We start from the raw sequence: 113,020 nt of genomic DNA, 5'->3' as shown, positions 1-113,020 counted from the left end.
TTCCCGCCCCGTCGGCCGTCCCGGCGGGGACGGGCACCACGGGGACCGGCGGGGACGCCGGCGGGACGGCGGCCGGGTCGGTCCCGTCGACCTGCACGACGGTGAGGCCGGCGGCTCGGGCCAGGGCCTCGGTGGCCGCCTGCGCCGCTGACGGGGGGAGCTGGACGGCAGACGGCGCGGGCGGGTCGGGGACGGCCGGGACGTCGACGCCGACCGGCGGCACCGGCGCCGGGCGCACCGGCAGCAGCACCGGCGGCACCGGCGGCACCGGCGGCGCGGCGCTGCCCGGTGCGACATGGCCGGGCGGGAGCTCGCCGGCGGGCGGGCCGCCGGCGGGAGTGGCGGCCCGGGCGGCGGGCCCGATCGCGCCGTTGAGCAGCGCCCACAGCCCCGGCGGCAGATCGGTGACCGGGGCGGTCGGCGACGCTTCGGCGGGTTCGCCGCTGACGTCGGTGTCCCCCGCACCGGTCGCCGGGACGGTGGGTCCGTCAGGGGCGATGTCAGGGGCGATGTCAGGGGCGATGTCGGGGGCGGTGTCGTCGGCGGTCTCGTCCGGCCGGCCGGCAGCCGGCCGGTCCGGCGTGCGAGGCCCGGCCAAGGCGTCCTGCAGGGCGTTGCCGAAGGCCGCACCGCGGACCCCGTCGCGCGAGGGACCTGCTCCCCGGGCGGCGCTGCTGGCGCCGGGACCGGGGGGCAGGGCGAGTGACGTGGGGCTGCTCATGACCAGGCCTCCGCTGCTCTGGTGACCTTGCGGACGTAGTCCTGGGTCTCGGGGTAGGGCGGGATGCCGCCGTGGCGCTGCACGGTGCCCGGGCCGGCGTTGTAAGCGGCCAGGGCGAGCTCGGTGGAGCCGAAGCGAGCGGTGAGGTCCTTGAGGTAGCGGGCCGCGCCGTCGATGGCCGAGGCCGGGTCGGTGGCGTCGACACCGAGTCCCGCAGCGGTGGCCGGCATGAACTGCATCAGGCCACGCGCGCCGGCGGGGGAGACCGCGGTGCTGTCGAAGCCCGATTCGGTCTTGGCCACGGCGGCCAGCAGGGCGGGGGAGACCCCGTGCCGGCTGCCGGCCTGGGCGAACAGGTCGGCGTAGGGGATGCCGGCCAGGCCGCGCCCGGGGTTGACGGCGGCGAGCCCGCCCGCTGGGGCGACGTCGTCAGGCATCACCCGGCGGATCACCGACGGGTTGCCGACCGGCTGCACCTTCACGACCTCGCCCTCCTGGGGCGCGGCGATCATCCTGCCGTCGCCGACGTAGATGCCGACGTGGTCGATGCCCGGCCGGGACGACCAGTCGAAGAAGACCAGGTCGCCGGGCTGGGCGTGGTCGAGGTCCGCGACCGCCCGGCCGGCGGTGGCCTGCTGGGAGGAGGTCCGCGGCAGCTCGATGCCCAGGTCGCGGTAGACCCGCTGGGTCAGCCCCGAGCAGTCCAGACCCGACGTCGGGTCGGTGCCGCCCCACAGGTAGGGCACCCCGAGGTACTTCTCAGCAGCGGCGACCACGGCCGAGCCGCTGCCGCTCGCGGCGGAGCTGCCGCCGGGAGCCGCGGACGCGGAGGCGGCGGTCGTGCCGGTCAGGCCGGCGGAGGTCGCCGCGCGGGCCCACTGCGCCTCGGTGGAGACCACCGGGGTGCGCACGAAGCGGGCGTGGATCTCCCCGATCCGGCTCTGCACCGCGATCAGTCCGTCCACGTCCCCTCCTCTCCGTTTGGCCGGTCCCCGCCGTGTCGGCCGGTGACCAGGTCGTCGACCATGCGGGTCTCGGCGGCGTCCGCGGCCGCCTGCAGCCGCTCGACGTGCCGTTCACGCAGCCGCTCCAGGCCCTTGGTGCGCTGGGCGGACGCCGTCCACTGGGCGCGGACCACCTCGGCCTGCTCGGCGTACGAGACGGCCAGTGCGCGCGCAGCCTGTACATCGGCAGCCGCGGTGCGCGACGCGACCATCGCGGCGACGAAAGCCGTGGCGGACACGCCCGAGGGCGGGGTGGAGGCCGCCAGCGCGGCCGCGCCGTCCTCGGCCCGCTGCGCGGCCTCGGCAGCCTCGCGGGCGGCCCGGGCCGCGGCCAGCGAGGCCGCCCGCTCCTCGCTGCGGCGCAGCCGCAGCACCGGGTCGAGCCGGAACGCAGGCTGCTTCACGCGACCGGCACGATCAGGACGCCGTCACGATCTGGTGCAGCCGCGCCCAGGACTCCGCCGGTGACGTGTGGTCGGCGGTGGCCTGGCGGAGGAAGGCATCGATGTCGGGTGCCAGCCGGCGGGCGCGGTCGACCAGCGGGTCGCTGCCGGCCTGGTAGGCGCCGATCTCGATCAGCTCGCGGACGTCGCGCAGCGCCCCCAGCATGCGGCGCGCCTCGCGCGCGTCGGTCATCTGCGGCGCCGGCACCACCGCGGTCGCCACCCGGGAGATCGACTCGAGGACGTCGATGGCGGGGAAGTGGCCGGCGGTGGCGAGCTTCCGGGTGAGCACGACGTGCCCGTCCAGGATGGAGCGGGCGGTGTCGGCGATCGGTTCGTTGTGGTCGTCGCCGTCCACCAGCACGGTGTACAGGCCGGTGATCGACCCGGTGGTGGCGGTGCCGGCCTTCTCCAGCAGCTTCGGCATCATCGCGAAGACGCTCGGCGGGTAGCCGCGGGTCGCCGGTGGCTCGCCGGCGGACAGCCCCACCTCGCGCTGGGCCATCGCGGTGCGCGTGATCGAGTCCATCAGCAGCAGCACGTCCCGGCCCTCGTCCCTGAAGGCCTCGGCGATCCGGGTGGCCACGAACGCGGCCTTCAGCCGCACCAGCGGCGGCTCGTCGGAGGTGGCCACGACCACGACGGTGTTCGCCAGGCCCTCGGGGCCCAGGTCCTCCTCGAGGAACTCCCGCACCTCCCGGCCACGCTCACCGATCAGGCCGATGACCCGGACGTCGGCGTCCGTGCCGCGGGTGATCTGGCTCAGCAGCGTGGACTTGCCGACGCCGGAGCCGGCGAAGATGCCCATCCGCTGACCGCGGCCCACGGGGGCGAAGGTGTCCAGGGCGCGGACACCGGTGGCCAGCGGCCGGTTGACCCGGGCGCGGGTGAGCGCGTTGGGCGTCTCGCTGGTGAGGTCCACGTAGGACGCGACCGTCCCCAGCGGCGGCCCCCCGTCCAGCGGCCGGCCCAGCCCGTCGAGGACGCGGCCGAGCAGCGCGGGGCCGACCGGGACCTGCAGCGGCATGCCGGTGGCGCGCACCGGCGAGCCGGCGTGCACCCCGGACAGGTCGCCGAGGGGCATGCAGGTGAGCCGGCCGCGCTGCAGCGCGACCACCTCGGCCAGCAGCGGCCGGCCCTCCGGGTCGATCTCGACCAGGTCGCCGACGGCGGCGGTGATGCCCTCGACGGTGAGGGTCAGCCCCATGGCGCCGGAGACGACCCCGGTGACCAGCGGACGGGCGGCGGCACGGGCGCGGCTGAGCAGGTCGACCGTCATCCGCGGAGCACCGCCCGGACGCGGGCGAGGGCGGCGGTCAGCTGGGCGTCCACCCGGGTGGCGCCCGCGGTGGCGATGGCGCCGGCCCGCTCGACCTCCGGGTCGCCGACGACCGACACCGACGCGGGCAGCGCGTGCAGCTCGGCGCGCGGCACCTCGGCCAGGTCGTCGGGGTGCAGCCGGACCACCACCGGGACGTCGTCGGGGCACAGCGTCAGAGCCCGGCGCAACGCGTCCAGCCCGGGCGCGGTGGCCAACAGGAGCTCCCGGCCGAGCACGTCGCCGACCAGGGTGAGCACCGCGTCCAGCACGCTCTCCCGCAGCTCCTCGGCGACCGGCGCGGCAGCTGCCTCCAGCTGGGCGGCCGCCGACCCGAGCGCGGCGGTGGCGGTGGCCAGCCGGCGTTCCCAGCGGGCCTGCGCCTCGGCGAGCCGCACCTCGGCGGCCCGCTCGGCCGCGGCCACGACGTCCGCCGCGGCGGTGATGCCCTCGGCGTGGCCGATGGCCCAGCCGTCCCGGCGGGCCAGCTCGCGCAGCTGCTCGAGCTGCTCGGCGTAGACGTCGCCGAGCCGGTTGGCGCTGCGCAGCCGGCGTTCGCCGGCCCGGCGCTCGGGACCGGTGTAGTACTCACCGTCCGCGTGCGCCGCCTCGGGCGCGGCCACCACAGCCGGAGCCGGTGCCGGGGGAGCGGGCGGCGGGGCCGGGCTCGTGACCTGCCGGGCCGTCGCGACGACCGGGCTGCCCGACGGCGCCGGCGCCGGCCGGAACGCCCGCTCCCACGGCGCGGCCGCGGCCGCCGACGCCCCCCGCAGCAGCACCGTGGTGCCCCCTGCTCCGCCCCGCGTCTTCGGGACGGCCCCGTCCAGGGTCCCGCCCCGAGCGTGTGAGGGGTGGGGGGGACGGGGTCCATCGTCAGGCGACGAAGTCATCTTCGCCTCCCCGCGCGATGGTCAGCACGCCCTGCTCCTCGAGCGTCCGGATGGCCGCGACGACCTTGGCCTGCGCCTCCTCGACGGTGCGGGCACGCACCGGCCCGAGCAGCTCCATCTCCTCGAGCAGGTTCTCGCCCGCCCGCTCGGAGAGGTTGCGTACCACCTTGTCCCGGACGTCCTGGCGCACGCCCTTGAGCGCGGTGGCCAGGTCGTTGGCCTCCACGTCGCGGAGCACCAACTGCAGGGACCGGTCGTCGATGGTGACGATGTCCTCGAAGACGAACATCTGCGACCGGATCCGCTCGGCGAGCTCCGGGTCGCTGTTCTCCAGCCACTCCAGGATGGACCGCTCGGTGGGCCGGGCGGACCGGTTGATGATCTCGACCAGCGTCTCGACGCCGCCGACGGTCTCCATGTCCTGGTAGGCCAGCAGCGAGCCCATCCGGCGGCCCAGCTCCTCCTCGACCATCCGCACCATCTCCGGCGCGGTGCGGTCCATCAGCGCGATCCGGTAGGCGACGTCGGCCTGCTGGTCCGGGGTGAAGTTCGACAGCACCTCCGCCGACTGGACGGCCGGGAGGTGCGCCAGCACCAGCGCGATGACCTGCGGGTGCTCGTCCTTGAGGAACGTGACGAGCTGGCGGACGTCACTGTTGCGCAGCGAGGCGAACGGCAGCTCGGTGTAGACGACGTTGAGCCGGGACAGGATGCCCTCGGCCTTCTCCTCGCCCAGGCCGGCGGCCAGCACCTCCCGGGCGAAGTCGACGCCGCCGGTGCCCACGAAGCGCCGCGCCTGCATGAGGGTGTGGAACTCGCTCAGCACGTCGTCCACGTCGGTGGCGTCGACCCCCTGCAGCCGCATCAGCTCGGTGGTCAGCTTCTCGACCTCGGAGGGCCGTAGCTGGGCGAGGACCGCCCCGGCCTCCTCCTTGTTGAGCTGGGCCAGGAAGACCGCGGCCTTGCGCAGGCCGGGCAGTTCCTTGCGTGGGACCACGGCGGTCGCGGGGGCCGGGGGACCGGCGATCCCGACCAGCTGCTCGACACTGGCGATGCTCATCTGCCGCTGCTCCTGTCCGTGCCGGTGGTGCGGTGGGTGTGCTCGTCGGTCATGTCCGTGTGCTCCTCACCCGAGCGGTCACTTCGATTCCGCGAACCAGCCGCGGAGCATGGTGGCGACCTCGTCGGGGCGGTCGCTGACCATCTCGGTGATCTCCCCGCGGACCCGCTCGCGCTGGGCCAGCTCCGCCTGGGCGATGCGGTCGTCGAGCACCGGGTCCCGGACGCTCTCGACCTGGATCCGGTCGACCTCCTCGTCCTCCTCGAGCTCCTCGTAGTCCTCGCCGCGGTTGCGTCGCGAGCGCAGCCACACCACGAGGACGAGCAGGAGGATCCCGGCCGCGATGCCGCCGGTGCGGATCAGCGACCACATCTGTGCGCTCTTCTCGGCCTCGGCGGCCGCGGCGATGTCCGCGGCGGCCTTGTCGGCCGCCGTCTGGTCGAAGGCCATGGAGGCGACGGTGATGGCGTCGCCTCGGGCGACGTCGAGGCCCACGGCGTTGCCCACCAGGTCCTGGATGGTCGCCTGGTCCAGCGCGCCGGCGGTGGAGGCGTTCATCACGACCGAGACGGTGAGCCGGTTGATCGCGCCGGGCGCGCCGGCGACCGTCTCGACGGTCTTCCCGACGGCGTTGTTCGACGTCGTCGACTGCTTGTCGTAGCTGGAGTCGCCCTCGGTGCCGGTCGCCGGGGTCTCCGCACCCAGCACCCCGCCGACGGCACCGCCGGTGCCGGTGTAGCCCTCGGTGGTGTTGGTCTCCGACAGGGCCGGCGTCCCGGGCACGTAGGTGTAGCTCTCGCTCGTGGTGTCCCGCTGGGAGAAGTCCAGGTCGGCGCGGACGCTGACCACGGCGTTCCCGGGGCCGGTGACGCGCTCGAGGATCTGCTGGGCGTTGGCGGCCAGCCGGGCCTCGTACTCCTGCTCCTGCTGGGACTGCGCGTCGCCGGCGGCCCCGCTGGCGCCCTCCCCGGCCGCGGACAGCACCGCGCCGGTGGAGTCGGCGACGGTGACCGACTCGGGGTCCATCTTCTCGATGCTGGAGGACACCAGGTGGGTGACCGCCTGCACCTGCTCGCCGGACAGGCTGGTGCCGGGCGCGAGGTCCAGCAGGACCGAGGCGGTCGGCTTGCCCTCGTCGGTGGCGAAGACCTCGTCCTGCGGCAAGGCGATGTGCACCACGGCCGAGCGGACGCCCTCCAGCGCCTTGAGGGTCGTGGAGAGCTCGCCCTCCAGCGCGCGCTGGTAGGAGACCTGCTGCTGGAACTCGCTGGTGGTGATGCCCTGCTGGTCCAGCAGGGCGTACCCGGTCTCCGAGCCCGCGGGCAGGCCCTTGCCGCTCATCGACAGCCGCAGGTCGTACACCTGCTCCTGGGCCACCATGATCGTCTGGCCGCCGTCGGCGAGGGCGTACTCGACGCCCGCGGCGTTGAGCTCCTCGACGATCGCCGAGGCGTCGGTGCTGGCCAGGTTGCTGAACAGCGGCGACATCGTGGGCGCGGTGACCCAGCGGGTGAAGAAGAAGCCCCCGAGCACCAGCCCGGCGACCAGCAGGCCGATGACGATCTTCTGGCCGGGGCTGATCGTCGACAGCAGCGTCCGGACCCGGTTCAGCGGGCCGGCGAGGGCAGCGGGCATCAGATCGGCATCCTCATGATCTCGGTGAAGGCCGTGACCGCGGAGTTCTTCAGGGTGACCACGGTGTCAGTGGCCAGCCGGGCCTCGGTGCTGGCGATCATGTAGTCGTGGGCGTCCTCGAGGTCGCCGGTGGCGGCCTGGGCGGCCAGCACGTCGGCGTTCGCCTGCACCCCGTTGAGCTGGTCGACGGTGCCGGCGAGGATGTCGGCGAACCCGTTGTCCCCGCCGACCGCCGGCGTCCCGTACGCGGCGGGGGCGCCGGACACGCCCGCCGCGCCGGCCACGTCGCCGATCCCGAAGGAGCTGGGGAAGGGGAGCCCCATGCCGATGGCGCTGATGGGGGAGGTCATGGTCAGCCCTTCCCGAGCTGGAGTGCCGACTGGTAGGCGTTGGTGGCCCGCTCGACGGTGGCGAGGTTGGCCTGGTAGCCGCGCTGGGCCATGAGCAGCTGCGTCATCTGGTCCCCGAGGTCGATGTCGGGGTAGCGCACGTAGCCGTCGGCGTCGGCCAGCTCGTGACCGGGCTCGTAGACCAGCCGGCCCTCGGCGTCCCCGAGCGCCATGCCGGCGACCCGCACGCCGCCCTGTCCCGAGCCGTGGTCGACCGCCTCGGCGACGACCATCCGCTCCTGGAAGGCGTTCTCGCCCGGGGCGTTGACGGTGTTGATGTTGGCGATGTTGTCCGAGACCGCGTCCATCCACTTGCGGTGGCTGTACAGGCCCGAGCCGGCGATCCGCAGGCTGTCGAAGGTGGACATCACGACGTCCGCAGGGCCGAGCGCAGCAGGTTGTACTTGCCGTCCAGGGCGTTGAGCGCCAACTGGTAGCGCAGCCCCGTCTCGGTGGCGATCGTCGTCTCGGTGTCGAGGTTGACGTTGTTGCCGTCCATCCGCGTCGGGTCCAGTGACTGCGCGACGGTGCCGCGGCCCACCACGGGCCGCTCCCCGTTGGCGAGCTCGCTCTTCAGCGCCGACTCGAAGTCGGTCCGCGAGGCCAGGTAGCCCGGCGTCTGGATGTTCGCGATGTTGTCGGCGGTGACCCGCGAGCGCTGCTGCAGCCCGGACAGGGCGGCGTGCAGGGCGGTCATGGTCGCGTCGGTGATCACCGGGCGTCCTGGGGGGAACGGCGGAGCACGTGGTACCTCCGGGTACGGCGGGATGCGCGGGCAGGGGGGCCTGCGCGCGTGGGGTCCGCCGATCCGTGGCGAGAGTGGTGCTGTCCGTGCACTGCTGTTCTCGGCAGTCACGGAAAAGAACATGACCACCTGCACCCGATCCGGGTGCAGGTGGTCATGGGAAGGACTTCGTCCGGCCCTTGCAGGGTCCCGCCGCGAGCCTGCGAGTGGCGGGGGGCAGGGGGTCCTTCTGCTTACAGGCCGCGGTCGATGAAGGAGGCCACCGGGCGGTTGGGGGCGTAGGACATCCGGGCGGCGACGTCGCGCTGTCTCTGCGACTGGGTGATCCGCTCGACCAGCTCCTCGGCGACGGCCAGTTGGTGCTGCAGCAGCCGGGCCGCGCGCTCGCGCAGGTCGTCGGGGAAGGGCCCGAGCCCCGAGGGCGGGACCCAGTCGGTGGCCCGCCGGCCCCAGGTGGCGATCTCCTCGGCCCGGTCGCGGGCCAGGGTCTCCTGGGCACCGAGCACCTCGCCCTCGAGCTCGTCGAGGACCGTGCGCCAGCTGAGGTCCGAGTCCTCCGGCCTCCCCGTGCCGGGGGGGCGGCCGGCGGTCACACCGGGCTCGCCGCGAGCGAGGCGGCGGCCTCGCGCCACGCGTCGCGCAGAGGCTCGACGATCTTGCGGCAGTCGTCGATCCGACGCAGGTCGCCCCTGAGGTTGGCCCGGATCAGCTCCGACAGCAGCCATGCGTACAGCGCGGCGAGGCGCGGACCGCCCTCCCACATGTCGACCCGCAGGCTGGCCTGCAGCTCGAGGACGACCTCCTGCGCGTGCTGGAGCTGCTGTCCGGCCTTCTCCCGGTCGCCGGCCGCCATCGCGGCGTGGCCCCGCTCCAGGTCCAGGGCCAGCCGGTCGTACAGCATGACCAGCAGCTGGTGTGGGGATGCTGTGGCGATCGAGTCGCCGAGATAGCGGGCGCGGAGTGAAGCGGCACTCATCGGTGGTCCTCCCAGGAGTCAGTGCGGCGTGGGGTTCAGGCGTTGTACGAGGAGGGCAGCGACCCGAGCTGGCCACTGAGCCAGCTGGCCTGGTTCTGCAGCTTGCCGAGGGTCGACTCCAGCGCGTTGAACTGGGCGGTCAGCGTCGTCCGGCGCAGTGCGAGCCGCACGTCCCAGCCGTCGATCTGCTTCTGCAGCTCCTTGACCCGGGTGTCCTGGCTGTTGGCCAGGTTGGTGATCATGCCGCCGGCCGAGTCACTGGCTCGCTCGGCCAGCACGGACAGCCGTGCTGCGAGCCCGTCCACGTCGATGGTGTCGTCCGTGGTGTGCTCGACGTTGTCGACCCCGACCCCAGTGCGCCCTCCGGCGATCTGCTGTGCCAGGGCAGGGGTCGCGGTCAGGGTGCTGGTGAACTTCGCGGCGTCGAAGACGATCGTGCCGTCCCTCTTCAGCTGGACCCCGACCGTGGCAGGTGAGCGGCCGCTCACCGCGGAGGAGATCTCACGCAGGAGCTGGCTGCTGAGGCTCGTCAGCGTGGAGTTCCCCTTGAGCGTGGCGTCACTGCCCTCGCGGTTGTCGGTGTGCTTGCTGATCGTGTTCAGCACCGAGTTCGCGGCGTCGATCATGGCCTTGACCTTGCTGGTCACCGCGGCAGTGTCGTTGGCCACGGAGATCGTCGTCCGCGGCTTCGTGCCGTCGGCGACCTCGGACACGGTGACCGACACCCCCGTGAGGAGGTCGGCGAAGGTGTTGGACGCCGACGTGGCCACCACGCCGCCACCCAGGGCCAGCGTGGCGTTCCCGGCGGCCTGGCTGTCGGTGAAGGCCGCGCCGGTGGGGTCGGCCTCGCTGGTGAGCCTGAAGGCAGCGGCCTCGCCGACCGCGGTGCTGGCGACCCGGAGCTTGAAGTGGCCGCCGTCGAGCTGGACGACGGTGGCGCTGAGCCCGTGGCCGCTGGCGTTGATCGCGGCGGCGGCGTCGTGGAGGGTCGCGACCGGCGGCAAGTCGATCTCGCCGATGGGCACCCCGTCCCGGACCACCGTGAGCGGCCAGCCCGGGAGCGGGCTGCCGCTGTCGGCCGCTGCTGCCGTCCGGACGTCGCCGGTGGCAGAGCTCCACGTGCCGCCGCTCATCGAGGTCTGACCGGTGGCGAGGGCCGTGACCGAGAAGGTGAGGCTGGAACCCGGGACGGCGGTCGGCCCTGCGCTGGCGGTCACGGTCGTGCTGCTGCTGCTGGCCTTGCGCGCCGCGGTGATGCCGTCCCCCGTGACGGCCTGCGCAGCGGAGGACAGTGCGGCGAAGGCGGTGTTGATCTCCCGGTAGGCGGCGGCGTCGTCCTTCGTGCCCAGCAGCTGGTTGCGGAGCAGCGTCTGTGGGCGGGCCTCGAGCTGCATCAGCTGGCTGATCATCGTGCTGTAGTCGATCCCGGAGGAGAGGCCGGTGCCCAGGCTCACGCCTGCCATGGTGGTTCCTGTCTCGACGGGGGCGGGGATGGGGATCCACACGCTGTGACGGTGCGGGGACTGCACTCCTGATGTCGGCGTCGGCCGGCCGCTCCTTGACTCGAACAGCGCTCGGTTCGTGCGCTGTCCCTCGGCCGGGGGACCACTCCGGGCGACGTCCGGGGACGCCGATGAGGGGAGAGGCCAGAGCCTCCCCCCTCATCGGGTGGAACGGTCGCGCGGGTGGTGCCCGGTCGATCAGCCCAGCAGTCGGAGGATGCTCTGCGTGGACTGGTTGGCCTGGGCCAGCATGGCGGTGCCGGCCTGGGTCAGGACCTGGTTGCGGGTGAACTTGGTCATCTCCGCCGCCATGTCGGTGTCGCGGATCCGCGACTCAGAGGCGGTGGTGTTCTCGATGGCCGTGTTCAGGTTGTTGACCGTGTGCTCGAACCGGTTCTGGACGGCACCGAGGTCGGCCCGCTGCGCGGACACCGTCTTGATCGCCGCCTCGATGGCCTTGATGGCCTCCGACGCGCCGGTGGCACCCGAGAAGGTCGCCGTGGCGGCCGAGATCTGCGCGGCCGTGGTGCCGGCCCCGCCGATCGCGGCACCACCGGTGGTGGTGTAGCCCTCGACAGCGTCCGCGACCGTGAAGGTCAGGTTGCTGCCGGACGCGGCGAACGGAGACGTGGTCAGGCCGAGAGCAGCCTTGGCCGCGGCGTTCAGGGCGGCGAGCGCTTCCGCCTGGGAGACGGTGCCGTCCTTGGTCCCGGTGCCAGCACCCGACGCGGCGGTGAAGCCGTCGGCCGCGCTGACCGAGTAGTCGACCGAACCGAGGTCGAAGGTCTTGCCGGCGAAGCTGATCTGGCCGGTGAGCTTCTCGAAGGAGGCAGCAGTGCCGCTGCCGGCACTGAAGTCCTGCGAGGCGGCCGCGGTGATGGTCAGCACTGCAGCGGCACCGGAGGACGCGTTCGCCGTGGAGACCTTGCCGGCGGCGGCAGCGGAGCCGGCCGTGTACAGACCGGAGCCGGTGACGTCGACACCGTCGACGCCGAGGCCCTTGGCGCTGGCGGCGCGGCCGATGTTGACCGAGATGGTCTCACCCGCGTTGGCCCCCACCTGGAAGGTGCCGCGGTAGTTGCCGTCCAGCAGCTTGGTGCCGTTGAACGTGGTGGTGTCGGAGATGCGGGTCAGCTCGGACTTGAGCTGGCTCATCTCCTTCTGGATGCTCGCCTTGGCGTCGTCGTTCAGGCTCCCGGTGCTGGAGGCCTGCACCGACAGGTCGCGCATGCGCTGCAGGATGGACGTGGTGGTGCTCAGCGCACCCTCCGCCGTCTGCACGACGCTCGTGCCGTCCTGGGTGTTGCGGACGGCCTGGCTCATGCCGCCGATCTGCGAGCGGAGACCCTCGGAGATCGCCAGCCCCGCCGCGTCGTCGGAGGCCTTGTTGATCCTGAAGCCGGACGACAGGCGCTCCAGGGACTTGCTCATGGCGTCGTTGGTGGTCGACAGGTTGCGGTACGCGTTCAGAGCCGCCATGTTGGTGTTGACGCTCATGCCCATGGTGTTCCTCCGTGGAATCGGGGCTTTCTGATTGACCCGCTGCGTCCGTGCTGCGGGCTGTTGCACTCCTGGTAACGGCGGGCGTCAGGCCCTTGTTGACCCGAACCGGAGAAGTTCTTGCCCGGTGTCCCTCAGGCGGGTCGGGCCGTCGTGCCGCGGCTGGTCGCCGGCCCGGGCAGCTGCCAGCCGTGCCGGGCGCGTGCGCGCGGCGACAGGGCCGGAGCCGGGGTGGTCGCAGGGCGGGGAGCCGGCGCCGGGACGGCCGTGCCCCGGCCGGCGGCCTGCCCGGCGGCCACCCGGTCGACGTAGGCGCGCTGCTGGTTCCGGGCGCGCACCCCACCCCCGGCCGGGACCGACCGGCCCTCCCAGATCTCGCTCATCGCGGCGTGCAGCAGGGTCAGCGCCCGCGCCCGCATCTGCGAGACACGGGACAGCGTCACGCCGAGGTCGTCGGCGATGTCGGTCAGCGACTCGTCCCCGAAGAAGTTCCGCTCCACCACCTCGTCGAGCCGGTCGGGCAGCGCCCGGATCGCCTCGTTCAGCGCCCGCGCCCGCTCACCGCGGAGCAACGCGCGCTCGGGGGAGTCCCCGCCGTCGGGCAGGTCCAGCGAGCCGCCGTCTTGGCCGGTCCCGGCGTCGATGCTCACCAGGACCGCCCGGTGCAGGTCCACCCTGAGCGAGTCCAACGCCGAGCGGCCCACCCCGAGGCTGGCCGCGAGCTCCACGGTCGTCGGTGGCCGGCCCAGGGAGACGGTGAGGGCGTCGGCGGCGGCGTCGGTGCGGCGGGCAGCGGCCCGGACCGATCGGCTGGCCCAGTCACCGGACCGCAGCTCGTCGAGGACGGCGCCCTGCATGCGGGGGAGGGCGTAGGTGGCGAACGTCGCCCCGGCCTCGGGGTCGAAGCGTCGGGCCACCTCCACCAGCGCCACGTGCGCACAGCTGAGCAGGTCGTCCCGGCTGACGTGGCTCGGGAGCGAGATCCGCGAGGCCACCGCGTTGACTGCGAACTGGGCGAGGGGCAGATGGGTGGTCACCAACACATCGACGTCGGGCTGGAGACGCTCGCTCGTCGCGGTGCGCAGAGTGGTCACGCCGTCCTTCTCGGCGGACGAGGGACGCCTCGCTACCGGCATCGGCAACTCCGGTCACCGACTGGAGTGAATCCGTGACGTGACCGCCTGTTGGGCTCAACCCGGCCCCCGTGGTGCCGAAGTGATCCCCGACAGGCACCCGCTGACCGGCGGTGTGCCCCGGCACCACCGACGAGGGAAGGCGGCTCCCATGGACCACCAGCACCTGTCGACCCTGCTCTGGCGGGAGCACGAGCTCCTGGACCTGCTGCTGTTCAAGGCCGAGGAGAAGCAGTACCTCATCCTCACCGGCAAGACCCGCTGGCTGGCCCGCATCGCCCACGAGATCGAGGTCGTCCTCGAGCAACTCCGCACGCTGGAGGTGGAGCGGGCAGCAGCCACCGAGCAGATCGGCATCCGGCTGGGTCTGGCGGGCAACCCGTCGCTCCGTCAACTGGCCGAGGCGGCGCCCGCTCCCTGGAGCGAGCTGTACGTGCGGCACCAGGAGAGCCTGCTGACCCTGGTCACCGAGCTCCGGGCGCTGTCCGACGCCAACAAGGAGCTCATCGAGGGCGGCCTGAACGCGATCGGCGACGCGCTTCTCTCGGTGCGGGTCAACTCCGGCGGCACGTACACCCAGGCCGGCCGGCGCAGCGGCAACGCGTACCGCCCGGTGACCCTGGACGGTGCGATGTGAGCGGATTGAGCAGCCTGAACAGCGCGACGACGGCGCTGCGCGCCCAGCAGCGGGCGATGGACGTGACCGGCCAGAACGTCGCCAACGTCAACACCGACGGCTACTCCCGGCAGCGGGCCGAGCTGCGGTCCATCGGCGCGAACACCGTGCCGGCCATCCACTCGACCAGCGACGGCGTGGGCAGCGGGGTCACCGCCGACCGGGTGACCCGCATCCGGGACGCCTTCCTGGACGGGCGGGCGCAGGTGGAGCACGCCACCAGCGCGCGGCTGACGGTGGAGAGCAGCACGCTGAGGCAGGTCGAGGACGCCTTCCGCGAGCCCGGCACGACCGGCATCCAGAGCATGCTGTCGGGCTTGTGGGCCGGCTTCGAGGTGGTGGCCAACGCCCCGGCCAACCTCGCTGCACGCAGCCAGCTGCTGGAGCGCGCGGAGACCCTCGCCGCCGGGGTGCGGAGCACCAGCGCGACGCTGGAGCAGCAGTGGGACACCACGCGGGAGAGTCTGGCCGCGCTGGTGGAGGACGTGAACGCCAGCGCCGAGTCGATCGCCTCGCTCAACAAGGCCATCCGGTCAGCGACCCAGGCGGGGACGCCGTCGAACGAGCTGGCCGACCGGCGTGACCTGCTGGTGCTGCGGCTGGCCGACGCGATCGGTGCGACGTCCACACCGGGTGAGTACGGACAGGTGGACGTGGTCGTGGGCGGCACGTCCCTGGTGTCCGGCCCGACATCACTGGGCCTCCGGCTGACCGGCAGCGGGACGGCACGCGGCGCGGCGGGCGACCCCCCGCGGATCCTCACCGACCCGGGCAACTCGGTGCTGCGGGTGGACGGGACGGCGGCGGGGCAGCTGAGCGCCCTGTCGGCGACCGTCCCGCAGTACCTGGGTCGGCTCGACGGGTTCGCCACGTCCCTGGCCGGCGTGCTCAACAGCCAGCACGGGCTGGGTACGGACCTCGGCGGTGCTGCCGGTGGACCGTTGTTCGCCAGCACCGACGGCACGCCGCTCACAGCGGCGAACCTCGGTGTGGCCGTCACCGACCCGCGCAAGCTGGCGGCCGCTTCCACCACCGGTGCCTCGCTGGACAACCGCAACGCCGACGCGCTCTCCCAGCTCGGCGAGACCAGCGGTCTGGACGGCTCCTACCGACAGCTGATCACCACCTTGGGGGTCCAGGCGGCGGTCAGCAGCCGGAACGTCGGCATCCAGGCGGTGATCACCAGCCAGGTGGACGGCGACCGTGAGTCGGTCTCCGGAGTGAGCCTCGACGAGGAGATGACGAACATGCTGGCCTACCAGCACGGCTACCAGGCCGCCGCCCGGATGGTCACCACGATCGACGAGATGCTCGACGTGCTGATCAACCGCACCGGTCTCGTGGGGCGCTGACCTGATGCGCGTCACCCAGCGGATGATGGTCACCAGCAGCCTCGCCGGGCTGAACGGCAACCTGGCTGCGGTCAACCGGATGCAGGAGCAGCTGACCTCCGGCAAGGTGCTCACCCGGCCGTCGGACTCCCCGACCGACACGAACACCGCCATGCAGACCCGGTCCCGCCAGGCGGCGGTCGGCCAGCAGGCGGACAACATCGACGACGCCCGCAGCTGGCTGGCCCAGACGGACGCCACGCTGCAGGGCATGCTCCAGGTCACCCACCGGATCCGGAACCTGACGGTCCAGGGCCTCAACGGCGGAGCGACGTCGGCCTCCTCGGCCTCGGCGATCGCGGCCGAGGTGGCCACGCTCAGGGACAGCCTGCTGAGCATGGCGAACGCCACGGTCCACGGCCGCCCCGTCTTCGGTGGGGTGACCGCCGGGTCGACCGCCTACGACGGGACCACCGGCGCCTACACCGGCATGCTGGGTGCCGACGGCACGCCGGTGCCGGTGACCCGTCGGCTCTCCGACGTCGAGGTCCTCCGGATCGACGTGACCGGGCCCGAGGCCTTCGGCGCGGGGACCGGGAACCTGTTCGGCGTGGTGGCGGACATCGCCGACCACGTGACCAGTGACCCGGCCGCCCTGGCCAACGACCTGACCGCGCTGGACGCCTCGCTCGACCGGATGCTGGTGGCCATCGCCGGGGTGGGCGCCGCTGGTTCCCGGGTGGAGACCGCCCGCACGGTGAACATGGACAGCCAGCTGTCGCTCACCTCGCGGCTGTCGGCCGTCGAGGACGTCGACCTGGCGAAGACGACGATGGAGCTGCAGATGCAGCAGGTGACCTACCAGGCGGCGCTGTCGGTGACCGCCAAGACGCTGCAGCAGTCCCTGGTGGACTTCCTGCGCTGACCGGCCGGGTGGCCGCCGCTCCGGGGCGGCGGTCATCCTGCCGATGAGCACTACACGGCCCACCGCCTCCGGCGGGGGGCTGGAGGGCCCGCGGACCGCGGGTCGTGCCACGGAGGCCGTCACACACCCATGGAGGGGTCAGATCATGCTCACACTCACCCGCAGCGTCGGCGAGAGCATCCGGATCGGCGAGGACATCGAGGTCTACGTCGTCGAGGTCCGCGGAGGCACCGTGCGGCTGGGCTTCAAGGCCCCCCGCGAGGTCGCCATCCACCGCGAAGAGGTCTACAAGCAGATCGCCGAGGCCAACGCGCTCGCCGCCGAGGTGGCGGCCGACGTGGCCGGCGCGCTCGCCGCCTTCGCCCCCGACCCGGCCGACGCGCCCGCCACCACGACTCCCGCCGCGGCACCCGTCGCCACCGCCGCGCCGGCCGCGCCCCCTGTGCCCGCACCCGGGCCCGGTCGGCCGGTCCGGGCCGCGCGTCCGCGCCCGACCGCTGACCAGGCAGTTCCCAAGAACTGACAACGTCAAGGCGAATTGGCCTCAACATCTTCGATTCTCGCCTGCACCACTAGTCACAGGACGGCGAGTCTTGCCGTTGTCGCCGCCGTAGGTGCGCAAACCTTCCCCCACAGCGCGACACCAGGGGGTAGCCACCATGGCACGCAACGCAACTTCGCACCGTCCGGCCGATGCCGGCGACCTGTTCGTCCCCACCGGGGCGGGCGAGACGCTGGTCCTCGACGTCCCGGAGCTCCGGGACGTCGAGGCCACCCGTCCCGTCACCGCGGACGGGGGCGCCGACTCGGTCGTCGTCCACGTGCAGCTGCGGCCCCGCCGCCCCGCCGTCCGCAAGTGTCTGGCCGCGCTGGTGGCGCTGGCCGCCGAGCACGAGTCGGTCGGCTTCGCCCTCTCCGGGCTGAGCAAGGACGACCGGGTGGTCCGGGTCACCGTGGGCATCGACCTCGGCCCGCGCACCGAGGTGGCCAAGTTCTCCGCGGCCGCCCAGGCCGCCTACCGCTTCGTCGACGGCCTGTTCACCGGCCTCTACGACTACATGCCGGTCTATGTCGCCGAGCCCAGCGAGGCCGAGCGCGCGGCCGCCGTCGGCGTGCTGACCGCCGTGGCCACGCCCCGCCCCTTCATCCCCACCCCGCGCCGCGGCGAGCCCTCCGGCCCGGTGGCGGTCCCCGCGTCGGCCGGCCGGCGCACCCAGCTCCTCCCGGCCTGAACGAGGGCCCGGCTGCCCGCCACCGCTCGCGAGCTCGCAGCGGGCCCCTGCGGCGGGGCCGGTCCACCGGGCGCTCCGCGCCACCCCAGCTCACGTCACCACGCCCACCTGCACTTCCCCTCAGGAGGACCGGTGTCCGACCACACCACGCCCATGTCCCTGTCCGCCGTCCCGGCCGCCGCCGACGACCGCGCCCGCCGCGAGCCCCTGGTCTTCGGTGGCCTCACCGAGGCCGAGGGTTGGGAGGCGGCCCCCATCACCTCCCGCGACCGGGTGCACTTCCGGGCCGACCGGGAGCTGCCCCTGGCCACCTTCCGGGCCGCGATGCCGGTCGGGGTCACGGTGACCTACGACGAGGGCGACGGCCTGTACCGGGTCGACGGGCCCTGCGGCTCCGCCGAGGCCCTGGCCGGCGCGGTCCGCGGCTGGTGCGCCGAGCACGGGTACACCACGGTCGGGCTCCGGGCGGAGACCGACGTCCGCCGGCGGGCCCCGCGCGACCTGCCGGCGGCCTTCCTCGACGGCCTGTGCCGGCACTACGCCCGGACCAGCCTCAAGCGGTTGCAGCGGAACATGAGCACCATCCGGCTGCACCTGCCCGACAACGACGACATCGACCAGCAGGTCGCTGAGTGGGTGCTCAAGGCGGTCAGCCAGTACGACGAGTCCAAGGGCGTGCCGTTCGGGGCCTTCCTGGCCACCCAGCTGTCCAAGTGGGTGCACGACCTGGGGCGCAACGCCTACGGCCGGACCGCGGCGGACACGGAGAACAAGCAGCAGAAGGCGGTGGCCGCCTTCACCGCCCAGTACCAGCGGCGGCCCAGCGAGAAGGAGCTCGCCGCCTTCATGGGACAGAGCGTGGCCACCCTGCGCCGCAACTCCCAGACCGTGGCCACCCTCAACGGACTGCGCAACCTGCACTCCCTGGACGGCGGTCCGGACTCGGTCGAGTACGTGGTCCCCGACAGCTCCGAGGTGCCCGACGAGATCATGGGCGAGGCCGAGCAGACGCTGCTGTCGCACGCCCTGACCGCCGCCTGCGCCCCCGACCCGACGGCCCGGCGGGACCAGCGGGCCGCTCAGCCGAACGTGCTGGGCTGGGCCACCTGGTACCTGACCACGTGGGGTGGCAAGACCAAGACCCAGCTGTCGGCCGAGCTGGTCACCTCGGTGCGGAACATGAACGTGCACGCCGACCGGGCCGAGCGCGCCCTCAAGGAGCGGCTCACCGAGCTGGCCGGGTGAAGAGGAAGGACCCCGTCCTCCTCACCCCTCGCAGGCTCGGGGTGAGCCTCTGGACGGGGCCGGCGGTGGGCCCCTGGAAGGGGGCCTGACCCTGCGACGGGCCTGAGGGCCTTGTCCCGCCTGATCGACCGACTCGTCCCCGGGCCGGTCCACCGCACTCGCCGGTGGGCCGGCCTTCGGCGTTCCGGCACGGCGGTGGACGAAAAGTCAGCCGCACTACGGGTCCAGCTGCCCGCCCACCTGCCGATATCCCAGTCGTGACAGTCCCGCCGCGTGCTCCCCGCCCCCCGCGGGGGACCCGGCCCGAGACGGCCCGCGCCGTCCGCCGGACGGCCCGCCGGTGACCGCCGCGCCGCTCGAGGACCCCACCCAGGCCGTCCTGGTCCCGCACTGGCTGGACGCGGTGGACCGGGCCGAGGTGCAGCGCGCCGTCCAGGCCGCGCTCGACGCCCCGCAGGTGCACCCGGTGCTCGCCATCCACCTCGGGGACGTGCTGACCGAGCTGCACGTCGCCGCGGCCCGCGAGCTCGTGTGGCCCTCCCCGGTGCTCCGGGTGCGCCGGGCGACCGGCTGGGCCGAGGACGTCGTCCCGGTGCGGCTCTCCGCCGCCGAGCTGGCCGGGGTGCTCTCCCTGCCCGGGCTGGGCAGGGCCGCGCGGGCTGCGCTGACCGCCGGCCGGAGCGCCTGATGGACGCGCCGTTCGGCGCCCCGGCCGGGCTGCTCCAGCGACTGAGCCGCGCGCAGGTGCGCGCCGGCGACCTCGTCGAGGCGGTCGAGGAGGTGCGCGGCGGCCTGCCGGCGGGACTGCGGCTGGTCGTGGTCGGCGGCGAGTCGCTGATCGTCGAGGAGGGCGGTCGCGGCACCCGCGTCCCCCTGGACCTGCTGGCCGGTGAGATGACCCGGGCGCACGTGCCGGCCACCCGCGAGGGGGTGGCGGCGGCGCTGCGGTCCTGGCTGTCCCGCCGTCCGGTGCCCGACGCCGAGGCCGCCGCAGCCGGGATCGCCGTGCTCGACTGGACCGACGTCACCCAGACCACCCTCGGCTGGCGCGTCGTCCTGGTGCGCGACGGGGTGCCCGTGCCCTGGCGCCCGTCCCGCGCGGCCGCGCCCTCGGCCGTCCACCAGGTCCGGTCCGCCGCGCTCGGCAGGTCCTACGGCGTGACCGGTGAGCTGCTCGTGCAGGGGCCGGTCGCGCTGTGGTCCTCGGCCGACGTGCCGGGATTGGACAGTGCGGTGCTGGTCCGGCCCGAGGAGCTGCTCGAGGAGATCGCCGCGGCGGGGCTGCCGCTGCACGACGGGCACCTCGTCGTCACGCCGCGTCGGCCGGTGGCCTGTGCCGACCCGGGGGCCGCGCGTCGGCTGGCGGCCGAGGCCACCGAGGCCAGCCTGACCCTGCCCTGGCGGGACGTCGCCGACCTCGGCTGGGCCTGACCCCGGCGCTGGGGGCCGGCGTCGGTCCGTCCCGGAGCCGGCTTCGCCTAGCCTGCCGGCCATGCCGGAGACCGATCATCCTCAGCAGGTGCACGCGGACACGCGTGCCTTCCGCGGCGCGTCCTTCCACTACGCCGACCTCAGCGGTGCCACCTTCCGCGACTGCGACATGAGCGGGGTGCGCATCGTCAGCTCGATGGTGGACGGCCTGGTGGTCTCCGGGTTCAGCGGCCGGTCAGGCCGGGTGGTCGTCGACGACGTCGACGTCAGCGCCTTCGTCGCCGGCGAGCTCGACCGGCGCCACCCGGAGCGCGTGCGTCTCCGCGAGGCGAGGACCACGGACGACCTCCGTGCGGTGTGGGCCGACCTCGAGCGCCTCTGGGACGGCACGATCGCCCGCGCCGGGCGGCTGACCGAGGCGACGCTGCAGGAGCGGGTGGACGACGAGTGGTCCTTCGTCGAGACGCTGCGCCACCTCGTCCTGGCAGTCGACTCGTGGGTGGGCGGGTGGCTCCGCGGGGAGGAGGCACCCTTCTCACCGCTCGGCCTGCCACCGACCGACCTGGCGGTCGGGGAGTGGCCGACGATCGGACTCGACCCCGGGGCCCGTCCGTCCTACGCCGAGGCGCTGGCCCTGTTCGCCGACCGGCGTGCCCGGGTGCGCCAGGCCCTCCACGAGGTGACCGACGCCGAGCTCGACGACACCCGGACAGCCGCACCGGTGCCGGCCTGGGGCGAGGAGACGCACTCGGTGCGGACGTGCCTGCGGGTGGTGCTCGAGGAGCACTGCGAGCACCGGCGCTTCGCCGAGCGGGACCTCGCCGTCCTCGCCACCCGCTGAACCGGCCGCCGGGTCAGAGCAGCCGGCCGTACTCCCAGTGCCACGGCTCGGGGTTGGACCCCGACGCCTGCGCCCAGTCAGGGTGCAGCCACCCGTACCGCGCCGCGTGCGCCGTCATCCAGGCCGTCTGCGCCGTCCCGAAGGCGTTGATCCCGCCGCACAGGTCGACGGCCAGCCCCCAGCCGTGGTTGGAGGTCCCGGGCACGGCGGTGATCGCCGGCTTGCGGTGGTGCGCGTCGACCTGGGCGTCCAGCGAGCGGTAGGAGTCGGTGATGCACAGCGGGCTGCCGAACGCCGACTCGTAGGCGGCCGACATGGCGGTGTAGGCCGCTGCGGCGTCGCAGCGCAGCCGGTGCGGGCCGACGCCCAGGGCGCAGAGCTGGTCGCGCGGGATCTCGCCGTTGGCCCAGCCGCCCCAGGCCCCGGAGGTCGCGCCCCCGGCCGGCAGCGGCGGGGCGCTGCAGGCCGCCGGGAGCACCCCGGTCACCGGGAGCGGCGCCGGGCCGGCAGGGGTGAGGGTGACCCGGACGGCGGTGCCCAGGTCGGCCACCTCCCGGACGGCGACCTGGTAGAGGTCGGCAGAGGCGGAGAGCACGCTGCTGCCGCCCAGGTACAGGCCGACGTCGTCGAGGCCGCTGACCGGGTCGGAGGTGAACACCAGGTCGCCCACCTGCAGCTGCCCGGCAGGCACCGGCGTGCCGGTGGACCACAGCGCGGCTGGGGTCCCGGGCAGGCCGAGCCCGGCGTGGGTCCAGGCCGCGGAGACCAGCCCCCCGCAGTCGTAGGCGTCCGGGCCGACCCGGCCGGGCACGTAGGGCTTGCCCAGCTGGGCCAGGCCGGCGCTCACCGCGGCGACGGTCTCCGCGGGCAGCACGGTCACGGTGCGGCCGGCGACGTAGGCGGTGGCCACCCCGGGGACCACGGCGCCGGCGGCGTCGCGCAGCGGCGCCAGCCCGTCGGGCAGCGCGGTCGGGTCGGCCAGCTCGGCCGCCGGCGGCGGGAGGACGCCCGCGGCGGCGAGGTCGGTCAGGCCGGCCTGCCAGGTGCTGACGGCGGCCGCGTTGCGGGCGTGCTGCGCGGGCGAGGTCGGGGCCGTGCCCAGACCGGACCAGCCGGCGGTGAGGCTGGGGTCGAGCTCGCCGACGAGCTCCCGGACGTCGGCCAGCACCGCGGCGGCCTCCTCCCGGGCGGCCGCGGCGGCGGCCCGGGCGGTGGTGGCCTGGTCGGTGTACTCCGCCGCGCGCAGCGAGGACAGCGCGGCGCGCCCGACCTCGCGGTCCCGCCGTTCGGTGAGCTGCTCGGCCAGGCCCTGGGCGTGCAGCACGTCCACGGTGCCGCCCGGGTGCTGCAGGGACAGTGCGGCCAGCGGCCAGCGCTCGGTCGTGCTGCGCCGGTAGGCGACCGTGGCGTACTCGCCGACGGCCTGCCGGTCGACCTCGCTCTCGGCGCGGGCCTGCGCCGCGGCGTCCTCGGCCTGCCGGGCGGCGGCGTCGGCGCGGTCGGCGTCGGCCAGCGCCGCGCGGTAGCGGGCGGCCTGCTCGGCCACGGTGCTCGCGGCGGCCTGCGGGCTGGAGGTGGGGTCGGCAGGCAGCACCAGCTGGGCCTCGGTGGGCGGCTGGGCGAAGGCGGCGAGCACCCCCGCCAGCGCCAGGGTGGCGCCGCTGACCACGGCGATCCGCGACCACCAGGACGGTCCGGTACGCGGCGCGCGGGTGGGACGGCGGACCGGCTGCCGACCCGTCGGGCGCGTGGCGCGGGGGCGGGGAGCACCCGTGCGGGGAGTGCTGGTGCGGGGGGTGCCGGTGCGAGGGGTGCCGATGCGGGGCGCGGTCGGGCGGCCGGCGGACCGGACACGGGTCCGCGGCGCGGCTGCCTGCGCGCGTGCTGCGGGCACGTTGGTTCCCCCTGCGGACTCGTCGAGACGACCGGCCGGCTGCCGGGTGGCAGTGGCTCCGGGGATCTGATCGACGGTCCGGCGGGGGGAGTGGAGGAGGTGCACGCCCGGGGGCGGGCGAGTTCACCCCTTCGGGGGAGTGGGAGGCGGGACGAGACGAGGCCCCGCCGTCCGGCCGGACGGCGAGGCCTCGTGAGGTGCTGGAGCGGCCCCTCTGCAGGGTCCCGCCGCGAGCTTGCGAGTGGTGGGGGGCAGAGGGGTCCTTCTCCTGTCAGTGGCGCTGGTCCATCGGGACGAAGGCGCGCTCGGCGGGGCCGGTGTAGACCTGCCGCGGGCGGCCGATCTTGGTGGCCGGGTCGGCGATCATCTCGCGCCACTGGGCGATCCACCCGGGCAGCCGGCCCAGGGCGAAGAGCACGGTGAACATCCGGGTCGGGAAGCCCATCGCCCGGTAGATCAGCCCGGTGTAGAAGTCGACGTTCGGGTAGAGCTTGCGCTCGACGAAGTAGTCGTCGGAGAGGGCGATCTCCTCCAGCTGCCGGGCCAGGTCGAGCAGCTGGTTGTTGCCGCCGAGCTTGTCCAGCACCGTGTCGGCGGTGGCCTTCACGATCGCCGCGCGGGGGTCGTAGTTCTTGTAGACGCGGTGGCCGAAGCCCATCAGCTTGACGCCGGGCTCCTTGTCCTTGACCCGGGCGACGAAGCGGGGGATGTCGCCGCCGTCCTTCTGGATGGCCTCCAGCATCTCCAGCACCGACTGGTTGGCCCCGCCGTGCAGCGGCCCGAACAGCGCGTTGATGCCGGCCGACACGGAGGCGAACATGTTGGCCTGCGAGGAGCCGACCAGCCGCACCGTGGACGTCGAGCAGTTCTGCTCGTGGTCGGCGTGCAGGACGAAGAGCATGTCCAGCGCCTTGACCAGCTCGGGGTCGGCCTCGTACGGCTCCGCGGGGAACCCGAAGGTCATCCGCAGGAAGTTCTCCACCAGGCCGAGGGAGTTGTCCGGGTAGAGGAACGGCTGCCCGACGGACTTCTTGTAGGCGTAGGCCGCGATCGTGGGCAGTTTGGCCAGCAGCCGCCGCGTGGAGATCTCCACCTGTCGCTGGTCGAAGGGGTCCAGCGAGTCCTGGTAGAAGGTGGACAGCGCGCTGACCGCCGACGAGAGCACCGGCATCGGGTGGGCGTCCCGCGGGAAGCCGTTGAAGAACTGCTTGAGGTCCTCGTGCAGCAGGGTGTGCCGGCGGATGCCCCGGTCGAACTCCGCCAGCTGGTCGGCGGTCGGGAGCTCGCCGTAGATCAGCAGGTAGGAGACCTCGAGGAAGCTCGCCTTGCCGGCCAGCTCGTCGATCGGGTACCCGCGGTACCGGAGGATCCCCGCGTCACCGTCGATGTAGGTGATCTCCGACGTGCAGGAGGCCGTGTTCACGAAGCCGATGTCCAGGGCGACCTTGCCGGTGGTGGCCAGGAGCTTGCTGGTGTCGACGCCCTCGGACCCCTCGGTGGAGGGGATGACCCGCAAGGGGAGTTCGCCGCCGGGGTAGCGCAGGGCTACGTCTGGGGTGCTCGCTGTCTCGCTCATCGTGGGGGCACGCTACCCAGTGGGCGGCCACCGGGAACAGGTGCCTCGCCCGGTGCCTCGCCCGGTGCGGCGGCCCGGTGCCGCCCGGTGCGGCCGGGTCAGGCCGGGGCGGGGACGGCCGGTGCGGCGGCCGGCTCGCCGAGCGGGACCCAGCTGGGGGAGCCGACCAGCCGCTCCAGCCAGTCCAGCGCCTCCGTGGACAGCGGGAGCTCGCCGGTCACCCGGGGGACGGCGTCCCGCGGGACCTGGCTCTCCACGCGGATCTCCCCGCAGTCCTCGGGGGTCTGCCCGAGCCCGGCGAGCAGGTCCACCAGGACGGCGGAACTCCGCGAACCGGCCACGTCGTCGTCGGCCACGAACGGCAGGCTGACCGCGAGCCGGGGGTGGGCCGCCGCCAGGTCGAGCAGCCGTGACGTCCGGGCCGGGTCGCCCTCCCATCCCGGCTGGATGCGCACGGTGAGGTGCCGGCCGAGGTCGCGGTGGGCCAGCGCGAACACGTCGGCCCGCAGGTCCTCGTCGTCCAGGTGCTCGACCGGGCCCAGCGCGGACAGCGGGTCCGGGCTCGCGGCGTCCGGGCCGTTGGCGAACGTGAACAGCACCGCTCCGTAGCGCGCGTCCTCCACGGCGTCGCCCAGCTCGGCCACGTCGGCGGCCGAGGCCGTCCGCGCCCGGGCGTAGAGGGCCTCCAGGGCGGCGGTCCACGCGGGCCCGGAGTGGGCCGCGGCGACGGCGGCCTGCACCTCGGCCCCGCGCCGGGCCCGCAGGTCGGGGTCGGCCACGAGGGAGCGCAGCGTCCGGACGTACTGTTCCCGGGTCGTCGCGCGCGGCTGGTCGAGCAGCCCGGGCATGCCCGCCTGGTACACGCCGAGCAGGTCGTCGTCCGGGAGGTCGGTGAGGGCCAGCGTCGGCAGGCCGGTGAGGGCCGCCTCCAGGACCGAGGTGCCCGCGCGGGTCGGGTAGGACTCGAGGTACACGTCCGCGGCGGCGTAGTAGGGCGCGGGGTCGGGCACCGCGCCCAGGGCGCGCAACCGGCCGGGGTACCGGGCGGCGAGCCGCGCCCAGGGCCCGGCGGGGGGCGCGCCCACGAGCAGGACGACGAGCTGGGGGCACCAGGTGAGGGCCCGGTCGAGGACGGAGTCCATCCCCCGGCCGAACAGCGGGGCCAGCTTGTTGGCGGCGGCGACGGTCAGCCCGACGACGGCGTCCTCGGGCAGGCCGAGGCTGCGGCGCACGTCGGCCCGGGGCGCGGGCGAGGGGAGGGCGTCGATGGGCAGCGGGAGCAGTGCCGAGCGCGCGGCGGGGACGCCGCGGAGCTCGGTGGACAGCCGCTGGCCGAACGGGCGGAAGCTGCTGACGACGTCGGCTGCCCCGGCGCCGAGCCAGAACGCGTGGTCGGCGTGGTCCTCCAGGACGACCGGTGGCCGGGTGCCCGGCAGGTTGACCGCGGCGAGGGCCACGGCGTCGTAGGGGTGCACGTGCAGGACCACGAGGTCCGCCCGGTCGATCAGCGCGCGGAGCGCGGTCGCCCGGCCCAGCAGGGTGGCCGAGTCGGGCCGGAGGTCGTGCACCCGTCCTCCCGAGGCGGCGACCGTCGCGGCGAGCTCGTCGGGCACCGGGCCGGCGTGGTTGGTCAGGGCGACGTCGCTGCGGCGGGGGTCCCGGGAGATCCAGCGCCAGGCGAGCCGGGTGTGCCCGCCGACCGAGTAGGCCTCGGACAGGACGTGCAGGACGCGTCCGGACGACCGGCCGCCGTCGACGGTGGCCGGTTCCCCGCCCTGGGCCGTCGTGACGACCAGCCGCTCGAGCGACGGGTCGCAGAGCAGGCCGGTCGGCGCCCGCCAGGCGTAGTTGGCCGCCACGGTCGCCCCGCGGAGCACCCGCTCGACGTCCCCCTCGGCCGCGGCGCGCTCGACCACCTCGAGCAGCCGTCCGTACCGGACGCGGTTCTCGGTGAGCACCCGCAGGACGTGGGCCGGGGGACGGTGCACAGGGGCCTCCAGGACGCCGGAGGGGGGCCGTCCCCCTCTGGGCTCCGGCTCGAGACATCGGCACCCCGGGCCGCCGCTGTGACCGGTGACGGTCAGGGCCGGAAGGAGCGCACGGCCTCGACGACCACGTCCTGGTCCGCCGGCGTGAGCGCGGGCCCCATCGGCAGGCTGAGGACCTCGCGGGCCAGCGCGTCGGCGACCGGCAGGTGCAGCCCGGCCAGCGGGGTGCCGGCGAAGGCGGCCTGGCGGTGCGGCGGGACCGGGTAGTGCACCGCGGTCTCCACCCCTGCAGCGGCCAGGTGCTCGCGCAGCCGGTCCCGGTGCGCCGTGCGGACGACGTACTGGTGCCAGACCGGCGTGGCCCACGGGGCCACCTCGGGGAGGCCCAGCCCCAGGCCGGCCAGGCCCTGGGTGTACCGGCCGGCCACCGCGGCCCGGCGGGCGTTGTGCTCGGCCAGCCGGCGGAGCTTCACCGACAGCAGTGCGGCCTGCACCTCGTCGAGCCTGCTGTTCCAGCCGACCTCGTCGTGCCGGTACTTCTCGGTCGACCCGTAGTTGCGCAGCGAGCGCAACCGGCGGGCCGTCTCCGGGTCCGAGGTGGTCACGGCGCCGCCGTCGCCGAGGGCGCCCAGGTTCTTGCCCGGGTAGAAGCTCCAGGCCGTCGCCGAGGTCAGTCCGCCGACCGGCCGGCCGCGGAGCCGGGCGCCGTGCGCCTGGGCCGCGTCGTCGAGGACCACGAGGCCGTGCGCGGCGGCCAGGCGCAGCACCGGCTCCAGGTCCACCGGGTGGCCGTAGAGGTGCACGGGCAGCACCGCCCGGGTCCGCGGGGTGACCGCTGCGGCCAGCGCGTCGGCGTCCCAGTCGGCGTTGGCCGACCGCACGTCCACGGGGACCGGCACCGCGCCCACGTGCACGACGGCCAGCCAGGTCGCGATGAAGGTGTGCGAGGGCACCAGCACCTCGTCCCCCGGACCGACGCCCAGGGCGCGCAGCCCCAGGGACAGCGCCTCCAGGCCGTTCCCGACCCCCACCGCGCAGCGGGCGCCGACCTCGGCCGCCCAGGACTCCTCGAACGCGGACAGCTCGGGGCCGAGCAGCACCCGGCCGCTGCGGACGACGCGCAGCGCGGCGTCCTCGAGCTCGGGCATCAGCTCCTCGTGCACCTCCCGCAGGTCCAGGACCGGGATGCGCGCGGCGACCGCGCCGCTCACCGGGGCAGTCCCGGCAGTGGGGCCTCGCCCGCCGCCTCGGCCGCCCGGCGGGCGACGAGGAACTCGTCGTAGTCGCGGAAGTAGTCGTCCTCGGAGTAGACCTGGCTGGCCATCACCAGCGAGACGCTGCCGGACGAGAAGTTGCCGAGCTCCCGCCAGGTGTAGGGCGGCAGGTAGAGCCCGTAGTAGGAGCGGTTGAGGTGGAAGCGCGCCGTCTCGGTGCCGTCGTCGACGACGACGTCGAAGCTGCCGGCCACCGCCACGATCAGCTGCTGCAGCCCCCGGTGCGCGTGACCGCCCCGCGACTCGCCGCCCGGGACGTCGTAGAGGTAGTAGACCCGGGCGATGTCGAAGGGCACCTGCGCGCCGCCCTCGAGGAAGGTCAGGTTGCCCCGCGGGTCGGTGATCCGCGGCAGGTCGACGATCCGGCAGCCCGCTCCTCTGCCCTCCGGGCGCGGGTTCCAGTCCGTGGCGCGCCGGCCCGGCACGAGTGAGCGACGGTGGGGAGGGGTCACCCCTCGGTCATCGGCAGGAGCCCCGTCCCACCGGACCCGGGACCCCGGGTGCGGTGGGGCTGGGACGGACGGGGGAGGAGGTGCTCCCGTTCCGCCGCCTCCCCCCGCCGGCCGCGGAGGTCGTGGATGGTGGGGCCGTGCACGAGACGACCACCCTGTCCCGGACGGTGTCCCTGGACCGCGGCAGCCACCCGGCGCTGGCGGACCTGGCCGACGCCCTGCGGACCGGCCACCGGTTCGCCGCGGACATCGTCGACCGATCCGCCCTGCTCTTCGGGGAACGCTGGGCCGACGAGTTCGAGCTGGTCCTCGGCGCGGTGTTCCCCACCCGCGAGGCGGTCGCCGCCGCAGCCCAGGGGTACGCCGCTTTCGCCCTCCGGTCGATGCGCCTGCAGGCGGAGTTCGTGTCCGAGGGCCGGTACCGGCCCAGGACCCACGCCGAGGCGGCCGAGGAGGTCTACCTCGACGAGCAGCACATGATGGGGGAGTACCTCCCCGGCCTGCTGCTCTCGCACTTCCTCTGGCCGCACCACCACCGCCAGCTCCGGTTCTTCGAGACCGCCTTCGTCGACGCCATGCGGGTGGCCGGCGCCACCTCCTTCGTGGAGGTCGGCACCGGGACCGGGCTGTACTCCGGCCTGCTGCTGCGCCGGCTGCCGCAGGTGCGCGGGACCGGCTTCGACATCAGCCCGTCCTCCCAGCGGTTCACCGGGGCGCTGCTCGACGCACTGGGGGTCGGCGACCGGTACGAGGTGCAGCTGCGCGACGTCGCCGAGGAGCCGCCGGGGCGCACGACCGAGTGGCTGGTGTGCGTCGAGGTGCTCGAGCACCTGGAGGACCCGGTCGCCTTCCTCCGCGCCCTGCGCGCGACGGTGGGCCCGGGCGGCAGGGCGTTCGTCACGGCCGCGGTCAACGCCGCGCACGCCGACCACATCCACCTCTACCGGTCCGCCGACGAGGTGCTGGAGCACCTGGTCGCGGCCGGGTTCACGCTGGAGCAGTCGTTCGTCGGCGCCGCCTACGAAGCCCCCGCACCCGGCGTGCCGGTCCCGCAGGCCGCCGCCTTCATCGTCTACTGACCCGATGCCGCACGCCACCACCGTCGACGACTGGGTGCTCCGGGGGGAGTTCGTCACCCTGCGCCCGCTCCGGGTCACCGATGCCGAGCTCACCCTCGGCTGGCGCCGTGCCCAGCGGGCGCGCTTCCTCAACGCCGGCGCCGAGACCGTCGAGCAGCAGGCCGGCTGGATCGCCGCGCGCCCGGCCGACGAGCACAACTTCGTCATCGAGCTCGCCGACGCCCGACCCGTCGGCATGGTGTCCCTGATCGGGGTCGACCCGGTGAACCGGCACGGCGAGCCGGCCCGGTTCCTGATCGGCGACGAGGCCGCGGTGCAGGGGGTCCCGGCCGCGGTCGAGGCCACGAAGCTGCTCTACGGGCTGGCCTTCGACGAGCTGGACCTGGTCCGGCTGTGCGGCATCGTCGCCGCCGAGAACACCCTGATGGTCAAGTGGCAGAAGTTCCTGGGCATGCGGGAAGAGGGTCGCCTGCGCGACCACCTCTTCCTGGACGGGCGGTTCCAGGACGCGGTCTTCCTCGGCCTTCTGGTCGCGGACTACCGGACGACGACCCTGCCCCGCATGAACGCCCTCATCGCCGCTGCCCGCGGCCGGTGAACGACCTCACGAAGGACATCCCCATGTTGGACCGCAGTGCCGTCCAGGACATCGTCCTGCACGCCCTGGAGACCCTCAACGACGAGCGCGACCCGGGCGACGAGCTCGTGGTCGGCCCGCAGACGCGGCTGTTCGGAGCCGACGCCGAACTCGACTCGCTCTCCCTGGTGTCGGTCATCGTCGACGTGGAGGAGGCGGTCTCGACCGCCTCCGGCCGCGCCATCGCGCTGACCGACGACCGGGCCATGAGCCAGGAGGTCTCGCCCTTCACCGACGTCGACGCGCTGACCAGCTACGTGGTCCAGTTGCTCGCCGAGCCGGCATGAGCGCGACCGGCTCGACCTACGAGGGCAAGCTGACCCTGGTCACCGGCAGCCGGCGCGGCGTCGGGCGCATGATCGCCGAGCACGTGCTGGCCCACGGCGGGCGCGTCGCGGGCTTCGCGCGGGGCGAGTCGACGATCGACCACCCGGACTACACGCACGTCCAGGTGGACGTCGCCGACCCGGCGTCGGTGCAGCGCGGCTTCGCCGACCTGAAGAAGGTCGCCGACGCGGTGCACATCGTGGTCAACAACGCCGCGGTGCTCACCTCGCAGTACGCCATGATCATGCCGCCGGCCGCCGCCTCGGCCATGGTGAACACGAACCTGCTCGGCGCCTTCATGGTCTCCCGGGAGGCCGCGAAGATGATGCGCCGGACGAAGTGGGGCCGGATCGTCAACATCGGCTCGATGGCCGTGGGTCTGGAACCGATCGGCGACTCGCTGTACGCCGCCACCAAGGCCGGTCTGTCCACGATGGGCAACGTGATGGCGCGGGAGTTCGCGCCCCTGAACGTCACCTGCAACACCCTCGCGGTCAGCGCCATCGCCACCGACATGCTCGCCCAGCTGCCGCAGGACAAGATCGCCGAGGTCGTCGCCGGCCTCCCGCTCCCGCGCTACGCCGAGCCCGACGACATCTTCAACGTGCTGGACTTCCTCGCCTCCGAGCGCAGCTCGTACGTCACCGCGCAGACGATCTACCTGGGCGGGGTGAACTGAGGTGCGGTCGGGGGACGCGACCGTCGTCGGCAACTGGGGCGGCGGCGCCATCTGGCGCGTCACCAGCGGCGCCTTCCCGTCCAACGCCTACTTCTGCGCGGCCGACGTCCCCGGCGGTGGGGTGCTGGTGGACCCCGGGCTGGACGCGCCGGCGATCGACGCCGCCCTGTCCGCGCACGGGCTGCGGCCGCACCAGGTCCTCTGCACGCACGGCCACTTCGACCACGTCGGTGGCGCGGCGCACTTCCAGCAGCGGTACGGCTGCGAGGTCTTCCTGCACCGGGCCGACGAGCGTGTGATGCGGCGCTCGAACTTCCTGTTGATGGCGCTGAAGATCCCGACCCGGGTCACGGCTGCCGATGTCACCTTCGTGGACGACGGCTTCTGCACCGACATCGCCGGGCAGCCCCTGCGCTTCCTCCCCGCGCCCGGCCACACGCCCGGTTCCTGCGTGCTCGAACTGGGCAGCGCCTGGTTCACCGGCGACACGCTCTACCGCCGGGGCGTGGGCCTGAACCGGCTCCCCGGCGAGGACCAGGACACGCTGCGCAGCACCGTCCTGCGCCTGTGGCCGGAGCTGACCGCCGAGCGCACGCTGTACCCGGGCCACGGCGAGCCGGCCGACGGGGAGACGGTCCGCACGCACAACGACGCCCTGGCCGCGTTCCTCGGACTCGTCGCCCCGTGAGCGCCGCCCCCACCGCGCCGATCACCATCTCCGGCGTCGGTCACCACCTGCCCGACGGCGTCGAGGACAACGAGACGCTGTGCCGCAACCTCGACGTGACCCCGGAGTGGGTCGTGGAGAAGACCGGGATCGAGCAGCGGTACATCGCCGGTCCCGACGACACCGCCTCCTCCTACGCCGTGGCCGCGGCCCAGCGGGCGCTGGCGATGGCCGGCGTCCCGGCGTCCGAGGTCGACCTCATCGTGGCCTGCACCTTCTCCGGGGACTACGTGTTCCCGCCGCTGTCGGCCGTGGTGCAGCGCGAGCTGCAGGCCGGGTCCGCGCAGGTGTTCGACGTCCAGGCCAACTGCACCGGGTTCGTCACCGGCCTGACCGTCGCCTCGGACCGGATGAAGGTGGACCCGACGGTCCGGCACGCGCTGGTCATCGGGGTGGAGCTGAACTCCCGCTACGTCGACCGCAGCGACGTCAACTCCGCCATCTACCTCAGCGACGGCGCGGGCGCCGCGCTGCTGAGCCGCGCCGACGACCCGGCCGCCGGGATCCAGGCATCCGCCTTCCACACCGACAGCTCCAGCTACGAGGCGGTCCGCATGCGCGGGGGCGGATCGAGCTTCCGGGCCCCGGGACGCCCGTACGACGCCGCGGTCGACCAGATGGAGATGAACGGCATCGCGACCTGGAAGCAGGCGATCACCCACCTGCCCCGGGTCGTGCGCGCCGCCTGCGCGAAGAGCGACGTCGACCTGGCCTCGGTCGACCTGCTGCTGTTCCACCAGGCCAACCTGCGCATGATCGAGTACGTCGTCCGCAAGCTCGGCTTCGACCTGTCCCGGACGTTCACCAACGTGGCCCGGGTCGGGAACACCGGCGCGGCCTCGCTGGCGATCGCCCTGAGCGAGGCCGTCGAGCGCGGTCTGCTGCGCAACGGCGACACGGTGGTCCTGGCCGCCGTCGGAGCCGGCTTCAACTTCGGCGCGTCGGTGTGGCGCTGGCAGCTGCCGGCACCCGTGGGGGTCTGATCGTGTTCACCGACTTCGCGGCCATCGGCGTCGGCGACACCCGCTCGCTGGTCCGGACGATCACCGAGGCCGACGTCCGCCGCTTCGTCGACATGACCGGCGACGACAACCCGCTGCACGTGGACCCCGCCTACGCGGAGACGACGGCGTTCAAGGACGTCGTGGTGCACGGCATGCTCGGGGCCTCGTTCCTCTCCACGGTGATCGGCACCCAGCTGCCTGGCACCGGCGCGCTGTGGGTCTCGCAGAACCTGGAGTTCCTGCTCCCGGTCCGGCTCGGCGACGAGCTCACGGTCAGCGCCACCGTCGTCGGCAAGCACGACCGCGACCGTCTGCTGGACCTCGACACCCGCATCGTCAACCAGAACCAGCAGTTGGTGCTCACCGGCCAGGGGCGGGTCAAGGTCCTCGCCACCGCGGCACCGGCCACGGCTCCCGCGGCGGAGGGGAGGGCGGAGGTCGCCATCGTCACCGGCGGGGCCGGCGGCATCGGCCGGGCCGTGTGCCGCCGGCTGGCCGCCGACGGCTTCGGCGTGGTCGTCAACTACCACCAGCGGGCCGACCGCGCCGCGGACCTCGTCGCCGAGATCACCGGAGCGCAGGGGCGCGCGATCGCGGTGCGGGCCGACGTCGCCACCGACGCCGGCGCGCAGGCGCTGCACCGGGCCGCCGTCGGGAAGTTCGGCGCCGTCGGCGTGCTGGTCAACAACGCCTCGCCGCGGATCAACCCGAAGCCGCTGGCCGCGCTGGAGTGGGCCGACGTCCAGGCCCAGCTCGACGTGCAGGTCAAGGGGGCCCTGGCCATGACGCGGGCGGTCGCCCCGGGGATGGGCGAGCGCGGCTGGGGTCGCATCGTCAACGTCACCTCCCAGGTCCTCGATGGGCCCCCGTCGGTGACCTGGACCGGCTACGCCATGGCGAAGGGCGCGCTCGCCGTGTTCTCCCGGTACATGGCGGCCGAGCTCGGACCGCGGGGCATCACGGTCAACTGCGTGGCCCCGGGCATGACCGAGACCGCGCTCATCGGCGACATCTCCGAGAAGGCGCAGCTGATGGCCGCCCGGCAGACCCCGCTCCGGCGACTGGCCCGGCCGGCCGACGTCGCGGCCGCGGTGGCCTACCTGGTGTCCGAGGACGCGGACTTCGTCACCGGCGACACCCTCGCCGTCAACGGCGGATCGGTCATGCGATGAGCGCCGCGGCTGCTCCTGCCGACCCGCGGGCCGTGCTGGCCGCGGACACCAGCACCCTGACCCAGCTGCTGCGGGCCATCGCGGCGCTGGAGCAGGAGCCGCAGGAGCGGACCGTCCGGGTCGGGGTGTCCGCGTCGGCGACCGTCGACCTGCTCGGCACCTACCTGCGCCGGCACGGGCTGCTGGCCGGGACCCGGGTGGAGGTCGTCCCCGGCAACTTCGACGACCCGATCGGCGACATGACCCGGTTCCGCGAGGCCGGCGTCGGCCACGTGGTGCTGCTGCCCCTGTTCGACGCCCTGCTCCCGGCGCTGGAGGCGCGGCTGCCGACCCTCTCGCCCGGCGCCGTCGACGCCCTCGAGGACGGTCTCCGGTCCCGCTACCGGGTCGCGTTCGAGCAGGCACGGGAGCTGGACACCGTGTTCGTCGGCACCTTCCACCGCCTCGGCCGCCCCGCCGACCTCGGCGGCCGGGACGCCGTGGGCACCGTCCTGGAGCGGTTCGACGCCGCGCTCCGCGAGGAGGCGGCCGGGTTCTCCAACACCCGGCTGGTCGACACCGAGGACGTGCTCCGCACGGTGGGCCGCGACGCAGCCGTCGACGACCGCTTCTACTTCCGCGGCCGGGCGCCCTACACCGGTGCCTACCTCGACGAGCTCGCCCGCCGGGTCACCGCCGGCGCGCGCGGCTTCGGTGCGCGCTTCCCCAAGGTCCTGGTGCTCGACTGCGACAACACCCTGTGGGGCGGCGTGGTCGGGGAGGACTCGCCTGCCGGCATCCGCCTCGGTCCGCACGAGCACCCCGGCAACGTCTTCTGGCGGGTCCAGCACCAGATCGCCGCCCTGCGGCACTCCGGCGTGCTGCTGGCCCTGTGCAGCAAGAACAACCCCGAGGACGTCGACGAGGTGCTGCGCGACCACCCCGAGATGGTGCTGCGGGACGAGGACTTCGTCGCCCGACGGGTCGACTGGGCGGACAAGCCGGCCAACCTCCGGGCGATCGCCGACGAGCTCGGCGTGGGCCTGGACAGCCTGGTGTTCCTCGACGACTCGCCGTTCGAGTGCGAGGCCGTGCGCCGGCAGCTGCCGATGGTGACCACCGTGCAGGTGCCGGCGACCCTCTCGGACTACCCGCGCGTGCTCGAGCAGGTCGCCGAGCTGTTCGTGGCCGCCGGCGTGACCGCCGAGAGCCGGGACAAGACCGAGCAGTACCGGCAGCGCGCCCGCGCCCAGGAGCTGCAGGCCCGGTCGGTGGACCACGAGACCTACCTGGCGTCCCTGCAGCTCACCGTGCAGCTGCGCCGCGACGTCCGCGCCGACGCGGCCCGGGTCAGCGAGCTGTCCCAGAAGTCCAACCAGTTCAACCTGACCACGCGGCGCTACGGCGTCGCCGAGGTGGAGCGTCTGGTCGACAGCCCGGCGCACGCCGTCTACTCCCTCGTGGTCGGCGACACCTTCGGCTCGGCCGGGCTGACCGGCGCGGCCGTGGTCCGCCACGACGGGGAGAGGGCGCACGTCGAGGCCTTCTTCCTCAGCTGCCGGGTGCTCGGCCGCGGCGTGGAGACCGCCGTCTGGCCGCGGATCGTGGACGACGCGGTGGCCTCGGGCTGCAGCGAACTGCACGCGGACTTCGTCCCCACCGCCAGGAACGCCCAGGTGTCGGACTTCTACGACCGTCTGGGTCTCCGCGTCGCCGCGGAGTCCGAGGACGGCTCCCGGTCGTACCGCATCGGTACGGCCGACTTCACCCCTGACCCTCCTGCATGGATCGAGATGAGCTCCGTTGGATGAACAGGCCCTCCGCGACGTCGTGGCCACCGTGCTGGACGTGGACCCCGCCAGCATCGGTCCCGACAGCAGCATGGACACCGTGCCCAGCTGGGACTCGCTGCGCCACCTCACCCTCGTGCTCGCGCTCGAGGAGGAGTTCGGGGTGCAGGTCCCGGACGAGGACGCCGGCTCCATCACGTCCTACCCGCTGATCAGGCTGGTGCTGGACGAGCTGCTCTCCGCGAGGGCCTGAGCCCGCCGTGGAGTGGTTGATCGAGCGGTTCGGCAGCGCTCCGGACCGCGTCGCCTTCGTGCACGAGGGCCGGGCGGTGAGCTACGGCGAGGTCGTCGCGACGGTCGACGAGCTCGGCGGCCGGCTGCGCGAGGCGGGGATCGGGGCCGGCGACACGGTCGCGGTGGTGGGTGACTACTCGCCCGAGGTGTTCTGCGTGCTGCTGGCCCTGGCCCGGCACCGGTGCACCGCCATCCCGCTGACCCGGAGCTCGGTCGTCGAGGAGTCGGTCGCGCTGGGCGTCTCGGGCTGCGACTGGTACGTCCGGTTCGACGACGCCGGCGCGCTGGCCGACATCGAGCACCGCGGCCTGCGCAGCGACAACCCGCTGCTGGCCGGGCTCCGCAGCCGGCAGGCACCCGGCCTGGTGCTCTTCTCCTCGGGGACCTCGGGCGCGCCGAAGGGCATGCTGCACGACCTGGACCGGGTGGCGGAGAAGTTCCGTCGGCCGCGCGCCGCGGTGGTCGCCATCCCCTTCCTGATGATGGACCACTTCGGGGGCATCAACACGCTGCTGGCGATCACCGCCAGTCTCGGCACGGTGGTCACGGTCGCCGACCGCTCGGTCAGCTCGATCTGCGCCGCCATCGCCCGCCACCGGGTGCAGCTGCTGCCGGCCACCCCGTCGTTCCTGACGCTGCTGATGGCGTCGAACGCGCACCGGGAGCACGACCTGTCGTCGCTGACCCGGATCACCTACGGCACCGAGGTCATGCCGCAGGCCACGCTGGACCGGGTGCGGCGGGCCTTCCCGGGCGTGGTCCTCCAGCAGACCTACGGCCTGTCCGAGGTCGGGGTGCTGCGCTCGGAGTCACGCGACGACGGATCGCTGTGGATGCGCATCGGCGGGGAGGGCTTCCAGACCCGGGTGGTGGACGGGGTGCTGCACATCAGGTCGGACTACGCGATGGTCGGCTACCTGAACGCGCCGCCGGCCTTCGACGCCGAGGGCTGGTTCGACACCCACGACGAGGTCGAGGTGGACGGCGAGTGGTTCCGCGTCCTCGGCCGGGTGACCGACCTGATCAACGTCGGCGGGCAGAAGGTGTACCCGGCCGAGGTGGAGGAGGTCGTGCTCGGCGCGGAGAACGTGCAGGACGTCGCCGTCTCCGGACAGCCGCACGCCCTGCTGGGCCAGATCGTGGTGGCCACCGTCGTCCTGGACCGGCCCGAGCCGGTGGAGAGCGTGAAGAAGCGGGTCCGCCGGACCTGCTCGGGCCGGCTGGCGGGCTACAAGGTCCCGGTGAAGGTGCTGCTGTCCGACGGCCCCCTGCACAGCTCACGGCAGAAAAAGATCCGCCGCTCCTGACGGCGTCCGCCGGCCGGGGGCGCGCGCCCCCGGCCGCCGGGCCTACGGGTGGGTCATGGAGAGGACGTCGAGAGCGGCGTCGAGCTGCTCCTCGGTGAGCTTCCCCTGCTCCACGTACCCGCGCTCGACCACGACCTGGCGGATCGTCTTCTGCTCCTTGAGCGACTGCTTGGCGACGACGGCCGCCTCCTCGTAGCCGATGTACTTGTTCAGCGGCGTCACGATCGACGGCGAGGACTCGGCCAGCTCCCGGCAGCGCTCGACGTTGGCGGTGATGCCGTCGACGCAGCGGTCGGCGAGCAGCCGGCTGACGTTGGCCAGCAGCCGGATCGACTCGAGCACGTTGCGGGCCATCAGCGGCAGGGTCACGTTGAGCTCGAAGACGCCGGTGGTGCCGGCGTAGGTGACGGCCGCGTCGTTGCCGATGACCTGGGCGCCGACCTGGATGACCGCCTCCGGGATGACCGGGTTGACCTTGCCCGGCATGATCGAGCTGCCCGGCTGGAGGTCGGGCAGGGCGATCTCGCCGAGGCCGGTGCGCGGGCCGGAGCCCATCCACCGCAGGTCGTTCACGATCTTGATCAGCCCGACGGCGATCGTCTTCAGCTGGCCGGAGCCCTCGACCAGGGCGTCCCGCGAGCTCTGCGCCTCGAAGTGGTCGCGGGCCTCGGACAGCGGCAGGTCCAGCTCGGCGGCCAGCTTCTCGATGATGGCTGCGGCGAACCCCGGCGGGGTGTTGATGCCGGTGCCGACCGCGGTCCCGCCCAGTGGCAGCTCGCCGATCCGGGGCAGGGAGGCCTCGAGCCGCTCGACGCCGTACCGGACGGCCGCGGCGTAGCCGCCGAACTCCTGGCCCAGGGTGACCGGCGTGGCGTCCATCAGGTGCGTGCGGCCGCTCTTGACGACCGTGGCGAACTCCTCGGCCTTGCGGACGAGCGAGGCCTCCAGGTACCGCAGCGCCGGGATCAGGTCACGCACGATCGCCCGGGTGGCGGCGACGTGGATGGCCGAGGGGAACACGTCGTTGGACGACTGCGAGGCGTTGACGTGGTCGTTGGGGTGGACGGCGGTGCCCGAGGCCTCGGTGGCCAGCGTCGCGATGACCTCGTTGGTGTTCATGTTGCTCGACGTCCCCGAACCGGTCTGGAAGACGTCGATCGGGAAGTGGTCGTCCCAGTCGCCGCGCGCCACCGTGGCGGCCGCCTCGGCGATGGCCGAGGCCACGTCGCCGTCCAGCACGCCGAGGTCGGCGTTGACCCGCGCTGCCCCGCCCTTGATGGCCGCCAGGGCGCCGATCAGCTCGCGCTCGATCGGTGTGCCGGAGATGGGGAAGTTCTCCACCGCCCGCTGGGTCTGGGCCCGCCACTTGGCCCACGCCGGGACCCGCACCTCCCCCATGGAGTCGTGCTCAATGCGGTACTCCCCGCCGTCGGTCTCGGTGGCCACGCTGCGCTCCCGTGTGCTGGTGTCGTTGGTGGAGGTGCTCCGGGAGCGACCCTAGACACCCGGGGGACCGGGGGGCCGGCGACCTCGCCCGCTCCGTCCCGGTCCCGGCCGCCCGCGTCGGCGCGGACCGCGCCGCCCGGACGCCGCTAGGGTCGAGGGCCATGAGCCAGGACCGTGCCGAGGACGCCGGCGAGGGACCGGTTGCCGGCTCCCTCCCCGCCCCGCCGTCGCGCCCGCCGGTCATCCGCGCCTCGGACGCCGACCGCGAGGCGGCCGTCGGGCGCCTGCAGTCCGCGGTGGGGGAGGGACGCATCGACCTCGACGAGTTCGGCCAGCGGGTGGACGCCGCCTACGCGGCCGTGACCACCGCCGAACTCGACCGGCTGCTGGCCGACCTGCCCTCCGACCCGGTCGAGATCGTCGGCGAGATGGTGCTCGAGTCCGAACCGGTGACCACCGTCTTCGGCGACGTGAAGCTCACCGTCACCACCGGCGTGCCGCGGCGGGCCAGCACGGTGTTCGGCGACGTCCGGATCGACCTGCGCGGCCTGCGCACCGCCGAGGACACCGTGTACCTGCAGCTGAGCTCGTTCTTCGGCGACGTCGAGGTGATCGTCAGCGAGGGGGTGGCCGCGCACCTGGGCGGCTGGACCTGCTTCGGCAGCCGGAAGACCCAGCTCGCCGCGGTGCCCCGGCTGCCGGGCACGCCGCGGGTCGTCGTCCGCGGCTGGACGTTCTTCGGCGACCTCAGGCTGCGCAGCCTGGCACCGGGGGAGTCGGCCAGCCGGTGGCGTGCGGTGATGGACCGGCTGGCCCAACGCCGGCAGCTCCCCCCGCCGCCCGCCTGAGCCGCCGGACTACACGTCCGGTTCGTCGTCCTGACCGAGCGGGACGGTGGAGTACTGGCGGAGCTTCTCCAGCGAGTGCAGGCTCTCGATCGAGCGGATCGTGCCCGACTTGGACCGCATGACCAGCGACTGGGTGGTGCAGCCGCCGGAGGTGTACTGGACGCCGCGCAGCAGCTCGCCGCTGGTGATGCCGGTGGCCACGAAGAAGACGTCCCCGCGCACCAGGTCCCCGATGTCCAGCACCCGGTCCAGGTCGTGGCCGGCCTCCAGGGCCTTCTGCCGCTCCTCGTCGTTGCGCGGCATCAGCCGGCCCTGCAGGGCCCCGCCCATGCACTTGAGCGCGCAGGCGGTGATGATCCCCTCCGGGGTGCCGCCGATGCCCATCAGCAGGTCGACGCCGGTGCCCTCGCGGGCCGCGGCGATGGCGCCGGCGACGTCGCCGTCGGTGATGAACTTGATCCGTGCGCCGGCCTCGCGGACCTGGCGCACCAGGTCCTCGTGCCGGGGGCGGTCCAGGATGCAGACGGTGACCCCGGCGACGGAGCTCCGCTTGGCCTTCGCCACCCGGCGGATGTTCTCCGCGACCGGGGCGGTGATGTCGATGACGTCGGCTGCCGCGGGACCCGTGGCGATCTTGTCCATGTAGAAGACGGCGGACGGGTCGTACATCGCGCCGCGGCCGGCGACCGCCAGGACGGCGATGGCGTTGGGCATGCCCTTGGCCATCAGCGTGGTGCCGTCGACCGGGTCCACGGCGACGTCGCACTCGGGTCCGGTCCCGTCCCCGACCTGCTCGCCGTTGTAGAGCATGGGGGCCTCGTCCTTCTCGCCCTCCCCGATGACGACGACGCCCTTCATGGAGACCGTGCCGATCAGCGCGCGCATCGCGTCGACCGCGGCGCCGTCCCCACCGTTCTTGTCGCCCCGGCCGACCCACAGGCCCGCGGACATCGCGCCGGCCTCGGTGACCCGGACCAGCTCCATCGCCAGGTTCCGGTCCGGCGCCGGCCGGCCACCGGAGGCCCCCGACGGGCGGGCAGCGGTGCCGACCGACAGTGGGCTGTCGGGCAGGGGCAGCGACACGGGTCCTCCTCGGGCGACCACCGGCCGACGCTGGCCGACGGGGTGGGGGATCAGTGCTGCGATCCTAGGGGGCATGACCGAACCCGGCCCGCGCGGTCACCGTCCCGACGAGCAGCCCGCGACGGCGGCCGCTGCCGGCCCGGCGTCCCCCGAGGGCCCGCCGCCGCTGTCCCCGGCCGACATCCGGGCGGCGAAGTTCACCACGGCGAACATGGTCCGCTCCCTCCTGCCGCTGACCGCGCTGATCCTGGTCATCGTGGGGGTCACCGCGCTGCGGCAGAACCCCGAGGACCCGGTGCGCGAGGTGGACACCGGGCCGTCGGTCGCGCTGGCCGCCGAGCGGGCGGGCTACCCGATGCTCGTGCCGCAGGGCCTGCCCGACCAGTGGCGTCCCACCAGCGTGCGCACCGACGCCGTCGACGGCGCCCCCGGCGACCCGGTGACCCTGGAGATCGGCTGGTACACCCCGGAGGAGGAGTACGCCGGCTACGTGATCAGCGACGGCCAGGAGGTCGCCCCGCTGGACGACGTGCTGGAGGACTCGACCGAGGCCGGGACGGCGGACGTCGAGGGCGTGGCCTGGGAGCGGCGCACCACCGAGCGCGGGGAGACCGCGCTGACCCGCACCGAGGGCGACGCCGTCCTGCTGGTCACCGGCTCGGCCCCGGACGAGGAACTGGAGACCCTGGCGGCCGCCGTCCGCCCCTATGAGGCGCCCTGACGCCCGGGCCGCGGCGTGCCTTTTCGGGCCTAAGCCCGCGTGCTCTTCCGGGCTCGAGCCCGCGTTACTTTCGGGCTCAACCTGCGTGCTTTTCGGGCCTAAGCCCGCGTGCTCCTCCGGGGCTCAAGCCCGCGGACTCACTCGCCGGCGTCGGGGGGTGCTGCCGCGGCGAGCCGCTCGCGGGCCCGGTCAAGCCAGTGCTGGCAGAGCTCGGCCAGCTGCTCGCCGCGCTCCCACAGCGACAGCGACTCCTCCAGCGTCAGCCCGCCGGCCTCCAGTCGCCGGACCACGTCGGCGAGTTCCTCGCGGGCCTGTTCGTAGCTCTGCGTCGGTTCCGACTGTGGGGGCCCTGCCGGCTGATCGCTCACGGTGTCCCATCCTCCCCGGTGCCCCTGCGGTCGACGCGCACGGGCAGCCGGCCGCCCGCGACCCGGACCTGCAGCCGCTCCCCGTCGCCCACCTCCGCCGGGTCGCGGACCAGGGCGCCGTCGGCGCGCTGCACCACTGCGTAGCCGCGCTCCAGCGTGGCGGCGGGGGAGAGCGCTGAAACCCGGGCGCGGGCGTGCACGAGGTCGCGGTCGGCCGCCTCGACGCGGTGGGTCACCGTGCGCGTGGCGCGGGCGCGGAGCGCGGACACGTCGTCGGACCGGCCGGCCAGCAACCGGCCGGGCTCGGCCAGCACCGGCCGGCTGCGGACCGACTCCAGCCACCGTTCCTGCTGCTCCAGCCGCCCGGTGACCAGCGCCCGGGCGCGGGCCCGCAGCCCGTCGACCAGCCGGCGCTGCTCGCCGATCTCGGGGACCACCCGGTGCGCGGCGTCGGTCGGGGTCGCGGCCCGGACGTCGGCGACGTGGTCGACCAGGGTGGTGTCGGTCTCGTGGCCGACGGCGGTGACCACGGGGGTGCGGGTGGCGGACACGGCCCGCACCAGGCCCTCGTCGGAGAAGGGGAGCAGGTCCTCGACGGACCCGCCGCCGCGGGCGATGACGATGACCTCGACGGTCGGGTCGGCGTCCAGCCGGCGCAGCCCGTCGATGACGCCGGCGGCGGCGTTCGGCCCCTGGACGGCGCAGTGGTGGACGGCGAACCGGACGGCGGGCCAGCGGCGCCGGGCGGTGACCAGGACGTCGCGCTCGGCGGCGCTGTCCCGGCCGGTGATCACGCCGACGACCGCGGGGGCGAAGGGCAGCGGCCGCTTGCGGACGACGTCGAACAGCCCCTCGGCGGCCAGCAGCCGGCGGATCCGCTCGATCCGGGCGAGCAGCTCACCGAGCCCGACGGCGCGGATCTCGGTCGCCCGCAGCGAGAAGGAGCCGCGGGCGACGTAGTAGTCCGGACGGGCGCGGACGATCACCCGGGCGCCCTCGGCCAGCTCGAGGCCGGGACGTTCGGCGACGTCCCGGTGGCAGGTCACCGGGACGGACAGGTCCGCGGCCGGGTCGCGCAGGGTGAGGAAGACCGTGGCCGCGGCGCCCCGCCGGGACAGCTGGGCGACCTGGCCCTCCACCCAGACCTCACCGAGCCGGCCGATCCACTCGGCGACCTTGCGGGCCACTGTGCGGACCGGCCACGGCGACTCAGGAGAGGACGGGCTCGTCACGACCTCGAGCCTGCCAGGTCCTCCAGGACGGCCCGGCGGCCCTCCCGCAGGGTCCCGCCGCGAGCTCGCGAGCGGTGGGGGGCGGGAGGGTCCGTCAACCGCGGTCGGCGCTGAGCTTCTCCAGCCGGTTCTGCAGCAGCGTGACGTAGGGCGGCCGGGCCTGGTTCGCCCGCTCGTAGTCCAGCAGGTCGGCGACCGTCTCGGCGGGGTAACCGCGCAGGTGGCCGCGCAGCGACGGGATGCTCATGCCGGAGTAGCCCGGCACCGGCTCGGCGGGTGCCCCGTCGCCGCTCGGTGCCGCGTCGCCGGTGCCGTCGGCGGTGGGCGACGCCGCGATCGCGGCAGCCGCGGGCTCCGTCGGCGCCTCGCTGCCGGCGGTGTCGCCGGCCGTGGAACCCTCCGTGGCCGTGGGCTCGGTGGTGGCCTCGTCGGTGGCGGACTCCTCCGCGGCCGTCGGCTCCGTCGGTGCCTCGGTGCTGGCGGTGTCGTCGTCCGCGGAGCCCTCCGTGGCCGTGGTCGCGGCCTCGGCGGTGGCCGGCTCCTGTGCCTCGGTGGGCCCGCTCAGGGCGTCGGTCGAGCTGGCCTCGGCGGTGGAGGTGGCCTCGGCGGTGGGGGTGGCCTCGGCGGTGGAGGTGGCCTCGGCGGTGGGGGTGGCCTCGGCGGTGGGGGCGGCCTCGGCGGTGGGGGTGGCCTCGGCGGCGATCGCCTCGTCGATGGCGACGCCGTCGGCGCGGGACTCCTCCGCCGCTGCGGGCCCCGCGGTGGTGTCGCCCGCGGTGCCGGCGTCTGCGGCGCTGTCCGGGGCGGGGGCCTCGGGGAGCGCGAGGTCGGGGATGTCGGTGTCCGGGTCCGTGGCGTCCGCGGTGCCGACCAGCCCGAGGTCCCGCACGGTGGCGTCGTCCGGGAGGCTGCCTGCGGCGCCGCCGTCCGCGGAGCCTGCGTCCGCGCCGCTGCTCGCGCCGTCGGCCACCTCGGCGTCGGCGACCGTCGCCACCGTGTCCGCGGCCAGGTCGTCGGCCACCTCGTCGGGGACCGACTCCGGCAGCTCGGCGGCCAGTTCGGCGTCGACCTCCTCGGCCAGCTCGTCCACGGCCTTGGTGACCGTGTCGGCCGGCGGGTCCGCGGGCAGCCTCGCGACCTCGACGTCGGTGATCTCGTCGCCGTCGCCGGCGAGGGTCTCGAAGGCCAGCACGTCGGCCAGCGTGGCGTCGTCCCCAGCCGTGTCGTCCCCGGCCGTGTCGGCGGCAGCCGCGTCGCTCCCGATCGGGAGGGTCTCCCCGTCCTCGTCGGGGACCAGGTCCGTCGGTCCGGCGAGCTCGCCGGTGTCCGAGACGTCGGCGATCTCGTCGCTGAGCTCCACCGTCAGGTCGGCCGGGTCGCCCAGCTCCTGGGCCAGCGCCTCCTCGACCAGGGCCTCGCTCAGCTCCTCCTCGGCGGTCAGCGCCTCGGTGGCGACCTCGGGCTCGGCGGCGTAGCCGGGCTCGTCGACCAGGTCGAACGCCGAGGTGCGGTTGGCCGTCGGCACGACGGGCTCCGGGAGGTCCTCGTCGAAGGTGGCCATGCCGGGCTCGGCGCTGCCCCACAGCCCGGTGAAGACCTCGTCACCGCGGGCGACGAGCCCGGAGTACTGCTGCTGCAGCTTGAGGGAGGTCTGCATCGCCAGCCCGAGCAGGCGCACCGGCAGGTGCGTGAGCTCCCCGGGCAGCTTGCGGGCCTCGTCGAGCACGGTGGCGGCCAGTCCGGCGGCGGCGCGGACGGGTTCGGGGATCTCTCGAGCCATGGCACCAGCCTGCCGCACGCCGTCCCGACCGGCAGCGCGACGGCGACGAGGGTGGGCTGTCTCACCCGATCGGGGCACCGGCGCCCGCGCCGGCGGGAGGTGGCGGGCCGGTCGGGGCAGTGGCGTCGGTCTCGTCGGCCGTCCCGGCTCCCCGGCCCACTTACCATGGGCCCATGGCTGAACCGCGCGGACGCGTCCTGCTCGCCGACCCCCGGGGCTACTGCGCCGGCGTCGACCGCGCGGTGATCGCCGTCGAGCGGGCGCTGGAGATCCACGGGGCGCCGGTGTACGTCCGCAAGCAGATCGTCCACAACAAGCACGTCGTCGCGACGCTGGAACGGCGTGGCGCGGTGTTCGTCGAGGAGACCGACGAGGTCCCCGAGGGCGCTGTCGTCGTGTTCAGCGCGCACGGCGTGTCCCCGGCGGTCAAGGCCGAGGCTCAGCAGCGGTCGCTGACCACGATCGACGCCACCTGCCCGCTCGTGACCAAGGTCCACCAGGAGGCCAAGCGCTTCGCCAAGGACGACTTCGACATCCTGCTCATCGGCCACCGCGGGCACGAGGAGGTCGAGGGCACCTCGGGCGAGGCGCCGGAGCACATCCAGCTGGTCGACGGCGCGGAGGACGTGGCGGCCGTGCAGGTCCGCGACCCGGAGCGGGTGGTCTGGCTCTCTCAGACCACGCTGTCGGTCGACGAGACGCTGGCCACCGTCGACGCCCTGAAGGGCCGCTTCCCCGCGCTGCAGGCGCCGCCCAGCGACGACATCTGCTACGCCACCCAGAACCGCCAGCAGGCGGTCAAGCAGATGGCCGGCGAGTGCGACCTGGTCCTGGTGGTGGGCTCGACCAACTCGTCGAACTCCGTCCGCCTGGTCGAGGTGGCGCTGGAGGCCGGCGCCCGCGACTCGCACCTGGTGGACTTCGCCAGCGAGATCGACGAGGCCTGGCTCGAGGGTGTGGGCACGGTCGGGGTGACCAGCGGCGCCTCCGTGCCGGAGGTCCTGGTGTCCGAGGTGCTCGACTGGCTGGCTGCCCGGGGCTACCCCGACGTCGAGACGGTCAAGGCCGCCGAGGAGCGGCTGGTGTTCGCCTTGCCGCACGAGCTGAAGGCGCAGCGTGCGGCGCTGACCGTCGTCGACTAGAGGCAGGACCCACTCCTCCCCACCCCTCGCGAGCTCGGGGCGGTGCCCGGGAGGGGGCCCGACGACGACGGCCCGGCACCTCCGCGGAGGTACCGGGCCGTCGTCGTGGAGCTGAGGTCAGCGGCGGGCGATCAGCCGGCCGAGGAAGAGCACGAAGGACACCGCAACAGCCAGCCCCATCGCCGGGAAGCCGCGGATCAGCAGGGTGGCGATGGTCGGCACGCTGAGCGTGGCCGACGGGGCGAGCGCGATGTTGACCAGCGCCACGCCCAGGAAGACCAGCGGCGGGGCGACGACGACGCTCAGCAGGTCCTGGCGGCGCACCCGCAGGCAGGCGACCACCGAGGAGAGCAGCAGCGCGACCAGGGTGATCATCCCCAGCCCGGTGCCGAGGTAGGAGTCGACCGCCGCGGCGGCGAGGGTCAGGCCGAACATCCCGAGGACGACGGTCGACCCGCGCAGGTGCGGACCGGCGTCGAGGTCCTCGCGGCGGACCGGCGGACGGGCCGACCGCTCGTCGCGTCCCGGGGCGGGTCGACGACTCGAACCCTGCCCGCGCTCGGGAGCCCGGTCCCGGATCCGCTCCTGGCCGCGGTCGTACTCGCGGTCGTGGTCCCGGGCGCGGCCACGGTCATGGCCGCGGTCGTGACGCGGGTCGCGGTCGTAGCCCCAGTCGTCGTCCCGCTCGTTGCGGACCGCGGGGGGCGGGACGCGACGTCCCGCGGGCGGCCGTCCCCGGTCGGTCGGTCGGCCGCGGGCTGCGCTGCTCCCCGCCCGGGGTGACGGGTAGCCACGGCCCTGAGCCGAGCCGGCATCGCTGCGCTCTGCGCGCACGGCGTCCTCCCGCCCAGCATCGACAGCAGTGCTCGGAGCGATGGTGCACCTCCTCGTCCCACGACGGGAGCCGCGACTCACCGCCGGTCGGGCCACGGTATCGGCCCGTCCTGAGTAGACGCTGTACCTCTCGGGAGTGGCGAGGCAGAACTAGCCCGTGTCGTCCGGCGGCGGTGGCGCATTGTGTCCCCGGACGTCCCGCTCGTCCCACCACCCCCGGCAGTGCACCGCCGTCCCGGCCTGCCGGCCTCCTGGCTCACTGTCGGGTCCGGACAGGCCGGCGGGATGCGGGCCGCGACCGGTCCCGGTCGGCTCAGCCGGTGGTGCCGTCGCGGCCGGCTCCGGCGTCCGGCACACCGTGCTGCCCCGCGACCGGACCCGGGTACCGCGACGGCGCGCCGTCCTCCAGCCCCACCGGCTCGTCCGGCACCGAGCGCAGGGTGCGGACGGTGACCTCCGCGGCGACCGGTGCCGGCACCGGGGACTCGGCGACCCCGAGGCTGTCGAACCGGCGGGCCGCGACCAGCACGGAGCTCTCGTAGGAGCCCACCGTGTCGTTGAACCGGCCGACCGCCGAGCCCAGGGCCGCGCCGAGCCGGGTGAGGTGGCCGGACAGCGTGCCCAGCCGGGCGTGCAGCGTCCGGCCCACCTCGAGGACCGTGGTGGCGTCCCGGGCCAGCCGCTCCTGCCGCCAGGAGTACGCCACCGTGCGCAGCAGCGCGAGCAGCGTGCTGGGCGTGGCAATGACGACGTCGCGGGCGAACCCGTGCTCCAGCAGCGTCGGCTCGGCCTCGAGTGCGGTGATCAGGAAGCCGTCGGAGGGGACGAACAGCACCGTGAAGGGCGCGGCCTGCCCGAAGGCCGTCGGGTACTGCCGGGCGGCGAGCGCGTCGACGTGGGTGCGCAGCTGCCGGGCGTGCTCGGCGATGCGCTGGGCGCGGACCCCCTGGTCGGTGGCCTGCACCGCCTCGATGTAGCCGGCGAAGGGGACCTTGGCGTCGACCACGACCTGCCGGCCGTCGGCCAGCGTGACGACCAGGTCGGGACGCACCCGGGCGCCGTCGGCGGTGGTGCCCCCGGGCTGCTCGACGAAGTCGCAGTGCTCGACCAGGCCCGCCACCTCCACGACCCGGCGCAGCTGCACCTCGCCCCAGCGGCCCCGGACGTGCGGCGTGCGCAGCGCGGTCACCAGGGCGGCCGTCTCCTGCCGGAGCAGCGCGGACGTCTGCCCGACGGTGCCCACCTGCTCGCGGAGCTCGCCGTGGGCGGTGGCCCGGTCGCGCTCGATGCCGGCCAGCACCCGGTGCAGGTGGTCCAGCGACTCGTGCACCGGCTCCAGGGCATCGACCTGGGGGCGGCGGCGCGCGGACAGCGACACCAGGCCGAGGGTCACGGCGGTGGCCAGCAGCGCCCCGAGGAGGAGCCCGAGGAGCAGGGAAGCGGCGTCCATGCCCGGCAGGGTGCCGCAGTGGTCGGACAGTTCCGGGAGGACCCGCCCGGAGGCCCGCCGGGAGTCGAGGGGAGCAGGACCGGACCGCCGGCTGCCGATAGCACCGGGGAACCCCGTCCATCCCGACACGCCACCGGGTCGCCCCGGCGCCCTGGTGCCGAGGACGACGCGACCGCGGAGCGGCAGCTCCGGAGAAGGGCCCTGACCATGAACGTCCTGATGCTGAACTCCGGCCACATCGGCCCGGACCACTACCGGGTCACCGAACCGGCACGCGCCGTCCGGGAGGCCGGCCTCGGGGTGGCCATCACCGTCGACCGCGGCCTGACCACCACGATGAAGGAGCCCCCGGGCGGCGGGGAGGCCGTCGTCGTCGACGTGGACGCCAAGGGCGCCGACGTGGTCGTCCTCCAGCTGCCCAAGACCGCGCAGATGCTGCAGTGCATCGAGGTCCTTCAGGGCCAGGGCGTGGCGGTCGTCGTCGAGATGGACGACCTGCTGTCCGCCGTCCCGTTCGGCCACCCCGGCCACCACGCGCTGGTGCGCAAGGGCATGGCCCGGCAGGCGCTGGAGTGCGCCCGCCAGGCCGACCTGGTCACCGCCTCCACCCCGGCGCTGCTCAAGGCGTACGCCCCGCACGGGCGCGGCCGGGTCGTCCCCAACGCCGTCCCGCGGCGCATCGCCGAGCTGCCCCCGGCCTACGACCGCGACCCCGACGTGGTGTCGGTCGGCTGGACCGGCAACGTGCTGGGCCACCCCTACGACCTGCAGGAGATGGGATCGGGCCTGCAGCAGGCCCTCGACCGCACCCGCGGCCGCAGCCGGTTCACCGTGCTGGGGCAGAAGTGGGACCTCCGCGACCGCCTGTGCCTGCCGGAGGAGCCGGCCGAGGTGCCGTGGGTCAACGACGTCGACCAGTACAGCGCGATGCTCGGCGACCTGCTCGACGTCGGCCTGGCGCCGCTGCGGCTGGACGCGTTCAACGAGTGCAAGAGCTGGCTGAAGGCCATCGAGTACGCCGCGCGCGGGGTGTACGCCATCACCTCGCCGAGCCCGGAGTACCTGCGGCTGGGCATCGGCCGCCAGGCACGGGCGCCCAAGGACTGGGCGAAGGCGATCACCACCGCCGTCCAGGACCGGGACCGACGCCGCGAGCAGGCGGTCCGGGACCGGGAGAAGGTCCTCGCCGGTCACCTGACCGAGCACACCGCCGCCGACTGGGTCGCCGCCTGGGACCTGGCCCGGCAGCGGCGGGACCAGGCCCGGCGCAAGGGCGCCTGACCGGCGGTCTCAGGCGGCGACGGGGGCGTGCTCGGCCTCGTGGTCGAGCAGCCACCGCTTGACCGGCGTCCCCCAGCGGAACCCGCCCAGCCCGCCCCCGGTCGCCAGCACGCGGTGGCAGGGGACGAACAGCGCGGCCGCGTTCCGGGCACACGCCCCGGCGGCCGCGCGGACCGCCGCCGGCCGGCCGCAGCGGGCGGCGAAGGCGGTGTAGGTGTCCGGCTCGCCCGGCGGGACGGTGCGCAGCACCTCCCAGGCGTCCTCCAGGAACGGGCCGGACCGCTGCCGCACCGGGACGGCGTCGATGGCGGTCACGTCGCCGGCGCAGAACGCCTCGACGGCGTCCAGCACCGGCAGCCGGTCGGCGCGCTCGACCCAGACCGGGCGCAGCGACCGGTGCACCACCGGCAGCAGGTCGGCGACGTCGTCGGTCCAGCCGCTGGCGAGCACCACGTCGGTGCCCTCGAAGGGCGCGACGACGACGGTGAACGGCCCGGGCGGTGTGGAGATGCAGGCGTGGCGGGCGGGCGGGTGGTTCATGAGGCGCTCCGATCGGCGGGCGGACGGCGGGTGAACAGGTCGGGGACGGCGAGCGCCCACAGGTGCAGCACGGCGTAGGAGCGCCAGGGCCGCCAGCGGGTCGCCGCGTCGACGTCGGAGCTGCCAAGCTGGGCCAGGCTGCGGCGCAGCGCCAGGTCGCCGGGCAGCCAGACGTCGGGGTCGGCCAGGCCCCGCAGCGCCACCAGCGCCGCGGTCCAGGGACCGATGCCGGGCAGGGCCAGCAGGGAACGGGTGGCCTCGTCGCGGTCGACGCCGGGGTCCAGGGCGAGGACGCCGTCGGCCAGCGCGGTGGCCAGGGTCGTCACGGTGCGCCGTCGGGCGCCGGTGAGGCCGACCGCGCCGAGGTCGGCGCCGGCCAGGTCGGCCGGCCGCGGGAAGGCGTGGGTGAGGGTGCCGACCGGCTCGGGCAGCGGCCGGCCGGCGGCGGTGACCACCCGCGCGGTCAGGGTGCGGGCGCCGGCGACCGAGACCTGCTGCCCGAGCACTGCCCGGACGGCCGTCTCCGCGGCGTCCGGGGACGCGGGGACCCGCCGTCCCGGTGCGGAGGCGACCAGCGCGGACAGCGCCGGGTCGGCGCCCAGCACCTCGTCGACGGCGGCCGGGTCGGCGTCCAGGTCCAGCAGCCGGCGGCACCGGGCGACCGCCGTCCCGAGGTCGCGCAGCTCGGTGAGCTGCAGCCGGGCGGTAACCGCGGCACCGGTGCCCGGGGACAGCCGGACGACGGCGGGTCCGTGCGGCAGGTCCAGCACCCGGGAGAACGTCGTCCCGTCCCACTCCTCCAGGCCGGGGGTGGCGTGCGCGCCGAGGAAGAGCAGCACCTCGTCGGGGGCGAACGGGGCGCGGGCGGCCAGCCGCAGGGTCAGCCAGCCGGGGCTGCCGCCGTCCGGACGTGGCGTCGCCGGCCGCAGCCCGGAGGGCGTGGTGGCGAAGACCGCCTGCACGGTCTCGTTGAACTGGCGGATGCTGGCGAAGCCGGCCGCGAAGGCGACGTCGGCCATCGGCAGGGACGTGGTCTCGATCAGCAGCCGGGCGGTCTGCGCGCGCTGCGCGCGGGCCAGCGCCAGCGCCCCGACGCCGAGCTCGGCGACCAGCAGGCGGTGCAGCTGGCGCTCGGAGTAGCCCAGCCGGGCGGCCAGCCCCGGGACGCCGCTGCGCTCCACCTCGCCGTCGGCGATGAGCCGCATGGCCCGGGCCACGACGTCGGCGCGGACGTCCCACTCCGGCGAGCCGGGGACGGCGTCGGGCCGGCAGCGGCGGCAGGCACGGAACCCGGCGGCCTGTGCCCCGGCGGCGGTCGGGAAGAACGACACGTTGCGCGGCAGTGGTGTCCGGGCCGGGCAGGACGGCCGGCAGTAGATGCCGGTGGTGTGCACGCCGGTGACGAACCAGCCGTCGAAGCGCGCGTCGCGGCTGGCGACCGCGCGGTAGCGGCGTTCGACGACGTCCAGGGTGTCGGGCACGGCTCAAGGATGTCAGGGCTGGCAGGGTTGGACTGGCGGCTTTCGGACATCACCGTGGCGGCTGTGGGCCCACCTCGGGATGAGCGGCCACCATCCGCTTCGGCGCCCGGGCGACCCAGGCGTCGGTCACCAGCTCGGTGAGCAGGTCGGCGTCGAGCTCGTCCAGCCGCACCAGGACCGCGGCGTACCCGTCGAAGTGCCTGATCGTGAAGCAGCACCCCGGCTCCTCCGCGAGCAGGGCCTCCTTGGCGTCGAGGTCGGACACCCGCACGGCGAGCACCGGCCCGGACGGCGCGGCGTCGCCCAGCTCGGCCAGCTCCGTGCGCCGCAGCGGCCGCTCCCAGGCGAAGGCGGGCCGTCCGCCCACGGACCACCCGCGGTTGCGGTGCGCCGTGCTGACGGCCGTCCCGGGCAGCGCCAGACAGGCCCGGTCGACGTCCTCCCAGGTCACCATGGCGGGAAACTACGCCGGTGGACGGCCGTCCGGGCCCCGCGCGTGTGAGACGGTGCTCGCGCCCCCGGTGGCGGCCCGGCTGTGGGCGCCGGCGGCGGACGCGCCCACCGCACGGGAGGTGCAGGTGCTGGCGGGGGTGGCCCGCGGGCTGACGAACGCCGAGATCGGCCGCGAGCTGTTCATCGCGGAGGCGGTGCTCCCGGTGCTCTCGGGACCAGATGCACCGGCGGTTGAACCTCACGATATCCGCCACTGACCTGGGCTTTTGCTTGCCGACCGACCCTCTCGGGCGATAGACTTCGAACACACGTTCGAGATGACAGGGAGGTGCCTGGGTGGGTGAGTTGACCTCCGTACTGGACGACCTCGCCGCCGATGACCTCAAGCCGATGTGCGGTCCCGCTCTGCTGGACCGGGCCGCGATGCTGCTGCAGGCACGGAACCAGATCGACGCCGAGCTGACCCGCACCGTGCGGGAGTGCGAGCTGACTCAGGCGTCCGAGCACGACGGGATGAAGACACAGCAGTCCTGGCTGCGCGGCCACGGCCGGCTCTCGCCGGCGGCGGCGGCGCGGATCGTGAACTCGGGCCGGGCGTTGGAGCACCTGCCGGCGGTGGCCGCGGCATTCGCCGCCGGTGAGCTGACCGCCGAGGCGGTGGCGGTGATCGCCCCGATCGCAACCCCGGAGCGGCTGGCCGCCGCGGCGGCGCAGCACGTCAACGTGACCGAGGTCGACGCGGCCCTGACCTTGACCGCGGCCACCCAGACCTACGACACGCTCCGGCAGACCGTCCAGCGGTACTGCCTGGCGCTGGACCCCGACGGACCCGAACCCGACCCCACCGACGGCCGGCGGCTGAGCATCGCCAAGCACTCCGACGGCAGCCTCACCGGCCGCTTCGACCTGGATGCCGTCGGTGGGGAGAAGTTGCAGGCCGCCCTGGAGTCGATCGTGCAGGCCAACCGCCCTGAGGGAGACATGCGCACCCGGGCCCAGCAGCAGGCCGACGCCCTGGTCCAGCTGTGCGACAACCAGCTCGCCGGCGGCAACCTCCCGTTTCTTCGCTCTGTGAAGCCGCAGGTGATCGTCACCATCCCGCTCGAAGACCTCGTCGACCCGTCCACCGGACCTGGGGCGGGGACCACCGGCTTCGGGGCGGTCCTGTCCGCCGCCCGCGTCCGGTGGCTGGCCTGCGACGCCGGCATCACCCGGGTCGTGCTCGATCCCGACGGGGTCCCGCTGGACTTCGGCCGCACCAAACGGCTGGTCACCGCAGGACTCCGTCGGTCGGTGGAGATCCGCGACCGGCACTGCGTGTTCGCCGGCTGCTCGGCCCCCAGCCACTGGTGCGACGTCCACCATCTAGCCGAATGGCTCGCGGACGGCGGCGAGACCAACCTGGAGAACTCCGCCCTGCTGTGCGAACGCCACCACACCAAGGTGCATCACGGCTTCCGCGTGGAGCGACCACCCGACGGCCGATGGCGCACGTACCGACCCGACGGGACTCAGATCCTCATCGGCCCACGCCTGTAGCGGGTCACCGCGCCGCAGGGAGCTGTGTCCACGCCCGTTCCAGGCGGTAGGACCGGTAGCCGCGGTCGGCCTGCCACGGCCCCGACCACCGGACGCCGTCCTCGACGTGCCGGAACCCGAGGCCGTGGAGGATCCGGCCGGACGCGTCGTTGTCGGCGTCGTGGCCGGCGACCAGGTGGTCCAGGGCCAGTCGCGAGAACGCGAAGTCGACCACGGCAGCGGCCGCCTCCCGGCCCAGCCCCCTGCCCCAGTGCGCCGGGTCGAACCAGTAGCCGAGCGACGGGTCGCCATGGTCGATGCCGTCGACGTCCACCACGCCGACGAGCTGGTCCGCATGGACCACCGCGAACCGGTAGGCGGCCCCCGCGAGCCACTCGTCCTCGTGGGTGGCCGCCCAGGCGGACATCGCATCGAGGCTGGGCGGCCAGGAGGCCAGCCGCAGCCACCGGGTGACCGCCCAGTCCGACTGGATCTCGGTCATGCGCGGCGCGTCGGCGGCCGTCGTCGCCCGCAGCACCAGACGGGGAGTGCTCAGGACCAGGTCGCGGGGGACCAGCGCATGCTCGCCGTCGTCCTGGCTCACGCCTGCTCTCGGGCGTCGGCTCGCACGATGCGGCGGTCGGCCGTGAGCTCGCTGGGCGCGTCCCCGGTGTTCACCGTGCTGCTCGGCTCGATGAGCAGGACCTCCGCGCCGTCCGCGGACCACGGCTGGTGCGGGGTGCCCTTCGGGACGACGTGCAGCTGGCCGGGACCGAGGGTGACGTCGCCGTCGTCCATCCGGATGGTCAGCGAGCCGGAGAGGACGAGGAAGAACTCGTCGGTCTCCGGGTGGCTGTGCCGGGTGAACTCGCCGTGCGTGCGCACGACGCGGACGTCGTAGTCGTTGAGCACGGCGACGGTGTGCGGCTGCCAGGGCTGCTGGATCCCGGCGAGGACGGCGGCCAGGTCGATGGGGGTCGGCATGCCGCCATCCTCGCCGGTCCGGGCGGGGCGGCGACGCCCGTAAGCTGGTCTCCCGTGAGTCTCACCATCGGCATCGTCGGTCTGCCCAACGTCGGCAAGTCCACGCTGTTCAACGCGCTGACCAAGAACGACGTGCTGGCCGCGAACTACCCCTTCGCGACGATCGAGCCCAACGTCGGCGTGGTGGGCGTCCCCGACCCGCGGCTGGCGAAGCTGGCGGAGGTGTTCGGCTCGCAGAAGATCATCCCGGCGACGGTGTCGTTCGTGGACATCGCCGGCATCGTGCGCGGCGCCAGCGAGGGGCAGGGGCTGGGGAACAAGTTCCTGGCCAACATCCGCGAGAGCGACGCGATCTGCCAGGTCATCCGGGTGTTCACCGATCCTGATGTCGTCCACGTGGACGGCAAGGTGTCCCCGGCGGACGACATCGAAACGATCAACACCGAGCTCATGCTGGCCGACCTGCAGACCCTGGAGAAGGCCGTCCCGCGGCTGGAGAAGGAGATGCGCAAGGACAAGGAGCGGGCGTCGCTGCACGCGGCCGCCGTCGCCGCGCGCGAGGTGCTCGACTCCGGGCGCACCCTGTTCTCCGCCGGGGTCGACCCCGAGCCACTGCGCGAGCTCGGCCTGATGACCACCAAGCCGTTCCTCTACGTCTTCAACGTCGACGAGGAGGAGCTGGCCAACGAGTCGCTGATCGCCGAGCTGCGGCAGCTCGTCGCGCCGGCCGAGGCCATCCTGCTCGACGCCAAGATCGAGGCCGAGCTCGCCGAGCTGCCCGCCGAGGAGGCCGCCGAGCTGCTGGCCGGCATCGGTCAGGACGAGCCGGGGCTGGACCAGCTGGCCCGGGTCGGGTTCGCCACGCTCGGGCTGCAGACCTACCTGACCGCCGGTCCCAAGGAGTCGCGGGCCTGGACCATCCCGGTCGGTGCCACCGCCCCGCAGGCCGCCGGGGTCATCCACACCGACTTCCAGCGCGGCTTCATCAAGGCAGAGGTCGTCTCGTTCGACCAGCTCATCGAGGCCGGCTCGATGGCCGAGGCCAAGAAGCAGGGCTGGGTGCGGATCGAGGGCAAGGACTACGTCATGCAGGACGGCGACGTCGTGGAGTTCCGCTTCAACGTGTAGTCGGGTGGAAACCTGCAGGTCACTGGCCTGTAGTGGTGCTCCAGTCCACATCCAGTCCACACGATTCCGCGAGCAAGGCCTGCGCGGCGGCCCGGGTGCGGTCCTCGGCGCTCGGCCACAGGTGCGAGTAGGTCGACAACGTGGTGGTCGCTGACGCGTGGCCGAGGGCCCGCTGGACGGTCACGACGTCGCAGCCGGAGGCGATCAGACCCGAGGCATAGAAGTGCCGGAGGTCGTGAAGACGGAGATTCCGCACGCCCGCAGCCGCCGTCGCCGTGCGCCAGCGGTGGCCGACGGTGTTCTGGTGCGGCGGTTCCGATCCGGAGCCGCTGAAGAGCCACCCGCCGTCCGGGCAGTGCATGGCGATGTTCGCCGCCAGCATCTCCACCAGCCCAGGCGCCAGGAACACCACGCGCTCGCTGCCGTACTTCGGCGGTCGGATCTCGACCTGGCCGCGGCCGGCGCGCTGCACCTGGCGTGCCACGGTCAGGGTGCGGCGCAGGAAGTCAATGTCCTCGACCCGAAGGCCGGCGGCCTCGCCGAGCCGAAGCCCGGCGAACGCACAGAGCGCGACGAAGGGGCGAAAGGGTTCGTGTGCGGCCTCGAGGACGGCGCCGATCTGAGCGGCGGTGGGCAGGGTCATCGCCGCAGCAGCTCGACGGCGGCGGGGGAGTGCGACACCGACGCTTGGATCGCTCGGGATGAGCTTGTCGGCGACGGCCCCGCGGAGGACGCCGCGCACGTTGTTGACCCGGGTGTGCACCGTCCCGGGCGCCAACCCGCGGTTCACCATGCCCTTGACCCAGCCCTCCACGTGCGAGCGGCGCAACGACCGCAGCGGCACGTCGGTGAAGGGCACGGATCCCGCAGCCAGCTTCATCGCCAGGACCGTGCCGGGGGCCCAGACCTGGCGCTCGGACCAGTCGGCGTAGAACGCTGCGAAGGTGATCCGGCCGGCGCCGGGGTCGACGTACGTGCCCCGCGCGAGGTGCGCGGTCTGGTCATCCAGCCAGCGTTGCGCGTCCCGCTTGAGCGCAAAGGCCTTCATCACCTGACGACCCGACGGGTCACGGAATTGGGGGCGGTAGCGCAGGCCCTTGCCGTCCAATGCTGTCGGCAGCAAGCGACCGGTGATCGGATCTTTGCGACGCCAGCGGTCCTGGATGCTCGCCATCGTCCTGCCCTCCTCGCTCGGATGTCTCCACGCCGCGGCCCCGCGCGGCCAACGTAGTTCTTAGGCTGACGCCGTACGTCGCTCGCTGTGCCGCAGTCGGTCCAACGCCCAAGGTCGGCATCTCGGCGCCCCGCGCGGCGCTGCTGACTGACTGCCGGCTGAGTCGTGTCCTCCCGGCCCAGCCCGTGGGGTGCCCAGCAGCTGCCCTCCGACGGTTGAGGGCACCCTCCAGTCTTCCTCCTGTATGCCTGCGGTCCCGTTGAGTCGAGACTCCGGAAGGACCGCGGAATCGTCGACAACCTCGCCGGTAGGGCGGGGGTCAGCCGGTTCTCGCCGAGGCCCCCTTGTCCGCTCAGGCAGCTCACTCCGCGCCCCCCGTTCTGGAGTGAACTCGCCTCCTCCGGTTCTTCTCGAGTGCTCGTCGGGCGTGCTCTCCAGGGTTGTGTGAGGTGTCGGCCGGGGATGGGCCGGGATCGACGAAGGGGAGGGCTCCGTGGCGGAGGCACACGTGTGTTCGTTCACACTGGCCGCATGTCGCACGACGATCTGCCGCGGGTCGCCGAACTTCTGCACGAGCGCAACCGAATCGACGATCAGATCGCCGCGATCATGGAACGACCGATGACGTCAGGCCATCTCGGGGAGTGGATCGCTGCCCAGGTGTTCGACATCGAGCTGGAGAAGTCAGCCACGACGACCGCGTTCGACGGCCTGTTCCGCTCCGGCCCGCTGCAGGGGCGAAGGGTCAACGTGAAGTGGTATCTGCAGCGCGAAGGCATCTTGGACATGACGACGTCCGAGGACCTGGACGACTACCTCGTGATGACCGGGCCGGTCAGCGCAGCAGTCAGCTCTCACGGCCGGACGCGCCCCTGGCGTATCGACAGTGTGTACCTGTTCGACGCTCACAGGCTTCAGGCCGACCTGCACGCGCGCGGCAGGAGCATCGGAACGGCATCCAGCATCCGGACGGAGCTATGGAGCCAGGCCGAGATCTATCCGAAGCCGGCGAACAGGCGGATGTCGCTCACCGATCGACAGGTCGAGGCGCTGCAGCTGTTCGCGCCGGCTTAGCGAACGCAGGGGTACAGGCTCTGGGCCCGCCGACGGGCGGGCATCGGCTCCAGGAACGAGTTCACGGCCGTCCAATTTTTGCCGTCGCCGTGCGCCATCAAGAGGTGCTGTGGCGCGTCAACGTGCCTGGCGCTCCTGCTGCTCGCAAATCCAGTGGTCGAGGTTCGCACGCCGGTACACGACCCGCCGTCCGAGACGAAACCCCGCCGGCCCTGTGCCCAGGTGCCGCCAATAGCGCAGGGTGGCGACCGGGGTCAGCAGGTAGGCCGCGGCCTCGGCAAGAGTCATCAGGTCGCTAGTCACGCGAGGCGAGCCGGTCTCGTTCACGCGGGCTCCTCTCCGAGCGTCACGTTGGTCGGTTCGTCATCGGCGAGGCGGCGTCCATGGCGTCCGTCTTCTGCCGACGACCTCCCTTGCCAGCCCAGCGTCCGGAAGTTCCTCCAGCAAGTCTGCAGTCGACGGGTTGACGGTGTAGCTCAGGGGAGAGCGCCGGGACGTGCTTGCTGTCGAGCCCGTGCTCGCCGCTGCTCCTCGACGACCCCGCTTCGGACGTACGGGCGGCGGTTGTACGCGTCGAGAACTGCACCGAGGGCGTCGGCCACGTACAGCAGGTCGCGGTCGTAGACGCGGCCGTCGTCCAACTGGCGGGCGAGGTCGTGCAGTGCCTGGGGCCAGTCCTTGCGGGTCAGTGGCATCTTCGTCGGAACCTCGACCGGCCTTTCGATCACCTGGACCGCGGCGCGTCCGGAGGCAGCAGCCCGCGTCTGTTCCCAGGCTCGGTGCCGGCAGGTGGCTGAGCACCACTTGGGGATCGGTCCGCGGCTTCGAGGGGTGATGGGCCCACTGCACCATCCGCAGGTCGTCGCCGCGGTCCGTCGTCTTCGACCATCAACCCCGGTGCCGGGCGCCGGTGACCGAGCCGCCTTGATCTGCGCCCGCTGGGCCTGCTGGCGCCGTTGCTGCTCCCGCTCTCGCAGTCGAGCCCGGTAGTCGGGGTTTCCGCGCCTTCCCATGCGAGCGACTGTGCAGATGAGGCTCCAGTAACTCGTCACCACGAATTGCAAGACCCGAGATGCAAGAGGTGTGTCGCCTCGTGACCTTGATATCTCCAGTGCGCGGGAAGTCCGCTGGCCAAGACACGGGGTACTGGACGCCCGGTGAGGCAAAGGCTCGGCGAATGTTAGGGACCAGCGCGATCGCTGGCGTCAACGGTGCGCGGCGGTCAACGGCCAGATTGCGGCGTGCCGCCCGCCGCGCGTGGGGCAGTCCACAATGGCTGTGTGCCGCCAGAGCAGTCCAGCGCCGCCGGTGAGGTAGATGCGCGACCAGCCGACGGTGAACGCTCTGCCATCGTCGGATTCAGTGGTCAGTACGGCCTGGCGGCGCGGACGGTGCGCGCGAAGATCACCACACTGGAGTGGATCCGGGTCGCCGACCCTGACGCGGGCGTCGCCGACGACTTCCAATTCCTTGCCGGGGGAACCCGGTACGCCCTGCAGGTCAAGTGGGCGCAGTACCCCGGCGCGTTCGGCTGGGCGGAGCTGGTCAACCCCTCAAGAGATGCAACGCCGCTGATCGAGCGGCTAGCCCAGGCGTGGCAGCGCATCCGCCACAGCTGGTCCGGACCGCTCGAGATCCGGCTGTGGAGCAATGAGCACCCGTCGGCAAGCGCGCCGCGTGCGGGCTCTGTCCTGGCATTCTGTTCAGCGCAGCCGCCGCGGCACTTTGCCGCCTTCCTGGCCAGGTCATGGATACCTATCCGGCAGCGACTGCGCGACGGTAGCGGCAGTTGGTCGCAGGTCGCGAAGCTGCCCGAGGTGACTGACTGGCAGCCGGCGTGGGACGCGTTGCGCGCGGCGACCGCCCTCGATACGAACCTTTTCGCGGCGTTCGTCCGCGACCTGGACCTGAGCTTCGGCCCGGCGGTGGAAGATCAACTGCTGCGTCCTGACGAAGCGCCCCGAGACCGCGACCTGGAGTACCTGGCGGCAACGCTGCAGGCGCTGGTCGCCGACTCGGCCCGGCCGGTGCAGCTCACCCGAGAGGCGCTGTTTGAACGTCTCGGCTGGACCGACCGGCTGCGGTTCCGCAACCCGCACGTCTTTCCGGTACCGGCCGTGTACACCGCGAACAAGGCCGCCCGGCAGCAACTGCAGGCGCGGCTGGACGAGCTGCGCGGCGGCTACGTCGCGCTGGTCGGTCCGGCCGGCGCGGGCAAGTCGACGTTGCTAGCCAGCCTGACATGGCCGCAGCGGCGGGTCGTGCGGTACTACGCCTTCGTCCCAGACGCCGCGGACCCGCTGAGCGGTCGCGGTGAGGCCGAGAGCTTCCTACACGACGTCAGCTTGGCGTTGGAGGGCGTCGGCTTCCGCCGCGGCGGTTACGGCAACGACCTGCGCACCCAGCGCGCGGTGCTGCAGGAGCAGCTCGCCGACGCCGGTGAGCGGTGGCGGGACAGCGCCGACGTAACCGTCATCTTGGTGGACGGGCTCGACCACATCTCGCGGGAGCAGAACCCGTCGCGGTCGCTTTTGGAGGAGCTGCCCGCACCGGCGGGACTGCCGGAGGGTGTCTTCGTCGTGCTAGGCACCCAGACGACCAGCATCCTGCCGCCGCCGATCCGAGATGCCCTGAGCGCCGAGGAACGAACGGTCGAGCTGCCTCCGCTGGCGCCGGACGAAATCCTTCGGCTGGTTGATGACGCCGGGACTGGGGGGTGGCTGCTGCCCGGCCAGCGCGATCGGCTGGTCGCGGCGAGCGAGGGGCACCCGCTTGCGTTGACCTATCTGCTGCAGGATCTCGCGGCGCTTCAGTCCGCGAAACTTGATCCGCAGACGCGGAGTCTCGCCGTGGATGCGCTGCTGAGCGATACCTCGGCCTACGGCCGCGCGGTCGCGGCGCGCTACCGCGGCTACCTGCTCGCCATCGGCCAGGATCGTGAACTGCTCGACGTCGTGGCCGCCGTCGCCCGACTGCGCACACCAGTGGACCTCGAGTGGCTCAAGACGTGGGTGCCCGCACCGGTGCTCGAAGCGTTTGTGCAGCGGACAGCGACGTTCTTCCGCCGCGAGGGCAGCGTCTGGCGCTTCATCCACAACAGCTTTCGCCGGTTCCTCATCGAGGAGACGGCCCGCGTCGCCGGTGTGTTCGACCCCGCCCGCGACCGGGCGTTGCACCTTGCGCTGGCCGACGTCTGCGGACGTTCCGATCAACGGTGGACGCTGTACCGAGACGAGGAGCTGGCGCACCGATACCTGGCTCGTGAGTACACGCGAGTCATGGAGCTGGCCACGCCGGGTGCGCTGCGAGACAAACTGTTCGCGCTACGTCCGCTCGCCGTGGTCCGGGACCAGGCGCGCCTCGCGCTGCGCGCTGCTGCGGCAACGGGAGACGTCGCCGGCTTCGTGCGGATGCTGCTGTTCCACAACGAGCTCTGGCAGCGGGAGATGGTCATCAGCGTCGAGAAGATTGCAGATGCGATGGTCGACCTTGGGCCACCCGACCGCGCGCTGGAGCACGTCGTCGCGGCCGGTCATCTGCGCGTGCCGGTCACCGCGGCGCTGGAGGCCGCCGTCCGCTTCGCGCGCGGTGGGCTGTTCGCGCCTGCGTCCGAGATCTTGCGCGCCGCCGTCAATCTGGCCGACGTCGTGCACGACAACCATCACGGCGCGGACGACTGGGCCGAGGTCACCTTCCGCATGTCCGGTCTCGGCGAGGTTCTAGCGCAGCTCGACGACCAGCTGGCTGTTCCGCCGCCCGACGACGCACTCACGCAGAGCGAACCGACCGCACAGGACGACGAGTCGGTGTGGACGGCGGAGCGGCGTCGGCGCGACCGCAAGGATCGGGTTCGACGAATCAACGGGGCGCGCAGTCTCGTGCTGACGCGATGCTTCGATCTGCTCCTCGAGATCCGAGACGAGGACGGTCTGGCGACCCTCCTGGAGCGGATCGACGCCGAGTCATCGTTGGAGTGGCGGGCCCGCGCCCGGGTGGCATACGCGGTCGCGGCCTGTGAGGACGGCGACGCGAGCGCCGTCGCGCGGTGGAGCCGCGAGGTCATCGCGCTTCACACGGGCGAGCGCGACGACGCCGACGGTGACGAGAACAAATCACCCTCGGGCCGGGCAGTCGGCGTACCGCTACACCTTCGCCTGACGACGGCGGACATGTTGATCGCGGTCGGTCTCGCGGACGCCCCCGAACTGGACTTGCTCGTACCGCCGGAAACCATCGCCGCCTGGCCATCTACACCCTCCGGCCAGCAAGGGCTGACGCCGTTCCAGACGCTCATCGACCTGCGCAAGCTTCGCGTGATTCGGCCGAGCGAAGGGGCGACGGCCACGTCAGTGCCCTCGTTGCCGTCGCACCGACGTGACGCGGGTGTCGAACGATTCCGCAGGGCCCTGACAACGCTCGCTGACCTGGAAGGTCGACAAGTTGCGGCTGACCTGGGCCGAGGCAACGCTCTGAACGTGGCCGCTGAGGCGGACCCGATCATCCGCCTGCTCGAGGTACCCCGCCGGCAAGCCTGGGACTGGACCGGCTGGTATTACGTGCTGGACGCAGCTCCAGGGCTATTCGGGCGGCTCGCCCGTCTGGCGGCCGCCGGCGGCCTAGAGCCAGTCCTCCAACTCCTCGAGCGGTTCGCTGCCGCCTGGACCGACCCTCATCGTGCAAAGTACTGGTCGCCGCAGCGGCAGCTGCACGTCCTTCGGGCAATTCTCGCCGTCGGGACTGCCGAAGTGGACGAGAAGGTTCGTGAGCACCTCGACCGGCTGGACAGCCAGATCAGCGCGCTCGCCACAAGCCCGCACGAGCTCGCCGAGGTTTGGCTCGACCAGGCCAAGGCGTGGACCGCGGTCGGGAGCCAAGAGCGGGCCGAGGAAGCGGTGCGGTCAGCGCTGCGCACGTCCTGGGGGCCGGGCATCCACGACGACGACCGCCAGCTGACGACCTGGCTGGCCTGGCTGCGGGCTGCTGCGGACGCGAATGTGCTCACGCCGGAGCAGATCGTGGTGGCGGCCCGCACCTACGCGGGGCGGCTGGTCGCGGCCAGCGACGCGGACCACGACGCGGCCGAGGCCGCCGCGGAGCTCATTCAAATCGTCTGGCCATTCGACGCGGCGCTGAGCACCACACTGGCCGAGTCGCTGTGCGACGCCGGCATCATCGAGGAGTCGGACGCGGTCGAGGCCGTGCTGCTGGGAGCTGCCCACGACACGCACATCCCCGTCGACCTGACGGCCGTCGTGGCCGCGGAGCTGTTGATTCCGCTCCGCAAGCAGCCGCCCATCGAGCTGAGCCAAGCGCTCGCGCAGCACACCGACCCGACGACGCATCAAGCTCTGGCGACGATCGCCGACGCCGTGGCGGTGTGGGCGGCACCGGAGAACTTCGACTCGAAGTCCGACAGCGGCACCCCAGCCGCAGCGTTCACCTCGGAGCCCAACGATCCAGTCCCGCCACCGACGAGCGCCACGGCATTGCTGACCGCACTGCGGCGTACCGAGCCGCCGAGGCCCGCAGCCGCCGGCGACTGGCGCCGCGCCGTCGGCGCGATCGCCGACAACGACGTCACACTGGCCGTCGCCGCTGCACTGCTCGAACAGGCGACCCGGCTGCGCCTGGACGGGGAAGCTCTCGGCGGCATCGCGGCCATGGCGGCACGAGCCGGGATGGCCGACGCCGCCGCAGCAGCGGTCGCGGACGCCCTCGCCCGATCCCCCGCGTACGGCTGGATCCGCCACTACGACGGTGGGAGCCGCCTCACGCTCCTGCGCGCCGCACTGCGCGATCGCCATCCGGTCCTCGCCCGGCTGGCGGCCAACGACCTCGCCGGGGCGTTGTCGACGGGTGCGTTGTCAGGCCAGATCCTTCCGGGCGATCTGCGCCGGATCCTGGCGATCATCGGTGGCGACGACGCCGTCGCGCACGCCTGGCCCGACATCGTCGAGCATCTCGACGTCTACGCGCCGTCAGCCCGCGAGGTCCCCGGCCCCGACGAGCCGATCGTGTCCGCCGACACACCAGTCGAAGCGCTGCTGCGGTGGACGACGGGCTACTTCGGCCACCCCGTAAGACCCCGAGATTTTGGGGCGCGCCGCGTCCTGCACGCAGCGCTCGATCTCGCGCGGCCGCAGGCGCACACCGTGCTTGCCGAGTCGATCGGCCTTGGTGGGTGGCGCGCCGAAGCTGCGCTCCACGTCCTCGTGACATACCGGCCGCCACAACCGCCCCTGCCGACGGCGCTCGCCGAGGCGATCACCGGCGCGACGGTGTCTGAAGACGCGATCGCCCGTGACTTGGCCCGGCAGCTCTGTGGTCGGCACGGGCTCACCGCCCCGGATCGGCAGTCGCGGCCGCTCGCCAGCACCTACGAGCTTGCGCTGCCCCCACTCCCAGCACGCGCCGCACCCGAGCCAGATGCGCGTGGCGTTCCGATGATCGACATGCACGATCCGCAGCAGCTACTGGCGCCCTTCGACGTGCCCCTTCGCCTCGCCGCCAAGGTCGCGGGCCTACCGGAGGAAGCCGCACTGCACCGCGCCTCCGGGATCGCGGTACGGCTCGACATGCCGTGGTTGCGCGGCGGACACCAGGCGCAGGCGACGCGGCTCGAGTCCCGAGGGCAGCGCCACACCTATCGTCCTTGGGCGTACATGGCCGGCCGCCGCGCGCTCGGCATCGTCCTCGCCGAGCTACAGGACGCTGGCGCCCTCGAGGACGACCTCGCCGCCGACCCTTCCTACGCGCTACAGCTGATCGATGAAGTACTAGTGCACGTCGTGCCGACGTCGCTGGACGACACGACACCCGCGCCGTGGCAGGCGTCCACGGATGCCAGCTACGACGTGCGGGGCTGGTGCAAGCAGACCGAGGACGCCGCACGCGCATACGCAGCTGCCTCGAACGTGGCGTCGACGTACGTGCTGGCGGAGTCCACCGACTGGATACGACTGGACCGGGGTAGACCCGAAGAACGCCGGACCGTTCGGGCCGCCCATGCCGCCGCCCACGCAGGCGGACTCGCGCTGCCGCCGCGGCAGCGGTGGGAGAAGAGTTACGCATCTGCGAATGGGTACCCCGTGCTCTGGGACGTCGCCTGGGCAGACGAGCAACTCGTCGTCGAGGGATGGGAGATGCACAGCGACCCGCCGTGGTTTCGCTGGCTCGCGCTTCATCCCACGGTAGGGAGCCGCCTGGGTTGGACACCGGATGGCACCGAGATGTTCTGCTGGCGCGGCGGCGATGGAGCGTGGCGTGCACGCTCCCTCCGCCGGGCCCGTGGGCAGCTCAGCCATGGGTCGCCTGGCCACGCCTATTGCGCCGAGGGCTGGCAGGTCGTCCTGAGCAACACCGGCGTCGCTGAGCTGCGCCAGGTATTCGGTCCGCTGCAGCGTGACCTCGTCGTCCAGCGGACGCTGCCCGCCCGCCCGCGCGAGAACCGACCGACCGAAGAGACAAGCCAATACCGCGTCCCGCTGACGGAGCCAGGCTGATCCGGCTTCGTGATTTCCCAACCTTCGACGCTGACGAGGTCGGGCATCGTCCCTTCCGGAAGTCCCGGAGTCCTGAAGTGTGGCCGCACGGGCGGCTATGAAAGGTCTGCGCCTCAATCCTCTGCATCCCTCGTCAGGCTTGGGACGCCCAAAGTCCTCGGGGCGTCCCAAGCCTGGCCTTAAACGACCGGCGGCCAGCTTGAGGCTGCAAGGCGCTCAGCGATTGAGCGACTAGGCTCTGCAGCTAGTTTGAGTCCGGCAGCATCGTGGCGGCCTCGGGGGGCGCGGCTTCCTCAGCCCGCGCATTGACGCGGTGTATGAGTTCACGCAGCTTCTCTGTGTCGGAGACCCCAAGCTCCATCTCTTCCTTCAGAGCGGTCAAGACTCGCTGATGAGCACTGGACGACACTAAGGGTTCTGTCCCCAGTCCGGTCGCCGCAAGCACGTGGTCTCGCTCGATCCCAATCTTGATCGGCAACCGAGTGGGCTTGTCGATGTCGTCAGGCTGGAAGAAGGCCTGAAGGGCAATCTCCGGCAACGGGCGTCTCTCCGTTGCCAAGAGCCGGCAGGCGGCAATCGAGTCAAGGATATGCTGGCCTTCAAAGCGGACCGCTCGAAGTTTCGGCCGGGTTCCTTCTTGCTCGCCGGACTCATCATCTTCTGATTCGCCGACTTTAAACCGCGCGACCGTCAGGTTTCGGTTGTAGAAGCCAAGGTCGCCAAGTCGGGAAGACAGGACGTCCAGCATGAACTCCGAGGTTGGATGGACACTCCCCGTGAGAGCGGTCGCACCCGCTTCCGCATTAGGAACATAACCCCGGAGTGGTGTCCTGATCACGATTGCCAGAGCGTGAGCCGCTGCTCGAGCCGCCTGGACGCCTCCTCCATGGACTTGAAGGACGTCCGAACCGCCCAAGGTGACTCGGACGGGCTCGCGGCCGGGGACCGGCGTCAGGGAAGGTTGTCCAGCACTTTCGTCTACGGTCGCCCGGTAAGCGCGGTAGGAGCCAGAAATCTCTAAGCGTGCCTCGCTTGCCTGCTTAACCTCTTCAAATACGAACCATCGAGCAACTCCGACGCGGATATACCGACCGGCAACAACCGTCAACCGAGTCAGTGCGTATTTGATCTCCACGTTGTCGCGGAGCGGAAAGAGGCGAGTAACATGTCCGCGCTCGGCGGTGGGCTCCTCTTCGTAGCGGAGGACGAGGCGTGCTACTTCCTCGGGATTCCATCCGTGCGCTTGCGCCACTCGGGTGGCCACCTGCTCTGCTGCTCCGGAAGTAGGTAGTCCCTCGTCGCGGGCCGCTTCGCGCAGTGCGGGAAGTCTCATCCCGATCAATGCCTTTTTGATGACCTCATGTTCGACCTCGTGGGCGTCAATCTCTCCGTTGCGCCCGCGCGACGCCGGCACGATCTCTTCTGTCAGGGACCGGCGGAGGTCGTTACGAAGTCGTTCTTCAATACGCGGCATGTCAGGCGCGCTGCGGCCCTGCAACTCACGTAGCTCGTTGCCGCGAGTAGCCGCCAGGTCCAACAATTCACTGATTGCGTGGTCGAGCGCTTCCTCGGTCATCCACGCCTGAGGTTCGTCCTGTGTCACGAGGGCCACTCTCCCTTCTCCCTTGCTGCGAAGTAACTTTGAAGCACAGTCCAGGCGGCTGCTGTGCAGATTTGACTCCACTTCTCGTCGGTTCCGATCTCCACTCCTGCCTTTAGGGCGTGCTCCGCTAAAGACCCTTCGTGGTCGATCGTTACCGCGAGGATGGTTGCAAGCTGCTTGTTGGTTACGTCTCCGTCGGAGTTGAGTTTTTCCAGCTGCTCAACAACTATGTCGATCGTCTCGAAGTAGTGCGCCTGTGGGAAATTCCTACTTTCGATCCACTTCTTGACCTTGAATGTCAGAGCCGCCTCTCGGAGCTCTACCGGAATGCGAAAAGCCACTAGCTCTCCGTGCGTAGGCCCATGGCGAGTGCGACTGCCAGGACTGGCTGAATAGCGATCATGAGGAAGATGCAGACCGCCACGATTGCCTCAGGAAGCGGTCGTAAGCTTCCTCCTCCGAAGATCATGAACCACGAAACTGCCGCGCCGACGGCCGCGAGGCAGACGGCTCCTGCGGACAGGCCGGCCAACCAGGCGCCGGGGATCGGCAGGCGTGCGGTCCGGCGTCGCCCCGGAGCGATCAGGGTGGCGGTCAGACTTACAGTCGCCAGGAGGAACGACTCGCTGGCCAGCAGGGTTGACAGCGACTGTGTCGGAGACAACACCTCCGCGGCCTGCTCGGCGATCGCTGACACCTCGTTGCTTGCACCTCCCACGTCGTAGTAGGCCTTGCTGTGGCGCACTCTAGTCAGTGGGGGTGACAACAGGTGGGCGCCGCCGGGACGAGCCTGTAGAGCTGGATCATGGTCGCCGCAGATCGTCGCGGCGTGCCTGCTGCTTGCCACCGATCCAACGCTCCCCGCGCTCGTCGTCGGTTCTGCTGCGGTTGTTGGCGGTCGCCGGGACAGAGTCGACTCGGCGACAGGTTCGGGGTCCCGTCGGCGGTGATGTGCGTCGGCTTGAACGGCTGCGAGGCCAGAGCGCCCAACTCTGGATCCCACACCGCTCACCGGTTGCTGTCGATGAGAGCTCCTGAGCAAGGCTGAGCAACGGCTGGAGTGGTTGCAGTTGTGGTTGCAGATCGCCCAATTCGATCTTGGTTCGTGCTTGTTCGCCGTCGTCCGGCGAAGCGGAGAACCCCCGGCTCACCAGGCCTTTTCGGACTTCAGCGGACTTCGGCGAACGCCGTCAGGTCGGCCTGGCAGTGCCGGGCGTGGTACTTACGGGCGGGTCACGCCGGGTAGCCATGCCCGGCCCGCGCCTGTCTGCTGCGTTGGCCCGGCTCACCGTGGTCCCGGCATCTACCACCGGGCCCTGCTACGCCAGTGAGAGGGCGTGCTCAGTCCGATACCGGCCGCTTAAATGTGTAATAGATGCCCACGGCGCTGCCCACATTGTGCAAGCCGTACATCTCGCGGAAGATGACGGTGTCTTCGGTCCGCTCGGTGACAAGCTCCCATCCATCCGCGCCCAACTCATCGAGCAAATCGATGAATCTGAAAGGCCCTTCGGTGGATATTTCTTGCTTAGGCTGACCGGAACGCATGAGCACAAAAGCAGCCGGGCTGTTGGGGTCATCGTCGCGCGAGTAGCGATACCTAAGGCGCAAGTACTCCCAACGAGTGGCGGTCACCGGAGGTGAAGCAGGAGGTGCTCCTGCATGCGCCGTGCCGCCGCTTCGGCTTGCTGCTGTTGTTGGATGGCGATTATGAGTTCGTCCGAGAGCGGACCCGGCCGCATCTCCCGGGAGGCTGGATTCCAAGTCACATAGGAGACGCTAGCGGTGCCTCATGAGACGTTGAGGGCCAGGCCGCGCTCCATGAAGTGTTGGCTGCAGAGTGTCACCTCATGCTCCTTGCAGTTACCTTAGTGCTGAACTACGGCGCAGACTCGATGAAGGCACGGAGCGCAACTCCTTCGACCTCATAGACCCGACGCCCCGCATCGGGTTGTCGATCCACCGGTCCACCGCGCGGATGTAGCCGAGGTGCGCATCATCGCGATGTTGACGGCGCTCAGCTGAAGCTCCCCAGACCTACTCACTGAAAATCCCCACCCGTGGAGCTCCGCCGAGACGGTGAGGGCTCCTACGAGGATGGCAGTCTCTGACCACCGCACCACCTCGAAGGAGCCCTGCCTCTCATGCTCACACGGGAGACGACATCGACGTGCAAGAACCAGATCTGGTGCGCACTCGTCGCCCTCGCCGCCGACCTGCTCGTCCGGATGCAGACCCTCGCCCTCACCGAGCACGAGGCCGCCGCTGGGAGCCAAAGCGGCTGCGCCTGCGACTACTGACCATCCCGGCCCGCCACGCCCGCACCGGCCGCCGCCGGCTGCTGCACCTGGCCGCCACCGCGCCCTTCACTGCGCTCGCGCTGCAGGCCCTCGACGCCCTAGCCCAACTGACCGGACCCGCCGCGGCGCCAGCGCCGGGCTGACAACCGCGCTCCCCGTCGCTACGACCGCAGTGATCACCGGACCGTGGAACCGGCGCCCACCCGAGCGACCTCGGCCGATCCGTCACACCCACATGCCAGTCTCACGCCCACGCCGGACCAGAACCCCGACGACCATCGAGATGATCATGACCGTGAAAGATTCGGGCTAGCTTCCTCCCTCAGCTTCTCCAGGGTCCCTTGAGGTAGGCCTCCCAATCCTCGATGGATTCCGGATTAGGAGCCGGGGTGCCGTCGGGTCGCGACTCGTGCGTCCGCTCGGACCGCTCCGCCGAAACAACAGCCTCGCCCCCTGACTCGTCAATCGGCGACTCAACCCCGTCGATGGTTGTCGTTGTTGCGGCGAGTGCCAAAGCCGCCTTCCGGCGCCTCCTCCGGGCCCTCGCGGCTGCTATGACCGCCAGGGTCGTCGGGATTGCTAGCAAAGCAGACACAACGGTGCCAAGTCCTTGCATCCAGTCGGTAACGGAACTACCTCCGCTGCTCTGACCCGAGTCTGACGCAGCTGACCCGGCTGCTTGTGAGCCGGCTTCCTTCTGATCGACCATCTCGTACTTGTAGAAGGGACCGTCCCCCTCGCCACAGATGACTGACGACGCATCTGCTGTATAACACTTGCGCTGCCCGTCAGGTCGCGACGGCAGATTCCCAAGTGCGGTGCCATCGTTGAGGACTGGACCGTCGGGCAAGCAGCCCTCACCTGTCGTGGCGACGGCGGCCGATGCCTGCTCCGACGAGGTGATTCCCGGCGTTGAGGGAGCCGAGAAGTCGGAGGGGGAAGAAGGGATCTGGTCGGAGGATTGGACTGCCCCCGACGAAGAAGGTGAATCGGGCACTGAGGTCCTGTCAGCGGACGCCCCGCATCCGCTGGCAAGAACCGTGAGCACCTCGCTGAATTGATAGCCCTTCGCCCACGGCGGCGGAGGAGGTACTTCCTCGCGCAAGTCTCCCTCGAACAAGATCACTAGACCCAACGACACTGCGAAGATCGCGACAGAAAGCGCGATACCCACCATATGGTGCCGCGATCCGGTCCCCCACCAGCGCTGCAGCGGCCGCCGGGCGAGGCGCCGCGGCGGCGTCGGACGTCTGCCCGCCATGCCGGGAGCCTACGGGGGGCGTCAGGCCGGGAAGGCCCGACGCGGCGACGGACTGTCCCGTGCCGGGTTCGGTGGGGGCTCGGAACTGCCCCTGCGACGGTAGTCGCCGCGGTGTTGTGCCGGTAGAAGTCGTCCTTGTGCTCGGCCGGTGGGATCAGGCCGATCTCGCCGTGCAGGCGGCGGTGGTTGAACCAGTCAATGTACGCGGCGACGTCGATTTCGGGGTCGTCGATGCACCTCCAGGGGACCGCGGTTGCGGACCCGCTTGGCCTTGAACAGCGAGTTCATCGCCTCGACCAACGCGTTGTCATAGCTAAGATCTCGCAGTGCTCTCGCTTGTTTGTGATTTGGCCAGTCGGGGAATGCACTGTGTCATTGCCACTCCACCTCACTGTCAGAGTCATGACCCTCCATGGGTATTGCGGTCTTCTTCGGTTGACTTCCGGGAGGATGGGCCCACAATCGGTTTCATGGCGACCAAGACGATCACCACCACGAAGCTCATCGATGACCTCGACGGCGGCGACGCTACCGAGACGGTCTCATTCAGCATCGATGGCAAGACGACCTACGAGATTGACCTCTCCGAGCAGAACGCGAAGGACCTCCGCGCCGTCTTCGACAAGTACGTGAGCGCTGCGCGGAAGGTCGGCTCGATGAGCAAGTCCGGCTCGACGAACAAGGGCCGAGGTGCTGTTCGTCACACCACCACCGACTCGATCGACCCCGCAGCCGTCCGAGCTTGGGCGAAGGGCCAGGGGATCGAGGTGTCCCCGCGCGGCCGCATCAAGAGGGACGTGGTAGAGCAGTTCAAGGCCGCCGGCAACTGAGAAGGGGCGGGCAGGCCAGACCCAGGGTGTCGTCGCAATACCTCTCTTCACCCTTGAGGCTTGCGCACTGGATAGCCCTTGCGGATGTTGGAAGGTCATCCCTAGCCCCGCGTCCCCACGTTGACCGTCGGGGACCGGGGCTAGCTTTCGGCCTTGGGGTCAAGAGGCCCGTGTGGGCGTGCGTCATCGGGCCGGGGTCCGGAAGGGCGTCCGGCCTGGAATGCAGCGCGTGTGATCGGTCCGGCGGTGGGGCCTTGTCGGCAGGCGGGGCTGCCCCCGGTTCAGTTGACCACCGTCCCTGTAGGGCTGGGCCTGCGCCGGCGCGAGATCCGCGCGAGAACGGACGTTCCTCGGGCGGCGGAAGCCTTGTCTAGACGTGTCCTAACCGTCACTTTGACCTGTCGATAGCACTGACCGACGTACTAACCGCGCCGCCTTGTGTTGTGATCGTCCGCCTGGTCAAGACGCTCCGGATCATGCGGCTCCGCGGTGGTGCCACGATGGTGGCCAAACGACGGCGTCCGCGGTTGTCCGCAGCGGTTCGCTGACGACCGCATTTCCTTTGGACCTGCGGAAACGGACAGCGTTAGACCTTCGCGAACCCCAATCAGCCGCCCTGGCAGTGTGGTGACCCTCAGGGCCACGAAAGGGCAGGCGCGGAGCGCTCACTCAAGGCGACCTGAAGAAAGCGTCTATAGCGTCCTGCGGATCAGGGAGCATCTGTCGACCCGGCGTCGAGTCAATAGACGTTACTTGAGGGGTCGAGGCTGGTGACGGTCTCAGGATGAAGCGACAGCATCTGGGGCACGATCGGAACACTCGGTGCCGTCACTGTAACTGTATTTATTATTAGCCCCGTCCGAAACCGGGTCGCCTGCTGCAAGAACGTTTCTGTTGCTCCATACACGTCGACCATGTAATGCTCACTTTCCCCCGCCTCCTCTGCGACTGCGGGGTCCAGAAGAAGGTCTGATGACCCGGGTGGGCAACTCGGCCCCTTGTAACCCTCTGGACGCCCCCCGGCACCCGTGTACCCGTAGGCATAAGTGCGCGCTTGTTGTGCCAAATTCGTTCCGGTGATCTCGTAGTAGGCTTCGATATGGGCGCCGCACACAAAGGCGACATTCTGCACCCCGGTACTACCGTTAGGCGCATCCTTTACGCTCGTGTGGCCGAGATGTACGCTGCCCGCAGAAGTTTTCACTGTAGGAAGTTCGTCGCCACGAGCGGTGACCGTATAGGCCACCACAACCTGGTTGCGGTCAACGAAAGCTTCCACGTAGGCCGTGGGCAGCATGAAGATTTCATCACGAACTGGCCCGCTCGCATGGGATTGAATGTCTATGTGGTCATTCAGAATGGCTACGGGTTGCGCCTTTAGAATCCTCTGGAACTCTGAGAATAGGATCCCGGCACGTAGCTCGGCCAATATGCCCTCGTCTCGCGCGGGCTGTCGGTTTTCGCCGAAGTGAACTATGGGTTGGATCAGCCCGTCATTGATCGGGTCCCAAGTGGCCAGGACGGTAGCAAGAGTCACGATCGTGCCGATAGATGTTCGCCATTTGCGGCTAAGGCTGTGCCATGCCTGCATGGGTCCAGCTGCTCGAGGCGGCGGATTGCGTCGATTACTAGCGGTCCTACCTCCGCGTGTGACCCCACCTTCCGCGCCTGCAGCCGTGGAGGGGGCTGTCGGCCGGCGCCTGGGCGCACTCGACTTGCGCTTTTTGCTCATGTGGCCGCCCATGCAGTCGCTGTGTCGACGCAGCCGCCTCGCTGCGATGGCGGGGGGCCCGTCCCTGGTGGCGACTCTATGGCCGATCCTGGTCATGGACGCCAAGCGACTAGGCGCGTCGGCCCAGTCTCCACCTCGGTGGCTGGGGGACTGCCCCGCTTCGGTTGATTACTTGGACCTGGGAGGCTCCTGCCTCGTCGAGGGATCAGCTTCGTGCCCAAGCCGTTCTCGGCCGAGTTCCGTCGTGACGACATCGCCGCGGCCCGCAGGGGGCGGGGCACGCGCGCAGATTGCTCGGGACTTCGGGATCTCGCGGTCGTGCCTCTCCCGCTGGCTGAGATTGCCGCCGCCAAGACGGGCTGCCGCGTCGCCCAGCGGCGACCGCGGCGGCAGAGGCACCGTGTAGCTGGGGTAGCGCGGGCCGCGCTCGTTACGGCTTTACCGGAGCAAGCCGTCGCAATCTAAGCGAGTGCTGACCGTAACTGCGACCTGTCGATCGCCTTAACCCGCGGCGGAAGCACTGAACCTGCGGGCGCGGGCTTGGCCCCGAGCCGAGGCGGTCAATGCCAGTTGGGCTTCAGTGTGTGTGCCTCTGTCGCTACTACTGCTGCTGCTCCGCCTCGAACGCTGCGAGCAGCACGGCAAGCCCAGGAGATGTCTCCCGGACCTCCCCGTCGCCGGCGAGGTGATAGGAGACGAGCCGGGCCACCTCACCGTCCTTGCGGTTGTAGAAGTAGCAGGTGTACTGCTCGGTCTCCGGGCTTACACGAAGCTGGACGAATGGCTCGATGCGTAACGCGCGTTGCGCGCCGTCGGTGGCCAGGTACAACTCTCCCGTGTTCATCGGCGCTCCGACTGTGACCGAGTCCGTAAGGAACGGCGTGTTAAGCCCCATGACGAGCTCCACGTCATAGGTGTAGACGCCGTCGCCGATCGACGCCCGGCCGGCACGGACCAGCGGCGCGTCGGCCCACGCCTCGTCGACGATGGCGCGCAGCGCCTCCACCTGCTCGACCAGCCAGGCGTTGCGTTCAGTCAGGACGCGAGCGGTCGTCGAACCGCCGTGGCCGGACCAATCGTTGCGGCGCTTGATGACGGCCCCAAGTAGGGACGCGACCTCAGTGCTGCAGAGTGCGCGGACGAGCTCCTCGGGAGCGCCCGCGAATAGCGCGGCAACGCGGGCGCGCTCGTCCGAATCGTCGCTGTCGAGCATGTCTCTGAACCTGCGTCCCAGGCGCTGGACGAGCACGAGCCAGACCCCGAGGGTCGCGCGCTGCATGGACAACCCGCCCGAGGCAAGAGTGGCGCGAAGCGAAGCCATCTCTGCGTCGCGCAAGGACTTGTCCTGGTCAAGCGCGGAGAGCAGGACCGTGCCGATGAAGGCCGCGGTCGCTTCCCAGAACAGGAAGAGCTGCCGGTTCGCCGCGTCGGGATTGTCCTTGCGTGCCTCGCACGCCCACAGGGCGGTCGCGAGCGGGTAGGGGAGTTCTTGGGCCCACTCGGCAAGGCGCTGCGGCTTCTGTGGGCTGGCGACCTGCCGGACGATCTCAGCGTGGCGCTCAGGCGTCCGCCACAGGTCATCTGCGGCGCGGGCGGCGCGGGCGGCGGCCGCCCGAACGGCACTGTCCGCGTCGACGAGTGGCCGCTGAGTGCCGGGGTCGGGGACGGGGATAACGAGCGCGGCCAGCATCGCGTCGACGCCGGAGCGCGGCACGGTGTGTGGGGACGGCATTCCACCAAGCGGTTCGAGTGCGGCGCGGCGGGCGAGCTGTCCGTGGCGGCTGTTGAGGTAGCCGGTGAGGAACTCCGCGGTCAGGCCCAGTTCGGTTCTGAAGGCGATGAACCGCCGGTCGGGGGCGTCGTCGGTCGGTTCCCCTACGACGGCCGGGTGAGTTGCCTCGATTGGAAGCATCACTAGCGGCCCCGCGGGAAGGGCGGCAAGGGCGTGCTCGCGGTCGCTGGAGGACGCCGACGGGACGAAGGCGGGACTATCCGCGACGGCGGCGAGCCGGGTGACGGGCCATCGGCGTTCGCGAATCCAAGCGTCGACTTGCCCGGCGTCGCGGTTGAATACATCGTCGAGGTCGATGCGGCAGGCGTTGTCCCGCCCGGGGTCCTCCACCTGTGACGCGGGAAACTGCACGTGCTTGGCTACGTGCCTGTCAGCGTCGTCAGCCAGTGACAGCGGCAGGGACCACCGCCGGAATCCGCCCTCGCCCGCGGCTGATGCGACGGTGACGGTCCGGCGCAGGAACCGTTGGACGTCGACCGTGCGGCTGACGGGCCCATTCCTGACGGTCGACAGCGCTTGCCGCAGCGAGTCGAGCGCGTCTGGCCGGAGCCTACGCCGGGATAGCCTCCCTCGTCCTTGGTCTTCGTAGGCACCGCGCAGGTCTACAAGCTGCACCTTGCCCTGTCGCTGCTGGGGCCGCCGGTTCGTCAGAACAAGCGCGTTGAGCCGGATGCTCGTGTGCGATGCAAGCCCTTCCGGCAGCCCGATCACGGCCTCGACGAGGTCTTTGGCGAGCAGCCACCGTCGGATGGCGTCGCCGCCCTGGGTCAGAAGCGTGGTCGGCGGCAGGAGCACGACGGCGCGGCCGCCGCCCTGGTCAGCAGGGCGCATCTTTTCGACGAGATGTTCGACAAAGAGCAGCGTCGCATCGGACTTCGGCGGGAGGCCCGCCGGGAACCTGCCGGCACGGCGCTGCTCCTCGATTCTGGCCGCCTGCCCGTGCCAGCCCAGGCCGTAAGGCGGGTCGGCGACGGCGAAGTCGTAGTGCAGGTCGGGCAGGCGGTCGTCGGCCAGGCAGTCCGCATTGACGGCCGTACCGTCCAGCCCGGCGACGGCGAGCGCGCAGGACGCGACGAAGGCGGCCATCGGCTGCACGTCCTGCCCCACTGGCGCGACAGCTGCACCCAGCGCCAGGAGCCCGGCGGACGCGGCGCACAGCGTCCCGCCAGTGCCACACGTCGGGTCGTACAGAACTATGGGCCGGTCCGCTGCTTGGCGCGCCCGCGCCGTGAGTGCAACAACCACAACGTCGAGCAAGGGCTCCGCAGAAAGGTTCTCGGCCGTCCCCGACTCCGCGGCGAAGGCGCGCACCAGCGAAGGGACCCATCCGACGAGCGCCTCCGGTGCAAGCAGAGGGAGCAGTTCCCGTTGCAGCTCGCGCAGCTCCGGCGGCGGCTCCGTCGGCACCTCCGCTGCCGCTGCGGCGGGCCGCAGCCCGGTCGGAAGCGGCCGCCCGTCACGCTCGCAGCGCCACGCCGCCGCGTCCAGCGCGAGGGCGGCCAACGACACCGAGGGCCGTGGGGCGCCGACCGAGTACAGCGCCGCGGCCATCCCGGCGATCACGGCGGGCGGGTCGGAGGGGAAGTCCCTCGGAGCACGACGAGCCACCCGTTGAACGTAGACCGGACGTCGCCCGTCGCCCGCAGGTTCCCGTTCAATCGCTGCCGGGTCATCCACCCCACCGAATGACTCAACCGAAGTGGGGGCAGTCCCACCGTCCTGTCGTTGGAGCGGACGGATTGACTGGAGTTGCGGGGTCTGCGCTGTCGAGGGGGGCGGGGGGTCGTTTCGACACGCCCGAACGCGTGGACGTCAGTCCACACTTAGTCCACAAGACTTCCAATCGAGGCCGTCTCCCGCCATCACTGCTCAACCACGAAAGTCCAGCTCAACAGCCTGTCTCAGCTATGGTCAACGCCGCTCAATACCCCAGGGAACGTTCCGCTTCAACGTCTGACCGGGGGCGCCGACGAGGGAGGACGGTCGCTGGGCGGTGCGGCTCAGGAAGGACCGTGTCAGGCCGGGGCGAACCTCGGGGCGATGGTCCGCGACGGCAGTGAGGGCAGCGCGGCGAGCAGCATCTCGTCGGATCCCACACGTCCCCACAACTGCACGCCAACCGGGCGACCGGAGACCCCGGCTCCTGCCGGCACAGCGGCGACCGGCACCCCGGTGAGGCTCGACAACGTCGACACCGTGGGCGAGCCGGTGCTCGCGAGCCCTCGCGGCGCAGCGGACGTCGCAGCCGGCAGCACCAGCACGTCGCAGTCGCCGAACCGCCCGTCCACCCGCGTGCGCAACTCCGCGCAGGCCTGCTCGGCGGCCCGCCGTCGGGCCGCGCTCGTGTCCGCGCCGCGCCGCAGGATCTCCAGGGTCTCTGCGCCGAGCCGTGCAGCCGTTCCGGGCGAGAGCAGCTCGCGGTGCAGCGCGTGCAGCTCCGGCGCGAACACCCCGTAGAACGCCTCGAACGTCTCCGGTGCGAGCAGCTCGGGCAGTTGCACGCGCACCACCGTGTGCCCGGCGTCGCGGAGCAGATCGACGTAGTCGTCCACGACCGTCCGCACCTCGGCGTCGATCTCGCCGAACTCGGTCAGATCGACGACGCCGGCGACGAGGGGAGCGGTCGCCGTCGGCACGTGGAACCCTCCGGCCGCCGCCGTGACGGCGCAGAGGGTCTGTGCGTCACGGGCGAAGAACCCCGGGTGGTCGAACGACAGGCTGATCTTCGTCATCCCGGTGGTGTCCACCCGGCCGAAGCTGGGCTTGAACGCATGGACCCCGCAGTAGCTCGCCGGTCGCACCACCGAACCGTTCGTCTGGCTGCCCACCGCCGCGCGGACCATCCCCGCGGCCACCGCCGCGGCCGACCCGCTGGACGACCCCCCAGGGGTACAGCCCAGGTCGTGCGGGTTGCGCGTGACGGTGGGGTGGTACCAGCACAGTTCGGTCAGTCGCGTCATCCCGGCCACGACCGACCCCGCCCCGCGGAGGGCTCGCACGAGGGGGGCGTCGGCCTCGGGGGTGGGCCGGTCCAGCATCTCGAACACCGCCCGGTTCCCGTTGCCGGGCGCTCGGCCGGCGAGCTCGAAGATGTCCTTGATGCCCACCGTGACCCCGTGCAGGGGTCCGCCCCCGGCCCGCGCACCGGCGCGTCCGGTGCCCACCTCTGCCGCGTCCACGGTCCCGGCGTCGAGTGCCTCCGCAGCGGCCGTGGCCTGGTCGCCGAAGACCTCCTCGAACGCCATCACGACGGGGTCGAGCTCGGCGATCCGCGCCAGGTCCGCGGCGACCACGCTGCGCGCGTCCGTCGCGGTCATGCGTCGCGCCCCTCGTGGAAGGCAGAGTGGACGACGGTCGCGGCGGCCAGTTCCTCGCTGCGGTCGTGACGAGCGGACCATCGCTCGACCCCGGAGGTGCCCACCCGCTCAGTATCCGGTCCTCGCGCCCACAGCTGTCGAGGCAACGGCCTCACACCTTGCCCCGGAGCAGCCGCCGCCAGTAGACGACCGGCAGGACGTGGCGGTCGAAGAGCCACGTCGCGCGGCGGGGCTTGACGGGGTCGACGAAGGGCACCGACGGGGTCGGCCGGTTCTCGCGGTCGACCTCGACGAGCAGCAGCTTCCGGCGGCTCAGGGTGATCGGCACGACCGTGTACCCGTCGTACCGCTGCATCGGCTTCCCGTCCCGGGCAGCTGCGAGGTTCCGGGCCAGGACGTCGACCTGGGGCCGCAGCGCCCCACCCGACGGCCGGGTCGCCACGGCGGCCGCATCGCCGAGGGCCCACACCGACTCGTGCCGGCGTGAGCGCAGCGTCTCCGGGTCGACGTCGACGAGGCCGGGGGTCGGCGTGGCGGCCAGGCCGCCGTCCGCGATCCACTCCGGAGCCCGGTAGTGCGGGACGGCGTGGGCGAAGGCGACGTCCTCGAGGACGCGTCGTCCGGCGGGCGTCGTCACGGTGATGTCGTGGACGTCCCAGTCCACGTGGTCGATCCGGGCCCCGCGCAGCACCTCCACGCCGTAGTCCGCGAAGGTGCGGTCGAGGACCTCGTCGGCCTCCGGCTTCCCCGTCGCGGTCGGCCCGGGCAGGACCAGCCGCACGTCCAGCTCACCCAGGACACCCGCGCGCCGCCAGTGGTCGCACGCCATGAGCAGCGGCTTCAGCGCGGTGGGACCGCAGGACGCCGGCTCCGGCGGCACGGTGAACACCACGGTGCCGCCGCGCAGCGAGGTCAGCCGGGGCCACACCTGCGGTGTGCTGCCGGGGACGTACGACGAGGCCGCCCACCCGTCGGCGTACGCCGACTGCAGCCCGGGCGTGGCCGCCCAGTCCTCCACCGGGCCGGGGCAGAGGACGAGGGTCGAGCCCTGCAGCGTCCGCCCACCCCGGGTGCGCACGGTCGTGGCGGCCGGATCGACCGCCACGACGGAGTCCCGGATCCAGCTGCACCCGTCCGGGACGACGTCCTGCATGGGCCGTTCCAGGTCCGCCATGGTCGCCTCGCCCGCGGCGACGTAGTTCAGCAGCGGCTTGTAGCGGTGCACCGGCTGAGGGGCCACGACGGCGACGTCCCGGACGCCGTCGCGGAGCAACCGCGCCGCCAGCGAGATGCCGGCGTTGCCGCCGCCGATGACCAGCACCTCGTGGTGTTCCACGTCCGCTCCCCGGGACAGCCGCGGACCCGTCGCCGCCGCGGCTCGGCGATGGTGGCCAGCCTGCCCAGCGGGTGGGGATCGCGCACCACGGGCCCGCCCTGGGTGCCCCGCGTGGACGACGACCGCGCCCGGCTCGTGGCGCAGGAGTGATCGACGGACTACTCCTCGCCCTGACGCGCTGGAGCGACCGGCGCGGGGCGCCCGCACCGGGTACGACGCTGGACCGGCGATCTCCGGCCCCCGTACTTTTCGGCGCCACCCCCTCACCGGACACAGCCCGACAGGAGCCTGACCGATGCGCAGGACCGCGACAGTCACGGCCACCGCAGCGTTGCTCCTGCTCGGGGTCGCCCCCGCGCAGGCGGCCGCTGACCGCAGCTGCGCCGGCGCGTTCACGATCTTCAAGGCGACGCTCGTGCACGACCAGGGTGCGATCGGCGTCCTCGATGGCGGGGACGTCTTCAGGCTCAAGTTTCGGCAGCAGGTCCTCTACAACGACCCGTCGTTCAGCATCGACTTCACGTCGTCGTCGAACGGAGAGGTGGACAGCCTCGACGACCCCGGAGGCGAGACCAGGCTCTCGGGCTCGGGCAGGTACCTCACGGTGGAGATCCAGGAGGAGGACATCGTCGGCGACCCGGTCACGATCGCCCTGCCGTTGCCGGTGACCATCACCTCCCTCAGTGGCGTCGTCCGCGACGCCGACTACCGCGAGCCTTCCCTGGCGTGCAGCAAGGACGTCGTCCTGTGACCCGGGTCAGCGGGTGCGGACCAGGGTGAACTGGACCTTGTCCTCGACGAAGAACGCCTGCGACCAGCTCATCGGCCGGCCGTCGGCGAGGTAGTGCACCTGGTCCAGGCAGACGTACAGCGGCCGCTCCGGACGGCGGTCGCCCCAGCCGACCGACTCGTCGTACACGGCGCGCACGGTCGCCACCGCCTGCGCCGGCAGCAGCCCCAGTGGCTCCATGAACTCGAACACCGACCCGGTGATCCCCGCCGGGTCCACGCCCTCGGGCAGCAGGGCCGCGTCGATCAGGTCGTGCTCGAACGCGACCACGTCGTCGTCGGCCAGGAAGCTCCGCTCGATCGCGATCACCGGCATCCCGGCCGGGCCGTCGAGCCGCTCGGCCTCCTCGGCCGTCGCCGGCCGCACGTCCCGTGACCGGTACACGACCTCGCAGTCGTGGCCCTGCTCGGCGATGATCCGCGTCGTCGACCGCAGCTCCTGCAGGCCGGCGTGGATCCCGCCCTGGTGGCTGGTCACGAACGTCCCGGCGCCGTGCCGCACCCGCAGCATCCCGCTGTCGACCAGCCGCGCCACCGCGCTGCGCACTGTCGGCCGGCTCACGCCGTACTCCGCGGCCAGCTCCTGCTCCGACGGCAGCCGGTGCCCGGGCTCCCACTGGCCCTCGACGATCCGCTGGCGCAACCGGTCGGCGAGCTGCGCGGGCAGCGGACGGGCATCACGTAACGGAACGTTCACAGCTGTCCTTCCGCTGCCGCTTGACGCCCAGGTGGACCCGCCGAGATAGTCGCACCCTAACGGACGACAGACGTCAGACGACTCCTCGGGAGCCCTCATGCTCAGCAGCCGCCCCGCCCTCCTGACGGCCCTCTCGGTGGGGACGGTGAGCGTCGCCCTCCTGGCCGGCTGCAACGCCAGCTCCAGCTCCGGGTCGGGTTCGGGCTCCGGTCAGGAGGGCGGCGGCGAGGCAGGCCCGAGCCTCGTCCTGATCACTCCCGAGCCGGTCGGCGTCAACCCGTTCCTGCAGCTGGCCGTCGACGGCGTGGAGCAGGCCGCCACCGACGCCGGCGGCGAGTCCCGGGTCTTCGAGAGCCAGGACCCGACCAACATCCAGCAGCAGATGGACGCCGCGGTCGCCGACGCCCCCGACGTGCTGGCCGTCGTCGGCTTCGAGTTCGCCGACTCCGTCGCCGCCGCTGCCACCGCGAACCCGGAGCAGCAGTTCCTCTTCGTCGACGCCTGCACCACCGAGGAGTTCGAGAACGTCACCTGCGCCGTCTTCCGCGAGCACGAGGGCGTCTACCTGGCCGGCGTCGAGGCCGGACTGCTCAGCGAGAGCGGCCAGATCGGCGCCGTCGTCGCCCTGGACACCCCGCAGATCCGCCGCTTCTCCGACCCGTTCGGCGCCGGTGCCCAGTCGGTCGACCCCGGCATCACCTTCACCCCGCTCTACGTCGGCGGCTCGTCGCCGTTCAACGACCCGGCCCGGGCCAAGGAGCAGGCGCTCGCCCTGGTCGCCCGGGGTGCCGACCACGTGATGGCCGCGGCCGCGGCCGGCAACCTCGGCGTCTTCGACGCGGCCGGTGACGGCTCGTTCGCCGCCTTCGGCGTCGACGTCAACCAGTGCCCGGACGCCGCCGGCCACGTCGTCGACAACGTCATCAAGGAGGTCGACGTGGTCACCGCCGACAGCATCGGCAAGATCCTCGGCGGCGAGGGCGGCGGGCTGGTGTCCTACGGCCTCGAGGAGGGCGGCGTCACGCTGACCGGCCTCGAGGACGGCGTCGAGGAGTCCCAGTGCCTGATCGCCGACCACCCCGACGTCATCACCGAGGTCGAAGCGGTCCGCGACCGCATCGTCTCCGGCGAGGTCACCGTCGATGACCCCGCCGAGGGCTGACCTGACGGCCGGGGGACCGGCCCGGGTCGAGGCCACCGGCATCGTCAAGCGGTTCGGTGACGTCGTCGCCAACGACGGTGCCGACCTCCGCCTCGCCGCCGGGGAGGTGCACGCGCTGGTCGGCGAGAACGGGGCCGGCAAGTCCACCCTGATGTCGGTCCTCTACGGCCTGCTGACCCCGGACGCGGGCGAGGTCCGGGTGGACGGCCGGCCGGTGTCCTTCCGCTCGCCGGTCGACGCCGTCCAGGCCGGGATGGGCATGGTGCACCAGGCCTTCAAGCTGTTCCCGTCGATGACGGTGGCCGAGAACGTCGTCTACCGGGCCGAGACCCGCGGCACCGCCGGCCTGCTCGACCGGAAGGCGGCGATCCGGGCCGTGCAGGACGTCTCCACCCGCTACGGCCTCGAGGTCGACCCCCGCGCCCGCGTGCGGGACCTCTCGGTCGGCGTGCTGCAACGGGTCGAGATCCTCAAGGCCCTGCACCGCGAGGCCCAGGTGCTGATCCTCGACGAGCCGACGGCGGTGCTCACCCCGCAGGAGACCCGGCTGCTCTTCGACGTGCTGCGCGGCCTGCCGGACGCCGGCCGCACCGTCGTCATCGTCACCCACAAGCTCGGCGAGGTGCTCGACCTCAGCGACAACGTCACCGTCCTCCGCGACGGCCGCACCGTCGCCCGGCTGGTCACCGCGGAGACGACCGGCGCCGAGATCGCCCGGCACATGACCGGCCGGGCCGTGGACCTCGAGGGCGCGCACGTCCCCGGGACGCCCGGAGCGCCGGTGCTGCGCGTCGAGGACCTCACCGTCGGGCGGCCCACCGGCCGCCCCGTGGTGGACGGCGTCTCGCTGTCGGTCCGGGCGGGGGAGATCGTCGGCATCGCCGGCGTCGCGGGCAACGGCCAGGTCGAGCTGCTGGAGGCCATCGCCGGTCTGCGCCCGGCGCGTTCCGGGTCGGTCCGCGTCGGGGACACGGTGCTCGACCGGCTCCCTGCCGGCCGCCGCCGGGAGGCCGGCGTGGCCTACGTCCCGGAGGACCGCGCGGCCACCGGATCCGCCGTGGCGGCCAGCGTGGCCGACAACCTCGCCGTCGGGTTCCACCGCCGGCGGCCGCTGCGCCGCGGCTGGCGGCTGGACCGGGGCGCGCTGCGCGAGCACGCCCGCGGGATCATCGAGCACTTCGACATCAAGGTGAGCAGCCCCGCGGTGCCGGCCAGCACCCTGTCCGGCGGCAACCTGCAGAAGGTCGTCGTCGGCCGGGAGATGGCCCACGACGCCCCGGTGCTGCTGGTCGACCAGCCCACCCGCGGCGTCGACATCGGCGCCATCGAGAACATCCACGCCCGGCTGCGGGCTTACCGGGACGCCGGGCACGCCGTGCTGCTCGCCTCGGCCGAGCTCAGCGAGCTGATGGCGCTGTCGGACCGGCTGCTGGTCATGTTCGGCGGCCGGGTCGTCGCCGACCTGCCCCGCGCGGACGCGACGGAGGAGACGGTCGGGCTGGCCATGGCCGGCCTGCCGGCCGGCACGGGCGTGCACGGAGCCGCGTCGTGACCACGACGCTGCCCCGAAGCTCCTCCGGCGCCGGCCGCCTCGGCGCGCTGGTGCGCTCGCCGATCCTGCTCTCGGTGCTCGGCGCGCTGCTGATCGGCTCGGTCATGCTGCTCGGCGCCGGCGGCAACCCCGTCCAGGCCTACGCGGCCATGGTGGAGGGCGCGTTCGGGCCGACCCAGTGGCGCAACACCCTCATCGTCGCGGTCCCGGTGGTCGGCATGGCGCTGGCCGTCGCCGTCCCGCTGCGGGCCGGCGTGGTCAACCTCGGCGGCGAGGGGCAGATCGTCATCGGCGGGATCACCGCCGCCGTCGTGGCGGCGGTCGTCGACCTCCCGATGCCGCTCTCCCTGGTGGTGGCCCTCGGTGCCGGGGCGCTGGCCGGCGGCCTGCTGGGCGCGCTCCCCGCCGTGCTGGAGAACCGGCTGGGTGTGCCGCTGCTGGTCAGCTCGCTGCTGATCTCCTACCCGGTCGTCGCCTTCGCCTCGTACCTGGTCCGCTTCCCGTTGCGCGACCCGGGCACCGGGCTGCCGCAGAGCCGGGTGTTCGGCGAGGCCTTCCGGATGCCGGTGTTCGCCGGCATCGGCCTGTCCGCCGTCGTCCTGGCGGTGATCGTCGTCCTGCTCGTGCAGACCGACTCCCGGACGCCGTTCGGCTACGAGGTCCGGCTGACCGGGCACAACCGGCGGTTCACCGAGTACGCCGGCGTGGACGTCCCCCGCATGGTGACCCGGCTGATGGTCACCGGCGGCGGCATCGCCGGGCTGATCGGCGCGATGGTCGTCACCTCGGTGCCCTACCGGTACATCGACGGCGCGCTGACCGTGCCGGGCTACACCTGGACCGGCCTGCTGGCCGCCCTCCTCGCCCGGGCCCACCCGCTGGGCACCGTCGCGGCCGGAGTCTTCTTCGCCGCGCTGCAGGTCGGCGGGTTCGGCATGGAGCGGGAGACCGAGGTGCCGCGGGAGCTGAGCTCGATCCTGCAGGCCACCGTGATCGTCATCCTGGCCGCGGCCGTGGCCGCCACCGCCCGCCGGGCGCGCACCCGCAAGGACACCGCATGAGCGTCCTCGCCGAGCTGGTCGACGCCTCGATCGTCCCGTCGATCCTGCGGGCGCTGACCCCGGTGCTGCTCGCCGCCCTCGGCGGCCTGATCTGCGCGCGGGCCGGCGTCTTCAACGTCGGGCTGGAGGGCTTCATGCTCGTCGGCGCGTTCGCCGCGGTCGCGGGCAGCTGGACGACCGGCTCGGCGTGGGTCGGCGTGCTGGCCGGGATGCTGGCCGGCACCGGCATGGCGGCGCTGCTGGCGATCGCCTCCGTGCGCTACGGGGGCGACGAGATCATCGTCGGCATCGCGCTGAACCTGCTGGCGGTCGGCCTGACCGCGTTCCTGCTGCGCACCGTCTTCGGCAAGCAGGGCACCTTCACCGACCCGGACCTCCAGGGCCTGCCGACGGTCCTCGGGCAGACCCCGCTGACCTACCTGGCCTGGGCGCTGGTGCCGGTCCTCGCGCTGTTCCTCCGGCGGCACGTCTGGGGCTTCCGCCTGCAGGGCGTCGGCGAGGCGCCCGAGGCCGCCCGCAGCCTGGGCGTGGACACCGTCCGGTACCGCTACGGCGCGGTGCTGGCCAGCGGCGTGCTGTGCGGGCTGGCCGGCGCGCAGCTGTCGCTGGGCAACGTCGTCCTCTTCTCCTACAACATGACCGCCGGCCGCGGCTGGGTCGCCGTGGTGGCCGTGCTGCTCGCCCAGGCCGCGCCGTTCGGCGTGCTCCTCGCGGCCCTGCTGTTCGCCGCGGCCGAGGCCTTCGGCTTCCGGCTGCAGGGCGTCGGCCTGCCCTCGCAGGTCGCCTCGGCGACCCCCTACGTGCTCACCCTGGTCGCGCTGGTCGTGGCCAGCGTGCGCAGCCGGCGGGCGCTGAGCCGGGCCCCGGCCGGGTCCCCGCCGCCCGGCGACCGGCCACCGGTGGCCGACCCGGCGGCCAGCAGCCGCGTGTCCCTCGAGTGACGGCCCCCCGCACCCGCCCTCCCGACCACCCCGGAGTCCGCCCCGTGACCACCATCGACGTCCCGGTCCCCACGATCATCAGCCAGAACGTGCTCATCGAGCCGGATGCGGTGCGCATCCTCGACCGCCGGGTCTTCCCGTTCGAGAAGACCTGGGTGACCTGCCGCGACCACGAGGACGTCGCCAAGGCGATCGAGGACATGGTCACCCAGAGCAGCGGCCCGCTGTTCGCCGCCGCCGGCGGCATGACCCTGGCCGCCCGCGCCGCCGAGCGGCTGGGCACGGCCGACGAGCGGCGGGAGTCCGTGCGCGCTGCCGGCCGGCGGCTGGTGGACACCCGCCGGACGAACAACCAGATCCGGGACGTCGTCGCCGAGCTGCTGGAGGTCACCGACGCCGCCCTGGACGCCGGGGAGCCCCTCGCCGAGACGGTCGAGCGCGCCGCGCGGGCCGCCGGCCAGCGCTACCTCGACCGCAGCCGGCAGCTGGGGGAGCACGCCGCCGTCCTGGTCCCGGACGGCGCGACGGTGCTCACCCACTGCTGGGCGGAGTCCTACATCACCGAGACGATGGCCGCGGTGCTGCGGTCGGGCAAGCGCGTCGACGCCATCTGCACCGAGACCCGGCCCTACCTGCAGGGCGCCCGGCTGACGTCGGAGAGCCTGGCCGAGATGGGCGTGCCCACCCGGCTGATCACCGACGGGATGGGCGCGCACCTGATGAGCCGCGGGGAGGTCACCCGGCTGGTCACCGCCGCCGACCGGGTCACCATGGACGGACACGTGGTGAACAAGATCGGCACGCTGCAGCTCGCCGTGGCCGCGCACGCCTTCGACGTCCCCTACGTGGCGCTCGTGCAGGCGCCGGACCCGCAGGCCCCGTCGGCGGACGCCGTGGAGATGGAGGACCGGGACGGCGACGAGGTGCTGCACTGCCTGGGCCGGCGCACCGCCTCGGAGCGGGTCACCGGCATCTACCCGGCGTTCGACGTCACCCCGCCCCGCTACGTGAGCACGGTGGTCACCGACCGCGGCCGGTTCGCGCCGCGGGACCTGGCGTCCTACTACGACGGGGACCGGGCGTGACCGAGCTGCTGCCGATCACCCGGGTCCCGCGCACCGGCCTGCCGCCGCGCGCCGTCGTGGTGGGCGACCCGTTCCGGGCGGCGCGGATGGCCGAGCGGCTCGACGACCCCACCGAGGTCGCCTGCGCCCGCGAGTACCGGACCTTCCGCGGCTCCTGGCGGGGGACGGAGGTGCTCGTCTCCTCCCACGGCGTCGGCGCCCCCGGGGCCATCTGCCTGTTCCAGGAGCTGACCGACGCCGGCGTCCGGACGATGCTGCGGCTGGGCACGGCCGGCGCTCTGCAGCCGGGCATCGGCGACGGCGACCTGGTCGTGGCCGAGGGCTGCATCCGGGACGACGGCGTCACCCAGCAGCTCGTGCCCCCGGAGTTCCCCGCCGTCTGCAGCCCGGAGGCGGTGCTCGCGCTCACCGCGGCCGCGCGCGAGCGGCAGGCCCCGTACCACCGCGGCCTGGTGTGGACCCGGGCCGCGTTCTACCCCGGTCTGCTGCCGGTCCCGATGCCGGCCTACGTCGCGGCCGGGGTGCTGGCGATCGAGATGGAGCTCGCGGCGCTGCTCGTGCACGGCGCGCTGACCGGGGTCACCACCGGCGGCGTTCTGGTGGTCGACGGCGTCGCCGCGGACGAGCTGCGGGAGACGACCGGCTACGACCCGCACCGGGAGGTCGTCGCGGCCGGCGTGGACCGGGCCATGGACGTGGCCCTGGACGCGCTGGTCCAGCTGGCGTGAGGACGGCGCGGACCCGGGAGGAGCTGCTCGACCAGCTCGTCGAGGTGGGGCGGACGGCGGTCCGCAGCGGGCTGGCGCTGGCCAGCGGCGGGAACCTGTCGGCCCGGCTGCCCGGCAGCGAGGAGTTCGTCGTCACCGGCGCCGGGACCTGGCTGGACCGGCTGACCCCGGCCGACTTCGCGGTGATGACCCTCGGCGGCGAGGTCGTCGGCGGCGCCGAGCGGCCCTCGAGCGAGTGGAAGCTGCACCAGCGGACCTACCAGGTGCGCCCGGACGTCAACGCCGTCGTGCACCTGCACCCGCAGCACGCCGTCCTGGTGGACGCGATGGGGCACCGCATCCGGCTGGTCACCCTGGACCACGCCGTCTACGTCCGCTCCGTCGGCACGGTGCCCTACGCCCCGAACGGCTCCGACGAGCTCGCCGACGGAGCCGCCGAGCAGGCCCGCGAGCACGACTGCGTCGTCCTGTCCCACCACGGCTGCTCGACGCTGGGCGCCGACGTGGGGATGGCCTACCGGCGGGCGCTGAACCTGGAGGAGGCGGCGACCGCGACCTACCGGTGCCTCGCGGTGGGCGACACGACCACCGAGTTCCCGCGGGAGGCCCTCGCCGACCTGCACCACGGTTGACGCGGGGCCCGGTCAGCCGCCCAGCGGCGCCGGCCACCGGGCGGTGACGGCCGCCGCCTCATGGGTGGAGCGGAGGAAGCGGAGCAGTGCGTCGTCGGGGTCGGCCGCCGTGCGGACGTCGGCGTAGGGCAGCACGAACTCGCCCAGCCCCGCATCGAACGACGCCTCGGCCGGTGCGACCGGGTGCGTGCGGTAGCCGGCCGGCTCGGGGTAGCTGTAGGCGTAGAACACACCCTCGGCGGCGCCTCCGGGCCAGTACCCGCAGCTGGAGACCTCCTCGCTGTAGGCCTCGGTCATCACCCAGTCCGGGCAGTTGGGCACGCCGCCGGGGTGCGGGGCCGCGGCCCGGCCGGAGAACCGGGTGGTGGTGAGGTCGAAGGCGCCCCAGAAGAAGTGCACCGGGCTGGCCTTGCCGCGGAACTCGCCCCGGAACCGGCTGAGCACCCGGTGCGCGCCCACCAGGGAGAGCCAGAACCGGTGGACGGCGTCGGCGTCGTAGCTGGCGTGCTCGTGGTCGTCGGCGAAGGGGATCGCCTCGGCCACCTCGACCGGCGTGCCGTTCATCGGCACGTCCACGCCGAGAGCGGCCAGGTGGCCGGAGAACTCGGCGGCGAAGTCGGCCACGCTGCGCGGCTCCAGCGCCATCGTGCGGCGCGCCCCGTCGGTGGTCAGCAGCAACAGCCGGTGGTCGGTCAGGTCGAACGCCACCTCCAGGCCCCTCGTCCCGACGGGCATCAGCGAGGTGGTCAGCCCCCGGGCGTCGACGTACAGCGGCACGTGCCACCAGTGGTTGACCGCGGGCGCGAGGGCCAGCCGGAGCTTGCCGACCACCTGGGTCCACAGGTGCAGCGTGTCCCGGGTGTCCTGCCACTGGTCCAGCGGCAGCGCGGGCCAGGGGCCGGGTCCGTCGGCGGGGGAGCGGTCGTCGTCCATGCCGGGATGCTGGCAGCCCGGACGGGCGGCCGCGCACCCGGTCAGCCCAGGACGTCCTTGGTGACGTCGAGGACGATGGCCCGGAAGGTGCCGGTGTCCACCTCGTCGTCGACGGTGACCCGCACGATGTCGGCGACCTGCCGCTCGCTGGTGGGCCGCACGGCGTTGGCGCGGGCCGCCGCCACCAGGTGGAGGTGCCGGACCCGGTCCGGGCCGGGGGTGCGGTCGGTCGGGGCGGCGGCTGGCCGGCTCTGCTGTGGTTGCATCTGTCGACGGTAGGCACGGAGGTCCGCCCGTGACGACGACCACCGCCGTGCGGCCGGGACGGTCCGTCACAGCAGACCCGCCCGTCCGTCGGTCCCCGCCCGTACCGGCATAGCATCGCGCCGTGCGGCCGTTCCTCCTGCTGGGCTCCCGCGCCGAGGACGACGCCGCGGACGACGAGTACGCCGCCTTCCTCCGGGCCACCGGACTGACCGCCGACGAGCTGCACCGCATCCGGCTGGAGGCCGCGCCACTGCCCCCGCTGGACCTCGACGACTGGTCGGGCGTCCTGCTGGGCGGCGGACCGTTCAACTCCAGCGACCCGGCGGAGGACAAGTCGCCGGTCCAGCGCCGGGTCGAGGCGGAACTGGGCGCGCTGCTCGACGAGGTCGTCGCCCGGGACCTGCCCTTCTTCGGCGCCTGCTACGGGATCGGGACCCTGGGCGTCCACCAGGGCGGGGTCGTGGACCGCACGCACGGCGAGCCGGTCTCCTGCGTGCCGATCACCCTCACCCCGGCCGGTCGGGCGGACCCGGTGCTGGCCGGGCTGCCCGAGCGGTTCGACGCGCTCGTCGGCCACAAGGAGGCATGCCGGGTGCTGCCGCCGACGGCGGTGCTGCTGGCGTCCTCGCCGGCCTGCCCGGTGCAGATGTTCCGGGTCGGGCGGAACGTCTACGCCACCCAGTTCCACCCCGAGCTCGATGTCCCCGGCGTCGTGACCAGGGCCCGGGTCTACCAGCACGCCGGCTACTTCCCGCCCGCCGAGCTCGACGACCTCGTCACCCGCCTGAGCTCCGCGGTGGTCACCGAGCCGGCCCGGGTGCTGGCGAACTTCGTGGCCCGGTACGCCTGACGACTGCGGACGCACCCCGCCGTCCCCCAGGGCCCCCGTGCTCGAGCCGGGGAGGCGCGCGGGCTCGAGCCCGGAGGAGCGCGGGAGGGCCCCGCGGGCTCAGCGGCGGGGCGGGGTGCCGGGCAGGGCGCCGGTGGTCACCAGCTCGTCGGCGACGTCGCGGAGCTTGCGGTTCGCCTGCATGGAGGCGGCGGCCAGCGCCTGGAAGGCCGCGTCCGCGCCCAGCCGGTGCCGCTCCATCAGGATCCCCTTGGCCTGGTCGATGACGGCGCGGGAACGCGCCGCGACCTCCAGGTTCGCCGCCAGGCCGCGGGCGTCCTCGTACAGGTACCGGTTGCCCACCGCGACCGCCGCGTGCTCCCCGAACCGGACCACCGCGTCCCGGCCCGACTCGTCGAAGGCGGCCGGCTCGCGGGCGTAGACGTTGAGCGCGGCGCACAGCTGGTCGTCCAGCCGCATCGGCACCGAGATCGAGCTGTAGTTCCCGTGCTCGGCGGCCCGCCGCGCGTACTCCGGCCAGCGGGTGTCGGTGCGGGTGTCGGTGATCTCGATCAGCTCGCCGGTGCGCGCCGCGGTCAGGCAGGGACCCTGGCCCTCGGCGTACTGCTCCTCGTCCAGCTCGGTCGCCAGCGCCCCCGAGGTCGCGACCGTGGTCGCCCGCCTCATCGCCAGGACGGAGATGGAGGCATCGGGGTCACCCGGCAGCACGGTCACGGACAGGTCGACCACCGCCTGCAGCAGCTGTCCGGTGGAGTGCGCGGGCAGGTTGAGCAGGGCCAACTGGTCCAGCGCCTGGCCGAGGCCGGTCGTCGACGTCTCGTCGTTCGTCATGGCCGGTCACCTCCTCACCACGTGCACCGGACAGTACGGGGCTCGGCGCACGGGCGTCGGCGACGCCCGACCCGGCCCACCGTGGCGACGCGAGCTGCGCGAGGATGGTCGTCCGCCCGCGTCCGACCGCCCCAGGAGCCCGCCGTGACCCTGCCCCCACCGCCGGCCGCGATGGTCGTGCCCGCCTTCTTCGTCAAGCAGCGGATCACCGTCATGGTCAACCGGTACGAGATCCGCGCCGCGAACCCCGACGGCACCGAGGGCCAGCTGATGGCCCTCGCCGAGCAGAAGCGGATGAAGCTCAAGGAGGAGGTGGTCTTCTACGCCGACGAGTCGAGGAACCGCCGGGTCTTCTCCTTCAAGGCCCGCCAGCGTCTGGACGTCTCCGCCGAGCACGACGTCTACGACGAGTACGGCATGCCGCTGGGCATGTTCAAGAAGGAGTTCGGCGCCAGCCTGATCCGCTCCACCTGGAACCTCGACACCCCGACGCTGAGCGCCGTGGGCCGGGAGCGCCGTCCGGTGATCGCCGTCCTGCGCCGGGTGTGGACGCTGCTTCCCTACGTCGGCGACGTCTGGGTGCCGTTCGTCTTCCACTTCGACTTCGTCGACCGGGCCAGCGGAGCGGTGGTCATGGTCAGCGAGCGGCAGAAGGCCATCCGCGACCGGTACGCGGTCACCGTCCCGGACGTCCGGCTGGACTTCCGGGTCGCGGCGTCGATGGCCGTGGCGCTGGACGCGCTGCAGAGCCGCTGACCCGCCCCGCCGGCCCGGGTCAGGAACCCGGGTTGGCGCAGTCGGCGGACCCGACGTCCTCGAAGTCCCCTCCGGCGGCGCGGACGAACTGCCAGTCGTAGCTGCTCTCGTGCAGGTTCAGCTGGAGGACGCCGAAGGTGTCGTTGTTCCAGGCCTCCGAGTGCTCCCGGGCCTCGGTCCGGTCGTAGAGGCTCTTGCCGCCGGTGCCCACCACGAAGGACGGGATCCCGTCGGGGTCGGCGTTCCCGTCGGCGTCCAGGGGGCCGAACCGCTCGTAGGAGTGCGAGTGGGCGGTCAGCACGAGGTCCACGCCGGCCTCGTCCAGCTGCTCCCACACCCGCTTGACCCGCCGGCTGTCGCCGTGCTGCTCGTCGGAGGAGAACCTCGGCCGGTGGAAGAACGCGAGCGTGCACGGGGCGTCGCTCGCGGCCAGGTCCTCGGCGAGCCAGGTCCGCTGTTCGCCGTCCTTGTCCAGGCAGTCGTCGTCGCACTCGCTGTTGAGGGCCACGAAGTGCCACCCGCCCGCGTCGAAGGAGTACCAGCCCTTGTCGCGCTCGCCGGCGGTCTCCCCGAAGTACCCGTAGTAGCCGGTGCCCTCGCTCTTGCCGAGCTCGTGGTTGCCGGGGACCGGGCGGGTGATGTCCTTGAACCGGCCCCAGGTCGGGTCGTAGGACTCCTCGAAGTCCTCCAGCCCCCCACTGGGGTACTGCAGGTCGCCCAGGGCGAGGACGACGTCGGGGTCCATGTCCAGCACGACGTCACTGGTCGCCTCGTGCTGGCAGGAGTTCTCGTCGACGTTCCCGTCCACGTCGCAGGCTATGTCCCCGGCGGCCGCGACCACCAGCCCGCCGCTCGGCTGCTCCTCGCCCCCGAGGAGACCCGGCCTGGTGAGCACGACGACCAGGGCCGCCACGGCCAGCAGCACCGTCGCGACCGCGATCCACACGACCGTCCGCGACCTCCTCCGGGGACCCTGCTGACGCGGTTCGCTCATGGCCCCATCGTGCCCTGTGCCCGGGGCGGGGCCCGGGAGCCTCGACCGGCCAGCCGCGGAGCCGACGCCGTGGCCGAGCGGGAGGACCGGGGAGCGCTCAGACGGTGCTGAGCGGTCGCTCCCCGGTCGACGAGCCGGTCCGCGGGCGCGGCCGGCCGGTGGAGGGTCCGACCGGACGGCGGGGCCAGGACAGCACCTCGTCAACGGGGGAGGCCGCGGTCGGGGCCGGGAGCCGCAGGTCGGCCAGGGACATCCAGAGGGTGTGCCGCAGACCGCCGACGACGCACTGGACGCGCAGCCGGCAGACGTCGGGACCGTCGTGCCGCCAGCCGAGCAGGACGCCGGGGAGCCAGCCGCCGGCGTGGGCGAACTCCACCGCGAGCGGGTCCCGCAGCGCCGACGTCAGCACCTGGTCAGCCACGGTGCGGACTCTATGAGACTGTTCGCACACGCTCCGTGAGGCGCGCGAGGGGGCGGTCCGGCCCGTCGCCGTCCCGGGGTCAGGCGCTCGGGCGTACCGCGCCGATGTAGCCCGACCAGCGCATCGAGGTCACCCGGACCGACGACCCGGACTGCGGTGCCTCGAGCATCCGGTCGCCGCCCAGGTAGACCGCCACGTGGTGGATGGTCGCCGGGTCGGCCGTGTCGGTCGCCCAGAACACCAGGTCACCGGCCTGCAGGGCGGAGCGGGCCACCTTCGGCAGGGCGGCGTACTGCGCCCGGCTGTTGCGGGGATCGAGATGCCGGCCTGGGCGTAGGCGTACCCGGTCAGTCCCGAGCAGTCGAAGCCGACGACGCCGTCGTCGATGCCCCATCCCAGGCTGGGCCCGGTCAGGGAGCCGCCGCCCCAGGCGTAGCGGGTGCCGATCCAGCGCATGCCGGCGTCGATCGCGGTCTGCGCCGCCGACGCGGAGCCGGCGCCGGCGGGCGTCGAACGGACGGCGGGGGCCGGCGCGGGTGCGGCCGCCGCCTGCGCCCGGGACTCCTCCTGGAGCCGCTGGGCGGTCGCCGCCTCGGCGGCCCGTTGCCGGCCGTGCTCCTCGGCGGCCGCGCGGGCGCCCTCGAGGCCGAGCAGCATCAGCTGCGCCGAGTCGAGCTCGGCCTGGACCGCCGACCGCTGCGCGTCCAGCGCCGCGGCCTGCGACCGGGCGTCGGCCTCCAGTCGCTCCGCGGCGGCCAGCGCGGCCGCCGCCTCCTGCTGCAGTGCGTCGGCGGCGGCCAGGGCCGTGCGCGCGGCCGCGTCGGCGGCGGCGGCCTCCTGCTGGGCTGCGGTGACCTGGGCCAGGACGTCGACCTCGGAGCGTCCGGCGGCGTCGAGCAGGGCGACCCGCTCCAGCACCTGCGCGGGGCCACCGGCGCCCAGCACCGCGGACATGCCGGTCGTGGTGCTGCCCTGCACGTAGCTGAGCCGGGCGAACGCAGCGACCTGGGCGCGGGCGTCGGCGAGCTCAGCGTCGGCCCGCCGGGCCTCGTCGGTGGCGGCCGTCGCGGCGACCGCGGCGGCCTCGTACTCGGCCTGGGTGGCCTGGAAGCCGTCCAGCGCGATGGCGGAGGCGGCGCGGGCAGCGTCGAGCTCGGCCTGGGCGCCGGCCAGCTGCCCCGCGAGGACCCCCACCCGCTCTGCGGCGGCGTCCTTCGTCTGCTGGGCGGCGCTGATCTCGGCGTCGGACGGTGTGGTCGGCGTGGCCGAGGCTGTGGCCGGTGCGACGCCCAGGCAGACCGTCGCCGCGAACAGCACCCCGGCCGCCCGGCGCGCCGTCCGTGCCGCCGTCCGCCGTCCCGGCCCCACCGTGCGTGCCGACCTCGGTCCCCACGACCTCGTTGCCCACGTACCCGACTCCTCGCGTGTCCGGCGCGCCGTCCTGGTGCGCCGGTGCCGACCCGCCCGCGCACCGTCCGTGGTGCGCTGGTGCAGTGATCGACCCGAACGGCGAAGGACTTGAGGAGGTGATGCCCTCACCGCCGGCGACGGCGGTCCCGAGGGGCGCCGCGGGCCCGGACCACGGGCGAGCGGGACGCGCCTCCAGCTGAGAGGCTGCAGGGGTGTCCAGTCCAGCGCCGGCCGGCCGCCGGGAGGTCCGCTGCGGGACGGTCGCCCGGGTGGTGGTCGGGACGGCGGCCGCGGCCCTGGTGCTGCTGTCCGGGTGCACCCGGCTGCAGCTGGAGGCGGAGACCGAGCCGGTCGGTCAGGCGGCGCCGGCGAGCGTTCCCGCCACCGTCACCGCCCAGCCCGGGTCCAGCCCGACCCCGGTGGCCACGCCCGCGGCGCCCGACCCCACGCCCGCATCGCCCGACCCCACCCCGGCTGCGCCGGACCCCGCTCCCGCGCCGCCCGACCCGGCCCCTGCGCCACCTGACCCGGCGCCGGCGCGCCCGGACCCCGCCCCCGTGCCCAAGGGCAGTGCCCCGGAGGACGCGGCGCCCGCCGTCCCGGCGCCCTTCGGCGCTCCGACCACGCCGCCCAGCGCCACGTCGCTGGCCTGCGACGCCGTCGAGGAGGAGCTCACCGACGCGGTCATCCGGTACGAGGTCCAGGCGCTGGCCGAGGACGGTCCCAGCGGCGGCGACCGGGCCGCCGCCGGAGCCGACATGACGGCGGCGATGGACCGGGCCCGCGAGGCGGCCCGGGCCGCGCCCGGGCTGGCGGCGGCCGCCGGGGCGGCGATGGCGGAGACCGCGGCCCTGCGGGACGGGCTGGCCACCGTCGCGGACCTGTCCGAGGAGGACGCCGAGGCCTGGCGGGACGCCCGCGACCGGCTCGAGGACTGGTGCGCGGAGCAGGGCTGAGCCGGCTTCCGGGGCCGGCCGGGGAGGCGGGGAAGGCCTGCGGGCGCGACCGGGTTGCACCGGGCAACCGACCCGGAAGGCCTGTCCCATGAGCATCCCGCTGTCCGTCCTCGACCTCGCGCCGATCCTGCGCGGCCAGTCCGTGAGCGACAGCATCGCCGCCAGCGTCGCGCTCGCCCAGCGTGCGGAGGAGCACGGCTACCGGCGCGTCTGGTACGCCGAGCACCACAACATGGCCCGCATCGCCTCCTCGGCGACGAGCGTGCTGATCGCGCACGTCGGCGCCCGGACCGACCGGATCCGGCTCGGCGCGGGCGGGGTCATGCTGCCCAACCACTCGCCGCTGACCATCGCCGAGCAGTTCGGCACGCTCGACGCGATGTACCCCGGCCGGATCGACCTGGGCCTGGGCCGCGCGCCCGGGTCGGACCAGAACACCATGTACGCGCTGCGCCGCGACCCGAACTCCGCCGACTCGTTCCCGCAGGACGTGCTGGAGCTGCAGGGCTACCTGGTCGGCCGCACCCGGGTGCCCGGGGTGGACGCCGTCCCGGGCAAGGGGTCGGACGTGCCGCTGTACATCCTGGGCTCCTCCACGTTCGGGGCGCAGCTCGCCGCCGCCCTCGGCCTGCCGTACGCGTTCGCCTCGCACTTCGCGCCGCAGGCGCTCGAGACCGCCGTCGCCCTCTACCGGCGGGAGTTCCGGCCCTCCGAGCAGCTCGACGAGCCCTACGTCATCGCCGGGGTGAACGTCATCGCCGCGGACACCACCGCCGCGGCGCGGGACGCCTTCGGCGCGGTGCGCCGGACGCTGGCCACCGGCCTGTTCGGCCGGGGCCGCAGCTTCACCGACGAGGAGGCCGACCTGCTGCTGTCCCAGGGGGCCGGTGCGCACGTCGACTCGATGCTGACCCACACCGCGCTGGGCACGCCCGCCGAGGTGCGTTCCGCCCTGGCGGACTTCCGCCGGCTGGCCGACGCCGACGAGCTGATCGTCGCCCACCAGTCGCCGACCACCGAGGAGCGGCTGCGGTCGGTCACCCTGCTCGCCGAGGCGATGGAGACCGTGCGGGCGTAGCCCCCGGTGGCCCCGTCGGGGAGGGTGGCGGAGAGGGCATGGCCCGCGACCTGCGCAGCTTCGTGATGGACGCCGAGGCTGCGGTCGCGCCCGTCCGCGTCCCCGCGGGCGGGCTGCTGCCGATGCGCACCGCGGCGGTGCCGCTGCCCGGCCACGCCGCGGCCCTCGCCGTCGGCTGCTGACCCCGGCCGGCCGCGGCATCCGGTCGACGTCACAGCGCGGCACGGCACAGCGTCGGGCGCAGGGTCGTTGTACCCGGTGTGACGCTCCGCTTCCTCGTCCTCGGTGACTCCCTGGCCTCCGGCACCGGTGCCGCACGGCCGGCCGACACCCTCGGCGCCCGGCTCACCCGGGCGCTGGCGGACGCCGGCCACCCGGCGCAGCTGACCGTGGTCGCCGTCCCCGGCTCCACCTCGCTGGACCTGGCCGCCCAGGTCCGCCGGGCCGCGCCGGCCGACCTGGCGCTGCTCGTGGTGGGCGCGAACGACCTGACCCGCCAGGTGCCCCCGGCGACCGCCGCCGGCGCGCTCGGCGCCGCGGTGCGCGAGCTGCGCGCCCACGGGGCCGAGGTGCTCGTCGTGCCCACTCCCGACCTGTCCTCGGTCGCCTGGGTGCCCCCGGCGCTGCGACCGCTGGTGGCCGCGGTCTCTGACGGGCTGCGCGCCCGGCAGACCGCGGTCGCCGAGGCGGCAGGCGCCGTCGTCGCGCCCGTCTCCGCGGCGCTGTCCCGGGCCTTCGAGGCCGACCCGGCGCTGTTCTCCGCCGACCGCTTCCACCCCTCGTCGGCCGGCTACGCGCTGGTCGCCGACGCGCTGGCCCCGCACCTGCTCGAGCTCGCCGCCCGCCGGGAGGCCGACGCCGCCTGAGCGAGGACCCCGCTGCCCCCCGCGACTCGCACGCTCGTCACGGGTCCCTGCAGCGGGGCCGGCAGCGGTCAGGCCCCGTCCCGAGGCTCGCCCCGAGCTTGCGAGGGGTGAGGAGGACGGGGTCCTTCGTCCGCCGGGTCGAGGTCGACCAGCAGCGCCCGGTGGTCCGACAGCGGCATCGCCCGGGACTCCGCGGCCCGGACGGCGCCGAACTCCCCGCGCAGCAGCACGTGGTCCAGCTGCCGGTCCGGGGTGTGCACCGGGAACGTCGGTTCGGCGGCCAGCGTCCGGTAGCCGGTGACCGTCGCCGGGGCGGGCGGGGTCATGTTCAGGTCGCCCACCAGGACCAGCGGCCCCGGGAACGCCGTCAGGTCGCGACGCAACCGGCGCAGTTGCACCCGGTTCCACCCGGGCACGAACGACAGATGGGTGTTGACCACCGTCAGCGGACCGTGCGGGGTCTCCACGACCGCCACCACCGCCGTCCGCGGCTCCTCGCGCACCACGATCACCTTGCGGGGGTCGCGCAGCCACAGCGGGAAGCGGAACGGCACGGTCGGCAGCCGGACCACCTGCCAGCTGGACACCGGGAGACGGGACAGCAGCGCGATGCCGTAGGCCGCCGTCCCGGGCTGCTCCTCGCCGGTGGCCGCCATCCAGGTGGCGCCGGGCGTGCCTGCGACGGCCGCCACGAACCGGTGCGCGACCGCACCCATCGCGTCGGCCGCGACCGCCGTGAGGTCCGCCAGGTGCGAGCGCGGCTGGTCCCGGTCCACCTCCTGCAGGGCCAGCACGTCGGCGTCGAGGTCGGCGACCGCGCCGGCGAACCGGTCGAGGTCCACCCGGTCGTCGACCAGGGACCGGCCGTGCAGGATGTTGAAGGTCGCGAGGCGCACGCGTGAGCGCTACCCGTCCGGGTAGCCGCACACCCGACCCCGCCGCCGACATCCCGGGAGCCCCGGTGACCGCCGAGTTCCGCGAATCGCTCCGCACGGCGCTCAAGCGCACCGCCTCGGCGCTCAAGGCCGACGGTGTCCCCTTCGCGCTCGCCGGCGGCTACGCCCTGTGGGCGCACGGGGCGCCGGAGTCGGAGAACGACGTGGACTTCGTCGTCGCCGAGCCCGACACCGAGCAGGCCGCCGCCGTGCTGGCCGCGGCGGGCCTCGAGATCGAGCGCCCGCCGGAGGACTGGCTGTTCAAGGCAGCGCTGGACGGCGTCGTCGTCGACGTGCTGCACCGCATCGTGGGCGAGCCGGTGGACGCCGCGCTGCTCGAGCGCTCCACGGAGATGGACCTGCTCGGCATCCGGCTCCCGGTGCTGCCGGCCACCGACCTGCTGTCGAGCAAGCTGCGCTCGATGACCGAGCACTACTGCGACTTCGGGTCCCTGCTGCCGCACGCCCGCGCGGTCCGGGAGCAGCTGGACTGGGAGCGGCTGCGCCGCGAGGTCGAGGGCAACGACTTCGCCGCGGCGTTCCTCTTCCTCACCGACCGGCTGGGCATCAGCGGAGGCTGAGCGCCTCACCTGGACGGGGGAGGTCCACACCGGGCGCCGGCGCCGCGGTCGAGGTCGCGGCACGTCCGTCCGACACATCTCCCATGTCATGGCCCACAGCCGACCGCCGCCGGGCGTCCGACCGCCTGCCGGTCGACCGGCGTCTGCGCGTGCTCCGCGGGGTCAGCACCGTCCTCGTCAGCGCCTACGTGCTGCTGACGGCGGCCCCCGCTCTCGGGCTGGGCGGTTCCACCGGACTGCTGGTCCCCGGTGGGTAGGGACTGGTGCTGGTGGCCGAGGGCGTCGAGGACCAGCAGACGATCGACGAGCTCACCGCCCTGGACTGCGACGTGGTGCAGGGCTACCACGTCAGCCGCCCGCTGCCGCCCGACCAGCTGCACGCCTGGCTGCGCGCCCGCGCGGCGGTCCTGACCGCCTGAGGACGGCGAACGGGCCGGCACCCGACATGGGTACCGGCCCGTCCGGCCTCCCTGCAGGGTCCCGCCGCGAGCGTGCGAGCGGCGGGGGCAGGGAGGTCCTTCGTCAGGAGGCCGGGACCCCGCCGGCTCGGAGGGCACCGAGCAGGTCGTGGTTCAGCCGGGAGATCGTCTCCATCGAGATGCCCTTGGGGCACACGGCGGAGCACTCGCCGATGTTGCTGCAGCCGCCGAAGTCCTCGGCGTCCTGCTGGGCGACCATCTTGAGCACCCGGGCGTCGCGCTCGGGCTGGCCCTGCGGCAGCAGCCCCAGGTGGGACACCTTGGCCGCGGTGAACAGCATGGCCGACCCGTTGGGACAGGCCGCGACGCAGGCGCCGCAGCCGATGCAGGTGGCCGCGTCGAACGCCGCGTCGGCGTCCTTCTTAGGCACCGGCACCGCGTGGGCCTCCGGGGCGGTGCCGGTGGGCACGCTGATGAAGCCGCCCGCGGAGATGATCCGGTCGAAGGCCGACCGGTCGACCGCGAGGTCCTTGATCACCGGGAACCCGCCGGACCGCCACGGCTCGACGTCGATGACGTCGCCGTCCTTGAAGGACCGCATGTGCAGCTGGCAGACGGTGGTCTGCCCCGGGCCGTGCGCGATGCCGTCGATCATCAGCCCGCAGGAGCCGCAGATGCCCTCACGGCAGTCGTGGTCGAAGGCGATCGGGTCGTCGTCGCTGAGGATGAGCTGCTCGTTGAGCACGTCGAGCATCTCGAGGAAGGACATGTCGGGCGAGACGTCGGTGACGTGGTAGCTCACCATCTTGCCCTTGACGGCCGGGTTGACCTGCCGCCAGACCCGCAGGGTCAGGTTCACGTGTAACTCCGCTGTGCCAGGTGGACGTACTCGTAGACGAGGTCCTCACGGTGCAGCACCGGCGGGGTGCCATCCGGGGTGTACTCCCACGCGGCGACGTAGGCGAAGTTCTCGTCGTCACGCAGCGCCTCACCCTCAGGCGTCTGGCTCTCGGCGCGGAAGTGGCCACCGCAGCTCTCGTTGCGGTGCAGCGCGTCGACGCACATGAGCTCGGCCAGCTCGATGAAGTCCGCGACCCGGCCGGCGTGCTCCAGGTTCTGGTTGAAGGTCCCCTGCTCGCCGGAGACCTTCACGTTGGTCCAGAACTCCTGCTTGATCTCGGGGATCCGGTCCAGCGCCTTGCGCAGGCTCTCCTCCGAGCGCTCCATGCCGCACAGGTCCCACATCAGCCGGCCCAGCTCGCGGTGGAACGAGGCCACCGTCCGGGTCCCGTTGATCGACAGCAGCTTCGCCGTCTGGGCCGCGACGGCCTCCTGCGCCTCCACCGCGGCCGGGTGGGTCTCGTCGACCTTGGGGAAGGGACCGTCGGCGAGGTAGTTGGCGATCGTGTTCGGCAGCACGAAGTAGCCGTCGGCCAGGCCCTGCATGAGGGCGCTGGCACCCAGCCGGTTCGCACCGTGGTCGGAGAAGTTGGCCTCCCCGATCACGAACATGCCCGGGATCGAGGACTGCAGGTCGTAGTCGACCCACAGTCCGCCCATCGTGTAGTGCACGGCGGGGTAGATCCGCATCGGCGTGGAGTACGGGTCCTCGCCGGTGATCTGGGCGTACATGTCGAAGAGGTTGCCGTACTTGGCCTCGACCGCCGGGCGGCCCAGCCGCGCGATGGCCTCGGCGAAGTCCAGGTACACCCCGAGCCCGTTGGGCCCGACGCCCCGGCCCTCGTCGCAGACGTTCTTGGCCTGCCGCGAGGCGATGTCGCGGGGGACCAGGTTCCCGAACGCCGGGTACTTGCGCTCGAGGAAGTAGTCGCGCTCCTCCTCGGGGATGTCCATGGCAGCGCGCTCGTCGCCGCGCTCCTTGGGCACCCACACCCGCCCGTCGTTGCGCAGCGACTCGCTCATCAGCGTGAGCTTGGACTGGTACTCGCCGTGCACCGGGATGCACGTCGGGTGGATCTGGGTGTAGCAGGGGTTGGCGAACAGCGCGCCCTTCTTGTGCGCCCGCCAGATCGCCGTGGCGTTGGAGCCCTTGGCGTTGGTGGACAGGTAGAAGACGTTGCTGTACCCGCCGCTGGCCAGCACCACCGCGTCGGCGAAGTGCGAGCTGATCTTCCCCGTGATCAGGTCGCGGGCCACGATGCCGCGGGCCCGGCCGTCGACGACGATCAGGTCAAGCATCTCGGTGCGCGGGTGGGTCTCGACGTTGCCGAGGCCGATCTGCCGCTCCAGGGCCTGGTAGGCGCCGTAGAGCAGCTGCTGGCCGGTCTGGCCGCGGGCGTAGAAGGTGCGCGACACCTGCGTGCCACCGAAGGACCGGTTGTCCAGCAGGCCGCCGTACTCGCGGGCGAACGGCACGCCCTGGGCGACGCACTGGTCGATGATGTTGGTGCTGACCTCGGCCAGCCGGTGCACGTTGTTCTCCCGGGCGCGGAAGTCGCCGCCCTTGACCGTGTCGTAGAACAGCCGGTGGACGCTGTCGCCGTCGTTGCGGTAGTTCTTCGCCGCGTTGATGCCGCCTTGCGCCGCGACGCTGTGCGCCCGCCGCGGGCTGTCCTGGAACCAGAAGGACTTGACCCGGTAGCCGGCCTCGGCCAGCGTCGCGGCGGCCGAGCCGCCGGCCAGGCCGGTGCCGACGATGATCACCGACAGCTTGCGGCGGTTGGCCGGGTTGACCAGCCGGGCGCGGAACTTGCGCTCCTCCCAGCGTTCCCCGATGGGGACGTCGGTGGGCGCGGCTGTGTCGGTGATCGGGTGGCCCTCGGTGAAGAGTTCGAGTGTCATCAGGTGCTCCTGTCTCAGCCCACGAGTCCGAAGAAGACGGCCACCGGGGTCACCAGGAAGCCGGCGATGAGGACGGTCGAGAAGACCGTGGCGAACACGTTCACGATGCGCTCGCGGCGGCGGTTGGTCTGTCCCAGCGTCTGAGTCGCGGCGAAGATCCCGTGCCGCAGGTGCCAGCCCAGCAGGACGAGGGCCACCACGTAGAACAGCGTGATGAACGGGTTGGAGAAGCTGGCGATCAGCCGGTCGTAGGGCGTCGAGTCCGTGCCGACCGGGTTCACCGAACCGACGGTGAGGTCGAGGATGTGCCAGATGATGAACAGCAGGATGATCAGACTGCCGTAGCGGACGGTGCGGGAGGCGAAGCTCTGCTGCACCCGCTTCTTGGTCACGTAGCGCACCGGCCGGGCGCGCCGGGCCTGCCGCCACAGCGAGATCGCGGCCCAGAAGTGCGCGACCACCGACACCAGGAGCACGACGCGGACGATCGTCAGGACCGTCTGCGGGGGGACCGCCGGCTCCCCGACGTGGCGGATCCACTCCGAGTACTCGTTGAACGACTCGGCGCCCTCGAACACGTGCAGGTTGCCGATCGCGTGGGCGACCAGGTAGGCGATCATGATCAGCCCGGTGACCGCCATGATGACCTTCTTGACGACCGAGTTCGAGAACCGCCCGGTCGAGGTGGCCCTGCGCTGGGCCGGCTGCTGCGTCGTCACTGTCGCCACTGGCCCAAGGTACGTCCACTGCCCAGCCAACACCCAGGTGAACGCACCGTGACACGTCTCATGTAAGGCGACCCTCTCCGCCCGGTTGCCCGTGGCGTCGCCCGGCAGGGGATCATCGGGACGGCGCGCCCTCGCGACGGGGGACGCGACCCCCATGAGCGGCCGCAGGAGAGGACGACGACGTGGCAGGACCCACCCGAGGTTTCCTCGGTCGCAGCCGGGCTCCCCGGGACCCCCGGCTGCCCCCCGGCCAGTACGACGCCGGAGCGGACTGGCCGGTGCTGACCGCCGAGCCCACGCCGCGGATCAGCCCGGAGACCTGGAGCATCACCGTCGACGGCAAGGTGGAGAACCCGACCACCTGGAGCTGGGAGGAGGCCCACCGGCTGCCGGCCGCCGAGTACCGCGGCGACATCCACTGCGTCACCACCTGGTCGAAGTTCGACACCCACTTCGGCGGGATCAGCGTCGACTCGCTGCTCGAGGTCGCCCGGCCCACCGCTGAGGGCCGGTTCGTGATGGCCACGTCGAAGACCGGCTACACCACCAACCTCCCGCTGGAGGACGTGACCGGCGGCAAGGCGTGGCTGGTGTGGGAGTACGACGGCAAGCCGCTGCCGGTCGAGCACGGCGGCCCGGTGCGGATGCTGGTGCCGCACCTGTACTTCTGGAAGAGCGCCAAGTGGATCAGCCGGATCACCCTGCTGGAGCGCGACCAGCCCGGCTTCTGGGAGCAGAACGGCTACCACGACCGCGGGGACCCGTGGCGTCAGCAGCGCTACCAGGGTGACTAGTCCCGGCAGCCCGCCGGGCCGGCGGTTGCGCGCCCCGGCCGGGGGGTGGCGGACGGCGACGGTGGCCGGGGTGCGCCGTCCGCTGGCCCGGTCGGTGCAGCTGCGCCTGGACGTCGCCGACCGGGTCGACCACCTGCCCGGTCAGCACTACGTCGTCCGGCTCAGCGCGGAGGACGGCTACACCGCCCAGCGGTCGTACTCGGTCGCCTCGGCCCCGGGTGACCCGCTGGTCGAGCTGTTCGTCGAGCGGCTGGACGACGGCGAGGTGTCCACCTACCTGGCCGACGTGGTGCAGCCCGGCGACGTGCTAGACGTCCGCGGCCCGATCGGCGGCTGGTTCGTGTGGGAGGGGGAGGAGCCGGCCCTGCTGGTGGGCGGCGGGAGCGGCGTCGTCCCCCTGGTGGCGATGGTCCGGCACGCCCGTGCCCTGGACCGGCTGGACCTGCTCCGGATCGCCGTCTCCAGCCGGACGCTGGCCGAGCTGCCCTACGCCGACGAGCTGCGCGCGGCCGGTGCGCTGGTGGTGACCACCCGGGAGGCGCACGGCATCCGGCCGGCCGCCCGGCTGACCGCCGTGGACCTGCTGCCGCTGTGGGAGCCGGGCCAGACCGCGTTCGTCTGCGGGTCGACCCCCTTCGCCGAGGCGGCGAGCCAGCTGCTGGTGGGCATGGGCGTGCCGCCGGCGTCCGTCCGGGTGGAGCGGTTCGGCGCGTCCGGGGAGCCGGTGCCCCCGGTTTGAGGCCCGGGGGACCCCGCCGGGGCCCGGACGGGGGCGGCTACCGTTGTCGCCGCCACCGTGCTTAGGTGTGCCTTGCCTCATCATCTCCCTGGAGGACCCACCGTGACCTGGCCCGGGCGCGCCACCGCCACTGCGACCGTCGCCCTCAGCCTCGCCGGCGTGCTGGCCGGGTGCGGCGCGGACGACGCCGCCGCGGCCGAGACGCTCACCGTGTACAGCGCCCAGCACGAGAGCCTCGTCCGCACGATGGTCGAGGGCTTCACCGACGAGACCGGCATCGAGCTGGAGTTCCGGGACGCCAACGACGCGGAGCTGGCCAACCAGATCGTGCAGGAGGGCGAGGCCTCCCCGGCCGACGTGTTCCTCACCGAGAACAGCCCGTCGATCGACGTGCTGGACCGCGAGGGGCTGCTGGCACCACTGGACGCCGCGACGCTGGAGCAGGTCGGGGAGCCCTACCGGCCCGGGTCGGGCAACTGGACCGGGTTCGCGGCCCGCTCCACCGTGCTGGTGCACAACCCCTCGGTGCTGCCCGCCGCGGAGCTCCCGGCCTCGATCCTCGACCTGGCCGGCCCGGAGTGGGAGGGGCGGATCGGCATCGCCGCCGGCGGCGCGGACTTCCAGGCGATCGTGGCCGGTGTCCTGGCCCTGCGCGGCGAGGAGGAGACCCGCACCTGGCTGGCCGGGCTGGAGCGCAACGCCGACGTCTACCAGAGCAACACCGCCGTCATGAAGGCCGCCGACGAGGGCGAGATCGACGCCGGCGTCATGTACCACTACTACTGGTACCGCGACCAGGCCGAGCAGGGCCTGCAGAGCGACGACGCCGCGCTGCACTACTTCCGCAACCAGGACCCGGGCGCGTTCCTCAGCGTCTCCGGCGCCGGTGTCCTGGCCTCCTCCGACCAGCCGGAGGCGGCCCAGCAGCTGGTCGCCTACCTGACCAGCCCGGCGGCGCAGGAGCGGCTGGCCGACAGCTCCGCGCTGGAGTACGCGGTCGGCGCCGGGGTGGCCTCGGCCGAGGTGCTGCCCCCGCTGGAGGAGCTCCAGGCCCCCGACGTGGACCCGGGGTCCCTGGATCAGCAGACGGTGACCGAGCTGATGCAGGAGGTCGGGCTGCTCTGAGCGCACCGGCGGCGGCTGCAGGCCCCGGGACGCCGGCACCGCCGGCGACCCGGGGCCCGTCCGCGCGCGCCGGGGGCCGGCTGCGCCGGTCCCCGGTGACCTTCCTGCTGGCCGCGGCGGTGGCGGCGCTGGCGCTGCTGCCGCTGGGCTACATCGCCGTCTACACGGTCGACGTCGGCTGGACCGGTGTCCGGGAGCTGGTCCTCCGCGACCGGGTGGCCGACCTGCTGTGGAACACCGTCCGGCTGTGCGCCGGCACCGTGGCCTGCTGCGTCGTCCTGGGGGTGGGCGCCGCCTGGCTGGTGGAGCGGTCCTCGGTCCCGGTCCGCCGGCTGTGGCACGTGCTGCTGGTCGCGCCGCTGGCGGTGCCGGCCTTCGTGAACAGCTACGCCTGGATCTCCCTGCTGCCCTGGCTGGACACCTACGCCGGGGCGCTGCTGGTGGTCACGCTGTCCTACTTCCCGTTCGTGTACCTGCCGGTCGCGGCGTCCTTCCGCGGTCTGGACCCCGCGCTGGAGGAGACCGCCCGGGGGCTCGGGCTGGGGCACGGCGCGGTGTTCTGGCGGGTGCAGCTGCCGCAGCTGCGGGTGGCCGTGCTCGGCGGCAGCCTGCTGGTGGCGCTGCACCTGCTGGCCGAGTTCGGTGCCCTGCAGATGCTCCGCTTCCCGACCTTCACCACGGCGATCTACGACCAGTACCGGGCGACGTTCAACGGTCCCGGGGCCACCATGCTGGCCGGGGTGCTGGTGCTGCTCTGCCTGCTGCTGCTGCTGGCCGAGCTGCGGCTGCGCGGCCGGGCGGGGTACGCACGCACCGGCGCAGGGGCCGCCCGTCCGCCGCGCCCGGTGCCGCTGGGGTGGTGCACCGGTCCCGCCGTCCTCGGGCTGGCCGCCCTGGTGGGCCTGGCCCTGGTGGTGCCGCTGGCCGGTGTCACCTACTGGCTGGTGCGCGACACCACCGCGAGCCTGGACCTCGCCCGGCTGGCCGGCACGGCCGGGACGACGCTGGCGCTGGCGGCCACCGCCGCGCTGGCCACGACCGCGCTGGCGCTGCCGACCGGCTGGCTGGCGATCCGGGCCCGCGGGCGGGTGTCCACGCTGCTGGAGCGCAGCACCTACCTGGGCAGCTCGGTGCCCGGCATCGTCGTCGCCCTGGCCCTGGTGACCATCAGCATCCGGGCCACGCCGTGGCTGTACCAGACCACGCCGGTGCTGCTGGCCGCCTACGCGGTGCTGTTCCTGCCGCGGGCCCTGGTGAACGTCCGGGCGGCGGTGGAGCAGTCGCCGCGGGTCTACGACGACGTCGCGGCCTCCCTCGGCTCCTCGGGCCCGGACCGGCTGGTCCGGGTCACCCTCCCGCTGCTGGCCCCCGGCCTCGGCGCGGGGGCGGCGCTGGTCTTCCTCGCGGTCGTCACCGAGCTGACCGCGACGCTGCTGCTGGCGCCCACCGGAACGGCCACGCTGGCCACGGCGTTCTGGTCGGCGAGCAGCGCGCTGGAGTACAGCGCCGCAGCGCCGTACGCCCTGCTGATGGTCCTGCTCTCGGCACCGGTCACGGTGCTGCTCTCCCGCGACGCCCGACGAGGTCTGACGACATGAGCTCCCTGACCGTCCAGCAGCTGACCAAGTCCTTCGGGTCGACCCCGGTGCTGGCCGGCATCGACCTCACCGTGCCCAGCCACGGCCTGACCGCCCTGCTGGGCCCCTCCGGGTGCGGCAAGACCACGCTGCTGCGACTGATCGCCGGCTTCGAGGAGCCGGACGCCGGCACGGTCGTCCTCGGCGGCACCGTCGTCTCCGGGGGTGGGCGCACGGTCCCCGCGCGCCGGCGCGGCATCGGGTTCGTCCCGCAGGAGGGCGGGCTGTTCCCGCACCTGACGGTGGCCGGCAACGTCACGTTCGGGCTGCCGCGGCGGGAGCGCCGGGACCTCGGCCGGGTCTCCGAGCTGCTGGCGGTGGTCGGCCTGGACGCTGCCCTGGCCGACCGGCACCCCCACCAGCTCTCCGGCGGTCAGCAGCAGCGGGTGGCGCTGGCGCGTGCGCTCGCCCCGCGGCCCTCGCTCGTGCTGCTGGACGAGCCGTTCTCGTCCCTGGACGCCTCGCTGCGGGAGGAGACCCGCCGCGCGGTCGCCGAGGCACTGCGCGCCACCGGGGCCACCGCGGTGCTGGTCACCCACGACCAGGCCGAGGCGCTGTCGATGGCCGACCAGGTCGCGGTGATGCGCGGCGGCCGGCTGGTGCAGCTGGCCGACCCGCAGACGCTCTACCGCCGCCCCGGCGACCTGGACACCGCCGCGTTCGTCGGGGACGCCGTGGTGCTGCACGGCGACGTGCGCGCCGGGACGGCGGAGTGCGCGCTGGGTGCGGTCCCGGTGCCCGGGTGCCCGGACGGGCCGGCGCGGGTGATGCTGCGCCCCGAGCAGCTGCGGCTGGGCAGCCCGGTCGACGGCGCGACCGTCGGGGTGGTGCACAGCGTGGACTTCTACGGCCACGACGCCCGGGTGCTGGTCGACCTGCCGGCGGGGCTGCAGGTCGCCGCCCGGCTGGACGGTGCCGACCTGCCCGCGGGCGGCCAGCGGGTGGCCGTCTCCGTGACCGGTGCCGGCCTGGCCTTCCCGGTGGCCGCTGCCGCGGCGCGGGAGCCGGTCGCCGCGCCCTGAGAGCTGCCCGCGGCAGGGCCGGTTCACGGCGTTCAGTTAGGTGTGCCTAAGCTCACCTGCGTGGATCTTCTCGTCTTCACCGTGGACCCCGACTGCGCCCACGACGTCGTCGCCGCCGGGGCGGCCGGCATCGTCGTGGACTGGGAACGGCGCGGCAAGGCCCGCCGCCAGCGGGGGGAGGGCACCCAGATCAACAACGACACACCCGCGGACCTGCGGCGGGTCCGGGCCGCCACCGACGGCCGGGTGCTGTGCCGGGTCAACGGCTTCGGGCCCTGGACCGCCGGGGAGGTCGAGGAGGCGCTGCGCTGCGGCGCCGACGAGGTCCTGCTGCCGATGGTCCGCGACGCGGACGAGGTCGACCGCACCCTGGAGCTGGTGGCCGGGCGCTGCGGGCTGGGCATCCTGGTCGAGACCCAGTCGGCGGTCGACCGGGCCGCCGAGCTCGCCGCCCGTCCGCTGAGCCGGGTCTACGTCGGCCTCAACGACCTGCGCATCGACCGCCGGTCCGACGAGCTGTTCCGGCCGCTGGTCGACGGGACCGTGAGCGGCGTCCGGGCGCACGTCCGGATGCCGTTCGGGGTCGCCGGGCTGACCCTGCCCGGTGGCGGCTCCCCGGTGCCCACCCGGCTGCTGGCCGCCGAGCTCGTCCGGCTGCGCACCGACTTCACCTTCCTGCGCCGCTCCTTCCACGCCGACATGGCCGGCCGGGACCCCCACGTCGAGGTGCCGCGGATGCTCGCCGCCCTGGCGGACCTGCGCGCGGCGACCGCCGCTCAGGCCGCCGCCGACCGGGCGGCGTTCGTCGCCGCGGTGGACGCCGGCCGGCCGGGACGGCGCCTGGTGCCCGCCACGCCGGTGACGGTCGGCGCCGCGGTGCCCCAGCCGGCATGAGGGCCCTGGTCACCGGCGCCGGGGGCTTCGTCGGCCGGCACCTGGTCGACCGGCTCACGGCCGACGGCTGGGACGTCGTCGCGCTCACCCGGGCCTCGGTCGACCTGGCCGACCCGCGGGCCGGGGCCGCCGCGGTGGCGGCGGCCGACCCCGACGTCGTCTTCTCCCTCGCCGCCGGGCGGGCCAAGGCCACCGCCGCCGAGCGGGCCGCCACGACCGCGGTGAACACCAGCCCCTGGCTGGTCGACGCGCTGCCCGACCGGTGCCGCGCCGTCGTCCGGCTGGGCTCCTCCACCGAGTACGCCGCCGCGCCGCACCCGCTCACCGAGGACGCCGCCCTGCGCCCCCGCGGCTTCTTCGGCGCCACCAAGGCCGCGGGCTCCCTGCTGCTGCAGGCCGCCGCCGCCGAGCGCGGTGTGCGCGCGGCGGTGCTGCGGGCCTTCCAGGTGTACGGCCCGGGCGACCACGCGACCCGGCTGGTGCCCACGGTGCTGCGGGCCGCGTCCACCGGCGGCGTGGTGCCGCTCCCGGCGCAAATCAGCCGGCGGGACTGGGTCTGGGTCGGGGACGTGGTGGACGCCTGCGTGCGGGCCGCCCTGGCCGACGACCTGGCGCCGGGCGCGGTGCTCAACATCGGCACCGGCAGGCAGACCAGCACCGAGGAGCTGGTCGCCACCGCCGCCGAGGTGACCGGCCGGCCGGTCCACACGGCCCCCGGGGCGCACCCCGGCCGGTCCTGGGACACCGCCGACTGGGTCTGCGACCCCTCGGCCGCGGCCCGGCTGCTCGGCTGGGCGCCGACCGTGACCCTCGCCGAGGGCCTCGCCCGCACCTGGGCGGCTACGCCGGCCCCGGTCGGGGTGGCGCCGTGACCGCGGGCCGAGTGGCCGTCGTCGTTCCGGTGTACCGCAACGCCGCCACGCTGCGCCCGCTCGCCGAGCGGCTGGCCGGCACGCTGCGGGGCCGGGACTGGCGGCTGCGGCTGGTGGTGGACGCCTCCCCGGACGACAGCGCGACCGTGGCGCGCGGGCTGGCCCGGTCCGAGCCGCGGATCGCGGTCACCGTCCTGGACCGCAACGTCGGCCAGCACGCCGCCCTCACCCGCGGCCTGGCCGACGAGCCGGACGCCGCCGCCTGGGTGTGCCTGGACGCCGACCTGCAGGACCCGCCCGAGGCCCTCCCGCTGCTGCTGGACCGGCTGGCCGCCGGGGACGTCGGCGCCGTGTTCGCCGGCCGCCGCGGGCGCTACGAGTCGCTGTCACGCCGGGTCACCGGCAACGCGCACCGGTGGCTGGCCGGCCGGCTCACCGGCCTCCCACCCGACGCCGGCGCCTTCCTGGCGATGGGGCCGGCGGTGCGCGCCGCCGTGCTCGGCGCTGGGGCGCCCAGCGTGGTGCTGGCCGTCGGCACCTCCGGGCAGCCGGTCACCAGCGTCCCGGTGGCCCGCGACGTCCGGACCGTGGGGGAGTCGGCCTGGACCGGCCGGGCCCGCATCGTCCAGTCCGCCCGGTCACTGGCCTGGGCGGCCCGGCACCGCGCCCAGCCGTCCCAGCTGCCTAGCGGTCCCATCGCTGCAGCAGCAGGTCGGTCCTGCCGGCGGGGAACTCGTACCGCTCGGTGGGGGACAGCCCCGCGCCGGTGAGCGCGGCGTCGTCGTCGGTCGGCACCGCCTCGCCGTCGATCAGCCGGCGCACCAGCCAGACGCGGTCCGCGCCGCCGGGGGGGTCCTCGGGCGGGAGCACGACGTCGGGGCGCAGCTGCGGCGCGGAGGTCCGCACGTAGTGGTCCAGCCCGGTGGCCGACCGCTGGTCGGCGGCGACGACCGGCTCCCCGGGCCGGTGCAGCCGGGCCAGCAGCGCCACCAGCTCGTCGGACCGCTCGCGGGGCTGCCGCTCGGCGAGGGGGGCGGCGGACAGCAGGCAGAACGCCACGAGCAGCGCCGCCACCGGGCCGCGGGCCTCCCGCGGCAGGGAGCACGCACCGGCCGCGGCCAGCACGCCGAGGCCGATCAGCCCGACCAGCAGGTACCGGGGGTGGTACACCGGGCGCAGCTGCTCGGCCGCGACGAGCAGCGCCAGCGGCACCAGCACCCAGGCCGCGCCCACGACGCGGACCCCGCGGGCCCGCAGCGCGCCGACCAGCGCCAGGCCGATGGTCAGGTACAGCGCCGGTCCGCGGCCGCCCGCCCAGGCCTCCGCGGCCAGCTCGGCGAGCTCGCCGCCGGTGTCGCGCAGGTGCTCGGCGTTGCGCCCGCCGGTTCCGTTGGCCAGGTTGACCCCGATCAGTGCCAGCGTCGGCAGCCCGGCCAGCACGCCGGTGACCGCGACGGGCAGCGCCCGGCGTCCCCGCAGGAGCAGCGCCGCCACCACGAAGGCGGCCAGCACCGTCCCGGCGTACCAGTGCGCCAGGCCCATCCCGGCGCCGGCCAGGCCGAACAGCAGCCGGCCGCGCGCCGGGTCCTGCAGCCAGCGGGTCAGCCCGAGCAGTGTCCCGCCGGTGGCCAGCACGGCCAGCCCGTAGCTGCGCGCCTCCACGGACTGCTCCAGCAGCAGCGGGCTGCAGGCGGCGACCACCCCGGCCAGCACGCCGGTCGCGGTGCCGGCCAGCCGGCTCACCGACCGGGTGACCAGCGCCAGCCCGCCCGCGGTCGCCAGCAGGGACAGCACGCGCAGGGACGTGTCCCCGCCCAGCCCCGGCAGCGTCCCCCAGGCCCAGGTCACCACGTAGTAGGGCGCGTTGTAGGACGGCGGGACGTCGGCCAGATAGCTCGTCGTCCCCCGCCCCTCGACGACGGCGGTGAAGATCGTGCCCAGGGGACGGCGGGACACCTCGGCGGTGAAGAGCTCGTCGAACCACAGGCCGTGCCCCGGGAGCAGCAGGACCGTGCCGAGGGTCAGCAGCAGGAGCGGGCCGGCCAGCTCCCAGCGCGACCAGCCGGCCGGCGCGGCCGCGGGGACGGCGGCGTCCGTCCGGCTGCGGGGACGGACGGTCGTGGACACTTCGGAGAGCCTAACCTCACTCCGTCCGATGCCTGCCGCCGTCCCGCCGGACGCCGGTCGCCGTCGACCTCGCGACCTTCCGGGGCACTCCGTGCCGGGACTACGCTCCGACAGCGCCGAACCTCAGCCTGGGGGAGTGCCATGGTCCAGGGCAGCGACGTCCGCGGTGACCTGCTGGCGAGGATCGCCGCCAAGCGGGCGACCGTGCAGGCGCACATCCGGCGGTTCGGCCCGCGGACCCGCCGGCGGGCCAACATCGTCGTCGTGCTGACCTCGCTGTCCGCCGTCTTCACAGTGGGCCCGGCGGCCGGCGGGGAGGGCTTCGCCGAGTCCGTGTCGACGCGGCTCGGGCTGGCCGCGGACTCGGTGGTCTGGCGGGTGCTCTGCCTGTTGGCGATGCTGGTCTCGGTGGCCGCCGCGGTGCTCACCAACCTCGGCAAGTCCCACGACGCCGCGGTCCGGCTCAGCACCGCCGAGGCGGTGGACGGCGAGCTCGAGGGCCTCGCCCTGCTGCTCGAGTTCGGCCAGCTGCCCGTGGAGGACGCGGTGCAGCTCTACCAGCAGTACACCGCCAAGCTGGGCTTCATCGACGAGGTCGTGCCGGCCGTCGCAGCCACCCGACCAGACGGGGGCTGACGGGGCGGCCCACGGCCGCCGGGGGCGGCCCGCCGGGCGAGCGGCTCGGTCCGGCGGCGGGTGGACCGGGTGCGGACGCCGGTTCCGGCCGGCGTCGCCGGGTACCCGGCGCGCCATGGCGCAGACGCAGGCACCGAGCCCGTCCGACGAGCAGGACGACCGGCCCGGCGTCGGCGCCGACCCCGCCGCCGACCCGGCGGTCGCCGAGAAGCCGGTCGAGGACACCCTCACCCGGGCGATCGACGAGGGGCGCCGCCGCATCGCCCGCCGGACCTGGCCGCTGCTGGCCACCGGGCTGCTCGGCGGCATCGACG

General features: G+C 73.1%; 111 protein-coding genes and 1 pseudogene (2 of these 112 cut by a window edge). 57 read left to right on the top strand and 55 right to left on the bottom strand.

Translation table 11 applies throughout. The annotated features are described in order from the left end of the window. The 15 genes from ACWIX6_RS19690 to ACWIX6_RS19620 all read right to left on the bottom strand — a co-directional run. On the bottom strand, positions 1-721 hold the 5' portion of the coding sequence (locus ACWIX6_RS19690) for a flagellar hook-length control protein FliK (RefSeq protein WP_448614130.1). Its footprint begins 644 nt before the window's first position; only the first 721 of its 1,365 coding nucleotides appear in the window; it begins with the start codon at positions 719-721; its stop codon lies off the left edge, out of view. Further along, positions 718-1,686 carry a transglycosylase SLT domain-containing protein gene (locus ACWIX6_RS19685; protein ID WP_448614129.1) on the bottom strand — a complete coding sequence of 323 codons (969 nt, stop codon included), beginning with the start codon at positions 1,684-1,686 and terminating at the stop codon, positions 718-720. The genes ACWIX6_RS19690 and ACWIX6_RS19685 overlap by 4 nt, the downstream gene beginning before the upstream one ends. After that, on the bottom strand, positions 1,674-2,129 hold the full coding sequence (locus ACWIX6_RS19680; RefSeq protein WP_448614128.1) for a flagellar export protein FliJ: 456 nt from the start codon (positions 2,127-2,129) through the stop codon (positions 1,674-1,676). Before ACWIX6_RS19680 ends, ACWIX6_RS19685 begins: the two co-directional genes overlap by 13 nt. Before the next feature lie 13 nt (positions 2,130-2,142). Beyond that, positions 2,143-3,447, bottom strand: a complete 1,305-nt coding sequence (locus ACWIX6_RS19675) for a FliI/YscN family ATPase (RefSeq protein ID WP_448614127.1) — start codon at positions 3,445-3,447, stop codon at positions 2,143-2,145. Beyond that, positions 3,444-4,265, bottom strand: coding sequence for a FliH/SctL family protein (locus ACWIX6_RS19670; RefSeq protein ID WP_448614126.1), 822 nt, complete (start codon positions 4,263-4,265; stop codon positions 3,444-3,446). The genes ACWIX6_RS19675 and ACWIX6_RS19670 overlap by 4 nt, the downstream gene beginning before the upstream one ends. Positions 4,266-4,359: 94 nt before the next feature. Next, positions 4,360-5,436, bottom strand: coding sequence for a flagellar motor switch protein FliG (fliG, locus tag ACWIX6_RS19665; protein WP_448614125.1), 1,077 nt, complete (start codon positions 5,434-5,436; stop codon positions 4,360-4,362). Between the two features lie 78 nt (positions 5,437-5,514). Next, on the bottom strand, positions 5,515-7,071 hold the full coding sequence (gene fliF, locus ACWIX6_RS19660; RefSeq protein ID WP_448614124.1) for a flagellar basal-body MS-ring/collar protein FliF: 1,557 nt from the start codon (positions 7,069-7,071) through the stop codon (positions 5,515-5,517). Then, positions 7,071-7,421: a flagellar hook-basal body complex protein FliE gene (locus tag ACWIX6_RS19655; protein WP_448614123.1), complete on the bottom strand. Its 351-nt coding sequence runs from the start codon at positions 7,419-7,421 to the stop codon at positions 7,071-7,073. The genes fliF and ACWIX6_RS19655 overlap by 1 nt, the downstream gene beginning before the upstream one ends. 2 nt (positions 7,422-7,423) lie before the next feature. After that, complete coding sequence (locus ACWIX6_RS19650) at positions 7,424-7,828, bottom strand: flagellar basal body rod protein FlgC (protein WP_448614122.1); 405 nt, start codon at positions 7,826-7,828, stop codon at positions 7,424-7,426. After that, positions 7,828-8,175: a flagellar basal body rod protein FlgB gene (gene flgB, locus ACWIX6_RS19645; protein ID WP_448614121.1), complete on the bottom strand. Its 348-nt coding sequence runs from the start codon at positions 8,173-8,175 to the stop codon at positions 7,828-7,830. The genes ACWIX6_RS19650 and flgB overlap by 1 nt, the downstream gene beginning before the upstream one ends. Before the next feature lie 263 nt (positions 8,176-8,438). Next, positions 8,439-8,798, bottom strand: coding sequence for a hypothetical protein (locus ACWIX6_RS19640; protein WP_448614120.1), 360 nt, complete (start codon positions 8,796-8,798; stop codon positions 8,439-8,441). Next, positions 8,795-9,181, bottom strand: a complete 387-nt coding sequence (gene fliS, locus ACWIX6_RS19635) for a flagellar export chaperone FliS (protein ID WP_448614119.1) — start codon at positions 9,179-9,181, stop codon at positions 8,795-8,797. Before fliS ends, ACWIX6_RS19640 begins: the two co-directional genes overlap by 4 nt. Positions 9,182-9,216: 35 nt before the next feature. Beyond that, positions 9,217-10,635, bottom strand: a complete 1,419-nt coding sequence (fliD, locus tag ACWIX6_RS19630; RefSeq protein WP_448614118.1) for a flagellar filament capping protein FliD — start codon at positions 10,633-10,635, stop codon at positions 9,217-9,219. Between the two features lie 246 nt (positions 10,636-10,881). Beyond that, on the bottom strand, positions 10,882-12,252 hold the full coding sequence (locus ACWIX6_RS19625) for a flagellin N-terminal helical domain-containing protein (protein WP_448614117.1): 1,371 nt from the start codon (positions 12,250-12,252) through the stop codon (positions 10,882-10,884). 65 nt (positions 12,253-12,317) lie between these two features. After that, the gene (locus tag ACWIX6_RS19620) at positions 12,318-13,277 is read right to left on the bottom strand and encodes a sigma-70 family RNA polymerase sigma factor (RefSeq protein WP_448614116.1); all 960 of its coding nucleotides are present in this window, start codon (positions 13,275-13,277) and stop codon (positions 12,318-12,320) included. Positions 13,278-13,467: 190 nt separating this feature from the next. Between ACWIX6_RS19620 and ACWIX6_RS19615 the strand changes: the two genes are divergently transcribed. From ACWIX6_RS19615 to ACWIX6_RS19575, 9 genes are all read left to right on the top strand, one after another. Beyond that, on the top strand, positions 13,468-13,953 hold the full coding sequence (locus ACWIX6_RS19615) for a flagellar protein FlgN (protein WP_448614115.1): 486 nt from the start codon (positions 13,468-13,470) through the stop codon (positions 13,951-13,953). After that, entirely contained in the window at positions 13,950-15,344 is a 1,395-nt protein-coding gene (flgK, locus tag ACWIX6_RS19610; protein WP_448614114.1) for a flagellar hook-associated protein FlgK, read from the top strand. The genes ACWIX6_RS19615 and flgK overlap by 4 nt, the downstream gene beginning before the upstream one ends. Before the next feature lie 4 nt (positions 15,345-15,348). Continuing rightward, entirely contained in the window at positions 15,349-16,248 is a 900-nt protein-coding gene (locus tag ACWIX6_RS19605; RefSeq protein WP_448614113.1) for a flagellin N-terminal helical domain-containing protein, read from the top strand. A gap of 145 nt (positions 16,249-16,393) precedes the next feature. Then, positions 16,394-16,771 carry a carbon storage regulator CsrA gene (csrA, locus tag ACWIX6_RS19600; protein ID WP_448614112.1) on the top strand — a complete coding sequence of 126 codons (378 nt, stop codon included), beginning with the start codon at positions 16,394-16,396 and terminating at the stop codon, positions 16,769-16,771. A 136-nt stretch (positions 16,772-16,907) separates the two neighbouring features. Continuing rightward, a complete protein-coding gene (locus ACWIX6_RS19595) occupies positions 16,908-17,480 on the top strand; it encodes a hypothetical protein (RefSeq protein ID WP_448614111.1) in 573 nt (190 codons plus the stop codon). A gap of 132 nt (positions 17,481-17,612) precedes the next feature. Beyond that, on the top strand, positions 17,613-18,725 hold the full coding sequence (locus ACWIX6_RS19590; RefSeq protein WP_448614110.1) for a flagellar biosynthesis protein FliA: 1,113 nt from the start codon (positions 17,613-17,615) through the stop codon (positions 18,723-18,725). A gap of 340 nt (positions 18,726-19,065) precedes the next feature. Further along, on the top strand, positions 19,066-19,413 hold the full coding sequence (locus ACWIX6_RS19585) for a hypothetical protein (RefSeq protein ID WP_448614109.1): 348 nt from the start codon (positions 19,066-19,068) through the stop codon (positions 19,411-19,413). Then, complete coding sequence (locus tag ACWIX6_RS19580) at positions 19,413-20,156, top strand: hypothetical protein (protein ID WP_448614108.1); 744 nt, start codon at positions 19,413-19,415, stop codon at positions 20,154-20,156. Before ACWIX6_RS19585 ends, ACWIX6_RS19580 begins: the two co-directional genes overlap by 1 nt. 88 nt (positions 20,157-20,244) lie before the next feature. Further along, entirely contained in the window at positions 20,245-20,997 is a 753-nt protein-coding gene (locus ACWIX6_RS19575) for a DinB family protein (RefSeq protein ID WP_448614107.1), read from the top strand. A gap of 13 nt (positions 20,998-21,010) precedes the next feature. Here the strand turns inward: ACWIX6_RS19575 and ACWIX6_RS19570 are convergent, their stop codons facing one another. From ACWIX6_RS19570 to ACWIX6_RS19550, 5 genes are all read right to left on the bottom strand, one after another. Next, positions 21,011-22,666 (bottom strand): D-alanyl-D-alanine carboxypeptidase family protein, encoded by a 1,656-nt coding sequence (locus tag ACWIX6_RS19570; protein WP_448614106.1) that lies wholly within the window; start codon positions 22,664-22,666, stop codon positions 21,011-21,013. 496 nt (positions 22,667-23,162) lie between these two features. After that, on the bottom strand, positions 23,163-24,467 hold the full coding sequence (locus tag ACWIX6_RS19565) for a citrate synthase (RefSeq protein WP_448614105.1): 1,305 nt from the start codon (positions 24,465-24,467) through the stop codon (positions 23,163-23,165). Positions 24,468-24,565: 98 nt separating this feature from the next. Continuing rightward, on the bottom strand, positions 24,566-26,455 hold the full coding sequence (locus tag ACWIX6_RS19560; protein WP_448614104.1) for a hypothetical protein: 1,890 nt from the start codon (positions 26,453-26,455) through the stop codon (positions 24,566-24,568). A gap of 92 nt (positions 26,456-26,547) precedes the next feature. Then, complete coding sequence (locus tag ACWIX6_RS19555) at positions 26,548-27,666, bottom strand: DegT/DnrJ/EryC1/StrS family aminotransferase (protein WP_448614103.1); 1,119 nt, start codon at positions 27,664-27,666, stop codon at positions 26,548-26,550. Next, positions 27,663-28,154, bottom strand: coding sequence for a sugar 3,4-ketoisomerase (locus ACWIX6_RS19550; protein ID WP_448614102.1), 492 nt, complete (start codon positions 28,152-28,154; stop codon positions 27,663-27,665). Before ACWIX6_RS19550 ends, ACWIX6_RS19555 begins: the two co-directional genes overlap by 4 nt. A 164-nt stretch (positions 28,155-28,318) precedes the next feature. On the opposite strand from ACWIX6_RS19550, the gene ACWIX6_RS19545 reads away from it, so the two are divergent. Genes ACWIX6_RS19545 through ACWIX6_RS19500 form a run of 10 tightly spaced genes read left to right on the top strand, consistent with a single transcriptional unit; the run spans position 28,319 to position 37,176 of the window. Further along, positions 28,319-29,260, top strand: coding sequence for an SAM-dependent methyltransferase (locus tag ACWIX6_RS19545; RefSeq protein ID WP_448614101.1), 942 nt, complete (start codon positions 28,319-28,321; stop codon positions 29,258-29,260). Positions 29,261-29,264: 4 nt separating this feature from the next. Next, positions 29,265-29,858, top strand: coding sequence for a GNAT family N-acetyltransferase (locus ACWIX6_RS19540; RefSeq protein WP_448614100.1), 594 nt, complete (start codon positions 29,265-29,267; stop codon positions 29,856-29,858). Between the two features lie 23 nt (positions 29,859-29,881). Then, positions 29,882-30,184: a hypothetical protein gene (locus tag ACWIX6_RS19535; protein WP_448614099.1), complete on the top strand. Its 303-nt coding sequence runs from the start codon at positions 29,882-29,884 to the stop codon at positions 30,182-30,184. Further along, the gene (locus ACWIX6_RS19530) at positions 30,181-30,903 is read left to right on the top strand and encodes an SDR family NAD(P)-dependent oxidoreductase (protein ID WP_448614098.1); all 723 of its coding nucleotides are present in this window, start codon (positions 30,181-30,183) and stop codon (positions 30,901-30,903) included. Before ACWIX6_RS19535 ends, ACWIX6_RS19530 begins: the two co-directional genes overlap by 4 nt. 1 nt (position 30,904) lies before the next feature. Next, on the top strand, positions 30,905-31,591 hold the full coding sequence (locus tag ACWIX6_RS19525) for an MBL fold metallo-hydrolase (RefSeq protein WP_448614097.1): 687 nt from the start codon (positions 30,905-30,907) through the stop codon (positions 31,589-31,591). Next, positions 31,588-32,613, top strand: a complete 1,026-nt coding sequence (locus tag ACWIX6_RS19520) for a 3-oxoacyl-ACP synthase III family protein (protein WP_448614096.1) — start codon at positions 31,588-31,590, stop codon at positions 32,611-32,613. Before ACWIX6_RS19525 ends, ACWIX6_RS19520 begins: the two co-directional genes overlap by 4 nt. Positions 32,614-32,615: 2 nt before the next feature. Further along, a complete protein-coding gene (locus tag ACWIX6_RS19515) occupies positions 32,616-33,806 on the top strand; it encodes an SDR family oxidoreductase (protein WP_448614095.1) in 1,191 nt (396 codons plus the stop codon). Further along, positions 33,803-35,596, top strand: a complete 1,794-nt coding sequence (locus ACWIX6_RS19510) for an HAD-IIIC family phosphatase (RefSeq protein WP_448614094.1) — start codon at positions 33,803-33,805, stop codon at positions 35,594-35,596. Before ACWIX6_RS19515 ends, ACWIX6_RS19510 begins: the two co-directional genes overlap by 4 nt. Further along, the gene (locus ACWIX6_RS19505; protein ID WP_448614093.1) at positions 35,589-35,828 is read left to right on the top strand and encodes an acyl carrier protein; all 240 of its coding nucleotides are present in this window, start codon (positions 35,589-35,591) and stop codon (positions 35,826-35,828) included. The genes ACWIX6_RS19510 and ACWIX6_RS19505 overlap by 8 nt, the downstream gene beginning before the upstream one ends. A 7-nt stretch (positions 35,829-35,835) precedes the next feature. After that, positions 35,836-37,176, top strand: coding sequence for a class I adenylate-forming enzyme family protein (locus ACWIX6_RS19500; RefSeq protein ID WP_448614092.1), 1,341 nt, complete (start codon positions 35,836-35,838; stop codon positions 37,174-37,176). Positions 37,177-37,218: 42 nt separating this feature from the next. On the opposite strand, the gene ACWIX6_RS19495 is transcribed toward ACWIX6_RS19500, so the two are convergent. Continuing rightward, on the bottom strand, positions 37,219-38,622 hold the full coding sequence (locus tag ACWIX6_RS19495) for a class II fumarate hydratase (protein WP_448614091.1): 1,404 nt from the start codon (positions 38,620-38,622) through the stop codon (positions 37,219-37,221). A gap of 161 nt (positions 38,623-38,783) precedes the next feature. On the opposite strand from ACWIX6_RS19495, the gene ACWIX6_RS19490 reads away from it, so the two are divergent. Further along, positions 38,784-39,470: a DUF1707 domain-containing protein gene (locus tag ACWIX6_RS19490; RefSeq protein WP_448614090.1), complete on the top strand. Its 687-nt coding sequence runs from the start codon at positions 38,784-38,786 to the stop codon at positions 39,468-39,470. Positions 39,471-39,479: 9 nt separating this feature from the next. Here the strand turns inward: ACWIX6_RS19490 and glpX are convergent, their stop codons facing one another. Continuing rightward, positions 39,480-40,553 carry a class II fructose-bisphosphatase gene (glpX, locus tag ACWIX6_RS19485; RefSeq protein WP_448614089.1) on the bottom strand — a complete coding sequence of 358 codons (1,074 nt, stop codon included), beginning with the start codon at positions 40,551-40,553 and terminating at the stop codon, positions 39,480-39,482. A 73-nt stretch (positions 40,554-40,626) separates the two neighbouring features. Here glpX and ACWIX6_RS19480 point away from each other — a divergent pair, with 73 nt between their 5' ends. Next, positions 40,627-41,274: a DUF4245 domain-containing protein gene (locus ACWIX6_RS19480; RefSeq protein WP_448614088.1), complete on the top strand. Its 648-nt coding sequence runs from the start codon at positions 40,627-40,629 to the stop codon at positions 41,272-41,274. A gap of 137 nt (positions 41,275-41,411) precedes the next feature. Here the strand turns inward: ACWIX6_RS19480 and ACWIX6_RS19475 are convergent, their stop codons facing one another. The 3 genes from ACWIX6_RS19475 to ACWIX6_RS19465 form a co-directional block, all read right to left on the bottom strand. Further along, a complete protein-coding gene (locus tag ACWIX6_RS19475) occupies positions 41,412-41,642 on the bottom strand; it encodes an exodeoxyribonuclease VII small subunit (RefSeq protein ID WP_448614087.1) in 231 nt (76 codons plus the stop codon). Then, on the bottom strand, positions 41,639-42,874 hold the full coding sequence (gene xseA, locus ACWIX6_RS19470; RefSeq protein ID WP_448614086.1) for an exodeoxyribonuclease VII large subunit: 1,236 nt from the start codon (positions 42,872-42,874) through the stop codon (positions 41,639-41,641). Before xseA ends, ACWIX6_RS19475 begins: the two co-directional genes overlap by 4 nt. Before the next feature lie 94 nt (positions 42,875-42,968). After that, on the bottom strand, positions 42,969-44,654 hold the full coding sequence (locus ACWIX6_RS19465; RefSeq protein ID WP_448614085.1) for a hypothetical protein: 1,686 nt from the start codon (positions 44,652-44,654) through the stop codon (positions 42,969-42,971). Positions 44,655-44,827: 173 nt separating this feature from the next. On the opposite strand from ACWIX6_RS19465, the gene ACWIX6_RS19460 reads away from it, so the two are divergent. Then, entirely contained in the window at positions 44,828-45,796 is a 969-nt protein-coding gene (locus tag ACWIX6_RS19460) for a 4-hydroxy-3-methylbut-2-enyl diphosphate reductase (protein ID WP_448614084.1), read from the top strand. Positions 45,797-45,913: 117 nt separating this feature from the next. On the opposite strand, the gene ACWIX6_RS19455 is transcribed toward ACWIX6_RS19460, so the two are convergent. Continuing rightward, positions 45,914-46,630: a DUF6542 domain-containing protein gene (locus ACWIX6_RS19455; protein ID WP_448614083.1), complete on the bottom strand. Its 717-nt coding sequence runs from the start codon at positions 46,628-46,630 to the stop codon at positions 45,914-45,916. Positions 46,631-46,943: 313 nt separating this feature from the next. Beyond that, on the bottom strand, positions 46,944-48,080 hold the full coding sequence (locus ACWIX6_RS19450; RefSeq protein WP_448614082.1) for a DNA recombination protein RmuC: 1,137 nt from the start codon (positions 48,078-48,080) through the stop codon (positions 46,944-46,946). 207 nt (positions 48,081-48,287) lie between these two features. Between ACWIX6_RS19450 and ACWIX6_RS19445 the strand changes: the two genes are divergently transcribed. Beyond that, a complete protein-coding gene (locus ACWIX6_RS19445; RefSeq protein WP_448614081.1) occupies positions 48,288-49,361 on the top strand; it encodes a glycosyltransferase family protein in 1,074 nt (357 codons plus the stop codon). A 9-nt stretch (positions 49,362-49,370) separates the two neighbouring features. On the opposite strand, the gene ACWIX6_RS19440 is transcribed toward ACWIX6_RS19445, so the two are convergent. The 3 genes from ACWIX6_RS19440 to ACWIX6_RS19430 are packed head-to-tail and all read right to left on the bottom strand — an operon-like array spanning position 49,371 to position 51,836. Continuing rightward, positions 49,371-49,901, bottom strand: coding sequence for a methylated-DNA--[protein]-cysteine S-methyltransferase (locus tag ACWIX6_RS19440; RefSeq protein WP_448614080.1), 531 nt, complete (start codon positions 49,899-49,901; stop codon positions 49,371-49,373). Beyond that, positions 49,898-51,382, bottom strand: a complete 1,485-nt coding sequence (locus tag ACWIX6_RS19435; protein ID WP_448614079.1) for an Ada metal-binding domain-containing protein — start codon at positions 51,380-51,382, stop codon at positions 49,898-49,900. Before ACWIX6_RS19435 ends, ACWIX6_RS19440 begins: the two co-directional genes overlap by 4 nt. A 49-nt stretch (positions 51,383-51,431) precedes the next feature. Beyond that, positions 51,432-51,836 carry an MmcQ/YjbR family DNA-binding protein gene (locus ACWIX6_RS19430; protein ID WP_448614078.1) on the bottom strand — a complete coding sequence of 135 codons (405 nt, stop codon included), beginning with the start codon at positions 51,834-51,836 and terminating at the stop codon, positions 51,432-51,434. 52 nt (positions 51,837-51,888) lie between these two features. Here ACWIX6_RS19430 and ACWIX6_RS19425 point away from each other — a divergent pair, with 52 nt between their 5' ends. Then, complete coding sequence (locus ACWIX6_RS19425) at positions 51,889-52,092, top strand: LuxR C-terminal-related transcriptional regulator (RefSeq protein ID WP_448614077.1); 204 nt, start codon at positions 51,889-51,891, stop codon at positions 52,090-52,092. A gap of 79 nt (positions 52,093-52,171) precedes the next feature. Continuing rightward, positions 52,172-53,374, top strand: a complete 1,203-nt coding sequence (locus ACWIX6_RS19420) for a DUF222 domain-containing protein (RefSeq protein ID WP_448614076.1) — start codon at positions 52,172-52,174, stop codon at positions 53,372-53,374. Between the two features lie 4 nt (positions 53,375-53,378). On the opposite strand, the gene ACWIX6_RS19415 is transcribed toward ACWIX6_RS19420, so the two are convergent. After that, the gene (locus tag ACWIX6_RS19415; RefSeq protein WP_448614075.1) at positions 53,379-53,957 is read right to left on the bottom strand and encodes a GNAT family N-acetyltransferase; all 579 of its coding nucleotides are present in this window, start codon (positions 53,955-53,957) and stop codon (positions 53,379-53,381) included. Beyond that, entirely contained in the window at positions 53,954-54,337 is a 384-nt protein-coding gene (locus ACWIX6_RS19410; RefSeq protein ID WP_448614074.1) for a cupin domain-containing protein, read from the bottom strand. The genes ACWIX6_RS19415 and ACWIX6_RS19410 overlap by 4 nt, the downstream gene beginning before the upstream one ends. A 54-nt stretch (positions 54,338-54,391) precedes the next feature. On the opposite strand from ACWIX6_RS19410, the gene ychF reads away from it, so the two are divergent. After that, on the top strand, positions 54,392-55,465 hold the full coding sequence (gene ychF, locus ACWIX6_RS19405; protein WP_448614073.1) for a redox-regulated ATPase YchF: 1,074 nt from the start codon (positions 54,392-54,394) through the stop codon (positions 55,463-55,465). A gap of 19 nt (positions 55,466-55,484) precedes the next feature. Here the strand turns inward: ychF and ACWIX6_RS19400 are convergent, their stop codons facing one another. Next, complete coding sequence (locus tag ACWIX6_RS19400) at positions 55,485-56,639, bottom strand: tyrosine-type recombinase/integrase (protein WP_448614072.1); 1,155 nt, start codon at positions 56,637-56,639, stop codon at positions 55,485-55,487. A gap of 531 nt (positions 56,640-57,170) precedes the next feature. On the opposite strand from ACWIX6_RS19400, the gene ACWIX6_RS19395 reads away from it, so the two are divergent. Beyond that, positions 57,171-57,713, top strand: coding sequence for a hypothetical protein (locus tag ACWIX6_RS19395; protein ID WP_448614071.1), 543 nt, complete (start codon positions 57,171-57,173; stop codon positions 57,711-57,713). Between the two features lie 117 nt (positions 57,714-57,830). On the opposite strand, the gene ACWIX6_RS19390 is transcribed toward ACWIX6_RS19395, so the two are convergent. Both ACWIX6_RS19390 and ACWIX6_RS19385 read right to left on the bottom strand, forming a co-directional pair. Then, positions 57,831-58,001, bottom strand: coding sequence for a helix-turn-helix transcriptional regulator (locus tag ACWIX6_RS19390; protein WP_448617012.1), 171 nt, complete (start codon positions 57,999-58,001; stop codon positions 57,831-57,833). Between the two features lie 188 nt (positions 58,002-58,189). Further along, a complete protein-coding gene (locus ACWIX6_RS19385) occupies positions 58,190-58,408 on the bottom strand; it encodes a hypothetical protein (RefSeq protein WP_448614070.1) in 219 nt (72 codons plus the stop codon). Between the two features lie 585 nt (positions 58,409-58,993). Between ACWIX6_RS19385 and ACWIX6_RS19380 the strand changes: the two genes are divergently transcribed. Continuing rightward, on the top strand, positions 58,994-65,215 hold the full coding sequence (locus tag ACWIX6_RS19380; protein ID WP_448614069.1) for a hypothetical protein: 6,222 nt from the start codon (positions 58,994-58,996) through the stop codon (positions 65,213-65,215). A 244-nt stretch (positions 65,216-65,459) separates the two neighbouring features. Here ACWIX6_RS19380 and ACWIX6_RS19375 read toward each other — a convergent pair whose 3' ends face one another. The 4 genes from ACWIX6_RS19375 to ACWIX6_RS19360 form a co-directional block, all read right to left on the bottom strand. Beyond that, positions 65,460-66,818 (bottom strand): hypothetical protein, encoded by a 1,359-nt coding sequence (locus ACWIX6_RS19375; protein ID WP_448614068.1) that lies wholly within the window; start codon positions 66,816-66,818, stop codon positions 65,460-65,462. Beyond that, positions 66,815-67,159: a hypothetical protein gene (locus tag ACWIX6_RS19370; RefSeq protein ID WP_448614067.1), complete on the bottom strand. Its 345-nt coding sequence runs from the start codon at positions 67,157-67,159 to the stop codon at positions 66,815-66,817. The genes ACWIX6_RS19375 and ACWIX6_RS19370 overlap by 4 nt, the downstream gene beginning before the upstream one ends. Further along, positions 67,159-67,563: a hypothetical protein gene (locus tag ACWIX6_RS19365; protein WP_448614066.1), complete on the bottom strand. Its 405-nt coding sequence runs from the start codon at positions 67,561-67,563 to the stop codon at positions 67,159-67,161. Before ACWIX6_RS19365 ends, ACWIX6_RS19370 begins: the two co-directional genes overlap by 1 nt. 596 nt (positions 67,564-68,159) lie before the next feature. Beyond that, a complete protein-coding gene (locus tag ACWIX6_RS19360) occupies positions 68,160-68,453 on the bottom strand; it encodes a hypothetical protein (RefSeq protein WP_448614065.1) in 294 nt (97 codons plus the stop codon). Positions 68,454-68,962: 509 nt separating this feature from the next. Between ACWIX6_RS19360 and ACWIX6_RS19355 the strand changes: the two genes are divergently transcribed. Both ACWIX6_RS19355 and ACWIX6_RS19350 read left to right on the top strand, forming a co-directional pair. Further along, positions 68,963-69,118, top strand: coding sequence for a hypothetical protein (locus tag ACWIX6_RS19355; RefSeq protein WP_448614064.1), 156 nt, complete (start codon positions 68,963-68,965; stop codon positions 69,116-69,118). Positions 69,119-70,849: 1,731 nt separating this feature from the next. Then, entirely contained in the window at positions 70,850-71,209 is a 360-nt protein-coding gene (locus tag ACWIX6_RS19350) for a histone-like nucleoid-structuring protein Lsr2 (protein WP_448614063.1), read from the top strand. 739 nt (positions 71,210-71,948) lie between these two features. On the opposite strand, the gene ACWIX6_RS19345 is transcribed toward ACWIX6_RS19350, so the two are convergent. The 4 genes from ACWIX6_RS19345 to ACWIX6_RS19330 all read right to left on the bottom strand — a co-directional run bounded on the left by ACWIX6_RS19345 (position 71,949) and on the right by ACWIX6_RS19330 (position 79,386). Further along, positions 71,949-72,800 (bottom strand): hypothetical protein, encoded by an 852-nt coding sequence (locus ACWIX6_RS19345; protein ID WP_448614062.1) that lies wholly within the window; start codon positions 72,798-72,800, stop codon positions 71,949-71,951. A gap of 742 nt (positions 72,801-73,542) precedes the next feature. Further along, positions 73,543-76,296 (bottom strand): N-6 DNA methylase, encoded by a 2,754-nt coding sequence (locus ACWIX6_RS19340; RefSeq protein ID WP_448614061.1) that lies wholly within the window; start codon positions 76,294-76,296, stop codon positions 73,543-73,545. A 452-nt stretch (positions 76,297-76,748) separates the two neighbouring features. Next, positions 76,749-78,050 carry an amidase gene (locus tag ACWIX6_RS19335; protein WP_448614060.1) on the bottom strand — a complete coding sequence of 434 codons (1,302 nt, stop codon included), beginning with the start codon at positions 78,048-78,050 and terminating at the stop codon, positions 76,749-76,751. 151 nt (positions 78,051-78,201) lie between these two features. After that, complete coding sequence (locus tag ACWIX6_RS19330; RefSeq protein WP_448614059.1) at positions 78,202-79,386, bottom strand: NAD(P)/FAD-dependent oxidoreductase; 1,185 nt, start codon at positions 79,384-79,386, stop codon at positions 78,202-78,204. A 295-nt stretch (positions 79,387-79,681) separates the two neighbouring features. On the opposite strand from ACWIX6_RS19330, the gene ACWIX6_RS19325 reads away from it, so the two are divergent. Next, positions 79,682-80,137, top strand: coding sequence for a hypothetical protein (locus tag ACWIX6_RS19325; protein WP_448614058.1), 456 nt, complete (start codon positions 79,682-79,684; stop codon positions 80,135-80,137). A gap of 6 nt (positions 80,138-80,143) precedes the next feature. Here the strand turns inward: ACWIX6_RS19325 and ACWIX6_RS19320 are convergent, their stop codons facing one another. Continuing rightward, positions 80,144-80,872: a GntR family transcriptional regulator gene (locus ACWIX6_RS19320; RefSeq protein WP_448614057.1), complete on the bottom strand. Its 729-nt coding sequence runs from the start codon at positions 80,870-80,872 to the stop codon at positions 80,144-80,146. A 145-nt stretch (positions 80,873-81,017) separates the two neighbouring features. Here ACWIX6_RS19320 and ACWIX6_RS19315 point away from each other — a divergent pair, with 145 nt between their 5' ends. Genes ACWIX6_RS19315 through ACWIX6_RS19285 form a run of 7 tightly spaced genes read left to right on the top strand, consistent with a single transcriptional unit; the run spans position 81,018 to position 88,033 of the window. After that, entirely contained in the window at positions 81,018-82,034 is a 1,017-nt protein-coding gene (locus ACWIX6_RS19315; RefSeq protein WP_448614056.1) for a BMP family ABC transporter substrate-binding protein, read from the top strand. Continuing rightward, positions 82,015-83,586 (top strand): ABC transporter ATP-binding protein, encoded by a 1,572-nt coding sequence (locus ACWIX6_RS19310; protein WP_448614055.1) that lies wholly within the window; start codon positions 82,015-82,017, stop codon positions 83,584-83,586. Before ACWIX6_RS19315 ends, ACWIX6_RS19310 begins: the two co-directional genes overlap by 20 nt. Then, positions 83,583-84,647: an ABC transporter permease gene (locus ACWIX6_RS19305; RefSeq protein WP_448614054.1), complete on the top strand. Its 1,065-nt coding sequence runs from the start codon at positions 83,583-83,585 to the stop codon at positions 84,645-84,647. Before ACWIX6_RS19310 ends, ACWIX6_RS19305 begins: the two co-directional genes overlap by 4 nt. Beyond that, entirely contained in the window at positions 84,644-85,588 is a 945-nt protein-coding gene (locus tag ACWIX6_RS19300) for an ABC transporter permease (RefSeq protein ID WP_448614053.1), read from the top strand. Before ACWIX6_RS19305 ends, ACWIX6_RS19300 begins: the two co-directional genes overlap by 4 nt. A 44-nt stretch (positions 85,589-85,632) precedes the next feature. Further along, positions 85,633-86,673 (top strand): s-methyl-5-thioribose-1-phosphate isomerase, encoded by a 1,041-nt coding sequence (locus ACWIX6_RS19295; protein ID WP_448614052.1) that lies wholly within the window; start codon positions 85,633-85,635, stop codon positions 86,671-86,673. After that, entirely contained in the window at positions 86,670-87,401 is a 732-nt protein-coding gene (locus ACWIX6_RS19290) for a nucleoside phosphorylase (RefSeq protein ID WP_448614051.1), read from the top strand. Before ACWIX6_RS19295 ends, ACWIX6_RS19290 begins: the two co-directional genes overlap by 4 nt. Continuing rightward, the gene (locus ACWIX6_RS19285; RefSeq protein WP_448614050.1) at positions 87,398-88,033 is read left to right on the top strand and encodes a class II aldolase/adducin family protein; all 636 of its coding nucleotides are present in this window, start codon (positions 87,398-87,400) and stop codon (positions 88,031-88,033) included. Before ACWIX6_RS19290 ends, ACWIX6_RS19285 begins: the two co-directional genes overlap by 4 nt. A 12-nt stretch (positions 88,034-88,045) precedes the next feature. On the opposite strand, the gene ACWIX6_RS19280 is transcribed toward ACWIX6_RS19285, so the two are convergent. Continuing rightward, on the bottom strand, positions 88,046-88,966 hold the full coding sequence (locus ACWIX6_RS19280) for a DUF5996 family protein (protein ID WP_448614049.1): 921 nt from the start codon (positions 88,964-88,966) through the stop codon (positions 88,046-88,048). 41 nt (positions 88,967-89,007) lie between these two features. Continuing rightward, positions 89,008-89,232 (bottom strand): hypothetical protein, encoded by a 225-nt coding sequence (locus tag ACWIX6_RS19275; protein ID WP_448614048.1) that lies wholly within the window; start codon positions 89,230-89,232, stop codon positions 89,008-89,010. 122 nt (positions 89,233-89,354) lie between these two features. Here ACWIX6_RS19275 and ACWIX6_RS19270 point away from each other — a divergent pair, with 122 nt between their 5' ends. Continuing rightward, entirely contained in the window at positions 89,355-90,083 is a 729-nt protein-coding gene (locus ACWIX6_RS19270; RefSeq protein WP_448614047.1) for a glutamine amidotransferase, read from the top strand. 99 nt (positions 90,084-90,182) lie between these two features. Here the strand turns inward: ACWIX6_RS19270 and ACWIX6_RS19265 are convergent, their stop codons facing one another. After that, a complete protein-coding gene (locus tag ACWIX6_RS19265; RefSeq protein WP_448614046.1) occupies positions 90,183-90,914 on the bottom strand; it encodes a GAF and ANTAR domain-containing protein in 732 nt (243 codons plus the stop codon). A gap of 144 nt (positions 90,915-91,058) precedes the next feature. Between ACWIX6_RS19265 and ACWIX6_RS19260 the strand changes: the two genes are divergently transcribed. Continuing rightward, on the top strand, positions 91,059-91,670 hold the full coding sequence (locus ACWIX6_RS19260; protein WP_448614045.1) for a hypothetical protein: 612 nt from the start codon (positions 91,059-91,061) through the stop codon (positions 91,668-91,670). Positions 91,671-91,689: 19 nt separating this feature from the next. Here the strand turns inward: ACWIX6_RS19260 and ACWIX6_RS19255 are convergent, their stop codons facing one another. The 3 genes and pseudogenes from ACWIX6_RS19255 to ACWIX6_RS19245 all read right to left on the bottom strand — a co-directional run bounded on the left by ACWIX6_RS19255 (position 91,690) and on the right by ACWIX6_RS19245 (position 93,541). Further along, positions 91,690-92,664, bottom strand: coding sequence for a metallophosphoesterase family protein (locus ACWIX6_RS19255; RefSeq protein ID WP_448614044.1), 975 nt, complete (start codon positions 92,662-92,664; stop codon positions 91,690-91,692). 97 nt (positions 92,665-92,761) lie between these two features. Beyond that, positions 92,762-93,085 (bottom strand): hypothetical protein, encoded by a 324-nt coding sequence (locus ACWIX6_RS19250; RefSeq protein ID WP_448614043.1) that lies wholly within the window; start codon positions 93,083-93,085, stop codon positions 92,762-92,764. 79 nt (positions 93,086-93,164) lie between these two features. Then, a pseudogene (locus ACWIX6_RS19245) lies at positions 93,165-93,541 on the bottom strand (C40 family peptidase). A 1,166-nt stretch (positions 93,542-94,707) separates the two neighbouring features. Between ACWIX6_RS19245 and ACWIX6_RS19240 the strand changes: the two are divergent. The 4 genes from ACWIX6_RS19240 to ACWIX6_RS19225 all read left to right on the top strand — a co-directional run bounded on the left by ACWIX6_RS19240 (position 94,708) and on the right by ACWIX6_RS19225 (position 97,395). Beyond that, positions 94,708-95,451 carry a hypothetical protein gene (locus tag ACWIX6_RS19240; protein ID WP_448614042.1) on the top strand — a complete coding sequence of 248 codons (744 nt, stop codon included), beginning with the start codon at positions 94,708-94,710 and terminating at the stop codon, positions 95,449-95,451. A gap of 88 nt (positions 95,452-95,539) precedes the next feature. Then, complete coding sequence (locus ACWIX6_RS19235; RefSeq protein ID WP_448614041.1) at positions 95,540-96,529, top strand: LLM class flavin-dependent oxidoreductase; 990 nt, start codon at positions 95,540-95,542, stop codon at positions 96,527-96,529. A gap of 38 nt (positions 96,530-96,567) precedes the next feature. Beyond that, entirely contained in the window at positions 96,568-96,711 is a 144-nt protein-coding gene (locus ACWIX6_RS19230; RefSeq protein WP_448614040.1) for a hypothetical protein, read from the top strand. Between the two features lie 78 nt (positions 96,712-96,789). Beyond that, complete coding sequence (locus ACWIX6_RS19225) at positions 96,790-97,395, top strand: GDSL-type esterase/lipase family protein (protein WP_448614039.1); 606 nt, start codon at positions 96,790-96,792, stop codon at positions 97,393-97,395. Between the two features lie 68 nt (positions 97,396-97,463). Here ACWIX6_RS19225 and ACWIX6_RS19220 read toward each other — a convergent pair whose 3' ends face one another. Then, positions 97,464-98,291, bottom strand: coding sequence for an endonuclease/exonuclease/phosphatase family protein (locus ACWIX6_RS19220; protein ID WP_448614038.1), 828 nt, complete (start codon positions 98,289-98,291; stop codon positions 97,464-97,466). Positions 98,292-98,356: 65 nt separating this feature from the next. Between ACWIX6_RS19220 and ACWIX6_RS19215 the strand changes: the two genes are divergently transcribed. The 3 genes from ACWIX6_RS19215 (at position 98,357) to ACWIX6_RS19205 (ending at position 99,330) form a co-directional block, all read left to right on the top strand. Beyond that, positions 98,357-98,911: a nucleotidyltransferase gene (locus ACWIX6_RS19215; protein WP_448614037.1), complete on the top strand. Its 555-nt coding sequence runs from the start codon at positions 98,357-98,359 to the stop codon at positions 98,909-98,911. Between the two features lie 83 nt (positions 98,912-98,994). Continuing rightward, positions 98,995-99,168, top strand: coding sequence for a hypothetical protein (locus ACWIX6_RS19210; protein ID WP_448614036.1), 174 nt, complete (start codon positions 98,995-98,997; stop codon positions 99,166-99,168). Between the two features lie 6 nt (positions 99,169-99,174). Further along, positions 99,175-99,330: an EAL domain-containing protein gene (locus ACWIX6_RS19205; RefSeq protein ID WP_448614035.1), complete on the top strand. Its 156-nt coding sequence runs from the start codon at positions 99,175-99,177 to the stop codon at positions 99,328-99,330. 103 nt (positions 99,331-99,433) lie between these two features. On the opposite strand, the gene ACWIX6_RS19200 is transcribed toward ACWIX6_RS19205, so the two are convergent. From ACWIX6_RS19200 to ACWIX6_RS19190, 3 genes are read right to left on the bottom strand one after another with little or no spacing between them, the layout of a single operon-like run. Beyond that, on the bottom strand, positions 99,434-100,189 hold the full coding sequence (locus ACWIX6_RS19200) for a succinate dehydrogenase/fumarate reductase iron-sulfur subunit (RefSeq protein ID WP_448614034.1): 756 nt from the start codon (positions 100,187-100,189) through the stop codon (positions 99,434-99,436). Beyond that, positions 100,186-102,132 carry a fumarate reductase/succinate dehydrogenase flavoprotein subunit gene (locus ACWIX6_RS19195; RefSeq protein WP_448614033.1) on the bottom strand — a complete coding sequence of 649 codons (1,947 nt, stop codon included), beginning with the start codon at positions 102,130-102,132 and terminating at the stop codon, positions 100,186-100,188. The genes ACWIX6_RS19200 and ACWIX6_RS19195 overlap by 4 nt, the downstream gene beginning before the upstream one ends. A gap of 14 nt (positions 102,133-102,146) precedes the next feature. Then, positions 102,147-102,860, bottom strand: a complete 714-nt coding sequence (locus ACWIX6_RS19190; RefSeq protein ID WP_448614032.1) for a succinate dehydrogenase cytochrome b subunit — start codon at positions 102,858-102,860, stop codon at positions 102,147-102,149. A gap of 182 nt (positions 102,861-103,042) precedes the next feature. On the opposite strand from ACWIX6_RS19190, the gene ACWIX6_RS19185 reads away from it, so the two are divergent. The 8 genes from ACWIX6_RS19185 (at position 103,043) to ACWIX6_RS19150 (ending at position 110,713) form a co-directional block, all read left to right on the top strand. After that, positions 103,043-103,654, top strand: a complete 612-nt coding sequence (locus ACWIX6_RS19185) for a sulfite oxidase-like oxidoreductase (RefSeq protein ID WP_448614031.1) — start codon at positions 103,043-103,045, stop codon at positions 103,652-103,654. After that, positions 103,647-104,393, top strand: coding sequence for an FAD-binding oxidoreductase (locus ACWIX6_RS19180; RefSeq protein WP_448614030.1), 747 nt, complete (start codon positions 103,647-103,649; stop codon positions 104,391-104,393). Before ACWIX6_RS19185 ends, ACWIX6_RS19180 begins: the two co-directional genes overlap by 8 nt. 102 nt (positions 104,394-104,495) lie before the next feature. Beyond that, entirely contained in the window at positions 104,496-105,518 is a 1,023-nt protein-coding gene (locus ACWIX6_RS19175) for an iron ABC transporter substrate-binding protein (RefSeq protein ID WP_448614029.1), read from the top strand. A gap of 95 nt (positions 105,519-105,613) precedes the next feature. Beyond that, positions 105,614-107,116, top strand: a complete 1,503-nt coding sequence (locus tag ACWIX6_RS19170) for an ABC transporter permease (protein ID WP_448614028.1) — start codon at positions 105,614-105,616, stop codon at positions 107,114-107,116. Beyond that, positions 107,113-108,177 carry an ABC transporter ATP-binding protein gene (locus ACWIX6_RS19165; RefSeq protein ID WP_448614027.1) on the top strand — a complete coding sequence of 355 codons (1,065 nt, stop codon included), beginning with the start codon at positions 107,113-107,115 and terminating at the stop codon, positions 108,175-108,177. The genes ACWIX6_RS19170 and ACWIX6_RS19165 overlap by 4 nt, the downstream gene beginning before the upstream one ends. Before the next feature lie 60 nt (positions 108,178-108,237). Next, entirely contained in the window at positions 108,238-109,071 is an 834-nt protein-coding gene (locus ACWIX6_RS19160) for an aldolase/citrate lyase family protein (protein WP_448614026.1), read from the top strand. After that, positions 109,068-109,943, top strand: a complete 876-nt coding sequence (locus tag ACWIX6_RS19155; RefSeq protein WP_448614025.1) for an NAD-dependent epimerase/dehydratase family protein — start codon at positions 109,068-109,070, stop codon at positions 109,941-109,943. The genes ACWIX6_RS19160 and ACWIX6_RS19155 overlap by 4 nt, the downstream gene beginning before the upstream one ends. Then, positions 109,940-110,713, top strand: coding sequence for a glycosyltransferase (locus ACWIX6_RS19150; RefSeq protein WP_448614024.1), 774 nt, complete (start codon positions 109,940-109,942; stop codon positions 110,711-110,713). The genes ACWIX6_RS19155 and ACWIX6_RS19150 overlap by 4 nt, the downstream gene beginning before the upstream one ends. On the opposite strand, the gene ACWIX6_RS19145 is transcribed toward ACWIX6_RS19150, so the two are convergent. Further along, entirely contained in the window at positions 110,628-112,070 is a 1,443-nt protein-coding gene (locus tag ACWIX6_RS19145; protein WP_448614023.1) for a hypothetical protein, read from the bottom strand. The genes ACWIX6_RS19150 and ACWIX6_RS19145 overlap by 86 nt on opposite strands. A gap of 141 nt (positions 112,071-112,211) precedes the next feature. Between ACWIX6_RS19145 and ACWIX6_RS19140 the strand changes: the two genes are divergently transcribed. Continuing rightward, complete coding sequence (locus tag ACWIX6_RS19140) at positions 112,212-112,706, top strand: hypothetical protein (RefSeq protein WP_448614022.1); 495 nt, start codon at positions 112,212-112,214, stop codon at positions 112,704-112,706. 115 nt (positions 112,707-112,821) lie between these two features. Further along, on the top strand, positions 112,822-113,020 hold the start of the coding sequence (locus tag ACWIX6_RS19135) for a formate/nitrite transporter family protein (RefSeq protein WP_448614021.1). It continues 719 nt past the right edge of the window; 199 of the gene's 918 nt are visible here — the first part of the coding sequence; its start codon is at positions 112,822-112,824; the stop codon falls past the right edge of the window.

This window comes from Modestobacter sp. URMC 112, assembly GCF_053502575.1.
The sequence above is the reverse complement of the archived record's forward strand: the minus strand, read 5'-3'. Positions and strand labels throughout refer to the sequence as shown.

What these genes read in the sequence shown, in the direction of transcription:
- ACWIX6_RS19390 (WP_448617012.1), bottom strand. Translation starts at nt 58,001, where the DNA reads ATGACTCTTGCCGAGGCCGCGGCCTACCTGCTGACCCCGGTCGCCACC.
- ACWIX6_RS19400 (WP_448614072.1), bottom strand. Translation starts at nt 56,639, where the DNA reads ATGGCGAGCATCCAGGACCGCTGGCGTCGCAAAGATCCGATCACCGGT.
- ACWIX6_RS19580 (WP_448614108.1), top strand. Translation starts at nt 19,413, where the DNA reads ATGGACGCGCCGTTCGGCGCCCCGGCCGGGCTGCTCCAGCGACTGAGC.
- ACWIX6_RS19155 (WP_448614025.1), top strand. Translation starts at nt 109,068, where the DNA reads ATGAGGGCCCTGGTCACCGGCGCCGGGGGCTTCGTCGGCCGGCACCTG.
- ACWIX6_RS19165 (WP_448614027.1), top strand. Translation starts at nt 107,113, where the DNA reads ATGAGCTCCCTGACCGTCCAGCAGCTGACCAAGTCCTTCGGGTCGACC.
- ACWIX6_RS19235 (WP_448614041.1), top strand. Translation starts at nt 95,540, where the DNA reads ATGAGCATCCCGCTGTCCGTCCTCGACCTCGCGCCGATCCTGCGCGGC.
- ACWIX6_RS19675 (WP_448614127.1), bottom strand. Translation starts at nt 3,447, where the DNA reads ATGACGGTCGACCTGCTCAGCCGCGCCCGTGCCGCCGCCCGTCCGCTG.
- ACWIX6_RS19540 (WP_448614100.1), top strand. Translation starts at nt 29,265, where the DNA reads ATGCCGCACGCCACCACCGTCGACGACTGGGTGCTCCGGGGGGAGTTC.
- ACWIX6_RS19595 (WP_448614111.1), top strand. Translation starts at nt 16,908, where the DNA reads ATGGCACGCAACGCAACTTCGCACCGTCCGGCCGATGCCGGCGACCTG.
- ACWIX6_RS19445 (WP_448614081.1), top strand. Translation starts at nt 48,288, where the DNA reads ATGAACGTCCTGATGCTGAACTCCGGCCACATCGGCCCGGACCACTAC.
- ACWIX6_RS19345 (WP_448614062.1), bottom strand. Translation starts at nt 72,800, where the DNA reads ATGCAGGCATGGCACAGCCTTAGCCGCAAATGGCGAACATCTATCGGC.
- ACWIX6_RS19300 (WP_448614053.1), top strand. Translation starts at nt 84,644, where the DNA reads ATGAGCGTCCTCGCCGAGCTGGTCGACGCCTCGATCGTCCCGTCGATC.
- ACWIX6_RS19195 (WP_448614033.1), bottom strand. Translation starts at nt 102,132, where the DNA reads ATGACACTCGAACTCTTCACCGAGGGCCACCCGATCACCGACACAGCC.
- ACWIX6_RS19310 (WP_448614055.1), top strand. Translation starts at nt 82,015, where the DNA reads ATGACCCCGCCGAGGGCTGACCTGACGGCCGGGGGACCGGCCCGGGTC.
- ACWIX6_RS19510 (WP_448614094.1), top strand. Translation starts at nt 33,803, where the DNA reads ATGAGCGCCGCGGCTGCTCCTGCCGACCCGCGGGCCGTGCTGGCCGCG.
- ACWIX6_RS19395 (WP_448614071.1), top strand. Translation starts at nt 57,171, where the DNA reads ATGTCGCACGACGATCTGCCGCGGGTCGCCGAACTTCTGCACGAGCGC.
- ACWIX6_RS19265 (WP_448614046.1), bottom strand. Translation starts at nt 90,914, where the DNA reads ATGACGAACGACGAGACGTCGACGACCGGCCTCGGCCAGGCGCTGGAC.
- ACWIX6_RS19325 (WP_448614058.1), top strand. Translation starts at nt 79,682, where the DNA reads ATGCGCAGGACCGCGACAGTCACGGCCACCGCAGCGTTGCTCCTGCTC.
- ACWIX6_RS19440 (WP_448614080.1), bottom strand. Translation starts at nt 49,901, where the DNA reads ATGAACCACCCGCCCGCCCGCCACGCCTGCATCTCCACACCGCCCGGG.
- ACWIX6_RS19565 (WP_448614105.1), bottom strand. Translation starts at nt 24,467, where the DNA reads ATGAGCGAGACAGCGAGCACCCCAGACGTAGCCCTGCGCTACCCCGGC.
- ACWIX6_RS19605 (WP_448614113.1), top strand. Translation starts at nt 15,349, where the DNA reads ATGCGCGTCACCCAGCGGATGATGGTCACCAGCAGCCTCGCCGGGCTG.
- ACWIX6_RS19615 (WP_448614115.1), top strand. Translation starts at nt 13,468, where the DNA reads ATGGACCACCAGCACCTGTCGACCCTGCTCTGGCGGGAGCACGAGCTC.
- fliF (WP_448614124.1), bottom strand. Translation starts at nt 7,071, where the DNA reads ATGCCCGCTGCCCTCGCCGGCCCGCTGAACCGGGTCCGGACGCTGCTG.
- fliS (WP_448614119.1), bottom strand. Translation starts at nt 9,181, where the DNA reads ATGAGTGCCGCTTCACTCCGCGCCCGCTATCTCGGCGACTCGATCGCC.
- csrA (WP_448614112.1), top strand. Translation starts at nt 16,394, where the DNA reads ATGCTCACACTCACCCGCAGCGTCGGCGAGAGCATCCGGATCGGCGAG.
- ACWIX6_RS19350 (WP_448614063.1), top strand. Translation starts at nt 70,850, where the DNA reads ATGGCGACCAAGACGATCACCACCACGAAGCTCATCGATGACCTCGAC.
- ACWIX6_RS19385 (WP_448614070.1), bottom strand. Translation starts at nt 58,408, where the DNA reads ATGCCACTGACCCGCAAGGACTGGCCCCAGGCACTGCACGACCTCGCC.
- ACWIX6_RS19255 (WP_448614044.1), bottom strand. Translation starts at nt 92,664, where the DNA reads ATGAGCGAACCGCGTCAGCAGGGTCCCCGGAGGAGGTCGCGGACGGTC.
- ACWIX6_RS19450 (WP_448614082.1), bottom strand. Translation starts at nt 48,080, where the DNA reads ATGGACGCCGCTTCCCTGCTCCTCGGGCTCCTCCTCGGGGCGCTGCTG.
- ACWIX6_RS19650 (WP_448614122.1), bottom strand. Translation starts at nt 7,828, where the DNA reads ATGTCCACCTTCGACAGCCTGCGGATCGCCGGCTCGGGCCTGTACAGC.
- ACWIX6_RS19280 (WP_448614049.1), bottom strand. Translation starts at nt 88,966, where the DNA reads ATGGACGACGACCGCTCCCCCGCCGACGGACCCGGCCCCTGGCCCGCG.
- ACWIX6_RS19655 (WP_448614123.1), bottom strand. Translation starts at nt 7,421, where the DNA reads ATGACCTCCCCCATCAGCGCCATCGGCATGGGGCTCCCCTTCCCCAGC.
- fliG (WP_448614125.1), bottom strand. Translation starts at nt 5,436, where the DNA reads ATGAGCATCGCCAGTGTCGAGCAGCTGGTCGGGATCGCCGGTCCCCCG.
- ACWIX6_RS19530 (WP_448614098.1), top strand. Translation starts at nt 30,181, where the DNA reads ATGAGCGCGACCGGCTCGACCTACGAGGGCAAGCTGACCCTGGTCACC.
- ACWIX6_RS19275 (WP_448614048.1), bottom strand. Translation starts at nt 89,232, where the DNA reads ATGCAACCACAGCAGAGCCGGCCAGCCGCCGCCCCGACCGACCGCACC.
- ACWIX6_RS19230 (WP_448614040.1), top strand. Translation starts at nt 96,568, where the DNA reads ATGGCCCGCGACCTGCGCAGCTTCGTGATGGACGCCGAGGCTGCGGTC.
- ACWIX6_RS19490 (WP_448614090.1), top strand. Translation starts at nt 38,784, where the DNA reads ATGAGCCAGGACCGTGCCGAGGACGCCGGCGAGGGACCGGTTGCCGGC.
- ACWIX6_RS19355 (WP_448614064.1), top strand. Translation starts at nt 68,963, where the DNA reads ATGCTCACACGGGAGACGACATCGACGTGCAAGAACCAGATCTGGTGC.
- ACWIX6_RS19210 (WP_448614036.1), top strand. Translation starts at nt 98,995, where the DNA reads ATGTCATGGCCCACAGCCGACCGCCGCCGGGCGTCCGACCGCCTGCCG.
- ACWIX6_RS19465 (WP_448614085.1), bottom strand. Translation starts at nt 44,654, where the DNA reads ATGGCTCGAGAGATCCCCGAACCCGTCCGCGCCGCCGCCGGACTGGCC.
- ACWIX6_RS19410 (WP_448614074.1), bottom strand. Translation starts at nt 54,337, where the DNA reads ATGCCGACCCCCATCGACCTGGCCGCCGTCCTCGCCGGGATCCAGCAG.
- ACWIX6_RS19535 (WP_448614099.1), top strand. Translation starts at nt 29,882, where the DNA reads ATGTTGGACCGCAGTGCCGTCCAGGACATCGTCCTGCACGCCCTGGAG.
- ACWIX6_RS19335 (WP_448614060.1), bottom strand. Translation starts at nt 78,050, where the DNA reads ATGACCGCGACGGACGCGCGCAGCGTGGTCGCCGCGGACCTGGCGCGG.
- ACWIX6_RS19430 (WP_448614078.1), bottom strand. Translation starts at nt 51,836, where the DNA reads ATGGTGACCTGGGAGGACGTCGACCGGGCCTGTCTGGCGCTGCCCGGG.
- ACWIX6_RS19480 (WP_448614088.1), top strand. Translation starts at nt 40,627, where the DNA reads ATGACCGAACCCGGCCCGCGCGGTCACCGTCCCGACGAGCAGCCCGCG.
- ACWIX6_RS19140 (WP_448614022.1), top strand. Translation starts at nt 112,212, where the DNA reads ATGGTCCAGGGCAGCGACGTCCGCGGTGACCTGCTGGCGAGGATCGCC.
- ACWIX6_RS19460 (WP_448614084.1), top strand. Translation starts at nt 44,828, where the DNA reads ATGGCTGAACCGCGCGGACGCGTCCTGCTCGCCGACCCCCGGGGCTAC.